The sequence below is a fragment of the Acetobacterium sp. genome, assembly GCF_030652775.1.
GTDB lineage: Bacteria > Bacillota > Clostridia > Eubacteriales > Eubacteriaceae > Acetobacterium.
This window is the reverse complement of record NZ_JAUSPS010000011.1, coordinates 1-90,200: the sequence shown is the minus strand read 5'-3', so window position 1 is coordinate 90,200 and position 90,200 is coordinate 1. Positions and strand designations below refer to the sequence as shown.

The window sequence follows — 90,200 nt, the reverse complement described above, 5'->3', positions numbered from 1 at the left end:
GAAAAAATGCGACCGACATGGCTATGGTGATTGATGCCATGGACATGCTGTACTCGCATAATATCGATGTGTTTTGCATTGTCACCAGTGACAGTGATTTTACCAAATTGGCCATGCGATTAAGAGAATCACAAGCGTATGTGATTGGTATGGGGGAATCAAAGACCCCTCTGGCGCTCACCAAAGCCTGCAACAAATTTGTGCATCTTGATTTGATCGCATCGGACGAGCCCAAGATCGAAGCGATTATCGAGAATCGTCAGCATGAAAATAATGCCAAAATGCTGGAGATAACAGAATCTAATGTTACCCCAATCAGTCAAATTCAGGAATCAATATTAGACATGATTGCGGAAGCAGATTATGTCACCCTGGGACTGGTAGGTTCATCACTGGGCAAATTATATACTGATTTTGATGTCAGAAATTATGGTTATACCAAACTCAATGTTTTTATTCGGGAAGAATTTCCCAAAATATACTTAGAAGAAAAGGATGGAACTGTCTTCGTCAAGATGAAAAATGATGTAGATTTCATGACGGTTAGAAATGAAATAGTCGAGATGATCACCAAATGCGGTGGGGTTGTTGAAAACCTATCTAAAATACATGAGGCGTTAAAAACAAATCATAGGCATTTCAATATCCATGATTATGGCTTCAGCCGCTTTTCCAGCTTTTTGAGAAGTATTGAAGAAATTTCTGTTGATGGTAACAAGGTCAAATTAAAAAGGAAGAATAAAAAGCAGATTTAGTATGGCTAAAAATCAGGCCATGATATAGAATGATCGGAATACTCGGATTACCCGTATTTGAGCATATATTAAGTATGAGGGCCACCGAATAAAATAACACAGCAAAAACAACGAAAGGAAACTAAGTATGACGCAAAAATTTTTACAGGCAACTGACATCATTGATTTTCATCATTTGGCAATCCAGAACAAAGCACAGCAGTTATTTCCCACTGGCATGAATGATGTTGAAAAGACAAGAACCGCCTTTGAATTTGTCAGGGATGAAGTTCCCCATACGTTTGACTGCAATGCCCAAATGATTACTGCAAAAGCATCGGATGTACTGATCCACCAAACCGGTATTTGTCATGCTAAAGCAAATTTGCTAGCTGCACTCCTGCGATCTCAGGAGATCCCCACCGGCTTCTGTTTTCAGCATATTACTTTGGCAGACGATGACTCGTTGGGGTACTGTGTTCATGCCTATAATGCTGTTTTTATTGAAAAAAATTGGATCAGGCTTGATGCCAGGGGTAATAAACCCGGTGTTAATGCGCAGTTTTCACTCAGTTAACCGATCCTGGCGTTTAAGAATTTCGCTCTCATGATTTTCAAGTGACAGCTTCGTGCGCCGTGTAAATACGACGGTGCCAGGAACACTTAACTTATCATCAAAAAAAACGGATAGAACGCCAGATCGGGAAGTTGATAATGTTAATTAATTTCAGGAGAATCGTTTGATTACAGTTAAAGTGGATGCATCGTGTGTTGTTCTAAATAATGGAAGTGAAGAGGTTTAAGATGAATCATGATATTCTATATCGTAGCGAAGAATTTATTTTTTCTTATCGAATCGCTGGCGTGCTTGTGCAGAATGAAACAATACTCCTGCAAAAACCCCTAAATGATGATGGTTACTCGATTCCAGGGGGCCATGTACGAAGGGGGGAAACTTCCCAGGAAGCTTTAATTCGGGAATTCAAGGAAGAAATCAATGCGGATATTCAAGTTGAAAAATTGCTTTTTGTGGGCGAGAATTTTTTCCCATGGGGCAATCGACCTTGTCAGCAAATCAGTCTGTATTATCATATTTCATTACAGGACGATACGCAAATTCCGTTGGACGGTGTGTTTAGAGTCATTGATGAACTGGAAAATATGCAAATTGATTTGGATTTTTGCTGGATTCCATTGTCCGAGTTAAAAAATGTAAAGTTTTATCCAACAAATCTAGTGGATGACTTAATTACAATGCCGGAAAATGTAAAGCATTTTGTTTTCAAACAGTCTATATGAGTCGATGGACGGTTTTCCCAGCCCCGGTGTCAGGCATGATTAACTTAAAAATTACCCCGTTATCTCATCATGGTTATTGAGATTGTGGCAGAAATTGATTAACCTCTAGCGATCATCAGACTGCCGAGAAGCTATTATTTTTAAAGGAGAAACACGATGGGAAATGAGAATTTAGCAGTTATTGTCTTTTTTTCAAAAGATGGCAATACCAGAAGTGGTGCAAAGCGCTTAAACGGACGTCTCGGTGGTAAGATAGTTGAACTACGGGAAAAGAAAAAAGGAAACTTTCTGCAGGCGATTTTTAAAAAAGGATCTCAACTCCAGGGCAACCCCTGGTATGAAATCACTGGTGCAACGTATGTTTATTTAATGCAGCCGATCTGGGCAAGCAATGCCGTGCCAGCGATGAATGCCTTTCTTCAGAACGCTGATTTTTCGGGGAAACTGGTTACAATCATCACTTTTCAGCAATTTGCTGATCTGAAGAACAGTGACAAGGTTCATCAGGATATTGCTGCGGCGGTCAAACAGAGAAAAGGACAGGTCATCGGAACCTATGCATTTATTGGCGGAAAAATGGGTCACTGTGCAGAGGAAAAATTGATTTATGATCAGATCGATTCGATGGCGCTACAGAACTGACATATCTACTACCCAGGTGAGCCCCGGTGTCAGGAGCACTTAACTTATGAAACATCAGCACTTGAAAGAAGGTATCAGATGACATTAAAGAAGTATATTATCATTTAGCTCATCGTGGTTATCGCTTTTTCCGGTTTACCAATCGGAGTGGTCGCCGCCAGTCAAGGCCTCCAAAGTTATAGTCAAATCAGGAACTTGGAAGATGATGCTAACATTGATGACGAAATCGTTATAATTTATCAAAATGACGGCTCAGTTAAAGATCAGGGGCTGACGACGAATCAGATCGAAGCCGGTAAAAAATTAAATGATCAGGTTGATATTATCAAAGTCAAGGATGGCGATCAGGTCGATGCACTGGTTTTAGAGCTGCTAAAGAATCGCCATGTGTTGGCTGCTCAAAAAAATACTTATATGAAATTTCCAGCCTTGCCAAACGATCCTAAATTAGCTCAAGCCTAGCAATTTGAAGCGCTCGGCGCCGATCAGACCTGGGATCAGGTTAAGAATGAAGACACCGTTGTTGCAGTGATTGCCAATAATGAGATGGGGATCTCCGGAGTGGCCGGCAATGCGGATATTAAAATCGCCCCGAGGTGCGGGCAATCAATATGAGCTTTGCGGGATATGATGATTTTTCAGCCCTCGAGACCGCCGTGGCATATGCGGCGAATGGAGCATTAAGCGGCACGACGGGGGAATCGCTGCGCCTGGAAGCCATTAAAATTGAGTTAACTGGGGCGGATGCCGATCTTTTTGATGTTTATTATCAAGGTTCATATCCAGAACATGGGTTGGCTGGATTGGGCAAAGAATGGAGATCCGACTGGTACCGAAGGTTTTGGTTACCGCATGGAGGGGATCAAGATCCAGGTAGTTTTAAAAGGAAGTGAAGCACCGGGGAGGGTAGAGCGACCTTTTGTTAAGAAATAAAGAGATCAAATGAAAAACCAAAAAACGTTTCAAAAACTCGCCCTAATCATGGCTGTCTTAGTGATTGTAGCTCGGGTGCCACAAAATCATAACCGCCGGTAACATGAAGCGTCGTTCCGATTAACGAACAAGTTTTAAAAGATAGAAAATAATGTTTGATTATGCAAAAGAAAAAAATGCAACGGATATGGCAATGGTTATTGATGCTATGGCCATAACATCGACGTATTTTGCACGTTACCAATAGAGATATTTCGGTTCTTCAGCAAAACGTTATGAACAAAGCCGAAAATTAGTAAAAGAATGTGAAAGGATAATTATTTATGAAAAAAATATCATTATTTATTGCCCTAATGGGTGTGTTAATGCTGACCGGCTGCGAAAGCGAAGCCGAAAAAGTTTCTTACAACTTGTCGCAACAAGCTGATAACTTCAATGTTGTCAGGCAGTTAACGGTTATCAATTGTATTGAGGGCGACGTTTTGTTTCAAATGACAGGGAAAAGGTCAATCACCGCCGACACCGCCGACAATCAGTTAGAAGTCATTGTCGAAGATGAAGACGGTAGCTATAAAAAGCATTTTATCGGGTTAAGTGACAACGTTACCTACGTGCTGGAAGATTTAGGCGAGACCAACGTTTCAAAGTACAAATATACCCTTAATTATAACCCTAAAATGTGGATTCCAGTCGATGTTCAGACAATCGATTAGGCAGCTAGCGCCAGGCACACATACATTAGTTGAAAGGTCTTACCAACGGTAAGAATGATGAGGTAAACTACAATGAAAGTAGAAGTTTGGTCAGATTATGTATGTCCCTTTTGTTATATTGGGGAAAGAAAGCTTGCCTTAGCCCTTGAGAAAACAGGGATGACCGAAGCAGTCGAGATCGTCTTTAATTCGTTTGAATTAGATCCGAACGCTAAAAAGAGCTATGAAGAGAACATCAATCAACTGATTGCAAAGAAATATGGGATGAGCATGGAACAAGCAATAACGGCTAACAATAATATCATCAATGTTGCCAAAGAAGTTGACCTGGAGTTCAATTTTGACAAACTGCAGCCGACCAATACCTTTGATGCTCACCGTTTGTCCCATTATGCCAAGGATATGGGCAAGCAGAAGGCCTATACTGAAGCGGTGATGAAAAGCTATTTTACTGATGCATTAAACATTTCAGATTTTGACGTGTTAACGGCGATAGCAGCAGAAGTGGGATTAGACCGAGTCGAAGCATTACGCATTTTAGAATCATCGGCTTTTGCTGAAGAGGTCAGGCAAGATGAAGCCAATGCCTATACACGACAAATACATGGTGTACCACATTTCTTGTTTAATGGAAAAGAGGCCATAAATGGCGCACAAACAGTTGATACTTTTGTGGCAGTGATTGAAGGGTTAAAATAAACAAGGGCAATTTCCCAAAAACACCTCTGACAGATAATCTGCCGGGGGTGTTTTTTTAGGTGATCACCGCAAGGGCATCTGATGTGTTGATCCACCAAACCGATCTTTTCTCGGCCAGCACCTGAGATGCCAGTCAGATAAAAATAATTATAGGTGATGTAGGCTGTATCCAGACGGGCACTTTGGTTTACGATATCTTCCCGGGAATAATCCTTATTCATAAATTCAAGAATCTCCCCATCACCGGTTTCCACGCCGATGGTAATGCACTGGGGCAGATGTGTGTGAAAAAGAAACTGGATAAAATTATAGCCGGTTAGGTGGAACCCAACCCGTATTATCACCGCTATAGGTAATTGATCCACTTGGGCATAAATTACCGCATCCATGACAATGATCAACGCAGCCATCTGGATAAATGACATGAGCGGCAGGGACTTTCTCGGTATCATAGACACCGTGGGTACATTTTTCGGTGCAACTACCACAACTAACACAAGAAACATAATCAATAACTGGGTACCATTGTTTTGCCATTTAAATTCTCCTAAATATTCAATATTTACTATAATATTAAACTACAAAAGATCCTAAAAATCAATCAAAAATCTCTTTTAGAACGTCTCTTTCACCATTCTTTTATCATCGGGTAAAGAAGGCGATAAAATGTATGTCGCATCGGATGACCGGGTATCAATCTGGCAGACCAGGGTAACCCAATAAAAATTACGGGAGCGAATGAGGAAAATCATTGAAAAGAATGAATTTCTCGTGAGGCAGGTGGCCAGGCTGACATGGATAGTCACCTGGCGGGAAGCATGATCCCGTGTGCGCAGGGCATTGACCAAACCTTGGCTCGGTTCGGCAATGGCAACAGAAGTTTTTAAATTAGGCTATTGATTTTGATTTAGGTAATTTTTGCAGGGTAAATAACTCTATATCCAAGTGTTTAATGATTAAAAAGGAAGGGTGATCAAGATGGATCCGATGCAATTCAAAAAAACACCTATTTATTTAGGGGAATTCAGGGAAGAAGCCCTCGAAAAAGAGTTTTATCAGGCGGAGATTTCCAGAAATTTTAATGTGCTCCGATTGACGATCCTGGTTGTTGCCATATTAACCTTCTTAATGATTGTACCAGAATATTACATTATCGAAGACCCATCTGATTTTTTCGCCGCCTTCATCATCAGTAGTTTCATGACAGCAGCCTTGATTATTTTGTTTATCAAGGTATCAAAGGACAAAAACTGGGATTCCCTGATCTACTGGTTTACCGTATACGAAATAATGATTGGGCTGTCACTAATTTATATTGTTTCCAGCTTGATGACAATGGACTTTATGATCCAGGTTATCAGCGTGATTGTGATGATTCTGCTTGTTTATCTGATCAATAACCGCTGGCTGTATTCGATTTTTACATCGTTGTTTCTGAGTATCAGTTATTTTGTTTTCGTTGCCGTATTTTTAAATAATGTATCAACTTCAGACTACCTGGCAGCTGTTTTGTTTATTATCCTGATTATTTTTATCTGCAGTATCGCATCCTATGGTACCAACTATTACAAGCGGTTTCATTATCTGAATCTGATCGAATTGTTAAGAGTGGCAGAACTCGATGCATTAACCGGGATCTATAATAAATCAAAGTTTAATAAGGATTACCAGGGACTGACAATCACTGTCAAACAGCAGTGTGGGCATTTATCAATTGTGATGTTTGATATTGATAATTTTAAGGAGCTCAATGATCAATATGGTCACTTGGTGGGTGATGCGGTTTTATTGGAGCTTGCCAATTTCATTCAACAAAACATCAGGAGTTCTGATATTTTTGTCAGATGGGGAGGAGACAAATTTATTCTGACTTTTCCTGATACGCATTTACAGCTGGCGGTTGAAATTGCTGAAAAGTTGAGAGTGATGATTGGGGAGCATTCATTTGAGAAAATTGGCCATTTGTCATGCAGTTTTGGTGTTGCCGCATTTAAAGAAGGTGATGAGTTGGACAGCTTGGTACGTCGTGCCGACGAACGGTTATACATAGCAAAACGACAAGGCAAAAACAAAGTCGTCTAAGCCGGTGGCCGGCAGGAAGTGCGGCTGTGCGAGATGATCACCTGGCTTTGATCGTTAGCGAAAACCAGTAATTAAAAATGAACCCTTTATGTTAGCAGTTTTCTATCTAACATGAAGGGTTCATTTTATTATGGTTGCTAAAATTTACAGCATTATTTTTTGTATTTTACCAGATCATTTAGTTCCACCAAAAAAGTTCGTCATCTCCGCTTTTGCCATGATTGTGATGGTGACGCAAAAGATCGCACTGCTGCTGGCACTGTCGCTGGTGATGAGTCTGTCAGCTCCGGTATACGCAACCGAAACAGCGGAAAGTGAGGCTGCCGAAGCGGACAGTGTGTCCTCAAATCTTATCAATCCTGCGGTTGACTGGGCGCTGGATAAGCTCGCGGGCGAGGCACTAACTAAGATCGGTAGTAAAAGTATCGATGAGGCCTTCAGTTTAATTTATGAGGATAAAACCACCTCCGTTTTGGCATCATTGCAGGCGATGGATGAGAAGCGATTCGACGCAATCGACAAACAACTCGGCGATATGCAAACGCAACTGAAAGAGATAAGTAAGAAGATAGAAACCAACGATCTGGGTCAAAAACTTGACGGTTTTACTACTTATATGACTGATTATAAAACCCTCTACAACAAAATGTCGACAAGGAATTCCCAAATTGGCAATGATCCCAAACTGACTAAAGAATATTTAACCTTAATATATAATGGCAATCTGAATTACAGCGTGGGTAGCCATAGCATTCCAGATGCTACGCTAAATCTGGGGAGAGAATTAACAAGAGTGTATTACAGCAATAGTTGCAATATCTTTGATACTTTTGATACCTTGGATAAGTATACCAATCACTGTACCTTGAAGTTAACAGCAAATATTGATTATCCCCTGCCAATCACCCTGAATGGCTGTGGTGTTAACATCGATTTGAACGGCTACACACTAAATGTTCAGCCGGACAGCGCTGCCCCCAAGAACATCGAACCGGATGGCAGCACCGTCACCGCGACCAGCGTCACGGCGGCTGGTGACGATGTCTATGGCGTCGAATGCGCCAAAATCAGCACCGGCATCAGCGTGGCACCTACGATTTCACTAAATACGATTTAAACACGGATATTAAATAAACATTCTTTCATATTTTGATCATCCTGGTGGATAAACAACTGACAGGGTGATTGTTTTTTGTCAAAACTCAAACCATCCTATATTTTTACATAGCCTGTGGTGGCGAAAAAATGTATAATAAATATGAATGAATTACAAGTCGAATAAAAATAATGATCGGAAAGAAAATTGCGCAAACAGATAAATTGATTGATTGGAGATAAAGAATGTCTAGAATTAGCGAATTAATCCATCCGGATTTTGCCAAACTGTCGCAGGAACAACGGCGGTTTGTCCTGATGCCCTTTATGCATTCGGAGTCGGCAGGCATTCATATAGCGGCCTTGTCACTTTTTGCAGAGCTCGGTGATCCGGCGACATTAGAATACGAAATCATGCACAAGAAGATCATTGATCAATTTGGACATTATCCCCACCGCAATGCGATGTTGAAACGTGTGTCCACCCCGGATGAAATCGAATTTCTGAAACAACCAGGCAGCAGCTTTTAAAGTGAAACACAAAATACTTAACTACACAAAATCGGAAAAAGGGAGGAATCGCAATGGAAAAAAACAAGAAAAGTGTTCTGGTGGCCTTATGTGTCACTACTTTTGTCAGTGTTTTTGCTTTGGCAGGATGTGGTGTTAACAGCGGGGAAAAAGAAGTCGGCAATTCAAGTGGCGAAAAACAGATGGAAAATACAGTCACCCAGGAAAGTCAGTCACTCGGCTTGACCGGGGTTGCTAACGCCCGGCAGTTGGGGGGCTATATAACAACTGACGGGAAAAAAATAAAAGATGGTGTGTTACTGCGAACAGGGCAATTATCAGCTGCTACCAGCGACGATATTACCGCCTTAACTGATAAATTTCAGCTGACCGAAGTTATTGATTTACGGACAACAGCTGAAATTGAAGCTGCTCTGGATCCTGCCATTGAGGGTGTCACCGAGGAGCGCATTCCGATTATTGATGAAAGCGGTTCCGCTTATGCCGTAATGACGGCCGGGTATACGGGTGATCCCATCGATCATGCGATCGCTCAGGTTGAAAATGGCACAATCAGCGATACGATGTATTCAGATCTTGTTATGGATACGTATGGTCAAAATGCATATCACGAATTCTTTCAAAAATTACTCGCCCATAAAGACGGTGCGTTTCTGTTTCATTGTGCCGGAGGCAAGGATCGTACCGGAGTAGCCGCTGTTTTACTGCTTTCAGCGCTGGGGGTCGATCGAAATACGATTATGGAAGATTTTATCTTGACCAATGATTTTAATGCGAAAAATATCGCTTATGTGGTCAGTGCCGCTGAGAAAAAAACTTCGGATGTTAAAATCCTTGAAGGCGTCAAAGCGGCGGTAGGTGCGGATCCAAACTATATGGAAAAAATGTTCGAAGCCATCGATGAAAAATATGGTTCAATGGATGTCTTCTTAAAAGAGGAGATTGGACTGACGGATAAAGATATAGCAAAGTTGAAAGACCGGTATCTTGAATAATCAGGACTAGATTATTTTCATAATCCCCATTACTCCATGGTAAACAAGATAACAGGCCATCAGCGTGAAATAAACATTGCTGATTTTTGTGCCGTTTTTGGACATAAACCCATTTACTGGACCCAGTATTTTTTGCGATTCTTTTGGCATTGCGTAGCTGATTATAACCGGGAAGGCAATCATTGACATCGTGATCAAAATTGTTGCCAATAGAATGAAAACACCATCCCAGGGCGCTAGTTTATTCATAGAGATGATTTTAACAGCTGCGATAAAAGGGATCAGAGTTGATATGTTGATGAACATATAAAGAAATCCCATAATTGGATAAGGTTTTTTTTTCTTTTTGGCTGCATCGGTTTTCGGTTTTTTCTTAAAAAAGACGGACTTGACCACAATGCCCAGAATCAGAACACCCAGCAAAATATCGATGATACTGGATGTAACATTCGGGTGATTAGTTGAATTTACCACCGGCTTGGCTGTGAAAAAAATAAACATGCCCAGAATAACCAGAAATAGGGTTCCGCCCAGAACAAAGCCCAGGGCACTCTTTTTTGAATTGTCTTTGCCGCTTAAAATCATCATCACAAATAAAAGACCAGTTGGACTGATTGCTGCTCCAATGGCTAGGGGTAAGATCTCCAGAAATGTTCGCTCCATGATCGTCTCCTTGTTTCAAAATTTGATCGGTGTTTTGTTTATACCCTGTAGTGAGTGCATCTAAACCACTAGCAGGGTGGTTGCGTATTATTTTTATAGAGATGTTAACAAAAGAACGTACAAATGCCCCCTAGTCGTCGTGGCAAGCTTTGGAGTTAGACACAGCTTAGGCAGACTTCATACTGAAATCGATACGACGGATTATATGAAGCCCTGGAAATTTCGGAATGAAGAGGGAAAATTTCAATTTGTGATGACACCGATTTACGATGTAGAATATGATTTTTTAGAGACGTTTCGTTTGTCATATTCCAAGCCGGAACAGTTAGAATTGACATTCAAAACGGCTCATTATTATTGCTTGTTTTTTACCAAATCATTTAGTTCCTCAGCTTTTTTTTTAGCATCGATTTTTGCATACACATAGAAAGCAAGGATGTGTAATACTAATGAAAGAACCAGCATACCAGGAATCCACGGGGCTATAAAATAAAACATTTCTGAGGAAAACAGCCAAACGGAGGTTAAGCCGCCGACAATATTCAAAATGGAAGTAATCAGAATATTGGTGATTGGTTTTAAAGTCAGGTAGTTCCACAAACCGCTGTAGATGACACCAAATAAAAGTGCGAAAATCGCAGAAATTCCAATTAAGTTCCAAAGATAATTCAAAGCGATGGTTTGACCGTTGAAAAAAATGGTCAGTAGCAGTGTGATCCAGACCGAGGTAACGGCGAATACCTGAAAGAACGATTGTTTCAAATTTTTTATCATGATAGAGCCCTCCTAAAATTTTTAATGTAATGCCTGCTGATAAAGTATGTTGAACCGTCACTTAAGCTTAGTTCAATTCTGGCATTTGTTGTGGGTGCAAATTGTTTAACTTCTTTGATATTGATGATCGTTTGATTGTTGATCCGGATGAAGCCATTGTTTATGAAATCGGCCTCCGCATATTTTAGCCTTTTGGGGTATAAATACAGCTCTCCGGTCGTTAGTCGTAAATTACACATGCGTTCCTCAGATTCGACAATCAGGATCGCCCGAATCGGAACTTGGATATTCCGGTTATTCATTGTATTAACTGCGGTGATGGTTTTTTCTTTCATTTGGATAGCCATCTCAATCTGTTGTTTTATCGCCTGTTCCTTTGGATGCGTAAAAATAAGCGCCGTTTCGGCGGCAATGTTGGTATCGGTTTTAAATATCAGTTTCATTCGTTTCCCTCCTACACGTTATATACTAAAGCATTTATTTATCAAAAACTAGTTTTTTTCGTTTTGATGCAATATCGGTTCAGTATCTTACAAAAGGCGCTAATTTTGTCCCGTACTTAACTTAATCGGATTGCTTTGGCAAAATAAAACAGGTGATATGAGAATGCTCATATCACCTGTCACTTGAAAACTTACAGCTTAAATAAATCCGTACTGAGATATTTCTCGCCACGATCAGGGAAGATCACCACAATCAGACCAGAATCAATTTTCTTGGCCACCTCAGTAGCGGCGTACATGGCAGCGCCACTGCTCATGCCCACAAAAATCCCTTCTTTTTTGACAATTTGACGGGCAAAATCAAAGGCGATTTCCGATTCGACCATGATATGTTCATCAATAGCTTCGGGTTGATACAGGGCCGGAACAATGGCTTCGTCCATGTTTTTAAGCCCCTGGATGTAATGACCAAGTACCGGCTGGGCTTCCACAATTTTCACTTCTGGATTGTGATGGCGAAGTCCCATGCCAACACCCATGATGGTGCCGGAGGTGCCTAAAGAAGAAACAACGTGAGTGATTTTTCCTTGGGTTTGCTCCCAGATTTCCTCGGCAGTAGTGGAATAGTGGGCGAGCTTATTATATTTATTGCTGAATTGATCAGGATTAAAATATCGCTCCGGATATTCGGCAATTAATTCCCGTACCTTGCGAATCGCACCATCGGTTCCTTCAGTTGGAGAGGTCAGCGTAACGGTCGCCCCAAAGGCTTGAATCATTTTACGGCGTTCGATGGAGACGGCTTCGCTCATGACGATTTCCAGTTGATAGCCCTTTACGGCAGCGATCATGGCCAAACCAATCCCGGTATTGCCGCTGGTCGGTTCGATAATGATCTTGTCTTTGGTTAAAACACCTTCAGCCTCAGCCTGTTCCACCATTTTAAGGGCAATCCGATCCTTAATGCTTCCGGTTGGATTAACGCCTTCGAACTTCGCCAGGATTTCCACATTGGGGTTAGGATTTAAATGATTGATCCGAACCATCGGGGTATGGCCGATGGTTTCTAAAATATTATTATGGATGAATGTCTTCAATTGAGTAATCCTTTCTGTAAACAATATTAATGAATACCTTTATTATAGTACAAAAATAAAGTGAAAAACAATCATTTATAAAAAATGGTTAAAAAACAGATGGTGGTTGGCGCAATTTAAGGTACTAAACTCGATGCTGATACAGAAGGGGATAGAATGAAAATTGAAGAATTTAGGACATTAATTGAAGGAGGCGGTAGTTAGACCATTTTGGGTGAGTACCACGTCAGCATGCCGTAATATAGCAATATCGCTACAATTCAACTAAATAAGAGGAGAAAATAACGATGTTTATGGAATCGAGAATAAAACTGAAAAAATATATGATTTGCGCAATTATCATGCTGACATTTAGCATGATTTTTGCCGGCTGTGCGCCGCAGAGTCAAACCAGTACTAATGAACCGACAGATGAAATGAAAAATGTGTCAGCAGAGGATTCGCTGAAGTTGCTTGAAGAAGGAAACGCAAGATTTGTAAGTGCTGAAACCACCACGAAGGACATCAGTGAAGCAAAACGTGAGGACTTGTCCGTAGCGGGACAGTTTCCGTTTGCAGTTATTGTAAGTTGTTCTGATTCGCGGGTACCTCCGATGCTGATATTTGATCAGGGATTAGGAGATTTGTTTGAAATCCGTGTTGCCGGAAATGTTATCGATCCAGTATCACTAGGAAGTATCGAATATGCTGTGGAACACCTTGGAAGCCCGCTGGTTGTCGTAATGGGTCATGAAAAATGTGGCGCTGTAAAAGCAACGCAAGAAGGTGGAGAAGCACCAGGCAGTATTGGCTCGATTGTTGAAAAAATCAAACCTGCTGTTGAAAAAGTGAAGGCTTCAGGCGTTGCTGAAGATCAGGTCTATGAAAAAGCGATTGATGAAAATATAAAAAACGCCATCGCAGAAATAGAAAAAAGTCCAATTGTTGAAGAGCTTGTAGCAAGTGGCAAATTAAAGGTTGTCGGAGCCAAATACGATCTTGATACCGGAAAAGTTGAATTTTTATCAGAGTAAAATATTTATGTAACTAACGGTGGCTGATTATCTGACAAAAATGTTAGTCTGTGATTTTCCAGGGCAGGCGACCATCGTTGCAACGGTCTCTTATCAGACTGGCAGGACACGATCTATGCTGGTTTAGCTTGATGGGTTCGGGGGAGCAAATTAGTCAAAAAAAAACCCTAGTTATTAAAATTTAAGGGCTATTACGAAAAGTGTAATAGCCCTTAATGGTAAGAAAATTCGAAAAATGATTATAATGGCAGGATTGTCTTACCGTATTCCTGATTAAGAATCTGGCCTACAGCACTGTAAAATGCTGAAAGTCCACAGAAGATTCCAACATATCCAGCAGCAGTATGGATAGATTCTATGCCTGTAAAGTTTGCTGCGGCAAGCAATAGAAATAAAACAGTTAGCGAACCAAAGACAACTTGAGTGGCACGATTATGTTTTAGTGTTCCAATGAACATAAATCCGCTGAATAAACACCATAGTCCTAAATAAAAGCCCATGCTGATTGGGTCGGCTGCCTCGATTCCCGGAAATGGTTTAATCCAGATGATGATCAGTGACCACCAGAAGAATCCGTAAGCAGTAAAAGCAGTTGCCCCAAACGTATTATTTTTCTTGAATTCCATGATCCCGGCAATGATTTGAGCGGCACCACCAAGAGCAAATCCCATTGAAATAATAACGATTGAAAGCGGAATGAAACCAGCATTGTGCAAATTCAGTAGGATGGTTGTCATCCCAAAACCTAATAGACCCAGGGGTGCCGGATTGGCAATATTTGAATGATTTGACATGATAATTACCTCCTTTCTTTTGATTTGAATATAAGACATTCGCTAAAGAATAACATAATTCGGGAGTAAACTCAATAATTATTTAAGAAATTACTTTTCCAGTACGATGACAGGGGGAAGTAGTAATGCATAACTGGGAAATTAGTTCAATTGAAATCTTTTTTAAAATTTCTGTTTTTTTTCATTTTAAATCATGGTAAATTGCTTATAGACCGGTCTGAATAGTTGATTGAAAGGAAGCAAAAAAATGAAAATGAAAATTGAAATGATCCTGGAATCTGAGATTGCATATATCCGGAGAATGGGATCCTATGGTGTGGGGAATATTCAGACCATGGAAAAATTAAAAACTTGGGCTACAACCAGAGGTTTATTAAATGACGAATCAATTATTTTGGGATTGACCTGGGATAATCCCGCCACGACAAAACCGGAAGACTGTCGCTATGATGTTGGTCTGATTGTCAGGGCGGATCAGCAGATCAGTGACAGTGTTGTCCAAATTGGTCAGGTCAGCCCTGGGGAATACGCAGTTTTTGAAATCGAGCATACGGCGGAAGCTATGCAGCAGGCCTGGTCTGAGCTGTTTTTAGAACTCAGTAAACACGGTTATCAGGTGGATGATTCCCGGCCGATTACGGAAAGATATGCAGCCGTAATGGTTAAAAACCACCAGTGTGAAATCTGCGTGCCAATCGGCTGAATGCGGGCAGTTTCAGAGGTAATAGTTAAGAGCGCCTAAAGGGGCGGTGGGGTTGTGTCTTTGACACAATCAGCCGCCCCTTTTTAGCTCCCAGGATTAGTATGTCGAATTGGTGGTTAATCCATTAACGATGCTGTGGCCTTAGTTTTGTCCCTCAGTAAAGGGATTTTCAGAAAAAACCTCAGCATAGGTGGGATTGAGAGGATTGGAACCGGATGGTTTAAAGGCAATCCATGTTTCTAGGGTATCCATGCGGATCACCATCGATTGAATGCTGGGGATATGATCGGAACGGAAGACTGCCCCGGAGGGAACCGGCTTGCCATCGGTGCCGCTGTATCCGACGATCGCCTTCATTTTAGCGACATCAATTTTTCCGGTGGTTAGAGCATTGGTGATATTGTTGCGATAACTTTCCCAGCGCAGATCATCAATGGGATCATCTTCAGGTGTTGCATAATTTCCAGCCAGACGAAAATCGTTGACGGTGGCGAGGGTGTCCTTAATGCCCCAGGTGATGCCGGGCTGCAGGGCAGAATCCCAGCTACGTAGTCCCCGTCCGGGACTACCGATATTGTTTTCAAGAACCTGAGCCTTATTTTCATCAGCCATTAAGACCAGATGATTCATGGTGTAGCTCTCGGTTGAAAGACTGGCAGCGGCTTCTTCCAGCGTTTTAGAATTTTCCAGGGCATAGCGATAATCAAAGAAATAGGATTTTTTATCGCTGGTGTCCGGGTAGGGAGCCATGGTTTCAGCATCCAGAGAAGCCACGAAAACTTTATCGTCGCTATAGCCGGAAATAGGAACCAATGAACCGAGGATATTGAACATCACCAGGGACTGATCGCCATCCTTAATGTAAAGGACGGTGTGCATGGCGGAGGCATCATCATGCTGGAGTAGATCCCAATCCAGATTTCGGCCAACAATGGTATATCCGGTGGTTGAGGCATCGCCAAAGGCAGCGGCTCCAGAGCATTGGGTGGGTCGCATAACATCACCGAATAGCTGGTAAACCAGCAGTTCATTTTGCGAAATCCTGCCATCTCCCAAAACATCCTGGTCATAACTAAAGACGGTCTGCATACCGGCGATTTCGTCCTGGTACTCGGCTTGTAAATTGCTCTGAATGTCGGTGGCTCGGGCAGTACATAACTCAAAGTTTAAATCATAGCCAATCTTTTCTTTGGCGGCGGCCAGCAAATCAAACTGGTCTTTTAACATCGAATCCACATGCTGCTCATAATCGGGGAATACCGCAACAATGGCGTTAGCGTATTCCACACCCATTTGGGTGTGGGTCATTTGGGTTAAATCGATTTCGCCATAAAAGTAGCCACCATCTTTTCTTTCTAGCGTAACAAAAGCCGACTTGGAATCCGGGGTTGTTTTTTGCGGTTGACATCCCAGGGTAAAAAAAACCACAGTGATGCACAATAAACATAACGTGACTAATTGCGCTTTCTTTCTCATCCATTCATTCTCCCTGCGTTTATTTTTAACTATTGTAATATATTTATCCATTTTAGCGATAAATAATCAGTGTAAGATTTATAAAATAATGCGATAAAAGCAGTCGAAAAAAACTGAGAATTTTAGTATGGAAGTCAATTATTTTTTCTGTCACTGGCATAGTCAGTATTTTATGGGTATAATGATTTAATAAGCAAGAATGCAAGACAAATTTAATTCAGGAGGAAAAGTATGAAGAGAATGAAAAGACTATTGTCCCTTTTTCTGGTTGTTAGTTTGTTACTGTTGTCGACCCCGGTCGTCTGGGCCGAGAACCCGGTTCATGAGCCCATCACCGCAGAATTGATCTTATTAGTTGAGCATAACCCTGAGCTGGAAACCCTGTTGGTCAAATCCATTGAGCAGGCCAAAACGGTTAATCCTGACAAAAACTCCAATCCGGTGCAGTCGCTGGATGAGTTTTATGATTTTATTGACTGGGCGGACAAAGCTATGCCCTGGACCATCCTGCCCAATGTGGGAAGCGAGTATCCGGGTCTCTACGATCAGATCGATCAGAGCCTGGATTATTTTTACTATATCACCGATCAGCCATTAGAAGAGCTGAAAGATATGGGATATTACAATAATTCACTGCAATACCATGAGCCGTACCGCTCCTGGATGATCAAATTCACCAAGGAATGGGGGGAATACCTGAGTACTCCTGCATCCTGGAATGACAGCTATTATCAGACGGCCTATAATAATCCCGATTTTGGGTTGCAGAACGGTTGGTACGAAGACCCCTCCAACTGGCATAGTTTTAATGATTTCTTCAGCCGTTATCTGGTTTCACCATCAGCACGACCGATTGCCTCGCCCGAGGATGAGGCGGTGGTGGTGGCTCCCGCTGATTCAGTGCCTCAGGGAGTGTGGCAGATCGACGGCGATTCCCGGGTAGTCGGGGATGGGGTGAAAATAAAATCCCTGACCTTTGATTCGATTCCATCGCTGCTGGGCGCCGGTAGTGCTTATAGTGACGCCTTTGCCGGCGGCGTTTTAACCCACACCTTTCTGAACGTTCAGGATTACCATCGCTTTCACTTTCCGGTGAGCGGCACGATTCTGGAGGTTCGCAGTATTTACCAGGACGATGCCGTGGGCGGGATTACCTATTGGGATGCGGAAGCCAACCGCTACATGCTCAATGCCGAAGACTATGGCTGGCAGGCGGTTGAAACCCGGGGCTGTGTGATTATGGAAACGGCAGACTATGGTCTGGTTGCTCTGCTGCCGGTTGGGATGTCCCAGGTTTCATCGGTTCTTTTTGAAGATAACATCAAACCCGGAGCGGTCGTAAAAAAGGGCGATATGCTCGGCTATTTCCTCTTTGGCGGTTCGGATTATGTCATGATCTTCCAGAACGGCGCTGGTTTTGAAATGACCGCTACAAAAAACACCGACAGTGAAGGCTATGCTCATCTGCTGATGGGCGAATCCTATGGCGTCATGACCGGTACCCCAACAGCATACGCCGATTCACAGTCAGATGCAATCAAGGAGAGTGCCATTGCAGTGATCTTGATGGTAGTGCTGGTTGGCGGCGTTGCAGTAGCAACTAGAAGACAAAAAACTATTTAAAAATCGTTGCCTGCCGATTAACAACTTTCTCTGACTTGATACAAGAGCATTAGAATCGATGTTTCAGCCAATAACTTGTGCTAGTAGAAAAACCTCAGGTACGCTACGGATGACAAAGAAGACCGGTCAAACGTAGCGTGCCCTATTTTTTTGGTAATGACCCCAATCACCGGATAGTGTAGGTGATTGGGGAGAACCGAAAAATAATTGCGAAGCTGGTTTGATTAATAAAGCTAATTTCATTAAAAATTTAAATGCTCTAAAATTGATCACTTATCTGAGGGTAATGCAAAAATTTCCAGCAGTTATTTTCGTAAATATTTTCACGCATGATATAATGGTAAAGTTTCACGGGGTGAACGCATTAAAAAACAATCTTTAAGTCGTTTTATTTTCGCTATTGTGAGAAAATTGAACATTTTATCGATGATATATAAAATAACATCTCAAAATAATCCCCGTCGTCCCTATTTTAGGACTGCAGAAACATCGAATTTATCAAAAGAAGGAGAAAATTAATTTTAATGAATTCTTTTTTGTATCAAACTCCAGAGGAACTCATATTGGCCATTGAAAAAAATGATCGCCAATCTTATGTTGTTTTTACCAGTGTTGCGATGGTCAAGGAATTAGCCGGTAAATTTGATGAGCGTGTCATCCTCTGTTCAACCTCAGGTGAATTTACCCCCAAAGGCTTCCGTGATCCTGCGATCACCGGTTTTTCTTACGATCCTGGAAACGTCGAAGTGGTTGAACTCTTATATCCGCCAGCAAAAGGTCTGAAGACATTGAAAAAAGCCTATGAAAAAGTAAAACACAACAAAAATGCTTTTACTTTTTTATTGTGCGATGGGTTGTCAGCCATGGAAGAAAGCATTATTACGACGTTTTTTTTCACCGATCCGCAATTCAAGATAATCGGCGGCAGTGCTGGAGACAATTTGAATTTTAAAGAAACCAGCATTTACATCGGCTCAAAAAAAGTACATAGTGTGGCCTTATTTTTTAATGCCAAAACCCGGACACAACTGATCAAGGAAAACTTATACGGTCCCTGCGGAAAAAAAATGCTAGTCACCGAAGCTGATCCCATCAAGCGCATTGTTAAAACCTTTAACCATCAACCAGCATCGGTTGAATACGCCAGAATGCTTGGCGTCAATGTGTCTGAATTAGAAAAATATTTTATGTCAAACCCATTAGGTAAAAGTGCTGATGATGATATCTACATTGCCTCTCCGATGAAGATCAATTCAGACCGATCAATCACATTTTACGCCCAGATTATTCCGAATACCTTTGTCGATGTCCTCGAATTAAAAAACCATCCTGAAGTCATCAACGACACGATAAGTCAAGTGGAATTCAGGCCCAGCTTTGTCCTGTCCATCAATTGCATTCTTCGTAGTTTGTATTTTATTGAAAATAAATCCTGGCGCAATGTTGATGCCGAGTTATTATCCATCTGCAAAAATCAAACCGGATTTGTCAGTTATGGAGAGCAATATTTCAAGAACCATTTTAATCAGACCATGGTTCTTTTACTGGTAGAATAGGAGGCCTGCTATGACAAATAAAACAAATGATTTAGACGAAATTTTAACCGATCCGGGCTCTGGAAAAAATAACAGGAACCGCTCCACCGAGTTTTTTAACGAAATCTTTGAGTTGTCCAGTGATATGAATAAACAGATGCATAACCTACTCAAAGAAGAAGGTATTATTACCTTTAATTTGAACGAGCTATTTAATGGAAGCGGCTATACGACGCAACAAATTGAACAAATCGAAAACCATCTGGAATCGCTTTCTGGCAATACCCAACATACTCAGGAACAGGTACAGGGCGTTTATAAAAGTCTGGAAAACGCCTCTCAGGAAATCCAGGCGGCCAAAATAGGCATCGGCAGTCTGGCTGCGGAAATGAATCGGGTCAATACTGTTTTCGAAGAGTTTTCCGAGATGATTATTGAAACCCAAAAACAGTACTTCAGTATCCGAAATTATTCGACCATTATTTCAAAGCTTGCTGTTCAGACAAATCTTCTTTCCCTCAATGCATCCATCGAAGCGGCACATGCCGGGGAAGCTGGCAATGGCTTTTCGGTCATCGCCGATGAAGTAAAAAAGTTGGCGGACTATTCAAAGAAAAACGCAACCGAGATTCTGGACGCATTAAACAATATGAATGTGATTGTGGAAAAGTTAAATGCCAAAGCCGCTGATGGGAAAAAAGTCGTCAGCGAAGTTTCCCAGAAAACTGAGGAATCGATCCAGTTGCTTGAAAACATCGTTGCCGCGGAGGGGCAGGTTGAGGAACATATTAATCTGGTTCAAGGCTCCCAAACTACAAATGTTCATAATATGGAAATGATCGCCACAAACTTAACTAATGTAGTATTGCGGTCAAAAACCGAAAACCAGGAGTTCGAACAGCTGATCGCAGCCGTTCAAGTCAAATCCGATTATTATATGAGAATTTTAAATCATTTAAATCAAATCAAGCTGTTTAGTGAATTGCCGGAGTCGCAGATCTTTTAGCTGTTAATACCCTTGTTTTAACGATTTGATTAAGGTACAATAAACTCAGATCTATTCATATTAATATAGAAGGAGTTCTTACCTTGATTGATAAAACCATTAGTAAAGATACAAAAAAAACAATTCTCTATACCGTGGGGTTATTTCTGATCCTCAGCCTGGTGTTTTTTGTGATTACCCTGGTGATCCAGGTTAATGTCGATGCGGCGCAGAAAAACGAAATCATGACCCAGGAAGAACAGCTGGTAAGAGTCGAAAAAACCATCATCTCCAATAAGGTCAATCGGCTGGCAACGGATCTCTTGTATGTCACCGATGCGTTGAAATTAGGAGATAGTGGCCGGGGCGACTATTCTGCGGCTGAGGAGCACTGGCTGGCTTTTTCAAACCGGAAAATGATCTATGATCAGATCCGTTTTATTGATGTCGACGGCAATGAAGTGATCCGGGTCAATTATGCCGATACCGGCGCCACCCTCACCGACACTGACGAGCTTCAGAACAAGGCGGATCGCTATTATTTTACTGAGGCGATTGAACTTAAAGATAACCAGGTCTATATTTCCAAGTTGGATTTAAATGTTGAAAATGATCAGATTGAGCAGCCGATCAAACCGATGATCCGCTTGGCCACGCCCTATTATGGCGCTAGAGGTCAGTTAGCGGGAATCGTGGTGCTAAATTATGCGGCGAATGATATGCTGAGTCAGGTGGGAAATATTGCCTCCACCAGTCAGGGCAATATTTTTATGCTCAATGCCGATGGCTATTGGCTTTATAACAGCGGCGACACGGGTAAAGCCTGGTCATTTATGTATGCTAACCGGCTGGATGACAGCTTTAAAACAGATTATCCTGATATCTGGCAGACCATTCAAATTGAGAAAAGCGGCTCCCAGATTTCCGATATGGGGGTTTTCAATTATACGAATATCCTGACCGCCGATGAACTGGAACTGGACAGTGACTATTCTCTGGCTCTGGGGCTAGGGGACTGGACCATTGTTTCCTATATTCCAGCGGATACCGAAGATGGCCAGTTGCTGACGGGCAACCTGTTTGATACCGCCCTGCTGGTTCTTAAAAATAATCTATTCGCTTATTTTCTGATTTTTTCACTGGCCTTATTTTTAGGTGCCTTGCTGACCATCAATAAGGTAAAAAATGATGAACTAAGATATTTTTCTGAATATGATGCCATGACCGGGATCTTTAACCGCCGAACCGGTTTTGAAAAACTGAAACAATTATACAAAAATATTGAGAAAAACGAAAACAAAGTCTCAGTCTGTTTTATTGACATCAATGGTCTCAAGGACGTTAATGATTATCTGGGGCATGATGTCGGGGATGAACTGATTTTAACGATCACCAACGGAATCAAGAATAGGATCCGGGAAAATGATTTTGTCGCCAGATTAGGCGGCGACGAGTTTCTGATCATCTTTGAAGGTCTGGATGAAAGCGATGCCGAAGCGGCTTGGCAACGCATCGTGGCAGAATTTGAGCAGATTAATGACACGGAAAACCGACGCTATTTGGTTAGTGTCAGCCATGGGATTGAAACCTTCAGCGGTGACACTAACGAATATATCGATATGATTATCAACCAGGCTGATGAAAAAATGTATCGGGAGAAAAAAATCATTAAAAAGAATTTAAAAATTATTCGCGATTTTAAACCCGGCGACGAAACCGGGTCGTTACAACAGGATTAAATCTCTATTCACCGCAACATTTGTATGGACAAAGTGAGGTTTTTGTGGCACGAAAGCAATAGCATAGGCAAATAAGCCCAAAGGATAATCAGGCTTTGATCGCCCAGCGTAATTTGGCTGACCGAGCCCGGCCATTGGCATGGCATTCTGCGGCTGAGGGCCTAAGCGGGCCGGGAGCCACCTCACGGTAAACCCCTTCCCGAAAAAAGCGCTGAAAAGATTTTTTAACCAGCCGGTCTTCCCCGGAATGAAAGGACAGGATCGCAACCCGGCCACCAGGAGCAAGTACAGCAGGCAGTTTTTCCAGAAAATCATATAAGACTTCGTATTCGTCATTGACATCGATTCGTAAGGCCTGAAAGCATCGCTGACAGGTTTTTTTCATGGACTCCTTACTGTTGCTGCCGGGAATATATTTCAGGGCTTCTTTAATAATCTCCTGGAGCTGAGTAGTGGTTGCCAGTTCGATGCCCTTGTTTCGCTGGCTGATAATGGCCTTGGCGATAGCAGCGGCATTGGGCTCGTCGGCATTTTCAATGAACATTCCCGTCAACTCATCAGGAGAAATGGTTTTTAACCGCTCAGCAGCAGAAATGCCATTTTCCGGATTCAGTCGTAGATCCAATGGTCCTTCAAACTTAAAGGAAAAACCCCGTTCGGGATTGTCAATTTGCATCGAAGACACTCCCAAGTCAGCCAGAACAAAATCCAAGGGGCCGGAGTCCAAAGCAACTTCATCAATTTGGGAAAAGTTCAAGTGGCGGATGGTCAGAATTTCCGAGCCATAACCGTTGTCTGCCAGCCGCTTTTGGGTTCGTGGCAGTTCGATGGCATCGACATCGGTGGCGTACAGGTGACCCTGGCCATCCAGACACTGCAGCATCGCTTGCGTATGGCCACCAAACCCCAGGGTGGCATCCAAACCGGTTTGTCCGGGTTTAATCGCCAAAAAATCGAGGATCTCATTGACACAAATAGAGCGGTGCATTCCTGCTGGGGTACTGCCTTTTTGCATTACTTTTTCGACTGTGTCGGCATATTTTTCGGGCTGTAACTCCTTATATTTATCCTTGTAGGTTTTGGGGTGGGTGCCTTTATAGCGGGGGCGTCGCTGGTGTTTTTGTTCCTGATTATCCATTGAGTCCCCCCCGCAATTTAGACCTTGTGGAAGTGATATAAATAATTGATGGTGAAACTGATTGGATATTTGATTCTATATATAATAATGCTGTGCTCATCTTTTCATCCGCCTTTTTATCGATTTGTACTATTCTATCAATCTTATGATACCAAATACTATTTGTAAAAGCAAATCAGAAACAACAGATTTGCGATGGATTATTATCTGCAACAAATACTTTGAGATTCTGACTGGATATGGTAAAGTAGATTATCTCGAATTTATGATTTTATGGATCGATCCTGTCGGTTTGGAGCTTTAAAATATGACAGCGGGATGATTGCAGAGTGCGATTGTAAAAGGATTTACCAACACAACGACAAAAATAAAGGAGTAACTGCGATTGAATAATGAAAATACAAAAAAGACGGCGCCATCTATTGATGGTTGGTTGAGAGAAGCCAAAAATGATCCCGAGGCCTTACAGGAAGGCATGTATCTGGTTCATAACGGCACTGTCCGCCAAACTCCCAAAGCCAAGGTACGACAGGGGCTGGATGATGGTTCGCTGGTCACCGGCATGGAATTTTTTTATGATGCCGAAAAGGTGGCAGCGGCGATTGAAGCTACAAAAAAAATGGACGGGATCTTCCATGCTCGGGTCTGGCTTAACGAAGGTCAGCTGGAGCTGGGCGGTGATATTATGTTTGTCCTCATTGGCGGTGATATTCGCCCCCATGTGATTGATGCCCTGCAGTTTCTGGTGGAAACCATCAAAACCACCTGCGTCACCGAGATTGAGCAGAAGACAGGTGTCTGAAACTGCGAACTAGGTTTTAGTACCTTTGATCGAATAACGCTATGCATGTTTTGTCGCAAAATTAATATTTTGTGACAAAACATGTCACAAAACAAAAGCCAGCTTTTCAGCTGGCTTTGTTTTTTTAACGCATTTAATTAACTTCATTTAAATAACATAATTAAATTGAAGCGGCCTTAGCCTGTTCAAATTCATCCTGGATTTCTTGAGAGGGTTCTTTGGTCATCAGAGAAACCGCCACGATAAAGGCACAGGAGACTAAGAAGGCGGGCAGCAGTTCGTAAATCCCGAAAACGCCGCCTAATGGTTTGATGAAAAGCCGCCAGATAAAGACCATCCCGCCACCGGCAAGCATTCCGGCAATGGCACCTTCGCGGTTAGTTCGTTTCCAGAACAGCGAGAAGAGCATCAGCGGTCCAAAGGTGGCACCAAAACCGGCCCAGGCAAAGGAGACGATATTAAAGATCACACTGGTTTCATCCAGAGCCAGGAGAATACCGATGACTGAAACGGCAATCAGGGTGATATGAGAAACCCGCATGATTTCTTTATCGGTGGCATCTTTTTTGAGAATGCCCTCATAAATATTTTTAGAAAAAGCCGATGCCGCAATCAACAGGTAGGAGTCCGATGAACTCATGGTTGCTGCCAATATTCCGGCCATAACAAATCCGGCGATCAATGGTGGCAGCAGATTGGTGGACATGACGATAAAAATGCTTTCCGCTCCGCTTGGTGTCAGCAGTTCGGTGGGGAATAAAACCCGACCGATCAGACCGATAATAACGGCGGCAAACAGTGAAACTACACACCAGGTGGTGGCAATCCGTCGCGCTTTTGGTATCTCAGAGGCATCTCGGATGGCAATAAACCGCAGTAATACCTGGGGAACACCGAAATAGCCAAGACCCCAGGACATCGTGGAGATGATGGTTAGGAAGGTGTAAGGGAGGGCTGGGCCAAAGACCGGATTACCGGCCAATACCTGTTGCGTTCCGTCGACCACGGTGGGGTTGGCAATGCCGAAGAAATCAAAGAAACCAGGAATATTCTGGATATTGACCATGATCGCATTAAATCCGCCGGCTGCGTTAACACCCATAACAAGCACTAACGCCAGCGCAATGATCATGATGATTCCCTGCATAAAGTCGGAAACACTTTCAGCCAGGAAGCCGCCTAATAAGGTATATAAAATAACAAAACATGCACCTGCGATCATAACAACCTGGTATTGAATGCCAAAGAGTGAATTAAACAGTTTACCCACAGTAACAAAACAGCTGGCGGCGTAGACCGTAAAGAAAACCAGAATAAAAACCGAAGCAATCAGCATGATGACTTTCTTGTTTTCTTTGAAGCGATTACTGAAATATTCTGGAATCGTGATGGCATCACCGGCAATGGAAGAATAATTACGCAAACGTTTGGCGGTAATCTTCCAGTTCAGGTAGGTTCCCAAGGCCAAACCCAAAGCGGTCCAGAAGGCGTCGCTCCAGCCGCACCAGTAGGCCACACCAGGTAATCCCATCAAAAGCCAACCGCTCATGTCGGATGCTTCTGCACTCATTGCCGCTACCCAGGGTCCCAGGGAACGGCCGCCGATAAAATAATTGTCACTGTTTGCGTTGGCGATCTTTAAAAAATAGACGCCGATACCGAGTATCGCCGCGATGTAAATGATCATGGCGATCAGTATTTGAATGTTATCAGTACTCATTCTTTTCCTCCTAAATTAAATTCAATGTATTATAGCACAGAATGAATTTATATACAAAGAAATGGATGAAAAAATACACTGCATAGTGAATCCGAAGCACTCCGGGCGATTTTATCGAAAGATTAGGATTTTTGAGAAAATATGGATAATGCGGTAATATAATAAAAAAGTACGGATGTATGAAGCTGGTGAGCTTTCAATCGAATAATCCAGAAAACTGCGACGCCATCTAAACTACTTCAAAAGTGCGACTCTGGATGACAGCGAGGAATAATAAATCAGGCAGGAAATTAACAAGCCTGCCGGTTATCAAAAAAATAAGATTGACTGTTTAGTCATTGTGATTTATAATAATGATAACGAATCAAAGGCATTAAGATATAAAGAGATGAGGATCAGGAGGCAATGATTGGATAAGCGAGACAGAATATTACAAGCAGCCTTAAAACTTTTTAATCAATACGGATTTGATAATACCCCGACCGCTCGGATTACCAAAGAAGCCGGAGTAGCCACCGGGACATTGTTCAACTATTTTAGAAACAAAGAAGAACTGATCAATGTGCTTTATTTGAACTGCAAAGAATCCCTGACTCGGCGCTTATCCTATGGGCTGGAGCAGGAGACCACCTTTAGAAGCAAGCTGAAGCGAATTTATATTAATTATATCGGCTGGAGTCTAGATCATACTGATGAGTTTCTTTTTTTTCAGCAGTTCTGCAATGCATCCTGCATCGGCGAAACCACCCGGAAAGAAGGATTAAGCAAGTTCAATAACATTATGGAGATAATTGCTGAAGGGATTGAGCAGGAGATTATTAAAAAGGTCAATCTGGATTATATGAGCAATCTGCTGATGGGTATCCTCAATGCGAATACCTATTATTTTATTGACAATCCCAGTCTGGCGGCAGATGAGATTTTTTTGGAAACATCATTTAATTTTCTATGGGACAGCATAAAAAATTAATTTTTTTTACAAATGAATGACTAATCAGTCATTTTGACAGGGTTGTGCCAGCCAAGCAAGGGCGATTAAATAAAACAGACCGATACGAATGAGCGAACTGCTCAGCGGCGATCATAAATAAAATTGATGAAGGAGATACAAAATGAATTATCGGATTAATCCTAAAAATGGTGACAAACTTTCGGCTCTGGGATTTGGCTGTATGCGCTTTGCCAAAGATGAAAACGAGGTTGAAAAACAGATTATCTATGCCATTGAGAATGGCGTTAATTATTTTGATACCGCTTATATTTATCCTAAGAGCGAAGCGATCTTAGGCCGGGTGCTGGCAAAAGGTTATCGTGACCGGGTAAAAATCGCCACCAAGATGCCCCCGTATCTGGTGAAGAAATATGAAGACCTTGACAAGATTTTTAATGCTGAACTGGAGCGGCTGCAAACCGACCATATTGACTACTATTTTCTGCATATGCTGACAGATGTTAATATCTGGACACGGCTGGTCAATTTAGGGATTCTGAAATGGATCGAGGAAAAGAAACAGGCCGGTCAGATTATCAATATCGGCTTCTCTTACCACGGCGGCCGGGACGAATTTAAAAAGCTGGTGGATGTCTATGATTGGGAATTCTGCATGATCCAATACAATTTCCTGGATGAAAACAAACAGGCCGGCAAAGAGGGGCTGGAATATGCCGCCGCCAAAGGGCTGCCGGTAATGGTCATGGAACCTTTAAGAGGTGGAAAGCTGGTCACCAATCTGCCCAAGGAAGTTTATCAGGTCTGGGATCAGGCTGCTGTCAAGCGTTCACCAGCGGAGTGGGCTTTCCGATGGATCTGGAATCATCCGGAAGTCACCGTCGTTTTGTCGGGTATGAATTCTCAGGCGATGGTTGAAGAGAACATTAGAGTGGCTGCCCAAGCGGAAGCCAATGCCTTTACTGACGCTGACTTTAAGTTGTTTAATCAGGTTACGCAAATATTAAGCGAAAAGATCAAAATCCCCTGTACCGGATGCAATTACTGCCTGCCATGTCCCAAGGGGGTTGATATTCCCACCTGCTTCTCAATTTATAATGATCGCGAAATTGAAGGCAAAACGGCGGCCTTCAGCAAGTATATCATGCAAACCAGTGTCAAGAGCCAAACCAGTAATGCCTCACTTTGTTCAAAATGCGGTAAATGCGAAAATCATTGCCCTCAGAATATCAAGATCAGAGACGAACTAGTGACAGTTGCCAAAACCATGGAAGGCTTTTATTATAAGCCCACCCGGTTTTTGATTAAGCGCTTTATGAGATTATAGAACGATTATCTGTAAGCAGGTAATTGAAGTACTTTCGATTCACTAAATAATTACGTTAATAAAAAATGCGATGGAAGTTAAATCACTTAACTTTCATCGCATTTAAATTTATATTGGTATTTTTTATATTTAGTTCAAATCGTGATTTAGTTGATACAACGATGATTTATCAGAAAATTGAAGCGGTTAAAATCGCTTCAATTAGACATTCTAGTCGATAAATCCGGCATTAAGATGGCACTGGTAAATCAACTCGTGGCCGGCGGTGGTGGGATGAGGATCCAGATTGCCGATGTACCAGTTGAAATTAACCAACGGTTCACTGCCCTGGTAGGTGGCAAAGGCGGTGTAGACATCAGCTACCTTATAACCGGCACCGGGGGTCTTAATGACGGTATTAATGGTCTGGATAGCCGGATCAAATACCGCAAATAGAGGATCCTGGGAGCTGATGGGATCGTACAGGGTCGTCACGACAATATCCGCCTGGGGTGACAGGGTTTTGATGGTGGCGACAATCTGCGGCCAATCGGTACCAAACTGGGTGACACTGGCAGTGACATTGGTCTGAATTGTTGGCAGAGCGGCCGTAATGATATCTTGGGCACCGGGTTGAGTTAATGCGGCGGCCAGATCAGCTGCGAAAGTCGGTGATGCTGGATCGAGCTGAAAGGCAACCGCCAGACTTGCAATGACTGGTGCGAGGATATTGTTGCCGCCGACACTGACGGTAATCACCTTGGCTTTGCTGAGGGCAGCAATGGTTGCGGGATCGTTCTGAAGTTGATTTAACAGCTGACTGGAGGCGTAACCCGGGACACCCAGATTAACCAGGGTCAGGTCTTCATTTCCGCTAATCCCTTTTAAGTCGTTATAGAAAAGATTGACATAACCGGAGCCGGGGGTGGCACTCATCCCATAGGCGATGGAGTCACCAAGCGCAGTATAGGTTTCAGTTTTGACGATTTTTATCTCGATCGATTCCAGACGCAGGCTTTCACCGGTTGTTCCTAACTCGGCGCCGTTCTTAACCCAACCCCAGGTGTTATCGACATCCGGAATATTGCCTTTGTTTTGGACGTGGCCACGGTAATAGACCTCGTAGCCGTCAAGACCGGTCAGATTGATTTTGATGGCCTCAATCCGCAGACCAGCTCCGGTAGTTCCGGCAAAATCACCGTTTTGCACTGTACCCATCCAGCCTTTATTCTGGACATGAACCTCATAGCTGATCCCGGCACCGCTGGGGACAGCGCCGGTGAGTTCAATCCGGAGACCTTCCAGGCGGAGCCCCTCGCTGCGGGAGCCCAGTTCATTAGGCCCGGTAACGAAGTTGCCTACTGGCAACGGAACATCGCCTTTATTCTGGACATGGCCCCGATACTGAACGCCAATGTCGCCGGTGGCTTGTGTATCAATGGTGGGATCGTTGCTTGCTTCATTACTGTTTGAATCAACTGCAGCAAAAACGCTGGTTGAAAAAATCATTGATAGCAGTAGCAGGAGAATCAGAAGACGGCCGGTGATGGATCTGAAAATACTTGTTTTCATTTTGTTTCCTTTCTCTGGATCGATTTGGGGGTTATAGAAAATACGCATCTGCCATCCGCCCCAAAGAGCGAAAGGCAAGGCTCATCCTCAAAAAATATTTGAGTCAGGCACTTATACTGATAGTTTATACCTGTAAAAGACATTTGTAAACAGCGTGATCGAGGATTATTTTAACAACAGTGATGTCTTTGCGACGATAGGACGACTGAAAAGCAATCGTTTTGAGTGTTGATGATTGGTTAATGGCAGACGGCAAACAGTTTCTATATTTTGCAAAATAATCTGGCACACAGGTTGCCACATCTTGCCATCTGTGGTTATAAAAGTTACAATGTATTCGTACATAAAAAACAAAGATACAGTTTATTCAATTGGTTAAAAAAGCGCAGAGAAAACGTCTGCAAGTCTCATATTGGGGCGCATGGATTAAATTCAGTAGCTTTTAGAGAAAATATGAAGGAATAATAGGATGGGTCGGCAGGGGCGATGAAAAAAGAAAAGGTTGCAAAAATTGAAGAAAAAATCAGAAGTGTATTTGACCAGCAATACCAGATTATAAAAATGTTGGGCAATGGGGGAATGGGCTGTGTTTTTCATGTCCAAAGCAATGGCGTGGAAACGGCTGATTTTGCCTTGAAAGTACTGGATAAGGAAGCCTATAACGACAATAAATTAGATTTCATGCGCGAGGCCGATGTGATGAAGGGTCTGGATTACCCCGGGATTCCCAAAATCATAGCAGTCACAGAGGATGAAGACTATGTTTATATGGTTCAGGAATATATCCGGGGGGAGCCTCTCAGTCTGGTGATCCGAAAGTGCGGTAAAATCAGAGAAGAATATCTGCGAATCTGGATGGAGAGCATGGCGGCAACCCTTGACTATTTACATAAGCAGGGGTTAATTCATCGGGATGTCAAGCCGGATAATATGATGCTGACCCACGACTGTGAAATAAAAATTATCGATTTTGGTCTAGCTCGCAAAAAAGAACAAGTTGACCAGGCCGATAAAAAGGTTTTTGGAACCTTGTCCTTCACCGCACCGGAGCGTTTTACAAAAAAGGTGGGGACAGCACAAACCGATATTTATGGATTTGGTGCCACCATGTATTATGTTGCGACGGGCAAAAAACCGGAAAACATGAAAACCACTCCGCTGGAAAGTTTTGCAACGATGGAGAAAAAACTGAGCGAAACAGTCCCGGAGGAAATCACGCAGGTGCTGACGAAAGCCATTGCCGTCAAACCCCATCAGCGATACAGCAATTTTGATGAGATTCTCTGGGATCTGTCCCATGAAAATCAGCTTAAGGATGCGGAATTAGCAGTGCGTCAGGATCAATTCATCAAGGTGTTTTTAATACTGACAACCCTTTTTTTAGTCGGGTTAATATCAGTTTATTAATAGAGAAGAGAAGGTTATGGAGGAAGCTATGAATGAAAAAAAAAGAGACAAGATAAAAAGTGATTTGGTGCTGATGTATGATGACAAGATTTATGAATTGAACGTCAGCCCCTATATTCTGGGGCGGGATCCTAATTCCAGCGATTTTTATATCAACAATAAAACCGTCAGCCGAAATCATGGGCAGTTAAGTCAAACCGATGGCAGTTGGTATCTGGAGGATCTAAATTCCAGTTCCGGCACTGTTCTCAATGGCGTGAAAATTGAGCCATCAAGAAAGTATCAGATCGTCGCCGGTGATTGTCTGGAATTGTCCGATGTGATTTTGGATGTTTTGTCTGTCAATACTCAGCTCCAGGAGAAACCCGGGAATGAAGCGTTTCCGGACAGTCAGGAAAAAGTAGAAATTAAAACGGAAAAGCAGATGAAGCGAATTCAGGGAAATCGCAGTTTTAAAAATCACAGCGAGTCGGCGGGAAGCGGTTCTGGCCGGGTTCTGAAAAAAGATGATGGACTCCGGGAGATGAATCATTTCAAGTCGACCCTGCGGCAGTTTTTAAGTGAGAATAATCTTGATCAGAAGGCTCTCGGCCGGTTGAAAAAAATCATCGAGCTGGCTCAGCGATTACCTGCCGAAGAAGCGATTTTTAATAACATGGTTCAGGAAATCATGACTGAGGGTGTGAAAAAACCGCAAACGTCAGGATCAACCCCGGAATCAGTTGCCGAAGCAAAAGTGCTGCGGGTTAAAGATAAGACTCAAAAAAGTCAGGAATCATCAGCGCCTGGCGGGGTTCAGAATGGCAACGGAAAATTACCGGTGTTTCATCCGGTTAAGGTCGAAGGTGACTGGCGTGAAATACCGGTGTCGAAAATCCCCTTTACCATCGGCAGAGGCCCGGATAATGTTGATTTTGTTTTGCGGGCAACCGGTATCAGTCGCTCCCATTGTCTGGTTAGCTGTCATAATGGTTCCTACCATATTTCTGACCTTGGTTCCACCAATGGCATCTTATTAAATAAAAAACAGTTGAAACCGAATGATAATTATGTCATAAAAAATGGCGATAGCGTCAGTTTTGGCGTCAATCAATTTTATGTAGAAATTCCATAAAGGTCGAAAAGGTTCAAATCAACATGGGCGAATGCTGATGTTGAATGCATTTATTTGCGCATCTAAATAAAAGAAAAGCTTTTGAAAGGGGTACTTATGAATTCAAAATCACGAAGAAAAAAAAGAGAAATCAATGGAAAAACTGAGGTACCAATTGCGGGAAATAACGACGCTGTGGTGCCCGATGAAAACAAAATAGCGGCAGAAACTGTGAACGAGCAACTGGAGGACGAAAAAACCGAAGCTCTGGTCGAGGCCGCAGACAATGATCTCAATGAGGATCTGAAGATTGCGACAGCAGCAGAGCAAACGGAGGCACAAGTAGCTAATGAAACCGAAGCTGTGGCTGCTCCCGTCAATGAAGAACTGGATGAACAGACGGCGGCGCTGGTTGCGGCAGAGGAGATAACGGCAGCAGCAGAGGTCATTGACGACGAAGAAAAAACCGAAGCTTTAATGATGGAAGAAACCGAGGCATTGATCAACGAAGAGACCGAAGCCCTGATGCTGGAAGAAACCGAAGCCTTAATGGACGAAAAAACTGAAGCACTGGTGGAAGTGATGACCGAACCATATGTCATCGAAAATACCGAGTCCCTGATTTTCAAACAACATAAACCATTCAAACATAAAAAACCGGTGATTATTGCCAGCTCCATTATTCTGGGATTTCTACTGATTGGCGGCGGGGTGGCTGGTTATTTAAACTACCAGCGTAGCACCGAAATCAGTACCGACTTGAAAAATGGGGAGACCCTGCTGACCGAAGCCAAATTCGATGAAGCGATGAAAGCTTTTGAAGCAGTGGGCACCCTTGATTCGGATAATGCTGATGCGATTTTTGGTCGGGCTAAGGCTTATGCCGGTCTGGGAGACTTTGGTAATGCCCGAACCTATTTTGAAGATACCTTAAAACGGATCACTAATCTGGAAAAAATGAAGCAGGTATACAACGCCTATATTGATTCGGAGGTAAATGCCAAGATTGGAGAAGAAGCGCTCTTTGCCTTGATGGATCGGGCCGCCAAGGATACTGGAGACGAGGGCTATATTAAGCGAAAAGGTGAGTTTATGGTTAAAGCGCCTTCCTTCAATTTAAATCCCGGTTCTTACCAGGGAACCCAGGCGGTGGATATTATCAAGGGCGATCCGGCTGATAAGATTTACTTTACCACCGATGGTTCTCAGCCAACGACCGCCTCACCAGAATACGCTGCCGTCATTGAATTGGCGCCAGGAGAAAAGACGATTAAAGCCATTGAAGTGGGAGCAAATGGATATCCCAGTAAAACCATTGAGGGGAAATACATTATTTCGGCCAGCAGTGAATCGTTGCTGGAAAATAATATTTCCGGGTCATGGACATCGCGCTCTGGATCGTATTTCTATCAATACTACTTTAGCAATGGTTATGTTACCTATTCCTATAACTATGGTAATGGCAGTTCGTACTCATCCACCGGAAACTATCAGATCTCTGGAGTTAATCCGAATGGAACTATTGGCACCCTTTCTGTTTTCAATGTCAGCGGCTATTCTTTGCCCAGCACCCTCAATATTAATTGCGAGCCCTTGGGAGACAATATGATATCCATCAATACCCGGGGTTATAATTATAGTCCATGATCATCATGAGAAGAGGAGAACCGCATGCATATTCAAAATAAAAAAAGGTTTTATCTAATGATGGGACTGCTGGGAGTGGTTATCATTTTGTTGGGTTTTTCCATCGCTATGATCTGGAGTGCTATTTCATCAAACAATGCGCCCGTGCAAACCACTAGCAATACAGCCAATCCTGCGGCCGCTGATTCGACCCAGGGAAATCGCACCGATACGACCGCCAGTCAGGCCATCGCCGATCCTACAGATACCCTGGTCTTAGTCAATAAAACCACCAGTCTTGATGAAGATTATCTGCCCCCCGATCTGGTCTGGGTCGATTTGCCGGGGGTTCGGGAAACGCAATTGCGAAAAGAGGCGGCAGCGGCGCTGGAAGATATTTTTGCTGCTGCGACCGCAAAAAAACTGTCGCTGTATTGTTGTTCCGGCTATCGATCCTATCAAACTCAGGAGGAGCTTTATGCTGAGAACGTCAAAAACTATGGTCAGAAGGAGGCCGATCTGGTCAGTGCAAAACCCGGCCAGAGCGAGCATCAGACCGGACTGGCCATGGATGTCACCGCCGAATCCGTAAATTTTGATCTGCTGGAAAGCTTCGGCCAAACTTTAGAAGGCGAATTTATTAAGAATAATGCCCATCAGTATGGCTTTATTATTCGTTATCCCGAGGACAAAACGACCATCACCGGATACGCCTATGAACCCTGGCACCTGCGCTATGTTGGTAAGGATGTGGCCGCAGAAATCTATGAAAAGAAGCTAACCTTCGAAGAGTATTTAAAAACCAGCTAAATAATTTACAAGAACACCTTTTCGTGCTGATCCCCGGCAACGAAAAAGCGTCTAAAAACAGACCGCCCGTCGGTGAAGTTACTTCATAGACGGGTGGTTTTGTTTTAAAATAAATGATACAATATTACTATCTTTTTTGAAAAACCGGAGGTACACCTTGCAACCTAGAATAATTCTTGCCAGCCAGTCTCCCCGCCGACAGGAGCTGTTTAAGCTGGTAGTTAGAAGCCATGGCATCAAAGATTTTATCATCCAGGCCGCAGAAATCGACGAAAAACGGATTGAAGCGGAGATTCTGGCAAACCGGGACGGGGATTTTCAGGACGCCGTAAAAATACTGGTTGAAGAGCTGGCCGCACGAAAAGCCCGAGTTGTGCAGAAGATCAACCCCCGGGCTCTGGTGGTGGGGGCAGACACGATTGTGGTGCTTGATGACCAGATCCTCGGCAAACCAGGGGATGAAATGGCGGCCTTCAACATGATTAAACAGCTGGCCGGAAACACCCATCAGGTGTTAACCGGGGTCAGCATCCGCTATCGGGATCAGGAAGAGCGGTTTGTCACCACATCCACCATCAAGTTTTATCAGTGGGATCATCAGATGCAGCGGGAGGTGGCAGATTATGTGGCTTCCGGCAAGGCAATGGACAAAGCTGGAGCCTACGGTATCCAGGAAGAAGCCGGCCTTTGGGTCAAGTGGATTAAGGGTGACTACAATAACATTGTCGGGCTGCCGATTGCCAAGCTTAACAAGCGGCTCGGTAAAATGCTTACGCAGATCGCCAACCAGTGACAGGCCGGCCTTCGAAACAGGTTGCCATTGAGGTGAGGAAGATGGATAAGAAACGATTAATGCTCATATTAACCTGGACATGCACCCTGATCTGGATGGGAATTATCTTTTATCTTTCCAGTCAGCCGGCCACCGAGTCGGCACATCTCAGCACCGGGTTTAGAAAAGAATTATTGTCAATTCTGGCATATTTTATACCGGGCATCGAAAACATGGAGTTCCAGAGTCTGGATTTTTTTATCCGTAAAAATGCTCATTTCACGGCCTATTTTATTTTAGGGGCGCTGACCCTATTGGCACTGATCCACAGTGCGGCCAGAAAACCGGCTAATCTGGCACTGCTGATCTGCATCCTTTATGCCATATCTGACGAATTTCATCAATTATTTATACCGGGACGCTCCGGTCAGTTTCGTGATGTGCTTATCGACGGAACTGGGGCTGTTCTTGGCATTTTACTCGCTTCCATTGTCATAAATCGGATTTCAAAGCGGTTTTAGGATTAACTACGATTAATCCCCACCGAAGGGGGTATATAATAAACAGCTAACACAAGGAGGTAGTAACTTATGAAATTTAGAGAATTTACGGTGAATAGTCACTCAACCAGAGAATTTGTCGATAGCGGTGTGGACGAGCGGGATCTCAATCAAATAAAAACATGTCTGGATGATGTCAACAGTACCGTTGGCAAGGAAAAGGGGTTCTCCCTGCTCCTAATGGAAAACGGCGATACTGTTTATCAGGATCTGGAAGGTTTTGGCGGTTATGGCGGGGTGATGATCAAGGGACCTCACTATATCGGGTTGCGACTGGATAAAGCTGACCATGAAATCGAAGTCTATGGCGCTTTTTATCTGCAGTCGGTGGTAAAAAAAATCTATGATCTGGGTTTGGGCAGTTGCTGGATCAGTCTAGAAGAAATTATCCCCAGTCAGGAAGAAAAACTATTGGCGGGCAAACCCGGTATCATCCAGCATCTGCTGGCCTTTGGAAAGTCTGCTAAAAAAGAAGGCAAAAATGATAAACACACCACCATTATTAATTGTGATACGAAATATGAACAAAATCCTTATGGGATCACCATGATTACCACCAGCGACGAGGCTCGTCTGTCGGTAGTTGATACAATTTTCCTGCAAAACTGGGGAAATGTCGCACCATTCTCGGAAATGAAAAAAAGAGGGGTTCTGGATTTGCTTTATTACGTCAGAAATTCGCCCTCATTCCAGAATGTTCAGCCCTGCCGGTTGATTCTCAAAGATGGTTATGCTGAACTGGTGGTGGTTAATCCGGATCGGGAAGAAAACTACACCGACGCCGGAATTATGTTATTCACTCTGGAGGGTCTGGCCAAAGAGCTGAGTTTCCCGTCCAACTGGCATTTTATTAAGGACGATTCGGGCAGCACTGAGTATCGCCGAGTCGCTCATTTCGACTTGTAAAACTGAATAAAAAATAAGCTGATAAATTATAAAGGGGCTTTTGCCATCGGAACCGATGAGCAAAAGCCCCTTTTTATAGATACTGGAGATGCGTATTGGAACGATTGATGTACATCAATGCCAATTCCAGTTTCATTTCAATGCTATTTTTAAGGTAATCCCATTCATCAGCCCGTTGCTTTTTGGCTAGTGCGATTTCTTTTTTTGAGAGGTCACTTGAATGGAGTGGCGATTTATTTGTCGTGTTGCTTGTTTCTAGAATAATTGAAATATCATTAGTCTCGGGATGGTTTTCATAATAAGTAGCAAATCTTGACTGTACCATTGTTATTTCCTTTCGTAAAACAAATTTTGTTCCAGATCAGCGGTTAATCTCACAAAAGCTTAACCGCTGATCTGATCTCAGTATAAACTATATATGTTAAGGACTATTGAACAAAATGTTAAGGTTTTGTGAAGATTGCAAGAATATCATGGAAATTAAACCAGGCTTGGAACGATCGTGATTTTCGCAAGCGGCCTTTCCTTGTCAGGGGCGGTTTTTTATCTTATAATAAAGGATATGACAAAAGTCAGGGTTCCCTGGGGAACCGTCTAATCGGAGACAAGGATTCACAGGAGGTTCACCGTGACGCTTAAAAAAAACCTGAGCCAGTATTTTGGCTATGATACATTTAAAGAAGGACAAGAAAAAATCATTACGGCTGCGGTCAATGGTCAGGATGTGCTGGGGATCATGCCCACCGGCGGGGGGAAATCCCTTTGCTATCAGTTGCCAGCCCTGCAACTTACTGGCATGACCCTGGTGATCTCACCGCTGATTTCACTGATGAAGGATCAGGTCGATGCGTTGGGCGAAATGGGAATCGCCTCGACCTTTTTAAACAGCAGTCTCGATGATGCCAGCTATCAAAAACGGCTGGAAAAGATTCGGGCGAATCACTATAAGCTGCTCTATATCGCCCCGGAACGGCTCTGCGCCCCGGCCTTTGTGGAGCTGGTGCGGACGCTGGACATTTCCATGGTAGCGGTGGATGAAGCCCACTGTATCAGCCAGTGGGGCCATGATTTCCGCCCCCATTACCGGGAGATCCCCGCTTTTATCAGCAATATCTCGCCTCGGCCGGTGGTGGCGGCCTATACTGCCACCGCCACGGTTAAGGTTATTCAGGAAATCAGGGAATTGCTGGCACTGCAAGATCCGGTTGAATCGATCATCGGCTTTGACCGCCCGAATCTGCTTTATCAGGTGGTTAAAACCGGCGATAAGCTCGGTTATGTCAAAAATACCATCACCCAGACCTTCCCGGATCAGTCCGGGATTATTTACTGCGCCACCCGAAAAACCGTGGAGAGCGTTACCGCCAAGCTCAAAGGGCTGGGTTTTTTGGCTGGCGCCTATCATGGCGGGATGAGTTCCGAATCCCGGGAGCAGAATCAGCAGGATTTCATTAATGACCGTCTTCACATTATGGTTGCCACCAATGCCTTTGGGATGGGGATCAATAAGCCAGATGTGCGTTTTATCATCCATTACAATATGCCTCAGAACATGGAGGCCTATTATCAGGAAGCCGGCCGTGGTGGCCGGGATGGCGAACCCAGCCATTGTACTATTCTTTATTCGCCCGCTGATATTGTCAAACAGAAACAGCTGATCCAGCTCAATCAGACCTCGCCAGAGCGGGAGACTCTGTTGTTTGAGAACCTTCAGTATCTGGTCGATTATTGCCACACCAATGACTGTCTCAGAAAAAGTATCCTCCACTATTTTGGCGAAGCTGCTGATTATGAACGCTGCGGCAATTGCGGCAATTGTCTCGATCAGTCGGAAATGGTCGATATCACCCTGGATGCCCAGAAGATCCTTTCCTGCATTTATCGGATGAAAAACCGCTTTGGTCTGAATATGGTGATTGCGGTGCTGCGGGGCTCAAAAAATAAAAAGGTGCTGGAACTGGGCTTTGATCAGTTGTCAACCTATGGAATTCTCCAGGAGCAGAGTGCCGAAAGCCTCCGGGAAATCATCATGACCCTGGTGGCCAAGGGCTATATCATCGTTACTGCCGACGAGTACCCGGTTCTCAAGCTGACCCCGGCGGCCAGCGGGATCTTAAAAGGTAATGAAACGGTCTTTCATAAAAAACACTTACTAAATATCAAGGCCGCCAAAACAAAATCTTCAGGTAAAGCCAAACCACCGCTGGATTGCGATGAGGCCTTATTTGAAGAACTGCGCACCCTGAGACGCAGTATTGCCCAGGACAAGGGTCTGCCGCCCTATGTTATTTTTCCCGATGCCACCTTAAAAGAAATGGCGGCCTATTTCCCCCGGACAGAAGCCGAATTTCTAAACATTAATGGCGTCGGTCAGGCGCGCTATGATCATTATGGGGCGGTCTTTATTGCAGCGATTAATGGCTTTGCCGAAAATAATCCGATCACCATCAGACCACGGCCGGTCGCTGCGGTGGATGCCCCGGAACCCAGCGCTCCCCGGCAACAAGTGGGCGAAAAAGAAGCGAAAGTGCCCTCCTGGGAGCTCAGCTATGAGCTGTTTGCTGGGGGCATGACCATTGCTGACATCGCCAAACAGCGGGAGCTGACGGAAAACACTGTCCTGAGTCATTTAATCCGCTGCGATCAGGAAGGGAAAGCAATCGACTGGCGTGATTTTGTCGATTCTGAAAAAGAAGTGGCGATCATCAACGCCATCGGAACCGTTGGTCTGGAAGCGCTACGGCCCATCAAGGAAGCCCTGCCGGACAGCTGTTCTTATGCTGATATCAAAATTGTTATTCATAAAAATAGTTTGCAGTAGATTGGAGAAAGTCAGATGACCTCGACAAGCTTAAAAGTAATTGCTCTGATTTTGATGTTGCTGGATCATGTCGGGCAGTTTATCCCGGGTGCCCCGCTGTGGCTGCACTGGGTGGGGCGGATTTCGGCCCCGGTATTTATGTTCTGTATGGCCTGGGGCTTTTATTACACCCATGACCGCAAAAAATATCTACTGCGGATGTATTTCTTTGGTCTGGGGATGGGTTTGATTGATCTGATCAGCAATAATATCATTACTGACCCCTACGCCATGATGTCCAACAATATTTTTGTGACCCTGCTACTGGTGGGGGTGATTGTCTGGCTGATCGAAATCCGAAAAGCGGACAAGCCCAAGGGCAACAAATATATCGCCCTGTTCGCAGTCTATCAGATTCTGACCACGATGCTCTGTATCCTGGCCGGACAAATCGTCTCCCTTATTGGCATAATGAGCTTTGTCGGGGCGATCACCGGCAATCTGATTTTTAACGAGGGCAGTTTCATTTTTGTTTTTCTGGGGATACTGATTTACTTTAATCGCACCGATAAAAAGCGGTTGATCCTCGCCTATGGGCTTTTCTGCCTGGGCTTTTTCGCTCTGGAATGGGCCGTAGATCCCCAGCCTACCGCCCTGCTTTTTAATAATTACCAGTGGATGATGATCGCTTCATTGCCGCTGATGCTGTCCTATAACGGTGCCAAGGGACGGGGGCTCAAATACCTGTTTTATATTTTTTATCCGGTCCACATTGTGATCTTGTTTTTTATCGGCAATCTGTTTTTTTAATACCGGCTGAGAACGGGTGGGAACAAGGAAAGCCGTAAAAATCAAGGAATGTAGTCTGTAGAAAGGGAGTTCGAGCAGATGCTAAAAGCTGTCAAAGCGCATGAAGATGCAACAATCAAACGCCGCCATGAGATTCTACTCTGTGGTCAGGAACAGGGGGTCAGTACGGCCTGTAAAAAATACCGGATTTCCCGAACCCTTTACTACCGCTGGCATAAACGCTTTGAGAAACAGGGTTTGGCCGGTCTGAAGGATCAGGTTCGGCATTTTGTCCCGCCCAATAAATCCGCTCTGGCGGTGGAGCAGGCGGTGCTGGATGCCATTGTTTCCTTTCCGGACTACGGCCCCCAGAGCATTTCCTGGCTGTTGGAGGAACAGGATCTGAGTATCAGCAGCAGCGGGGTCTATAATATTATGCGCCGTCACGATCTCAATCACAAACTGGCCCGCAAAAATTACAGCCGGAAAATAAGCGCTGCGCAGCATCAAGAAACAGGTGCGGAGCTGGAAATTTGTTGGGATCGGGCTCCGCAGCCGGAGCAGCTGACGGTCGGTGAATGTTGGTTGGCCTGGACGGTGGAACGTGGTTATCAGCCGGGGATTGGCAATCTATATCAGTATGCGGTGGTTGATTTAATCAGCGGTGTGGCCTGTGCCCGGCTATATACAAAAAAAAATTCCGACTGTGCCCTGGATCTGCTGTTGGGGGTGGCCATGCCGATGGGCAATGAGTTGCTGATGCAGCCAAGCTGGATTATGACGCCCCATCAAGCGGAGTATACCACCGGCAGAATCCACAGCCGCCATCTTTATACCAGCAATCTCCGGGAAATGAATATCAAGCAGGTGATTTGGGATGAGAAAAATAACCTTTACTCCAAAACGGTTCAGGTATTCAATCAGAAAAGCGGCGAGTATCTGGCGTCACTGCTGGAATCAGCGGGTTCTTTCGAAGCAATCAAGGATCACTTTCAGCAGTTTATTCGCAATTATAATCTGGCCATGCCGCTTGGTTATGGCGAAAACAGTCACAAAACCCCGATGGAAATCGTTGTCGCTATCAAGGGTGCCGGGGTGACCCTGCCATTATGGTCGTATGTCAATCGAAAATATTAGCGGGGTGAAAAAATAGGCGGATCGCTGGCGGCGTTTAGTACCGCTGGTCAGCCCAGAGGGGATGAGCAATGAAAAAGCAAATAGCAGTGGTGGGTGGTGGTTACAGCGGGTTGACGCTGGCCTATTTTCTTGAAAAGGCCGGTCATCAGGTCACCGTGTTTGAAGCGGATGAACGAGCCGGGGGGCATTGCTGCAGCGTCTTTCATAAAAAAGAATTCTGTGAGCTGGGTTCGGTGCTGGGAACCTCAGAAGCCCTGATGAAATTTCTCCGGCAGCTGGGCGTCAAAGCGGAGTACAAGTATTTTCACCGCAATTTTCTGAGCCCGGACGGCCAAAAACAGGCACAAATCGGCCGCCATGAGATTGCCGGTTTTCAGGAGCAGTTACAGCGGCTGCCAGAATATCTGGCTCCGTATCAGGCGGCCTTAAGTGCCCAGGGCTGGGCGAATATTCCTGATCAGCTGACCCAATCCTTTGAATCCTGGTGCAGCGAAAACAATCTGCATACCCTGATGCGAGTTTATGCGCCTCATCTGGTCGCCTTTGGCTTTGGGAAGTCCAGCGAGATTCCGGCCATCTATGCCCTGAAGTATCTGGATATCATGACCCTGTCTTCGATGATTGAGTCCCGGAAGCTGATTGCTTTTTCCAACGGCGCTAACGAGATTATTACAAAATTGTCGGAACGGTTGGATGATCTTCGGTTGAGTACCCCGGTCACCGGCATTATCCCCAACGATAATCACCGCCTGACCATTGAAACCCCGGTCGGCAATGAGGATTTTGATGCGGTGGTAATCACTGTGCCGCTTAACCGTCCGGTGATTCACGCCCCTGATCACGCCCGACTGATGAGCTGCTATCAAAGCAAGGCCTACAATGTGCTGGCTTATGTGGCTCAGGAAAACTACCGGACGACCAGCTATTTCAGCCATAATTTTGACAAAGATGGGCATCTCTTGCTGTTATATAGCAGTAAACCGAATAAGCCCGGATTGCTGCTGACCGCCTATGCCGCCGGAGATCTGCCGATTAAGGAATTAAAAGCCCAGATCGATGCCGATCTGAAACAGGCCGGCTTTAAGGCCGAGCGGCTGTTTGCCTACAAACAATGGCAGACCTTTCCCCATGTTACCGGGGCAGAAATAAAAAATGGTTTTTACGATCAGGTTAACGCTCTCCAGGGTCAGCAGGGGATTTATTTTTCGGGCAGCCTGACCTGTTTTCCGACCCTGGACAAACTGACCCTATACCTCAGTGATTTTGCCAAACGCTATTTTCCGTCTGACCAATAATTATTTATTTTAGCTTGCTGTTTACAGATTTGTGGTGACAGCAGGCTTTTTTTACAAACACATCCCGTTTAGTTGTTAACACCAAGTTAAAACAGCTGACGGGATGTGTTTTTATGCGCTGTTAAATTGTTGTCAAAGTTAATCACAGGGCTTATAATCAATTCAAAGAAGCTACTGAAAACAATTACAAACGACAGAAAGCGAGAAATAAGATGGAAGTTTACAAGGTTCTGGAAATTAAAAAAAGCGTCTATGAAAATAATGACCGCGAGGCTGAGCTGCTCCGTCAGGAATTAAAAAAGGAGCAGACCTTTTTGCTTAATCTGATGTCGTCGCCAGGCTCGGGAAAAACAACAACCCTGCTGCGAACCATTGAAGCCCTGAAAGATGAGATGCGTATTGCCATTCTGGAAGCTGATATTGATTCAGATGTCGATGCCCATACCGTCGCTAAAACGGGAACCAAGGTGATTCAGCTCCATACCGGCGGGATGTGCCATCTGGATGCCGGCATGACTCGTCAGGGTCTGGACGGGATTGGTAGCGAAGATGCCGATCTGGTGGTGCTGGAAAATGTCGGCAATCTGGTTTGCCCGGCCGAGTTTGACACTGGTGCTTCCAAAAATGCGATGATTCTGAGTGTCCCGGAAGGCGATGACAAACCGCTAAAATATCCGTTGATGTTTTCGATCGTCGATGTGCTGCTGATCAATAAGATCGATGTGCTGGAGCATTTCGATTTTGATCTGGATGTTCTCCGGGCGCAGGTTAACAAGATCAACCCCAACCTAATCGTCATTCCGATTTCCGCCAAAACCGGCGAGGGCATCGGGGAATGGGCGGACTGGCTGCGGGGCGCCGTGAAAAACTGGAATCAACCGGAACCGGTGGTCGAGTCACCGGCCTGATAGTAGTGCCGTGAGTTTTGTTCGTTGTTTATAAATTTGCTATCGCTTTACTATAAATAAAGAGGAGATCGAAATGAACAAAAAATCAGAACCGACAAATTTTAACAAGTCAAGGCGCTTTAATTTTGCTTTAACCTGGGCGGATGTCAATGACCGGCCCTATCGTCAGGAAATTGTTGATCTGGCCAATAAAATCGGTCGCACCAAGGCGGGAACCAGTCGGGAAGTGATTCCCTTTGGTCCCGAGTATTACGCCCTGGCACCGATTCTTGATCCCTTTCAGGCTAAAATTGCGATGTACCTGGAATTCCGGAAAAAGCTGAGTGTCAAAGCAGTAGCCGCAGCAGCAGGGGAACCGCATGATCAGGTCACGGCAGCGCTGGAATACATTGCCTGGGCCGGGGTTGCCTTTGTCAATACGGTGGATGGCGTCGATCTGTATTGGCAGGATATTTTTGTCCCCGGTCATTTGGAACTGATCAATAATAACAAAGAACTGGTCGCTAAACATCCGGAAGTGGCTGAAGCATTTTATTATTTTGGCGGTAAAAAAGGCCCCATGGCCGCAGGCATCATGCCGATTGGCAGCGGGCCGATGCGGGTTTTACCGATTGAACGGGCCATCGATGGCAATTCCAAAAAAGTGAGCTATGAAGAAGTTTCCCACCATCTGGATCAGGCCAGTGTCTTTTCGGTCTCGGATTGCTCCTGCCGGACCTCCCGGGAAGCCATGGGCGAAGGCTGCGGCCACTTAAAAGAAGAGATGTGTATTCAACTGGGCCATGCGGCCGAGTATTATATAAAAACCGGTCGCGGTCGCGAAATCACCCGGGCCGAGGCCTTCGAAATTATCAAAAAAGCTGAGGATAATGGCCTGATGCATTCGGTCCCCAATCTCGATACCCCGGGTCACACCCACGCCATCTGCAACTGCTGTGGCTGCGGCTGTTATGCGATGCGGTTGGCCAATGAATACTTGAACAATGACATCGTCCGGTCCAACTATAAATCGGTGGTGGATGAAAGCAAGTGCGTGGCCTGCGGTGAATGTGTCGATGTCTGTCCCACCAATGCCATCAGACTGGGGCAGAAATTGTGTTCCAAAACACCCCTCGATGAGACGGTCACCAAGGTGACCCCACGCAATACCGAGTGGCTGGAAGATAAGTGGAACAGCGATTACCGTACCAACCGTAAAAACGCCCTGGATTCAGGAACCGCCCCCTGTATCACCAAATGTCCGGCGCATATCCCGGTTCAGGGATATATCAAGCTGGCCTCCCAGGGACGATACACCGAAGCCCTGGAGCTGATCAAGAAACACAATCCATTGCCGGCCGTGTGCGGTCGGATCTGTCCGCGATTATGTGAAGAAGACTGTACCCGGGGGGATATTGACGATGCGGTAGCGGTTGATGATATCAAAAAATTTATCGCTGAAAAGGATCGGGAAATGGCCTCCCGATTTGTACCGGTCAAACGACATGATTACAGTGATAAGAAAATTGCGATCATCGGTTCCGGCCCGTCGGGACTGACCTGTGCCTATGATCTGGCCATCGACGGCTACGATGTCACGGTTTTTGAAAAAGAACGCCGCCTCGGCGGGATGCTGACCCTGGGAATTCCTTCTTATCGATTGGAAAAAGATGTCTTAGCCGCAGAAATCGATGTGATCCGGGAGCTGGGGGTCAAGTTTGAAACCGGCGTCGAAATTGGCCGGGATCTTTCTCTTCAGGAGCTGCGAAACCAGGGTTTTAAGGCCTTTTATGTGGCCATTGGGGCGCAGGCCGGTCGAACCCTCGGGATTGACGGCGAAACGGCCGATGGCGTCTTTAGTGGGGTGGAATTTCTGCGCAAAACGAATTTAGCGGAAGAAACCAAGGTCAAAGGAAAAGTAGTGGTGATCGGCGGCGGCAATGTGGCCATTGATGTTGCCCGCAGTTCAGTCCGCTTAGAAGGCGTCGTCCAGACCGATTTGTTCTGTCTGGAAGCCCGGGATCACATGCCCGCCCATCCCGAGGAAGTGGTTGAGGCGCTAAGTGAGGAAATAGCCATTCATAATGGCTGGGGACCAACCCGGATTATCACCGAAAGCGGCAAGGTTACCGGGGTGGAATTTAAACGATGTTTGGCAACTGTTGATGCTGCCGGACGCTTCAATCCTCACTTTGAAGAAGCGGATCGGATGATCGTGAGTTGCGACGAGGTGATCCTGTCAGTCGGACAAACCTATGTTTATGACGATTTGTTTGCCGGCGAAGCGGTTTTATTAACCAGTCGCAACACCGTCGCCGTTGATCCAATTACCTTGCAGTCTTCAAGAGCTGACATCTTTTCTGGCGGCGATGTTGCCAGTGGTCCTAAACTGGCTATTGACGCCATCGCAGCTGGTAAAGAAGCCGCAGTTTCGATCCATCGCTTTGTCCAGACCGGCCAGTCGCTACTTTTTGGCAGGGATAATCATACCTATACGATGCTTGACAAAGACAACCTTGATGAGCGCATCGATTACGATGGTACCGAGCGCCAACGGATTGCCCATGTCGATGGCAAGGTGTCGAAAACGACGTTTAAAGATTTGCGCGGGGTTTTAACCGAAGCCCAGATCCAGAAGGAAACGGCTCGCTGCTTGAGCTGCGGCGCCAGTAAGGTGGATGAGTATCTCTGTGTCGGCTGTGGTGCCTGTACCCTGAAATGTAAATTTGAGGCCATTACGCTGGAACGGGTTTACGATGAGATCGGTTATGACATTGACGACTTACAAAAAGCGGTTCTTAAAAAAGCCCTCGGCCGAAAAGCCAAAATCGTACTGAACAAGGTCAATCCTTTTTCAGAAACCCGATAACTAAAACTAGCGGTTAGTGCTTCGCTATCGTACCGACCAATTGTTAATCTGTTGTTCGCCACAAGCTCGGACAGGCGTTGCCGTGTCCGCCTTGATGCGTACAACATGATCTAACAATTGTCGGTACTCGGTTTGTTGATTAAGTAAAGAAACGAGAAAAAGAGGTGTGAGACATGCATGAACTAGGGATTGTTTATGAAGTGATTAAAATCGTTGACGAATTTGCGCTGGCAAATAATCTGACCAAGGTTGATAAGATTATTCTGGAGATTGGGCAATTGTCCCAGACTATTCCTCACTTTGTCGAAGCCTGTTATCCGGCGGCGGTCAGTGACACCCCCTATCAAGAGACCAAACTGGAAATCATCGTGTTGCCGGCCAGGGGGGAGTGCCAGGCTTGCCATGAAATTTTTAATGTGGTTGACCACCGCAAGATCTGCCCAAACTGTCAGGCCGAAGATTTCAGCCTGATATCCGGCCGGGAATTTAATATTAAAGAAGTTGTCGCCTATTGAGATGGGGCGACAATTGCGGTCAACGGCTAAATAAATGATCCTTAACGAAGGTATTTGGGGCTTTGATTTTCCGGGAGTTCTGGTATACTAGGGTTAGTTTAAACGAAACTAATAAAAGGAGAACTTATGCCGGACAAATTATTTAACCTGGAGGACTATTTTAAGCGAATTCATTATCGCGGGGGCAATCAGGTTTCCGCCGAAACCCTGAAGCAGCTGCATCTTGGTCATGTGATGAACATTCCCTTTGAAAACCTCGACGTTTATGCCAAAAAAAATATTTCTCTGGAGCTTGACGATCTTTTTGACAAGCTGGTGCGGCGCCATCGGGGCGGCTATTGTTTTGAAATGAATGGATTTTTTGCGGCGGTGCTGGAGGAAATGGGTTTTCCGGTCAGTAGCCATCTGGCTCGGGTCTATCATGATGGTTTTGAAAATTCGGGAAAAACCCATCGGGTGCTGCTGGTGGCAGCGGATGACCAGCTATGGGTCTGTGATGTCGGCTTTGGTGGCAACAGTCTGGCCGCACCGCTGTTATTTGAGGTCGGCCGGGAGCAGGAACATCTTGGCCGAATTCATCGGGTGATGGCCGACCCCGATTATGGTTATCGGGTGGAGTTTAAAACCGCAGCTGGTTTTGAACCGATCTACGCTTTTACCCGGGAAGCTTGCTGCCCGGCCGATTATCTGATCGCCAACCATTTTACCGCCACCTACCCGGAGTCTTTTTTTAGACAGGCACAGATGTGCGCCCTGGTCACCGCAACCGGCAAGATTACCTATTTTGATGGACACTTAAAGATTACAGACAAAACGGCACTGATCGAAACCACCATCACCGGCGATGCCGCAATCAAAGACGCCTTGAAAAGCTATTTTGGGCTGGAGCTGTCTTAAAAGCTAGGCAGTAAATAAAAAAGCAACAAGCCTCAAATCGGTTTGTTGCTTTTTTGGTTGTGAAGAGCTGATTGTGCCAGCTCTTCAAAGGGGATCTGAGCTTTATAATTGACAAAGGCTCCGCTTTTGTTTAGAATTAGTTCAGCAAAGCGTGGTATTATAGAAATCGTGAGGGTTCACACCTTTTAAAAGGGGCTCATTAATGTAGGTTAGGCCTCATTCTAATGATAAAGATTGAGAAATAAAACAGGAGAAGAATGGATGAAGATAAAAATTTCCAAGCCGATACTGATCGGTGGCGTTGCGCTGATCGGCATTGCTGTGCTAATCGGCATTGTCCTGATAATATTCGGGGGCGCTAAAAAAGAGGTCAGCACTGATCCCTTAAACTTGTACAACAAGGTGGTGGTCGGAATGACCAAGGAGGAATCCGAAAAAATTCTCGAGGTTGAAGGTTCGGCCAAGGGAAAAGGCTTTAACTATCTGGATGAAAACACTGGCTATGGGGTAACGTTGAGCTACGATACTGTCGCCACAGCTGCTGCCGAAGGAACTGCTGATACGGGTGCGGAAGAACCCGCCGAGGTAGTGGTGTTTAAACAACTCTATGTGCCCGACGACACCTATCTGGATGGTCTGGTCAATGCCAATGTGACGGCGGATCAGATTAATTCCCTGAAAGAAGGGATGCCCTATGAGGAGATCAAAACCATTTTAGGTGGGATCGATGGGATCGAAATCAACTCGGCCTATAATAAAAAGGATCCTGCCAACACCTACTCGGTGATGGCCTGGATCAATCCTGACCGATCCGTAGCCTATCTGACCTTTCTTGGCTACAAGGGAACCCTGAAAGTCTTCGAATTCCGTCCCGCAAAATAAAAAAAGCGCAACCCCATTGGATTGCTCAATTCCTTATAATGATGCAAACCCAGTACCGACAATTGTTACATCATGTTGTTTGCATCGGGGCGAACACGGCGAAGCCTGTCCGATCCCGCAGCAAACAACAGATTAACAATTGGTCGGTACGGTAGTTAGATGAAAAAAGCGCAACCGTTGCTGGTTGCGCTTTTTTTATTTGCTTTTTAGTACCGCAATGATTTCGTCAATAATGGGGTTGGCTTCGTCATAGGGAATCTGGCAGGTGCCGACCATGTGATGACCGCCGCCGCCGTATTTTAACATCAGTTTGCCGATATCAGCCGTGCAGGTGCGGTTTAAGATGCTGTAACCGCAGGCAATCGAGACATTTTGTTTTTGCTTGCCATCGACAATCCAGAGGGACACGTTCTGGTCGGGATAGAGGCTGTAAATCATAAAACGGTTGCCGGTGTAGATCGTTTCAACGTCACGTAAATCAGTGACAATTACATTCGCATCGATTTGGGTATGGGCAGTAACCATTTCAGTAAAGAGCCGAGCCTGATCGTGATAGAGTAAAACCCGTTCCTTGACATCTGGCAGTTCGATGATTTCCTCAATGGACAGGTTCCGGAAAAGATTGATCAGTTCTTCCATTAACTGGTAATTGCTGATCCGAAAATCCCGGAAGCGACCCAATCCAGTACGGGGATCAGAAATAAAGCCCAACAGGATCCAGCCGGTGGGGTTTAAGATCTCATCGCGGGAAAGATTTCCCGAGTCCACCTTATCAACGGAAAGGATCATCTCTTGATAGTTGGGGAATTTGTCGGTGCCGCCGTAATACTCATAAATGATCCGCGCCGCCGAAGGTGCCAGACGGCTTTCACCAGCCACCCCGGGATGCCATCCCATTCGATCTTGCTCTGAAGAATGGTGATCAAACCACATACCGCAACCGGGTACATAGGGAACATTGGCCAGCACATCATTTTCAGTGGGGGAAAAGAGCCCGTCCTGCAGGTCTTTGGGATGAACAAAAATCCAGTCGTCAATGATGCCGGCTTCTTTTAATAGCATGCCGCAGATTAAACCGTCAAAATCCGAACGAGTAACTAAACGCATATGAAACCTCCTAAGAAAAAATAATAGCTAAATGCCACCGTAAATTTAAAAGCCCTCGGGGTTACCGTTATCGACAAACTACCGTACCGACCAATTGTTAATCTGTTGTTTGCTGCGGGATCGGACAGGCTTCGCCGTGTTCGCCCCGATGCAAACAACATGATATAACAATTGTCGGTACTGCTTAATCCGAATGTCTACAGTCCAAGCCCTCTGGGATGTTAATGTCAGTAAGAATTTAGAAACAGTTTGTATATTGTACCATTTAAGAAGCAGATTTTCCATCCTTTCAATGAAAAAAATCAAGGCATTTGCGAAACTGATTAACATCGAACAATTGCGACTTTAATTAAGAGTCTTAAGATAATTTGAAAATAATTATTAAAAAGTTTGCTTTATTGATTGTATCGTGCTATTATAAGTAAGAACTTAAATTGATAGTAAATGAATTTAACAGTATTATTTTTTAATTGGTACTATGCTTTACAGTATTATCCTAATTTAGAAATGTAGTTGTTATCCGTATTACAAGGATTTAGGGAATAAAAATTAGGAGGTACTCATCAATGAATGGTACAGTAAAATGGTTTAACTCTGAAAAAGGTTTTGGTTTTATAACAGGGGAAGATGGTAAAGATGTGTTTGCACATTTTTCACAAATCGTTTCTAGTGGTTATAAATCTTTAGAAGAAGGCCAAGAAGTTTCTTTCGAAATTACTCAAGGACCTAAAGGCCCACAAGCCGAAAATATTCAAGTTATCTAATAACACAAATATTTTAAACTTATGCCTGAAAATGGCATAAGTTTTTTTTTATACTGTCAAAAACAAGACAAAACTAATCCCTTATCATGACAGCACGATTATTTGTGAGTGGTTGTCGTGGTTTTCCGGGGAAAAGGAGGGGATTTTATGTCAACAAACAATATTGAAGGAATGAAAAAAATTATCGCAGAAAAGAAAAAATTAAGTGCACAGCAGGGAATAAAAGCTGACAAACCGAATCAAAACAAGGTCAGTGATCGAAAAGCGTTTAAAACAACAAAAAGAGGCGGATTTTTCGATAAATAAACCAATTTTCTAAGGAACGCTTTCGGCGTTCTTTATTTATGATAGGGGTTGATCCGCAAAATTTATCAACCCGTGCAGCACTTTTAAAATAAAGGAGAAACCTATTGCAATTTGAAGATTTAAATATTATACAGCCAATTCAGAAGGCTTTAACCGCTGAAGGATATACTGAGGCCACACCGATTCAGGAAAAGGCGATTCCGTCTTTGCTGGAAGGCCGCGATTTATTGGGATGTGCCCAAACCGGAACCGGAAAAACGGCCGCTTTTGCGATCCCGATTTTACAGGGACTGTCTTATGAACAACGAAATCTTAAAGGAAACCGACCGATCAAGGCGTTGATACTGGCACCCACCCGGGAGCTGGCTCTGCAGATCAGTGATTCATTTAAAGCCTATGGTAAGTTCTTAGGCCTGCGAACGCTGGTTATTTATGGCGGCGTATCGCAGAATCCGCAGACTAAGGCCTTGGGCGCCGGCGTTGATATTCTGGTGGCAACCCCGGGACGACTGCTGGATTTAATTAATCAGAAGTACATCAAACTAGGTCAGATCAAGTCTTTTGTCCTGGATGAAGCGGATATGATGCTGGACATGGGGATGCTTCAGGATGTCCGGAAAATTATCAAGCATATGCCAGTTGAGCGTCAGAATATGCTTTTCTCGGCGACGATGCCAATGGAAATTGCCAAACTGTCCGGTTCCATTCTCAAAAATCCGGTCAAGGTCACCATCACTCCGGTTTCATCAACGGTTGAAGTGATTGCGCAGAATGTTTATTATGTCAATAAAGCGAATAAGATCAATCTGTTGGTGCATTTATTGAAAAATAAAGAAATTGTCTCGGCGCTGGTCTTTTCCCGAACTAAGCATGGCGCAGATAAGATCGTCAAGCATCTGGAGCGGGCGGGGTTTAAGGCTCAGGCGATTCATGGCAACAAATCCCAGAATGCTAGGCAGCTGGCGCTGAATAACTTTAAGGAACGAAAAACCCGGATCCTCGTGGCCACAGACATTGCCGCCCGGGGAATCGATATTGACGAGCTGTCCCATGTCTTTAATTATGATTTGCCGGAAGTCCCGGAAACCTACGTGCATCGGATCGGCCGAACCGGACGAGCTGGTCTCGGCGGGATTGCGATTGCCTTTTGCGACCAGGAAGAAATGCCCTTACTCGACGGCATTGAAAAACTGGTGTCAAAATCAATCCCCGTCGTTGAGGTTCATCCCTTCCCCCTGGTGGAGGTACCGACTGAACTAAAAGTAGCGGCATCACGGCGATCTGGAGCCTATAAGGCGACGGCACCCAAGAACCGTCGAGGAAGTGGAAGTGGAAGCGGCTCCGCAAAAAACACCGGCGGAAAAAAAGACCGGGATCGTTTTTATTCAAAAAACAAGAAAAAAGATAGTTAGTAAAATCTGCATAGTTATCGTCAATCGGGGTATTAAAAGTTTAGCTTCAATTTAAATATAACTTGACGGATGCTTATAATAACCAGTAGAATTAGTATATAAGAATTTTTCGATTCGATTAAAAAGGCGGTGGATTTATGGAAAATATTAGAGTGATGATAGTCGACGATTCAACTTTTTCAATAGCAGTTCTCAAACGGATGCTTCAAAAAGATGGCCTGGAGATTGTTGCGACGGCAGTGAACATGAGCGAAGCAATCCAAAAAGCCCAGGAGATCAAACCCGATTTGATTACAATGGATATGACCTTGCCGGATGGCGATGGCATTGAATGTTCTCAAGCGATTTTAAAACACTTGAAGGACACGAAAATCATTGCCATCAGTGCAATGATGGATGAAGAAATTATTCAGCGGGCCAAAAAAGTTGGCATTAAAGCTTATTTGCAGAAACCAGTTGATCAGACCGATCTGGATTCGGCCATTGAGCGGCTTTTTGAAGGTGAAGAACTTTACGGCGTTTTAAAGAACAATTTTGAAGAAGCGTTTAAAGAATCAATATTCAGTTTTTTAAAACGGGAAATCGGCGGGGAAGTGGTGATTGAAAAGGTTGCTGACCATGCGATGACCACGATTTCTTCGGGCGTTTCGGTAGCGATTGGGATTATTGGCCGTCATGACGGCCGCTTAATTATGGATATGTCAGAAGCGACCGCACTGGGGATGACCCGAAAAATCCTCCAGGATGAGGGGCAGCAGATTGAAGATGCCATTAATTTCTTAAGCGAATTTACCAATATCATCGGCGGAAATGCCTGCTCGCTGTTAAATGGACTTAATCGTTCTTTTGGTCTCCGGGTTTCACCACCCACCGTCTTTCGGGGCAAAGATATTACCATTTCCATCGGCGATATTATGAGTGAGTCGTTTGTCATTAAAACCGATCTTGGTGATGTCTTTATGAATGTGGGCTTTCAAAAGGGAGAAGTGGCATGGATGTAGCAATTATCAATTCCTTTATTGCATCCGTTACGGATGTGATGCCACAACTGGGATTTAGCAGCATTAATATCAAAAACCAGTTGGAAAAATCGAAGAAAATTGTCGCCAGTGGCATTGTTTTAACCCTGGGGATCGTCGGTGATAAAAAGGGCAATGTCGCTTATGCCATCGACACCGAGGGCGCCAAACAGATTGCCTCGATCATGATGATGGGGATGCCGGTGGAAGAACTGGATGATATGGCGAAAAGTGCGATTTCAGAGCTGTCCAATATGCTCACCGCCAACGCCAGTATTAACCTCTCCAATGAATCGATCAATGTTGATATTTCGCCGCCAACGATGCTGACCGGGGAAAATATCGAACTCAGTATGAGTAAGGATCAGGTCATGTGTGTTGAATTTGATATCGACGGCATTATGCTAGAAATCAATGTGGCTCTCGACTAATTAGGGTACTGCTAATTGGCGGTACGACAGATACTAAAAAAACATCGTTTTGTAACGGTGTTTTTTTGTGCAAAAAATAAAAGACCCCCGTGGTGCCGTTTGAGAATTCGGCATCACGGGGGTCTTGTTTATGATGTTTACTTGGTCAAGGAAAATTTACTGACCATGTTTTTGAGCAGTTCGGCCTGGCTGTACAGTTCTTCACTGGCAGCGGCGCTTTCTTCGGCGGTGGCCGAGTTGGTTTGAACGACCTGGGCAACCTGATCGATGCCGCTGTTGATCTGATTGATCGACGCCGTTTGCTCATTGGAAGCGGAATCAATTTTACTGACCAGGGCGGCAACCTGGGCAACGCCGTCGACAATTTCAGTGAGGGAGTCAGCGGTATTATTGGCAATGATAGTGCCTTCAGAGACTTTGAAAATGGAGCCTTCAATCAGTTCAGCGGTTTCTTTGGCAGCTTCGGCACTGCGTCCGGCCAGGGTGCGAACCTCTTCAGCAACGACGGCAAAGCCCTTGCCTTGCTGTCCCGCCCGGGCGGCTTCCACCGCCGCATTTAAGGCCAGGATATTGGTCTGGAAGGCGATATCATCGATGACCTTGATGATATTCGAAATCTTCGCTGAGGAGGCATTGATTTCGGCCATCGATCTGAGCATCTGCTGCATCTGCGTGTTGCCGTTTTCGGCATTGCGCTGGGCGATCCGGGTCAGCTGGTTGGCCTGGTCGGCATTTACAGCGTTTTCCCGGGTTTGCACGGCCACCTCTTCAATGGAGGCATTAAGCTCCTGCATCGAGCTGGCCTGTTCGGTGGCGCCCTGAGCCAGCGCCTGGCTACCGTCGGAAACCTGACGGGAACCGGAAGCGACCTCGTCGGCGGAATGATTGATGTTGCCGAGGATCTCATTGAGCGAGTTCATCGTATCATTTAAGGAATTCTTGATAATCGCATAGCTGCCCAGATAATCTCCCGTCATCGGTTGGGTCAGGTTGCCGGCGGCCATTTGTTCAAGCACAATGGCGGCTTCGCTGATGGGCTGTTCGATGGCATCCAGGGTCTGGTTAAAGCCTTCGACAATATCCCGATAACCGCCGGCGAATCGTGATGCATCGCTGCGCACTTCGAGGTTGCCGTTAATCCCGGCCTGGGCCAGATTACGGGCTTCTTCAATCAGATTGTCAATGGTGGTCAGGGTGGCAATGATCGAGGGGATCAGCTTGTCGTTGTCGGAACGCTTGCCAATGGCGATAAACTCACCCCGTTGGCTGGTGTTACCTTGCGAAATATCGATAAAAGCTTCCTGAACAGTGAGGAGTCGGGAATGAACCAGGTTGATTTCTTCAGCAAATTCGGCCATATTGCCTTTGTAGCTGCCATCCATCGACAGGGTATAATCATTGGCAGCCATTTTGGTCATCACCTGGCGGGCCTCGTTGATCGGTGCCAGCAGCGAGTTTAGGGTATTATTAAAGCCTTCGATGATTTTTCGGAAATCGCCACTGTGTCGGGTGGCATCGGCCTGGATTTCTAACTGTCCTGCGGTGGCAGCATGGGCCAGCATATCGACATCGGACACCAGCGCATTGATATTATCGATACAGGAATTAAGGTTTTCTTTAATGGCGTTAAAATCGCCATGATAGGTAGCGGTGATTTTAGCAGGAATTTCCCCGCGGCTGATTTTATTCATATAATTAGCGGCGACCGTCAGCGGTTCGACCACGGCGTCTAAGGTATTGTTGACGCCAACGACAATGTCCCGGAACTTGCCCTGGAATTTGGTGGCATCGCTGCGGATCGATAAATGGCCATCGGTGGCTGATTGGGTCAGCATTTCCACCTCGGCTTCGAGGTTTTTGAGGTTTTCCACCACTTCGATCAGGCTCTTGGACTGAACATCGTGGTCGGATTTGACATCGACGGTAACATTGAGATTACCCAGGGAAATCTGTTCCAGGGTGGCGATATTTTCCTGAATATTCTCGGATAGTTTCTGGAAAGATAGTCCCAGTTTACCCAGCTCATCCTCCCGGTTGATGATCGCAGCGGGAATGTCGCTGTCAAAATCACCTAATTCCGCTTTATGGAACAGCTCGGTGATCAGGACAATTGGGTTGACCACGCCTTTGATCTGTTTGACGATGATAAAGCTCAGCACGATCAGGGTTAATAAAAAGAGACCGATCAGCTGAAAAATAAGCGCCATAATCGGGGCATTAAGCTCGCTTTGGGGCTCCATAATGGCCAGCGTCCAACCGGTTGCGGGGATCGGGGCGTAATAGATATTATTTTTTCCGGAAGAATCGGTAAATACGCCAGATCCGGGTTCGCCGCTGAGCATGCTTTCACCCAGGGCGGCCAGGCTGGCATTGGGATCTTCCCGCAGATTGACACTCATCGCTTTGGCGGTGTCGGCATCGGCAATGTAGAGACCGCTTTGGTCAACCAGAAAAGCGCGACCGGTTTCGCCAACTTTGATTTCGCTGACCATAGTCTGGAGGCTGGAAAGATCGATATCACCGGTGACTACGCCGCGAAAGTTTTTGCCGCTGTCATAAAAGGCCTGGGTTGCGGTTACCAGAGAAATCCCCAGGGTTTCATCTTCATAAGGGGCCGACCAGGCGATTTCACCGGCTGGTGTTTTACCGGCCAGATACCACTCCTGGTTAGGAAAGTCATACTCGTCGGTGCTGTAGAGGGCTTCGGCAAAAGCGATGTTGGCACCGTCACGGCTGGCATAGGGACCAAAATATTTGAGCTCCGGTTTGTAGCCGTTGTATTCATACCAGACCCCCATGCCGAAGGTATCAGCATTGAGCCCCACATACTGGGTAAGCAGATCGCTGTATGCTGGGGTGGTCATCTGGGTACCAGTGACGCCGATGGTCTTGCTCAAACTGCTGACCAGTTGACCATGGTTGTCCAGCGCTTGTTCGACGCTGGCAATGGTGTTGTCAAGCTGCAGATTCATCCGCTCTTCAATTTGCCTGTTTTCGTTGTTGATACTTAAAACTGTCACGGTGATGCCAATCACCAGCAGGGCTAAGGCCACAAAAATGATTACCCTGGAGGTAATTTTATTGCCGATGGAATGTTTGTTAAAAATACTCATCCTGATATCCGCCTTTAAATTATTTGTAAACGTTGTTATTGATACCACATTCTACCGCATTTTAACCGGGAATGCCATGGAATATTTGGTTTAAAATGCGAATTTAATGCGATTGGGTCTGAAGCTGCAAAAAATTCTGTCCCAGTTTGTTGCCGATGTTGGGTAGACCAAGGCTGGTAAAAAGATCCATGAGCGCTGCCCAATAGGGTGGGTAGCAACCCCAACCCCGAGAAATGAGCGGTTCCTGATTTTCGCAGATGATTTTCAGATCCCAGCCAAAATCATCTGGAGTGTCTGATTGATACTCAGATTTCCAATCCGTTACGTGGAGCTTAAAAAAACCTTCAAGTAGCTGCTGCCACTGCAGTTGCGAGATGTAAATCTCTGGGAGATCCGGGTAATAGCAAAGAAACGGCCCCTCGATGGTGGCCCCGGCAGCAGTTTTGCTAAAAGTCAGATTTTGACTGGCAGCCCCCTGCTGATAGGTGTTCAGGACGATCAGGCGGGTCTCCGCCACCAGTTCCTGGTGATCGCCGCCGAATTCGATCTGGCAGTCCCGGCAATAAAGCAACGGCAAAGTCGACGGGCTGGTATTGGTGCTGCCGCATTGTGGGCAAATGATTGGGGTCATAGGAGCCTCCTTTTATCGATAAAGATGCGGGTGTTGGTGGCGACTTCTTCAATGCACTCGTTAAGCCATTCGATGTAGGATATTTCCCGTTTGATGGCCGACTTCAGGACGATGTAGTCGCCGTATTCCGGGCTCTGAATGGTTGAAATATCTTTGGTCGCTAAAAGAATTTCCATATTGGTCTGGAGCTTTGACAGTTTTTCCTGACGCTGCTTAAGCTGGTAGTGAAAGTGAGCCAGGATTTTTTCATTGGACATGGACTCGATAAAATACGCTTTGAGTCGGAAAATGTCTTTGGGAGTCGGCTCCAGCAAATCCTGCTGCAGCAGCCAGTTGTGAAAATCCTGTTTTCCCTTATCAGTAATCGAATAGATTTTTTTGCGGAGCTTGTCGCCCTCGGGCAAGGTTTCAAAGGTGATCATCCCTTCGTCGGTGAGTTTTTTTAGCTCTGGGTAGATTTGGCTGTGCTTGGCATACCAGAAATTGACCAGCTCCATATTAAACACTTTCATCAAATCATAACCGGTCATGGTTTCCCGGTTGATTAATCCGAGGATGGCATATTTTAATGTTCTCATTTTTTTTTAGCCTTTCGTTTTTTGTCAAATCATTTTACCCTTCTATTTTATCTGATTTTTACCAAGATTGCATTGCTTTTCTTGACCAGTTTGAGATATTACCATTAGAAAGCATGTTATTTGCCTTGACTTGATTAAAAAGAATCATTTACAATGATAGTAATACAAAAGAAAAGGAGAATTTATGAAAAATAATAATAAAATGGATAGTGTCGTGACGCCGGAGGGCAAAGAACGATACTAGGCCTTTAGCCCTCCAAACGGTTAAAAAATAAAAAATTTGGAGGAAAAAAATGAAAAATATAGACTTGGAAAATTACGGATTAAATCAGCGGATTAAGCAGGAAGCCAGCTTGTACAGCGGCTTGTTTGTGGCCCGGGTGACGGAGCAGCATCGGGAGCTTTATAAGGTGATTGGTGAAGCAGGCGAATTGCTGGCCGAGGTGTCGGGGAAATTTGTTTTTAATGCTGCGGATAACACCAGTTTTCCGGTGGTCGGCGACTGGGTGATGATTGACCGGATTGTGGAAGATACCGGCAATGCGGTGATTCATCAGGTATTAAGCCGCACCAGCCTGTTTGAGCGAAAGGCGGCCGGAACGAGCAACGGGGTGCAGATTGTCGCTGCCAATTTTGATCTGGTTTTTATTTGCATGTCATTAAACAATGATTTTAATCTGCGCCGGCTGGAGCGCTATCTGTCAATTGCCTGGAGTAGTCAGGCCAGACCAGTGATCGTCCTGACCAAGGCCGACCTCTGTGACGATTTACCGGCTCGCCTCAGTGCCATTTCGGCCGTCCGGGTGGGAACCGATGTCGTGGTCTGCTCCAGTTTCGATAACCGTGGCTATGACGAGATCGCCGCCTACCTGGCGCCGGGTAAAACGATTGTCTTTCTGGGCTCATCCGGGGTCGGGAAATCGACCATTATCAATCATCTGATTGGAGCCGACGTGCTGGCGACCAGAGGCCTGAGAAGTGATGACAAGGGTCGGCACACCACCACCCATCGGCAACTGCTGCTATTGCCTGGCGGCGGCGTGGTCATTGATACCCCGGGGATGCGGGAACTCCATCTGGACAGTGCCGATCTGTCCCGCTCTTTTGCCGATATTGAAGATTTGGCTGAACAATGCCGCTTTGGCGACTGCAGTCATAATGGTGAACCGGGCTGTGCGGTGCAAGCCGCCATTGAATCGGGAAGCCTCGCAGCCAAACGGTTTGAAAACTATCGCAAGCTGCAAAAAGAAATGGACTACGAAGGGCTTAATTCCCGCCAACTGGAAGCCGAAAAGATCAAAAATATGTTTGGCAGCAAAGGCGAAATGAAACAGCTGATCCGCCAGGCGAAAAATAAAAACAAACGCTAAATGACGATTATCGGTCACAATTTTTATATCAAAGGAGAAACTCGATGAAGCAACAAAATCTGCCGCAAGCTTACAGCAAACAGGATGCCATCTTAATGGCTGGTTTTTGTTATCAGACCTATCCGTTTTTTGATCAGCAGCAGCTGGCTCTGCCGGCCGGCTTTGAGCTTAAGGTTTCATTTAACGGGATGACCGGGGTAACCGAAAAGACGGAAGAGAATTTTGGCTTTATCGCTGAGTCAGCGGAACGGTTGGTGCTGGCTTTTCGGGGCTCTGATTCCACCCCCAATCTGGATTCGGATCTGGATCTTTTTCAGATTCCCTTTCCTTATGTAAAAAACGCCGGTTTCAGCCATCGGGGCATCACCCGGGTCTATCAGTCGCTGCGGGAGGAACTGATCGAGTGCGTCCGCCAACTGCCTGAAGATAAAAAGCTCACCATCACCGGGCACAGTCTGGGCGGCGATCTGGCGATCATGGCGGCGCTGGATTTTGCCGTCAATACCGCCCGGAAAGAGCCGATTGTTTATACCTATGCCGCCGGCCGACCCGGTGATCGGGAATTTGTCGGGGCTTACAATGCCCAGATCAAAAACAGTTTCCGGATTTTTAATGTCCATGATTTTATCCCAACCCTGCCAGCGGCCGAATATCCGCCGCCGTTTACCGAAACCGGGCTTATCTTTGAACATGTGGAGGCACCGGTAGCGATAGCTTTTCAGATGAACAACCTGTTTTTGAATCACCGGATCAACTGTTATTTCCAGAAATTGGGGGAGCAGGATATCAATTATCTGAATGCCCTGCGGAGCAGCAGCCCGAGATTTTGTCCGGAGCCGATAAATTTGCTGAAATTGGCCGATTCAATGAAGAATAATTAGCGATTTGAGCGTCGATCCTGATTGACATCATAGGAGATTTAAATGATAAAAAAAATAGACAATAGCGATTTAGAAGCAGCGGTGGAGCTGGCCAATGCGGTTTTTCACGAGTTCATTGCCGATGGTTATAGCGCAGAAGGGCGCCAGACCTTTACCGATTATCTGGACTATAAGCTGGAAGAAATGGCCGAGGATCTGGCCACCGGCCATAAGAAGCTGTGGGGTTTTTATGAAGACAAGCGGATTGTCGGGGTTATCGGCACCCGCGATGATTTACATATCTCGGTGATGTTTGTTGATAAGAATTATCACCACCGGGGCATTGCCCGGGCCTTATTTGACACGGTGCTGGCGGATTTAAAAAGCCAGCAGCCGGGAAAACCCTTTGTCATGACGGTCAATTCGTCGCCCTATGCGGTGGCAGTTTACCGCCGTTTCGGCTTTGTGGACACCGCAGCGGAACAGGTTAACAAGGGGATCCGCTTTGTGCCGATGAAGCTGACGGTGAACTAGAGCCGATTTTCGGAGCTGATAATACGCAAAAAAAGATGCACAACTAAAAAAACATTGACAAAAGGGGCAATATCGATTAAGCTTTATCTAGTTTAATACTTCAATCAAACCGTTGACGTGGAGATAACGGTGTATCGTGCAGTTACAGAGAGCGGGGAAGGCTGAGAGCCTCGCACAACGCAGAACATCAAATGGACCACTGAGGGCGCAGTCAAAGGAAAGTTTCTTTCTCAGTATTCTGCGACGTAACGCATACGTCAGTTGCGAGGGATATGTTTGTATCCTGCCAAGTGTACAGGGATTTTCTCTGTAAATTAAGGTGGTACCGCGGGCTTGAATTTTTGCGCTCGTCCTTGATTAATTTATATTAATCAAGGACGGGCGTTTTTTTATTACTTAAAAAGCGTATAAATTAATAACGACAAAACCAACCAACGAAAGGATACGATTATGATTAAACCATCGATGGAAGACGCCAGAGGGTATTGCGGGGATTATCAGAGCATCCCGATTAGTCTGGAGCTGTTTTCAGATATAAAGACCCCGATTGAGGTGCTTAAAATTTTAAAAGCCACGGGCAAAAAGTGTTATTTGCTGGAAAGTGTCGAGGGCGGCGAAAAATGGGGGCGTTATTCGTTTCTGGGTTTTGACCCGACCCTGACGGTAACCTGTCAAGACGGCGAAGTGGTGGTTAAAAACGGCAAGACCAAGGATATTCTTACCGATGATCCACGGACGGTGCTGCGGGAAATTCTGGCCCAGTGGAAAAGTCCCAAGCTCGATTTCCTGCCGGTATTTACGGGCGGGTTTGTCGGCTATATTTCCTACGATTTTGTTAAATACACCGAAACCAATCTGGTACTGGAAAACGATAATGCCGAGAATTTTGATGACATGAATCTGATGCTTTTTGATAAGGTCATCGCCTATGATCATCTGCGCCAGAAAATTGTGGTGATTGTCAATATTAAAACCGACAACTTTGAGGCGAACTATATCGACGGGGTGATTGTGCTGAAGGAAATTGAAGCGCTGATAAAAAATTGTAACAGCACCGTGGCCTTTCGGGGTCAGGTGACATCAAAGTATCGTTCGCTGTTTAGTAAAGAATACTATTGCGAGATGGTCGAAAAAACTCGGGAGCATATTTATCAGGGCGATATTTTCCAGGCGGTGATTTCCAACCGGCTGGAAGCTGACTTTGAGGGCGATCTGCTATCGGCCTATCGGGTGCTGCGAACGGTTAATCCCTCACCGTACATGTTTTATATTGACTTTGACGAGATGCAGGTGGCCGGGGCGTCGCCGGAGACCCTGGTATCGCTGAAAAATTCGCGGCTGTCGACCTTTCCGATTGCCGGCACCTGTCCCCGGGGCGAGACGCCAGAAGAGGACGAAGCCTTTATTGCCGAGTTGCTAAAGGACGAAAAGGAACTCAGTGAGCACAATATGCTGGTCGATCTGGGTCGCAACGATCTCGGTAAGGTTAGTGAGTTTGGCTCGGTTGCCGTTACAACCTATCAGGAGGTCGTCCGCTATTCCCATGTCTCGCACATTTCTTCGACCGTCACCGGCATTCTCAAAGACGGGCTGGATCAGCTCGATGCCCTCGGAGCGGTGTTGCCAGCGGGAACCCTGTCCGGGGCACCGAAAAAACGGGCGATTGAAATTATCAATGCTCTGGAAGGTCAGAAGCGCGGCGTTTACGGCGGGGCGGTCGGGTATATCGACTTTTCCGGCAACATGGATATGTGCATTGCCATTCGGATGGCGGTTCGCAAAAACGATACGGTTTATGTCTCCGCCGGCGCCGGGATTGTCGCTGACAGCATCCCGGAAAATGAATTTAATGAATCACAAAACAAGGCCCGGGCGATGTTTGAAGCCCTGGATCGAGCCCAGGAGGTGGAATAATGATTTTACTGATCGACAATTACGACAGCTTTTCCTATAACCTGTATCAATATGTGGGGATAATCAATCCCGATATCCGGGTGATAAAAAATGATGAACTCAGTATGGCCGAAATTATTGCTTTAAAACCGGATCACATCATTGTCTCGCCGGGGCCGGGACGACCGGCGGAGGCGGGGATCTGTGAAGAAGCTATTGCCTATTTCAAAGACAAAACGCCGATTCTCGGGGTGTGCCTGGGTCATCAGGCGATCTGCGAGGTATTTGGCGGTACCATCACCTATGCCAGTACCCTGATGCACGGCAAAAGCAGCAACGTCCATATTGCCAATGGCAGCCCGATTTTTCGGGGTCTGCCGCCGATTATTGCGGCCGGCCGCTATCATTCCCTCAGTGCCGAGCGCAGTACGCTGCCGGATGAGCTGCTGATTATCGCCGAGGATGACGATGGCGAAGTGATGGCCGTGAAGCATCGCCATTATGATGTTTACGGGGTGCAGTTCCATCCCGAATCAATCCTCACCAACGACGGCCACACGATGATTGAGAACTTTTTAAAGATAGGAAACGAAAATGATTAAAGCAGCGATATATGATATTGTCAACGGTAAGGATCTGTCTCTGGAGCGCACCCGCGAGGTCATGGATCAGATTATGGACGGCCAGGCCACCAACGCCCAGATCGCTTCGTTTCTCACCGCCATGCGGATGAAGGGCGAAACCATCGATGAGATCACCGCCTGTGCGATGGTGATGCGCGACAAATGCACCAAGATCCTCCCTAAAACTGATGTTCTGGATATTGTCGGCACCGGCGGCGACGAGGTGTCCACCTTTAATATTTCGACGGTGTCGGCGCTGGTGATTGCCGCTGGCGGGGTGCCGGTGGCCAAGCACGGCAACCGCAGCGTCTCCAGCAAATGCGGATCGGCCGATCTGCTAGAAGCTTTGGGCGTGAATATTGAACTGTCGGCGGAAAAAAGTGCCGTGATTCTTAATGAGCTGGGGATCTGCTTTATGTTTGCCCCGACCTATCACGCCTCGATGAAATACGCCGGGCCGGTGCGCAAAGAACTGGGGATTCGGACGATTTTTAATATTCTCGGCCCGCTGGCCAACCCGGCCGGCGCCAATATGCAGCTGCTGGGGGTCTATGATGAAAACCTGGTCGAGCCGCTGGCCAATGTCCTGAACAAATTAAAGGTCAAGCGGGGGATGGTCGTCCACGGCCATGACGGCCTGGACGAAATTACTCTGACTGACACCACCACCATTTGTGAAATTGCCGATGGCAAGATCAACAGCTTTTTTATCACCCCGGAACAGCTGGGACTAAAACGCTGTGAATTGTCCGACCTGATCGGTGGCGAAAAAGAAGAAAATGCTGTCATCGCCCTGAATATTCTTAACGGTGAAAAAGGCCCCAAGCGCGATGTGGTGGTGATGAACTCGGCCTTCTGCCTGTATATGTCCCACAACGATATCACCCTCCGGGATTGCGTCAGGATGGCCGAAGAGATTATCGATTCCGGCAAGGCCAAGGCCAAGCTCGATAGCTTTGTCAAACGCAGCAATGAGATTGCCATTGAGGTGCTGGCATGATCGAGGTACTGAGATGATATTAGATCAGATTGTCGCCGCCACTGCCAAACGGGTGGTGGCGCTTAAAGAAACAACCACTCTGGAGCTGCTAAAAAGTCAAGCCAAACCCTCTAAAACGCCCTTTGCTTTTGAAAAAGCCCTGGCGCAGAAGTCTGCCGCCGGGGAGATTGCGTTTATCTGCGAGGTCAAAAAAGCCTCACCGTCCAAAGGCGTGATTGCGGCGGATTTCCCTTATCTCGAGATCGCCCGGGACTATCAGGCCGCCGGAGCCGATGCCATTTCAGTGCTGACCGAGCCGGAATTTTTTCAGGGGGCTAATGCTTATCTGACGGAAATCAAGGCGCAGGTAAGCATCCCGGTGCTGCGCAAAGATTTTATTATCGATGCCATCCAGATTTACGAAGCCAGCCGGATCGGCGCCGATGCGATTTTACTGATCTGTTCGATTTTAGACACCGAAATGCTCCGGGAGTACCTTGAGATCGCCGATGCGCTGGGGCTGTCGGCGCTGGTGGAAGCCCATGATGAAGCAGAAGTTAAACAAGCCCTGGCCGCCGGTGCCCGGATCATTGGGGTCAATAACCGCAATCTTAAAACCTTTGAAGTGGATCTCCAAAACAGCATCCGCTTGCGCCAGCTGGTACCGCCGGAAACCCTGTTTGTTTCGGAAAGTGGGATACGAACCGCAGAAGATATCAAAAAACTGTGCGAAAATGGGACAAATGCTGTACTGATCGGCGAAACGTTGATGCGGAGTAGGGATAAGAAGGGGATGCTGGATCAGCTGCGGGGGTAGCTGCTGACTGCCGATTGTCGGTACTGGGTTTGTTTTTGACCATAGCTTTATATTAATTATCATGTTGCTATAAATGTATTTCGTGATTAGAGATGGAGATTATCATGACAAAAATAAAAATCTGCGGCTTATCCCGCTTTGAAGATATTGCGGCGGTGAACGCTGCCCGACCGGATTATATTGGCTTTGTCTTTGCCGCCAGCCGGCGCCAGGTTGATATGGAAACCGCCCGAGCCTTAAAGCAAAGCCTGTATCCGGGCATCAAAGCGGTGGGGGTTTTTGTCAACCACCCGGTGACCGAGATCATTGCGCTGGCCGAGGCGGGCATTATCGAACTCATCCAGCTGCATGGCGATGAGGACGAAGCCATGGTGCGATTGCTGCAAACCCAAACCGGTTTACCGGTAATCCGGGCGTTGCGGATCAGCAGTCCGGCCGACATCCGGGAAACCGCTGCCGATTACCGCCTCTTTGACACCTACGATCCCAGCCAATACGGCGGTTCCGGGGCGGCCTTTAACTGGGATCTGCTGGCCGGCGTCACCGGCGACTTTTTTCTGGCCGGCGGCCTCAACATAGATAACATCGCCGCCGCCATCAACCAGGTGCGCCCCTATTGCGTCGACTTAAGCAGCGGCGTCGAAACCGACGGCGTCAAAGACCGGAACAAGATTTTACATATTGTAGATATAATAAGAAGCATAACTTATTAAGAAATAAAAGAGACGAACAATCATTGCTTTGCTGTCGGTTCTTAAAACAATTTTGTAAATTTAAAAAACGAACTTAGTAATTAGCATAACAAGTACCGACAATTGTTACATCATGTTGTACGCATCGGAGCGAACAACAGATTAACAATTGGTCGGTACGCCAGCGAAGTGCCAACCTATATTTACCGCAAAATTGTCCCCAAAACCGTCAGCAAAGCTCACGGCAGTCCAATAAAGGACGATACGAAAAAGGAGAAAGAAAATGAGTAAAGGAAAATACGGGATCCACGGTGGTCAGTACACACCAGAGACACTGATGAATGCCATTATTGAAGTGGAAAAAGCCTACGAACACTATAAAAACGATCCGGCCTTTCAGGCCGAATTAACCGAGCTGTTAAATGACTATGCCGGCCGCCCCTCGCGGTTGTATTATGCGAAGAAAATGACCGCCGATCTGGGCGGTGCCAAGATCTATCTCAAACGCGAAGATTTAAACCATACCGGCTCCCATAAGATCAACAACGTTCTGGGTCAGGCGCTGCTGGCCAAGAAAATGGGGAAAACCCGGCTGATTGCCGAAACTGGCGCCGGTCAGCATGGCGTCGCCACGGCCACCGCCGCCGCCCTGATGGGCTTTGAATGTGAAATCTTTATGGGTAAAGAAGACACTGATCGCCAGGCTCTCAATGTTTTCCGGATGGAGCTGTTGGGTGCCAAGGTTCATGTGGTCACCTCCGGGACGATGACCTTAAAGGATGCCGTTAATGAAACCTTTAGAGAATGGACAACCCGGGTCGACGATACCCACTACGTCCTCGGTTCGGTGATGGGACCCCATCCCTTCCCGGAAATGGTTCGCGATTTTCAGAGCGTCATCAGCAAAGAAGCCCGGGCGCAGATTCTCGAAAAAGAAGGCCGCCTGCCCAGTGCCGTGATCGCCTGTGTCGGCGGCGGCAGCAATGCCATCGGCGCTTTCTATAACTTTATCCCCGACGCCGAAGTCCGGCTGATCGGCTGTGAAGCGGCGGGCAAAGGGGTCGATACCGCCCTCCATGCGGCCACCATTGCCAAAGGCAGTCTGGGGATCTTTCACGGCATGAAATCCTATTTCTGTCAGGATGAATACGGCCAGATCGCCCCGGTTTACTCCATTTCGGCGGGGCTCGACTACCCCGGGATCGGGCCGGAGCATGCCCATCTTCATGACACCAAACGTGCCGAATATGTGCCGATCACCGATGATGAAGCGGTCGCTGCATTTGAATATCTTTCCCGCACCGAGGGGATTATACCGGCTATTGAATCGGCTCATGCGATTGCCCATGCGATGGTGCTGGCGCCGACGATGCGAAAAGACGAAATTATCATCGTCAATGTTTCCGGCCGGGGAGATAAGGATGTCGCGGCGATTGCCCGATACAAGGGGGAAAATATCTATGAATAATATAGTAGCAGCAAATAAAATCGAAACAAATAAAATTTCACAAATATTTGCGGACAAGAAAGCCTTTATCGCCTTTTTAACCGCCGGTGATCCGAGCCTTGCTAAAACCGAGGAGTTTATCCTGGCCATGGATGCCGCCGGAGCCGATTTGATTGAAATCGGGATACCTTTTTCTGACCCCATCGCTGAAGGGCCGGTGATTGAAGCGGCTAACGAACGGGCGTTAAGCGCCTCCACGACGACCGATAAGATCTTTGCGATGGTGGCTCGAATCCGCGAAAAATCGACCATTCCGCTGGTCTTTTTAACTTATATGAATCCTATTTTTGTTTACGGAACCGAGCGGTTTTTTAGCGCTTGTGAAAAAGCCGGGATCAATGGGGTTATTATTCCCGATCTGCCCTTTGAAGAAAAGGGGGAAGTGCGGGAGGCCGCTAAAAGCCACGGACTGGACGTCATCACCCTGATTGCTCCGACCTCTCAGGATCGGATTCAGATGCTGGCCAAAGAAGCGACTGGCTTTATCTATCTGGTCTCATCGATGGGCGTTACCGGGGTGCGCAGCGAGATCAAAACCGATCTGGCCGCCATCATCGCTGACATCCGCCAGGTGACCCAGACCCCCGTGGCGGTGGGCTTTGGGATCGCTACCCCGGAACAGGCCACGACGATTTCACAGCTCGCCGATGGCGTCATCGTCGGCAGCGCCATCGTCCGGATCATCGCTGAGCACGGCGCCGCCGCCACCGCACCGCTGTCGGACTACGTCCACATGATGAAGGCGGCGCTGGTTTAGGGGATGGCATGAGCTACCGTACCGACCAATTGTTAATCTGTTGTTCGCTGCGGAATCGGACAGGCTTTGCCGTGTCCGCTCCGATGCGTACAACATGATGTAACAATTGTCGGTACTGGTGTTGTTTTTGATCGTTGCTTTTGGGGTTTATTTCAAAATAGTATTGGGCAACGTTAACCATCATTCAACCGATTATAATGCCCGAAGATTTTACATAAGATTAACACAAATTTTATTTTACCACCCTCCAACCCTATTGACGTAACGAATTTTTTCTGGTTTACTGTAATATTTTTCAGGAATCGGTCAAGTCCGGCCAAAAAAAATCAATTGATATCGGTTTTTTACCTTCAAAATGGGTAAAAACGTGTTATAGTATGATTTAGAGTACTAATAATGTTTATAGGAGGAAGTCTTATGAAAAAATTTATTAACGATGTAGAAAATGTGGAAAATGAAATGCTGGAAGGTATCGTTCTGGCCCATCCTGAATACGTATCCCGAGTAGAAGGTTTTGATGTGCTGGTTCGTGCTGACAAAAAAGTCGGCAAGGTTGCTTTAGTGAGCGGCGGCGGCAGCGGTCATGAACCCTCGCACGGCGGATTTGTCGGTAAAGGGATGCTTGACGGTGCTGTGGCCGGCTCGGTATTTACTTCTCCCACCCCAGACCAGGTATTTGAAGCGATCAAAGCGGTTGATGCCGGGGAAGGTGTATTATTAGTTATCAAGAATTACACCGGTGATATCATGAACTTCGAAATGGCCGCTGAACTGGCCGAAGCCGAAGGTATCAAAGTAGCCAACGTGGTTACCAATGATGATGTTGCGGTTGAAGATAGTCTTTATACTACCGGCCGTCGTGGCGTTGCCGGCACCGTTTTTGTCCATAAAATTGCCGGTGCTAAGGCCGAAGCTGGTGCCAGCCTGGAGGAAGTCAAAGCGGTTGCGCAAAAGGTTATTGCTAACGTCCGCACCATGGGGGTGGCTTTAAAACCATGTACCGTTCCAGCGGCTGGAAAACCGGGCTTTGAATTATCGGAAGATGAAATGGAACTGGGAATCGGGATCCACGGTGAACCAGGAACTGAACGTAAACCAATCCAGACAGCTGACGAAATCGTTGATTACTTGATGGAACGGATCTTAAAAGATATGGATCCTAAAGCTGGTGACGAAGTAGCCGTGATGATCAATGGTGCCGGCGCCACCCCACCAATGGAACTGTATATCTTAAACCGTCGGGTTTCTCAAATTTTAGCTGACATAGGCGTTAAAGTCTTCAAAACCTTCGTCGGCGATTATATGACCTCCATCGACATGGCTGGCGCATCCATCACCTTATTAAAACTGGACGCTGAACTCAAAGACTTATTACTGGCTCAAGCTGATACCATCGGCTTTAAAATGTATTAAGAAAAACAGATCAAACTGATCGGTTAGCACTTCGCTAGCGTACCGACCAATTGTTAATCTGTTGTCCGCTCCGATGCGGACAACATGATGTAACAATTGTCGGTACGGGGTTGGTGTTCGCATCAGGGCGCTTAGCGAATTAATTAGAAGAACATAGAAACGAGGAAAATAAATGGCAACAAAGGCAGAAGTACTGGATTTTATTCGGGTTTATGCGGATAAGATGGCAGAACATCGACAAGAATTGACCGATTTTGATCAGGCAATCGGTGACGGTGATCATGGCATTAACATGAGCCGGGGATTTAAAGCGGTGATTGAAAAATTACCGACGGTAGAAGATAAAAATATTGATGATATTTTAAAAGCCGTGGGGATGACTCTGGTTTCCACCGTTGGTGGAGCATCCGGGCCACTTTATGGCACGGCGTTTATGAAAGCCGGGGCAGCGGTTAAAGGGAAGGAAGAATTATCCGATCAGGATGTGATTCTGGCCTTTGATGAAGCCGTCGGTGGGATTCAATTCCGGGGCAAGGCGGTTCAGGGTGAAAAAACCATTCTCGACAGCATGATTCCGGCAATTGACGCCATTAAAGCCAGCATTGCGGCTGGTAAATCAATGACTGACGCCTTGGTCGATGCCGAAGCCGCCGCCTGGGACGGGGTCGAGTATACGAAAACAATTATTGCCACGAAAGGGCGAGCCTCTTATCTGGGCGAACGCAGTATCGGACATCAGGATCCTGGCGCAACCTCGATGGCGTATGCCTTTCAGGCCGCCAAAGAAGTCGCTCTAAAGGCAGGTAACTAAGTAATGGTCGGAATCGTCGTTGTTTCACACAGTCAGAAAATTGCCGAAGGGGCAGTAGAACTTGCCAAACAAATGGCTCCTGAGGCAAAAATAGCCGCTGCCGGCGGCATGGAAGATGGCAGTATCGGTACGGATGTTTCCAAAATACTAGCCGGTATTGAAGCGGTTCAGCAAGGGGACGGCGTGGTGATTCTGGTTGATCTCGGCAGTGCCGTGATGAGCTCGGAAATGGCCATCGAAATGCTGGAAGACAGCAGTCAGGTTAAAATAATTGATGCCCCGATCGTCGAAGGCACAATTTTTGGTTCGGTCGAAGCCTCCATCGGATCATCCTTTGAAGAAGTCATCGAAGTCCTGGCTGGTGCCAAAGCCTATAAAAAATTCTAAAACACGATTTAATTAACGTCGACACCCCGGGTAACCGGGGTGTTTTTGCATATATAAGAAGAGATTTTACGAAATAGGATGAAATTTTGGCGCAATTGTGGTATACTGCTTTTAATAATGAAGAGAACGAGTTGTGTAGCTCAAGGCACGGCTATTGTCGCCTGAGAATACCACCACAGAAAGGGGAAAGATCATGGATCCAATCAGTTTAAATGCGGTCGAGGCTCAGGGGCCATCGGTTTCGCTGTCAAAGAAAATTGATGCCACCACCATTAAACCCACCGGGGACAGCATCAACACGCAGAATGCCGCCAATGAGGCGAATTCGTATTATAAATACGACACCATGGAGCTTAGCCGGGAATATGTGGGGTATCGGATGAAGAGTGATAGTACCACCGTCAACAGCGATACCGAGCAGCAGAGTTCTACCGTTGATCAGAAACCGTCACGCATTCCCCGTGACGATGAAGAAGAAAATCGTCAAAAAAAGGAAACCACAAGCCAGACCGCTAATGCCGATGAACCGGAAGACGAGAAAGTTTCCAATAATCAGTTGGGCGGCTACACCAGTTCGGAACTGAAAGGCCTGGTTTTATCGGGCAAGATTACCGTGGCGGCCTATAATTCGGAAATAAAAAGCCGCCAGGATGACAACCAGCCGGCGGAGCCTCAGCAACAAAAAAAACCGGTACTCGGTCAGTCCGGCAGAAAAGCGGCCAATAGCCTATTCTAATGCTTTGATTGACAAGCATAATCCATGGAAAGAAGCGATAGCCCGGATCTCAATCATCCAGTGGAATGCTTCTTTTTTTAATGCCCTTTTTCGGCTGCGGCATTGACTTTTCGGTTTTCATTTTTCATTTTTCGTGTTATATTAGTGCTATTGTCATATGTGCAATGAATCAAACTGCTAATCTATAAACCCATAAGGATGTGAACCAATGAACCTGTCAAACTTAGCGATCGCCATCCTCCTGACCGTGCTGGCCGGCTTGTCAACCGGTATCGGGGGGCTGATTGTCCTGCTCTTTGAAAAAACCAATACCAAACTGTTATCGGTGGCGCTGGGATTTTCCGCCGGGGTGATGATCTATGTCTCCTTTGTCGAACTGTTATTTGAATCTCGACGGCTGCTGATTACCAATCTGGGTGCCGAAAAGGGGGTCTGGGTTAATGTCAGTGCCTTTTTTGGCGGGATGCTGCTGATTGCCATCATTGATAAGCTGGTGCCTTCCTACGAAAATCCTCACGAGACACATCTGCTCGAAGAAACGGTCTCCTGTCCGGTCGATGGCAGTCAGAAACTGCTGCGCATCGGTATTTTTACGGCCGTGATCATTGCCATCCACAATTTTCCGGAAGGGATGGCGACCTTTGTCTCGGCCATCCAACAGCCCTCATTGGGGTTGGCGATTGCCATTGCCGTGGCGATTCATAATATCCCCGAGGGGATGTCGGTGGCGATACCAGTTTTCTGTGCCACCGGGTTGCGTAAAAAGGCGCTTGGCTGGTCGCTGTTTTCGGGGATGGCCGAGCCGGTCGGGGCGATTGCGGCGTATTTTATTTTGCTGCCCTTTCTCAATGATACCGTCTTCGGGATCCTTTTTGCCGGGATCGCCGGGATCATGGTCTTTATTTCGCTGGACGAGCTGCTGCCCACCGCCCGGGAATACGGTGAACACCATCTGTCGATCTATGGCTTGATCGCCGGGATGATGCTGATGGCCGTGAGTCTGATTGTGCTGATGTAGCTGTGCTTGTCAAAGCCGGTGGTCGTGTCCGCCATCCCCGGGGGATGAATATTTCGCATGATGATGGGTACAATTCTATTAATGCGTAAAATCAGATTTCAATCTGAAGCGAACAAAGGAGACACGACGATGAACATTAAACCAACAGATGATCGCATTTTGATCATCGATCAGGAGTGCCGGGTGGTCGGTATCAGCGAGGCCTGCCGCAAGCTGCTGGAACTGGACACCAAACCGATCACGGCGATAAACTTCCTCGATTTGAATTTTGGACTGTCATTATACCAACTCCGGATTTATCTGGAAAAAATGGAAAAGGATCAGTCTTTTTCGTTTAAAACATTTCTCAGCAGTCATGATCAGGGCATCGTCAATCTCACCGTGGCGGGGATCCATGTCCCTGATATGGCGATTTTTGTGCTGCATATAAACCCCGAAGAACAAATTGACGATGCCAATCAGTTTGGTGATCCACGACGATTTTATCAAACCGGCCAGGATAAGGATAAAAATTACCGCCTCGAAGATCTGATGGATGCGCCGCTGCTGCAGGAGATCATGGATTATTTCTATGATGTCACCGGGATCCCCATTGGGATCATCGATCTGGACGGCCGGATCATCGTCCAGGAAGGCTGGCAGGACATCTGCACCAAGTTTCACCGCTGTCACCCGGAAACCCTGAGAAACTGTCTCGAAAGTGACTGTCAACTGACTAGCGGCATTCGCATCAATCAATATCGGCAGTATAAATGCAAAAACAATCTCTGGGATATTGCCACCCCTATTTATATCAATGATCAGCGGATGGGGCATATTTTTCTGGGGCAGTTTTTTTATGATGATGAGCCCATCGATTATGACTTTTTCCGCAACCAGGCGCACCGCTTTGGCTTTGATGAAGAAGCTTATCTGCAGGCGTTGGATACAGTCCCGCGGTTTTCCCGGCACCTGGTTGACATGTCGATGCGATTTTATTCAAAAATTGCCGTCTATATCTCCCAACTCAGTTTTACCAACATTAAAATCAACGAAACCCTGGACGAACTCTACAACGTCCTGAACTTTCAGACCGAGCTGATGGATACGATCCCGACCCCGATTTTTTACAAAAACACTGACCGGGTCTATCTCGGCGGCAATAAAGCCTTTGACGATTTCCTCGGGCTCAGTCCGTCCGACTATGTTGGCAAAACCACTGCCGATATTGCGGCGGACGAATATGCCACGGTTTACGATCAGTCCGATCTGGAACTGCTGGAAAAGCAGGGCCAGCAGGTTTATGAATACCAGGTCAAAACCCGGTCGGGCGCTCCAAAAGACGTGATCTTTAATAAGGCGCTGTTTCGCAATCTGTCCGGCGAAGCGGCCGGCATCATCGGGGTGATCCAGGATATCACTGCGCTCAAAACGGCTCAAAAGCAGCTCCTGCAGGTCAATTCGGAAATCATCGAAACTCAGAAAGAAGTCATTTACACGCTCGGTCAGATCATTGAAAGCCGCTCCCAGGAAGCGGCTAAACACGTTATCCGGGTGGCCGAATACGCCTACCTGATGGGTCTGGAATTTGGACTGGGTGACGATGAGGCGACGCTGCTGAAAATTGCCACGCCGATGCACGATGTCGGCAAGATCGGCATTCCCGATCATATCCTCAACAAACCCGGAGCGCTGACCCGGGATGAATTTGAGATCATCAAAACCCATACCACGATCGGCTATGATATCCTCAAAAACTCGCAGTACAAAATTCTGAAACTGGCAGCAACCATCGCCTTAAGTCATCATGAGCGCTGGGATGGCAGCGGCTATCCAGCTGGACTGGCCGGGACAGCGATCAACCCGGTATGCCGGATCGTATCGATTGCCGACGTCTTTGATGCCATTTCGCATCAACGCTGTTACAAGGAAGCCTGGCCGCTGGATCAGGTCAGAGCCTTTCTGACCGAGCAGCGGGGGGCGATGTTTGATCCCGTTTTAATTGATATTTTCTTTGCCAATTGGGAACGGATTCTTGAAATCCGGGAAGATCTGTCGGATCATGACTAGGCGGATGGAGCAGAAACGCAAGCCTTCCAGCGAGGGAAGGTTTATTTGTTGGCATTCGCCCGACGCTTGGAAAAAGACTTTGGTGGTGCGGCCTATGCGACCATCCGGGGCTTTGTCCTGAAGTTTACCGAATTGGGCTTGCTGGGAGTACCGAAATATGGCAACCGGAACAAGTATTTTGTCGGGTGAGGGAAAATTGAGCATCAGCGGCAAAAATGATGGCTGAAAACAATCACAAAAACACCCCCATAAGCAGATAGAGGAGAAAGAATATGTTTATTATCTTACTAAATTACATCAAACCGATCGAAGCAGTGGAGGCGGTGATCCCCGCCCATGTTGAGTATCTGGAGCGTTATTACCAGCTGGATAAATTTGTTTTGTCCGGCCGCAAGAGTCCCCGGACCGGTGGGGTGATTCTCTGCCAGGCTAAAGATCAGGACGAGGTCTGGGCAATCATCGCCGAAGATCCCTTCTATCTTGAAAAGGTGGCCGACTACGATGTCCTGGAATTTCTGCCGACCAAGGCGGCGGCAGGGTTGGAACGCTATCTGGTGTAGCTGAAAATCCACCAGGAGAAGTCTCGTGTCACATCAAAAATACAAAAAAACACAAAACAGTCCGCTATAGCGGCGAAAAAAATACGCCTTTTTGGTTAAATAAAAGCCCTTCCGGTTTTATCAATCGGGAGGGCTTTTGGGTAGCGGGATTTTGGGGAACCACCTAAAAAACGGCAAGATGGTTGGCGAATCGGTTCAATCTTAATTATTTCTTAAATACAAACCATGGTCGCACTCAAATGCGCCAGAGCCAAAAAAGTGGTCATGGTCAGAATTGATAATCATCACCATTCTTTTCTTGAGTTAGGGTCGCCGGAGCTGCGTGATTTTGAAAATCAACATCAAAAAATCGCTGCCCCAATTGCGATCAACGCCTGTTTGATGCGGTTGTGGAAAATAAACTGGATTTACGCTTTAAATGTTCCCGGGATAATCGACAGTTGGTTGTGCTGCTGTCAGAGACACGAGAGCCGGAAGCAGAATTAACACAAAACTAAAATAAGAAAAATTGTCGTTGCGACAATCATAAAACAGTGTCAAAAGCACTGAGAAAACGTGTAAAAACACGTCAGAATTGATTATATTTTAAGAAATGTACAATATATTGAGAAATGTTAATGTATATCAGAAGAGCATTCACCGACTTGCAGTAAGATCAGTGAATAATATTGAAAGATCGTACTCCGGCCGCTGGTCGGCCAGGGCTTACAAATAGAATCGAATGTAACCACTTCTTGTGTTAAATAGGGCCGTATTGTGCCACTGACCTACCGAATGTTGTTAATGAAGCTGTATCAGCAGCACTTAACTTCATTATTCCACTTGGCCACCATGACCCCGAGGAAAGTGGGCTTAATGCCGATGCCCCGGCGGCGTTTCTGGCGGCCTTTCAGGCCGGGCCCTACCGGCTGCGGACGTTTTGTGATCAGGGTCGTGGGGCGGGCAAAAACTATACGGTGGCGGCGGTGGCTGATCCGGCTTTTGCGGTGCTGCTGACGGAGTTGGCAGGGGTTAATCAGGCTGAGCGGCGGGGGGTCTTTTTTGTCGTCAATGGCGGTGGCCATAAAGATGGCGAGATCACCCGGGTCACGGCTCATTTTGTCGAGGCCGACGGGCTCAGTTTGGAGACCCAGTGGGACAATTGCCGATGAACCCTTTGCCGAGATCGCCCGGGCGATGGGCTACGACCTCCGCTGGGTCTATCGGCTCCACGCCCGGGGGCTGGGAACGGCCGATGAAGGGGAAAAGCGTAAACCATGATCCGTCTGTTTAGCGAAAATGGGTGTCAAATCAATGGCTATTCTTACTTGCGAGAATAGCCGAAGTAATATTTCAGTTGCAAAATAGTTGTAGTTAGTGTTACGATAATTCTTATCCGTGGGTGCGCTACTAATTCTCAGAGATTTATTAGCGGCCGATGAAAGAGGTGTGTAAATGCACAAAGCAGAATTCAGTCGCATCATTACAAAAACAATTGATATTTTAGCAGCAGAATCACGGTTACACCCTGATGTCTTTGTTAAAAGCGGTGAAGATTTTGAACCCATCGTTGTCAAAGCGTTGGAGGCATCAATAAAGCATTTTAATTTTGACGTGACCATTGATTATAAACCCCAAAGTCATCGTTTTCCCGATATCGTTCTAATCAGTCAAACTGGTAAATATGGGGTTGAGGTGAAAAGTTCCATTGCTAAAAATAAATCCTGGCGCATCAATGGTAACAGTGTTATGGGGAGCACCCGTGAGGCGGATTTGCTCGCAACCGTAATTATTTTTGGTAAGCTAGTGCCGGGAAACTGCCAATTCCGAGCTAAAAACTATGAAGAATGCGTTGCCAATGTCGTCGTTACCCATAGTCCCCGCTATCTGATTGATATGGATACACCAACGGGGCAATCTTTTTTTGATCAATCGAATATTTCGTACAAAACCATGGTGAAATCAGAAAAACCGATTGATTTAATCACCAGTTATTTTAAGCAAGCCGGTCAGCAAGCCTGGTGGCTGTCCGACAGCACCCCTGCCGCTATTCGTTTTTTTAGAGATTTGCCGAATCACGAAAAAGAAGCTTTAAAAGCTTATGCCTTTGTCCACTATCCGGAAATATTTTCAAGCGATGCCAAAAAATATTTGCGTTTTACTACCTGGTTGGCAACCGAACAAAGTATTATTGATCCCAGTTTACGAGACATTTTTTCAGCCGGGGGAAAAACAACAGTGGATACCGAGCAATATTCCTATCTCGAGGTGCACCAAATCTTTAAAACTCTCCGCAATACCCGCAAAGCGGTGATTACGGAATTAAAAAATGCCGATTCCGGGTGTTTAAGCACCGATTGGGGTGTCTCGGTTACGGATGATTACCAGCGCCGCAAAGATACCTGGATCAGGCTGGCCTATTTACAAGTCAATGAAAAGGGTCTGGCTGGCATCAATATCAAAAAAATGCTGATCCATATCATTAACGACTAAGCGATAAACCATGACCGCCGCTCACCAGCTGTCATGGTTTTTTAAAATATTTGTCCCAATTTGTCTCCAGCCGTTTGGCCAGGTGATAACCAAGCAGCGGTGGAACGGCGTTACCAATTAGTTTATAGGCATCCGAAGCGGTCACATTTTTTAAACCCTTAACGGCGGGCAGGATAAAATCATAATCATCGGGAAAGGTCTGGAGGCGGGCACATTCGCGGATCGTCAGTCGTCGTTCTGGTAAACCGGCAGCGAGTTCGTCAAGATGGGAACCACCGTGTTCCTGGTTTAAGCGTCGATACTCAATATTGCCGTGATGTTCAGAACGAATCGTTGGCGCAATTCCGTCCAATTTTATCTCTGTTTGACCCTGACAATGCTTACCCATAAATTTTGCTTGTGAATATTTTTGTTGGGCGGGATCGTTTGAAAGATGTGGCTCGGCCAGACAAACAAGTGCCTGACTGGTCGTAACAAACGGTTTATGATCCGCTGCCGCAAGACTTGCGTGGGTCGGTAGCGGATAGGGATCGTATTCAGGTGGGATAATAGGGCTTGTTAAGGCAGCTAATGCGGCTGGTTTTAAAGCCGCTTTTTTGAATCCCAAAAAGATGACCCGTTCCCGGCTTTGGGGGACGCCAAATTCAGCAGCATGTAAAACCCGGGCGGGGACGACCAGATAACCGCCATCACAGACTGCGGCGAAGTCATGCTCAATCATTTCTTTAACATCTTTGAGATTGGTCAAACCTTTGACATTTTCAGCAATAAAAACCCGGGGTTGGACAAGGGCGATAACTTTGCGCATCCAGATATAGAGTTGGCCGCGATTTTCTATTGAAGGGATATCAAGATTTTTTATTTTGCCGGTATGGGATTTATCCGAATCAAACCCTTTGCGTTTACCCGCAATCGAAAAATCCTGACACGGAAAACCGCCGGTAATGACATCTATATTGGTCGGAAAGATGGGTAAATTATTTTCTTTTTGTAATTTTACCAGATCGACAACACTTTCTAAATAATACGTTGTCGCCGGGGTACCGCGATTTTTAAAATAGTTTATCCAGGCGGTTTTCGCATCGGGTCGAATATCATTGGCGAAAACGGTATGAAAACGGGTTTTCTGCAGACGAACCCAATTCTTATCGATGGTGCGGCTATTCCAATCCGGATTAATTTTCTTATTGATGGCCGCTTTTAATACTGTAAAGCCACCTTCAAAGCCAAGATCCATACCACCACAGCCAGAAAAAAGTGATAAAACCCGCAGTGGTGGTGGTGCCGGTTTCGTTTTTAGGCCTGGTTTCAGATGGACGGGGCGAGTCGCCTGGGTGGGGATAAACCAAACACCACCATATTTAGTGGCCTCCGGAATGCGGCCTTCTTTGCAATATAATTGTACTTTTCGGGGCGATACATCCCATTTTGAAGCGGCTTCATTAACGGTTAAATAATCATGCATTGCTTAACACACCTCTCTTTAATTACACATTCTATTCGTTTTGACGAAAAATGTCAAGCGCTGTTGTCCATTGCGTGGCCTGCCCAGGGCGGCGGGCGAGCCAGGCTGTAAAAGCATTCGCTATTTGCCTGAAACCCGCTGATAATTGCTCTGGTAAATGGGTAAGAAAGAGGAATAACCAATTGTTACGATTAATCCTGATGAAAGAGGGACACGACCATGAAATTTAAAAATAACAGACTGCTCCATGGGAGTGCTGCGCTGCTGCTGGCGGGGATACTCCTGCTGACTGGCGGCTGCCGTGCCGGAGTAACTAAAAATAACGACACGGCAAGCGCTAATGATTCGGCCTCAGTCACCACCACCCTTAATCCGGCGACAGCGGCAGCGGCTCAGAAAGTGCTAAAATTTTATCAGTCTGTCACCCTGGATCAACCCCGGGCGCAGTTAGAAACGATGCTGGCGGTAGCCGGGGAAGTCCAGGCCGATGGCCAGGTGGCCTATCACGATCCCGGCAGTGGCTATGGGGTGCTGATTACCTACGGCGAGGATGATAAGGTGTTCGCCAAACGGCTGCTGCCGACCGCCACCGCCCCGGAACTGGCGGCGCTCAATCCCTTCCCGGTCAGCGACAAACAAGCCTATCGGATGGCCGTCGGGATGCCTTTTTATGAGGTTCAGGATGTCATGGGCAGCGACGGCATCGAAATCAGCCTGAGCAAGCCCGAATCCGGCTGCACCAAACAGATCACCGGTCTGGGCTGGTTCAACCCCGACGGTTCCTATGCGGTGGTCACCCTCAATCTGCCCCAGGGACTGGTGGTCGGCTCGGAGTTTGTGACCAGGTAAGATACACGGATTAACCCCTCAGAAAGGGCTGTTTATGGTAAAGCAATGTTTGCAAAAATAAACTAAAGTAAAAAAATAAGTCGCCCGAAAGGGGGCTTATTTATTTTGCCCCAAAAAATAAATCGCATGGCTTTAAAACGCCATTTAAAGCCATCCGCCGGCCATGATACACTGGTGTCAAATCTTGGAAAGGAGGACAAATGATGGCAGTCAGTACAGATTTTATCGAACAGAAGATCCAGATCCGCTCCAATCACGGGATCGTCGACGGCAAGGAAAAAACCACCACCCGGACCTACGGGGATGTCAAAGCCAGCGCCACCGACCAGGACATTTATGACGTTGCGGTGATCATTGCCGGGCTCCAGCAGCCGGTGATGGAAGACGTCTTCAAACAGGAAACCAACATGATCATCCCGGTCTAAACCATGATTTAAATTACTGACCATTACGTAATGCCGTGCTGACCAATTGTTAATCTGTTGTTCGCCCCGATGCGGACAACATGATGTAACAATTGTCGGCACTGGGGTTCGGCCTGAATAGGTCGAATTTTTGCAGTGACTACATCTCAATAGAGCAGAAGGCGATTAAGGCTTTTCAGCAGGACTGCGGCCTTGATCCTGACGGGGAAGTGGGCACCCTGACGGCCAACCGGCTCTTTACCGAGGCCCTCAGTGTGATCTCCTTTGACAGTGACGGCTCAACCCCGCACTTTGCCCGCAACGAGTTTGCCTGCGACTGTGGCGGCGCCACCTGCGATGGCTTCCCGGCGGAAATGTGCCTGGAGCTGTTGCTCAAACTGGAAGCGCTGCGCAATGCCTTAAACGTTCCGGTGATTATCACCTCCGGGCTGCGCTGTCCCGAGCGCAATGCCGCAGTCGGGGGCGTCCCCCAGTCCCAGCACCTCTTTGGTCAGGCGGCTGATCTCTATGCTCCCGGCATCGCCATTACCACCGTCGCCGCCATCGCTATTGCCAACGAAGGTCTGAGCATTTTAGAAAACCTCGCCGTCCTCGGCGTCCCGATTCCTCGACGTCTCAAACAGGTGCTGGCTGAGCTCGGCGCAGATGACCCCCCCGATTAAACCCCATCCCCATGCGATCTACCGCAGCCCCGCAAGGGTTTTTTTTTTTCGGGTAACTATTTTTTAGCGGCAGGACAATCAGCCGGGGCAATAAAAAAGGCCTTTAACTTTATTCAGGCAAAAGAACCTGAAAAAAATGGTACCAATGGTGCCGCTATCCGTGATTGAAACACCTTAAAACGGGTAAGAACAGGGTGAATGATAAATCTTGAAAAAAGGGGGCGGTGAAACGCATGAATACCGAAGCAGATAGGCATTCTAACGAAACTGCGAAGGTGAGTGAGGCAGTCACCGGCAACAACTATCCGGCCATGACCGAAGCGGAAAGCGATTGTGGCGATTTAGAGCTTGCCGACATCATTGATGTTCCGGCGGTGCAGTCGCTACTGGAAAATTTCCAGCGGATCACCGGCATGTTAGGTGCGATTGTGGACATCAAAGGGACGGTGCTGGTGGGTGTCGGTTGGCAGGATATCTGCACCAAGTTTCATCGTTGCCACCCCCAAACCGCCAAGAATTGTGTTGAGAGCGACACCATTCTGGCTCGCGCCACCGAACCGGGAACCTTTCTTTCATACCGTTGCAAGAACGGCATGTGGGATATGTCATCACCGATTATGGTATCCGGCCAGCACCTGGGCAATATCTATTTTGGCCAGTTTGTCTATGTCGATGAAGAACTGGATCTGGAATTCTTTCGCCAGCAGGCGCAGCGCTATGGTTTTGATGAGACCGCCTATATAGACGCCCTCAACCGGGTGCCCCGCTATGACCATGAAACGGTTTTAGAGGTGATGGCCTTCTATTCAAAATTAGGTGCGATGATCTCCGCCTTGAGTTTTAGTAACCTCAGTTTGTCCCGCACCCTGACGCAACGCAAGGCCATCGAAACAGAGCTTTATAATGAAAAAGAGCTGTTTAAAACCACCCTGATCTCGATTGGTGACGGCGTTATCGCAATCGATGTCCACGGGCAGGTGTTGATTATGAACAGGATTGCCGAACAGCTCACCGGCTGGACTCAGGCCGAAGCGGTTGGCATGCCGATCGAAACGGTGTTTCAGATCATCAATGAATTCACCGGGGAAAGCTGTGAAAACCCGGTGGCAAAAGTGCTGGCGACCGTCAGCATCATCGAGTTGTCCAATCACACCCTACTGATCTCCAAAGAAGGCATCGAGCGACCGATTGAAGACAGTGCGGCGCCGATCATCGATGAACATGGCAATTTAACTGGCGTGGTACTGGTCTTTCGGGATTTTACCGAAAAGAAAAAGAGCCATGATGAAATAGCATATCTAAGTTTTCATGACCATCTCACCGGCCTCTATAATCGCCGCTTTTATGAAGAAGAACTGGCCCGGCTGGATACCGCCAGAAACTGGCCGCTGACGATTGTGATGGGCGATGTCAACGGTCTGAAACTGATCAATGATTCCTTTGGCCATGCGACCGGCGATCAGTTGTTGATCAAGACCGCTACAGCGCTCACCAACGGTTGCCGCGCCGATGATATTATCGCCCGCATCGGTGGCGATGAGTTTATCATCCTGTACCCGCAAACCGATGCCTTTGAAGCCAACCAATTGATCACCCGGATTAAAAACTTGTTGAAAAAGGACAGTATCAAAGACCTCGAAATTTCAGTTTCATTTGGGTGCGCAACCAAAACCAGTGCCGCTGACGATATCGAAGAAATCTTCAAACAAGCCGAAGATATGATGTATCACAACAAACTCTACGAAGGTGCCAGTTTAAAGAGCCGGGTCATCGACAATATTATCGACGCCCTCAATCACAAAAGTGATCGCGAGGAAATTCATTCGCAACAGGTGTCAATCCTCTGCGAAAAGATGGGCGTGGCACTGGGGATGGAAGCGCATCAGATCAAGAAGCTGAAAGCCTTTGGTTTACTTCACGATATCGGCAAAATCGCCGTTTCCGACCAAATCCTTAATAAGTCCAAGCGGCTCACCGATGCGGAATGGCTGGAAATGAAAAATCACGCCGAAATTGGCTACCGCATTCTCTGTACCAATAAAGAGTTGACCGAGATTGCCGATTATGTTCTGGCGCATCACGAAAGATGGGATGGGCAAGGCTATCCCAAAGGTCTCAAAGGCTCAGAAATCCCCTTACCATCGCGGATCTGCGCCATCGCCGACGCCTATGATGCGATGACCAATGAACGCAGCTACAAATCAACACTGCCCCGCGATCTGGCCGTCGCCGAACTGCTAAAACACGCCGGCACCCAGTTTGATCCCGAACTGGTGGGGATATTTATTGATCAGGTATGGCCTGATTAACCAAAAAAACGCAGCCCCGCAAGGGGTTGTGTTTTTTATTTATCGATGTTCTCAGAAAAAGCATAAAAAGGCGATAATTTACACCTGATAAAGTTTGAAATCGGTGCCGAATGTCGTATAATTAAACAATCAGTAAAAACCGGCATGTCACTTCGTCATTTATGCCGGACGAACGTCGGGCGCCAGGAAAGGGGTGGGTTATGGATAAAAATCCCCACAAAGGTCATCGTCAACGGGTTAAAAAGCGGGTCATCAGCGAAGGCATCGATAGTTTTGAGGATCATCAGATTCTCGAGCTGCTGCTTTTTTATTGCCTGCCGATGAAGGATACCAACGAACTGGCCCATGCCCTGATCCGCCATTACGGATCGCTGTCGGGGGTCTTTGATGCCAATCCCAAAGATCTCGGCGAGCAGCTCGGCGTCACCGAAAACACGGCACTGCTGTTGTCGCTGATACCCGCCCTGGCACGCCGTTATCAGCAGGGCAAGTTTGCCGCCAAAGCGGTACTTAGCAGCACCACCGCCGCCGGCGAATACACTATGGCGCTGTTTACCGGACGCCTCAACGAGGCCTTTTATGTGATCTGCCTGAACAGCCAGAACCAGGTTAACCAGGCCACCCTGCTCCACGAAGGCACCATCAACGAAGCCCCGGTCTACCCCCGGTTAATCGTCGAAACCGCCCTGCGCCACCAGGCCGCCAGCATTATCCTGGCGCACAACCACCCCGGTGGCAGCCGTCAGCCCTCACCGGCCGACGTGGCGGTAACCAAAAAAATCAAAGCCGCCACCGAAGCCATCGCCATCACCGTCGTCGATCATATCATCGTGGCCGGGGACGGGTACTATAGTTTTGCCGAGAACCGGATGTTGTGAAAAAGAGGCTGTTACCAAATTGAAATGTCTGCTAGAGCTGGAAATCGGATTTTGAGTTATCAATTATAATAGCATTATAAAGGGAAATCACTTATAATAATGACTAAGAAGGTGAACGAATGAAAGATAGTGAGTCAAAAATACAGAATCCCCATGACAAGTTTTTCAAGGAAACATTCTCTAATCCGGGAGTGGCCAGAGATTTCATCGAGAACTACCTGCCAGAACCGATTTTGAAATTAGTTGATCTGAATGATCTGGAAATTCAGAACGGCAGTCACGTCGATGAAGAACTCAGTGAGGTGTTCTCAGACATGTTGTTCAGGACAAAAATCAATCAGCGAGACGGGTATCTTTATTTTCTCTTTGAACACAAGAGTTATCCGGATAGAATGGTTGCGTTGCAGCTACTGACCTATGGTTCGGATCTGGAACCAGAAAGTCAACCGCGAGAATGACACCCATATCCCGGTGATCATCCCGCTGGTGATCTATCATGGAAAAACGAAATGGAAAATCGGTGCGATGCTCAGTGATCTGATTATGGATTTTGAGACCTTACCGGAAGAAGTTAAACAGTTGACACCGGATTATCGCTACCTGATCTATGATTTATCGCAGTTTTCAGATGAAGATATCAAAGGAAATGCAGAACTGACGATTGCATTATCCATTTTCAGAGACATTTTTAAGAAAAACAGTCAGGAATTTCTTGAAACGATTTTTAAGGCCGCCAGAGCTCTGGATGAGTTAGAGGAAAAGGAAACAGGGCTGCAGTATTTTGAAACCTGCATGCGCTATATCCTGTCATCAGGACCCCAGCTTTCAAGGGATCAACTGAATACCGTTATTAAGCAATTAGAAGTAACCTACAAGAAAGGGAGTGAAGTGACCATGACATTAGCTGAAGTTTTAAGAACAGAAGGAAAAATAGAAGGAATTGAAGAAGGGGAAGTAAGGGCTTATTCCAAAATGGCAATTAAGGCCTTGTCCAAAAAATTTGGGATTCTCCCCACCGAATATCGTGAAAAACTTGCCCAATTGGACTTAATCACTTTGGAAACGTTGCATGAAGAAATCGACAACTTCAAAAGTATCGAAGATGTCAAAAAGTTTCTGGGACTCTGATTTACACCGGATATGTTTGGTTTATGAAGCGAAAAGCGTATAATGGATCGATTGAATACTGTTGAAGGAAGAAAAAATGTATAATAATGATTACATTATGCGGATGATTGAAGATTTATCCACTTTTTTAGCTAATGTGGTTTTTCAGAAAGACGCCGCCGCAGTCGAAATGTTTGACGAACAGGGAAACATCTCCGCAAGCAACTTATTGCATCTGCAGCTGTTGGCGATGATCGGCGAAGGACAGCTTAACGAAGCCGAAAACCTGTTGTTTGAGAAAATCGAAACGCATCCAAACCAGGCCTATTTACAGGTCGCCCTTGATTTTTACGCCAATCTCGACAACCTCAGCGATGCGGCTCTCACTAGCGCCGATTTTCTCAGAACCGAGATTGTGGAAGGTCTGGCCGATATTAAAAAGCTTTACCATAAGATATAGAAACATTTCCAGCCGGTTCATCCCTTGCGATGGACGGGCTGGATTTTTTTATTCTAAAAAAAAAACCTAAAAATGACGGTGCTGTCGCATTTTCGAGCAGACCACCACCACAAAAATCATCACTCTGGCAAGCTGGCTACCATAATGACAGCTCAATGACCGGGCAACAGACCCCTAAATCAAATGGCGGTCATTTGATAAAAGCACGTTTAATTCTGGCACACAAGTTGCCACATCTTGCCAGACAGGATAAACCGGTTATAATAAAAGATAGCGGGTTTTTCTGCTGTGATGTAGTTGCTCACACCGGCTTTTTTAGCAGATGACAAGGTTTTGAAATAAAAAGAAAATAACAGGGTCGTTTTTGATAATAAAAAAGGCGGGTTTTTACTCATAAAGTTTTGAAAAAATTAAAAATGGGCGTATAATGGAACAGCAAGACTGTAATTTACGAAGTAAATATTTTTTTTATACCGATATAAAACCACCCGGGGCGGGGAAAGCCAGGATCGCTTTGCCGGGAACCGGTTGCTGTAAACAAAGACAGAAAGAGGAAGACATGGGAACTTATCAGATTGGCGCCAATGCTTTTAATCCAAATTGCGTCACCGGCGCCGCCGACCACTTTTACCGGTACCTCAAGGAAGCCATTTCCGGGGCGGAGCAAATTGACATGAACGTGTCGTTTTTAATGGTGTCAGGAATCAAGCTGGTGCTGGATGATCTTAAAACCGCCGCCGCCAAAGGCGTCAACATCCGGATTCTGTGCGGCAATTATTTGAACATTACCCAGCCCGAAGCTCTGTATCTGCTCAAAGGTGCCCTGGGGGAGCGGCTGGATCTCCGTTTTTACAACGTCCCTAATCACTCTTTCCACGCCAAAGCCTATTTTTTTAAATACCCGGATTACGAAGAAGTCTTTGTCGGTTCCTCCAACCTGTCCAAATCAGCCCTCACCAATGGCATCGAGTGGAACTACCGCCTTAATTCCCGGGAACACCCGGTTGATTGCCAATTCTTCCGCCAGACCTTTGAAGCGTTGCTGGCCGATCATTCCCAGATTATTGATGATGACGCGCTGAAAAAATACTCCAAACAATGGGTGCGCCCTAAAATTATTCAGCAGCTTGAGGAAAGTGAAGATGCCAGCGAGGCGGATTCTGATGGTAGCAAAGCCCCTGATCGGGTCGCCCAGGGTCAGGCGGATTTTATCGTTGATCCGGTCACCACAAACCCAGCACCGCTGATCGCTTTTCCCCAACCCACCGGCGCCCAGGTAGAAGCTCTTTATGAACTCAAAAACTTCCGCCAGGAAAATCAGGACAAGGGGCTGATTGTTGCCGCCACGGGTATTGGTAAAACCTTTCTGGCCGCCTTTGACTCCAAAGGATTCAAGCGGATTCTGTTTGTAGCGCATCGCGAAGAAATCCTCACCCAGGCCGAATACACCTTTAAACGGGTGCGCTACGAGCTGTCCACCGGCCACATAAACGGTACCCGGAAAGACAGCGATGCCGATATTATTTTTGCCTCGGTACAGACCCTGGGGAATCCCGCCTATCTGGCGGCCGGGCCCTTTGCCGCAGATGCCTTTGACTATATTATTATCGATGAATTCCACCACGCCGTGTCAAATTTTTATCAGAACATTATCGATTACTTTAAGCCCAAGTTCCTGCTGGGTCTCACCGCCACCCCGGAACGGCTGGATAATCAGGATGTATTTGCCCTCTGCGACTACAACGTGGTTTACGAGGTGCGGCTGAAAGAAGCCATCAACAAAGGCTGGCTGGTGCCCTTCCGTTATTATGGCATCTATGATGATCTGGACTATGACCACGTCGATTACCGCAACGGCCAATACGACACCGAACAGCTGGCTGAACTGGCCAGTGTCAACAAACGGGGCAATCTGATATTTAAACACTATGCCAAATATGGCAGCCAGCGAGCGCTGGGATTTTGTATCAACCGTCACCACGCCCTGTATATGACCGACTACTTCCGGGCGCAGGGGATCGCCTGCTGCGCCGTGATCAGCGGTACCGTCACCGCAGAACAGCGGGAACTGATCCGGGATCGGGAGGCGGCTATCAGTGAGCTGAAAACTGGCAAACTTCAGGTGATTTTTTCGGTCGATATGTTCAACGAGGGGCTGGATATTGCCGAACTGGATATGGTCATGTTTCTGCGACCGACCCAGTCGCCGATCATCTTTTTACAGCAACTGGGACGGGGGTTGCGCAAGTCCCGGGGGAAAAGCTATGTCAACGTGCTGGATTTTATGGGGAACTATAAAAAAGTCAATCTGGTGCCCTTTTGGCTGACCAGTGAGCTGCAGCCGGAAACCTCTGGCAAAAGCGGCTTCCGGCTGCCAACCGAAGCAGACTACCCGGTGGATTGCCTGGTCGATTTTGACTTTCAGCTGATCGATCTGTTTAAAAAAATGGCTCGGGATCAGAAGAAAATTAGCGATAGGGTGGTGGATGAGTTTTACCGCATCCAGGATGAGTATGATAAAAGACCACTGCGGCTGGAAATGTATGTGCATCTGGATGCCTTAATTTATCAGAATATCAAAACCCGTCCTGAAATCAATATTTTCAAAGATTACCTGGGCTTTCTAGATAAAATCGGCCAGGCAACTACCGAGGAAAAAGAACTGCTGGGTACGGTGGGACATGCATTTTTGAAGAATATTGAGAGCACGGATATGTCCAAAACCTACAAAATGCCGCTACTACTGGCCTTTTACAACGACGGGGAGATGAAACTGGAGATAAATCATGACGATATTTATGAAAGCTTTAAATCTTTTTTCGCTGAAAAATCAAATTTAGTTGATTTGCTCAGACATAAAAGTACCGCTGATGCGGCAAACTGGGGCAAAAAAGAGTATCTCAGTCTAGCGTATCGCATGCCTATTCGAGTTTTCTCTGAAAACACCAGTGACTATTTTTATCAAAAAGAAGGCTGGTTTTGCCTGATTTCGGAGTTAGCCGCTTATTTTACCAATCCGGCGTTTGTAAAACACTTCAAAGACATTATCGATTACCGCACCAAGCGTTTTTATAAAGAACGGCTGGAAAAACTGAACCCATAAGCAAACCATTTACAGGAGAAGATCATGACGAAAAACCTCAGTAAAACCCTCCACTACTACAACCAAGACGCCCAGTCCTTTGTCCAGGGCACCATTGATGCCGACCTCAGCAAACTGCACCGCCGCTTTCTCAAGCTGCTGCCGATAGAGGCTCACATTCTCGATCTGGGCTGCGGCTCCGGCCGTGATGCCAAAGCCTTTCTGGACGCCGGCTATCAGGTCACGGCGATCGACGGCTCGGTCGGCTGTTGCCGCCTGGCCGGCGATTACATCGGCCAGGAAGTGCTCTGCCAGACCTTTGCCGAACTCTACTGCTACCAGGCCTTTGACGGCGTCTGGGCCTGCGCTTCGCTGCTCCATGTGCCCTATGATGAACTGACTGGTATCTTTAAAAAAATTACCAAGGCATTAAAACCCGGCGGGTATTTATACGCTTCCTTTAAATATGGTGATTTTGAAGGGGAGCGCAATGGCCGGTATTTTACGGATTTGACAGAAGAACGGCTGGCAGCGCTGATTGAGCCGGTGGCTGGGTTGGAGATTGTGGAGACGTTTGTGACTGGGGATGTGAGAGATGGACGGGGCGGGGAGAAGTGGTTGAATGTGATAGGGCGGAAGTGAAATCCGCTAGTGACGCGGCAACTCGAAGACTTTAAAACTGTTGCGTTTGAAACTTTGTAAACAAATATATTAAAACTGTGTGAGGACAAAAATGAGAATCTTTTTAGGCAAATTTGGTAAAAACTACCCAGAGCAAATCGAAAAAAAATACTATGCCGCTGGTCCAGAGGGCGGGGTGTGGT

General features: G+C 46.2%; 90 protein-coding genes and 2 pseudogenes. 76 read left to right on the top strand and 16 right to left on the bottom strand.

Annotated features, from left to right (window positions below):
- The 9 genes and pseudogenes from Q7J41_RS02215 to Q7J41_RS02180 form a co-directional block, all read left to right on the top strand.
- On the top strand, nt 1–755 hold a 755-nt coding region (locus tag Q7J41_RS02215; RefSeq protein ID WP_304884798.1), incomplete at its 5' end, for an NYN domain-containing protein.
- Nucleotides 756–882: 127 nt separating this feature from the next.
- Complete coding sequence (locus tag Q7J41_RS02210; protein ID WP_304884796.1) at nt 883–1,311, top strand: transglutaminase domain-containing protein; 429 nt, start codon at nt 883–885, stop codon at nt 1,309–1,311.
- A gap of 227 nt (nt 1,312–1,538) precedes the next feature.
- On the top strand, nt 1,539–2,033 hold the full coding sequence (locus Q7J41_RS02205) for an NUDIX hydrolase (RefSeq protein WP_304884794.1): 495 nt from the start codon (nt 1,539–1,541) through the stop codon (nt 2,031–2,033).
- A gap of 156 nt (nt 2,034–2,189) precedes the next feature.
- The gene (locus tag Q7J41_RS02200) at nt 2,190–2,675 is read left to right on the top strand and encodes a hypothetical protein (protein WP_304884793.1); all 486 of its coding nucleotides are present in this window, start codon (nt 2,190–2,192) and stop codon (nt 2,673–2,675) included.
- 195 nt (nt 2,676–2,870) lie between these two features.
- Nucleotides 2,871–3,137: a hypothetical protein gene (locus tag Q7J41_RS02195; RefSeq protein ID WP_304884791.1), complete on the top strand. Its 267-nt coding sequence runs from the start codon at nt 2,871–2,873 to the stop codon at nt 3,135–3,137.
- A gap of 149 nt (nt 3,138–3,286) precedes the next feature.
- A pseudogene (locus Q7J41_RS17760) lies at nt 3,287–3,379 on the top strand (hypothetical protein); the annotation flags it as partial.
- A gap of 40 nt (nt 3,380–3,419) precedes the next feature.
- A complete protein-coding gene (locus Q7J41_RS17755) occupies nt 3,420–3,608 on the top strand; it encodes a hypothetical protein (RefSeq protein ID WP_370650973.1) in 189 nt (62 codons plus the stop codon).
- 323 nt (nt 3,609–3,931) lie between these two features.
- Entirely contained in the window at nt 3,932–4,321 is a 390-nt protein-coding gene (locus tag Q7J41_RS02185; RefSeq protein WP_304884789.1) for a hypothetical protein, read from the top strand.
- Nucleotides 4,322–4,393: 72 nt separating this feature from the next.
- On the top strand, nt 4,394–5,020 hold the full coding sequence (locus tag Q7J41_RS02180; RefSeq protein ID WP_304884787.1) for a DsbA family oxidoreductase: 627 nt from the start codon (nt 4,394–4,396) through the stop codon (nt 5,018–5,020).
- Nucleotides 5,021–5,326: 306 nt separating this feature from the next.
- Here Q7J41_RS02180 and Q7J41_RS17750 read toward each other — a convergent pair whose 3' ends face one another.
- Entirely contained in the window at nt 5,327–5,557 is a 231-nt protein-coding gene (locus Q7J41_RS17750; RefSeq protein ID WP_370650972.1) for an ATP-binding protein, read from the bottom strand.
- A gap of 450 nt (nt 5,558–6,007) precedes the next feature.
- Between Q7J41_RS17750 and Q7J41_RS02175 the strand changes: the two genes are divergently transcribed.
- From Q7J41_RS02175 to Q7J41_RS02160, 4 genes are all read left to right on the top strand, one after another.
- Entirely contained in the window at nt 6,008–7,102 is a 1,095-nt protein-coding gene (locus Q7J41_RS02175; RefSeq protein WP_304884785.1) for a GGDEF domain-containing protein, read from the top strand.
- Nucleotides 7,103–7,232: 130 nt separating this feature from the next.
- On the top strand, nt 7,233–8,219 hold the full coding sequence (locus Q7J41_RS02170; RefSeq protein ID WP_304884783.1) for a hypothetical protein: 987 nt from the start codon (nt 7,233–7,235) through the stop codon (nt 8,217–8,219).
- Nucleotides 8,220–8,443: 224 nt separating this feature from the next.
- Nucleotides 8,444–8,728, top strand: coding sequence for a DUF924 family protein (locus Q7J41_RS02165; protein ID WP_304884781.1), 285 nt, complete (start codon nt 8,444–8,446; stop codon nt 8,726–8,728).
- Nucleotides 8,729–8,781: 53 nt separating this feature from the next.
- A complete protein-coding gene (locus Q7J41_RS02160; protein ID WP_304884779.1) occupies nt 8,782–9,723 on the top strand; it encodes a tyrosine-protein phosphatase in 942 nt (313 codons plus the stop codon).
- A 6-nt stretch (nt 9,724–9,729) separates the two neighbouring features.
- Here Q7J41_RS02160 and Q7J41_RS02155 read toward each other — a convergent pair whose 3' ends face one another.
- Nucleotides 9,730–10,386 carry a GAP family protein gene (locus Q7J41_RS02155; RefSeq protein ID WP_304884776.1) on the bottom strand — a complete coding sequence of 219 codons (657 nt, stop codon included), beginning with the start codon at nt 10,384–10,386 and terminating at the stop codon, nt 9,730–9,732.
- Between the two features lie 76 nt (nt 10,387–10,462).
- On the opposite strand from Q7J41_RS02155, the gene Q7J41_RS17745 reads away from it, so the two are divergent.
- A complete protein-coding gene (locus Q7J41_RS17745; protein ID WP_370650971.1) occupies nt 10,463–10,813 on the top strand; it encodes a DUF2804 family protein in 351 nt (116 codons plus the stop codon).
- Here Q7J41_RS17745 and Q7J41_RS02150 read toward each other — a convergent pair.
- The 3 genes from Q7J41_RS02150 to Q7J41_RS02140 form a co-directional block, all read right to left on the bottom strand.
- A complete protein-coding gene (locus Q7J41_RS02150) occupies nt 10,741–11,160 on the bottom strand; it encodes a hypothetical protein (protein ID WP_304884774.1) in 420 nt (139 codons plus the stop codon). The genes Q7J41_RS17745 and Q7J41_RS02150 overlap by 73 nt on opposite strands.
- A complete protein-coding gene (locus Q7J41_RS02145) occupies nt 11,157–11,603 on the bottom strand; it encodes a LytTR family DNA-binding domain-containing protein (protein ID WP_304884772.1) in 447 nt (148 codons plus the stop codon). Before Q7J41_RS02145 ends, Q7J41_RS02150 begins: the two co-directional genes overlap by 4 nt.
- 191 nt (nt 11,604–11,794) lie before the next feature.
- Nucleotides 11,795–12,688: a PLP-dependent cysteine synthase family protein gene (locus Q7J41_RS02140; RefSeq protein ID WP_304884802.1), complete on the bottom strand. Its 894-nt coding sequence runs from the start codon at nt 12,686–12,688 to the stop codon at nt 11,795–11,797.
- A 299-nt stretch (nt 12,689–12,987) separates the two neighbouring features.
- Here Q7J41_RS02140 and Q7J41_RS02135 point away from each other — a divergent pair, with 299 nt between their 5' ends.
- Nucleotides 12,988–13,713 (top strand): carbonic anhydrase, encoded by a 726-nt coding sequence (locus tag Q7J41_RS02135; RefSeq protein ID WP_304884771.1) that lies wholly within the window; start codon nt 12,988–12,990, stop codon nt 13,711–13,713.
- A 239-nt stretch (nt 13,714–13,952) separates the two neighbouring features.
- Here Q7J41_RS02135 and Q7J41_RS02130 read toward each other — a convergent pair whose 3' ends face one another.
- Nucleotides 13,953–14,507: an acetate uptake transporter gene (locus Q7J41_RS02130; RefSeq protein WP_304884770.1), complete on the bottom strand. Its 555-nt coding sequence runs from the start codon at nt 14,505–14,507 to the stop codon at nt 13,953–13,955.
- A 247-nt stretch (nt 14,508–14,754) separates the two neighbouring features.
- Here Q7J41_RS02130 and Q7J41_RS02125 point away from each other — a divergent pair, with 247 nt between their 5' ends.
- Nucleotides 14,755–15,210: a GyrI-like domain-containing protein gene (locus Q7J41_RS02125; RefSeq protein ID WP_304884768.1), complete on the top strand. Its 456-nt coding sequence runs from the start codon at nt 14,755–14,757 to the stop codon at nt 15,208–15,210.
- Nucleotides 15,211–15,351: 141 nt separating this feature from the next.
- Here Q7J41_RS02125 and Q7J41_RS02120 read toward each other — a convergent pair whose 3' ends face one another.
- Nucleotides 15,352–16,686 (bottom strand): C45 family autoproteolytic acyltransferase/hydolase, encoded by a 1,335-nt coding sequence (locus tag Q7J41_RS02120; RefSeq protein ID WP_304884766.1) that lies wholly within the window; start codon nt 16,684–16,686, stop codon nt 15,352–15,354.
- Nucleotides 16,687–16,917: 231 nt separating this feature from the next.
- Between Q7J41_RS02120 and Q7J41_RS02115 the strand changes: the two genes are divergently transcribed.
- The 4 genes from Q7J41_RS02115 to Q7J41_RS02100 all read left to right on the top strand — a co-directional run bounded on the left by Q7J41_RS02115 (nt 16,918) and on the right by Q7J41_RS02100 (nt 22,568).
- On the top strand, nt 16,918–18,309 hold the full coding sequence (locus Q7J41_RS02115; protein ID WP_304884765.1) for a phosphatidylserine decarboxylase: 1,392 nt from the start codon (nt 16,918–16,920) through the stop codon (nt 18,307–18,309).
- Nucleotides 18,310–18,833: 524 nt separating this feature from the next.
- Nucleotides 18,834–19,865: an FIST signal transduction protein gene (locus Q7J41_RS02110; protein WP_304884763.1), complete on the top strand. Its 1,032-nt coding sequence runs from the start codon at nt 18,834–18,836 to the stop codon at nt 19,863–19,865.
- 10 nt (nt 19,866–19,875) lie between these two features.
- Nucleotides 19,876–20,850 (top strand): methyl-accepting chemotaxis protein, encoded by a 975-nt coding sequence (locus Q7J41_RS02105; RefSeq protein WP_304884762.1) that lies wholly within the window; start codon nt 19,876–19,878, stop codon nt 20,848–20,850.
- 83 nt (nt 20,851–20,933) lie between these two features.
- Nucleotides 20,934–22,568 (top strand): diguanylate cyclase domain-containing protein, encoded by a 1,635-nt coding sequence (locus tag Q7J41_RS02100; RefSeq protein ID WP_304884760.1) that lies wholly within the window; start codon nt 20,934–20,936, stop codon nt 22,566–22,568.
- Nucleotides 22,569–22,656: 88 nt separating this feature from the next.
- Here Q7J41_RS02100 and rsmH read toward each other — a convergent pair whose 3' ends face one another.
- Nucleotides 22,657–23,706, bottom strand: coding sequence for a 16S rRNA (cytosine(1402)-N(4))-methyltransferase RsmH (gene rsmH / locus Q7J41_RS02095; RefSeq protein ID WP_304884758.1), 1,050 nt, complete (start codon nt 23,704–23,706; stop codon nt 22,657–22,659).
- Nucleotides 23,707–24,091: 385 nt separating this feature from the next.
- Between rsmH and Q7J41_RS02090 the strand changes: the two genes are divergently transcribed.
- Nucleotides 24,092–24,508, top strand: a complete 417-nt coding sequence (locus Q7J41_RS02090) for a molybdenum cofactor biosynthesis protein MoaE (protein ID WP_304884756.1) — start codon at nt 24,092–24,094, stop codon at nt 24,506–24,508.
- Between the two features lie 160 nt (nt 24,509–24,668).
- On the opposite strand, the gene putP is transcribed toward Q7J41_RS02090, so the two are convergent.
- Nucleotides 24,669–26,228: a sodium/proline symporter PutP gene (gene putP / locus Q7J41_RS02085; RefSeq protein WP_304884754.1), complete on the bottom strand. Its 1,560-nt coding sequence runs from the start codon at nt 26,226–26,228 to the stop codon at nt 24,669–24,671.
- A gap of 409 nt (nt 26,229–26,637) precedes the next feature.
- Here putP and Q7J41_RS02080 point away from each other — a divergent pair, with 409 nt between their 5' ends.
- Together Q7J41_RS02080 and Q7J41_RS02075 are read left to right on the top strand one after the other, a co-directional pair.
- The gene (locus tag Q7J41_RS02080; RefSeq protein ID WP_304884752.1) at nt 26,638–27,198 is read left to right on the top strand and encodes a TetR/AcrR family transcriptional regulator; all 561 of its coding nucleotides are present in this window, start codon (nt 26,638–26,640) and stop codon (nt 27,196–27,198) included.
- Between the two features lie 142 nt (nt 27,199–27,340).
- Entirely contained in the window at nt 27,341–28,504 is a 1,164-nt protein-coding gene (locus tag Q7J41_RS02075) for an aldo/keto reductase (RefSeq protein ID WP_304884751.1), read from the top strand.
- Nucleotides 28,505–28,714: 210 nt separating this feature from the next.
- Here the strand turns inward: Q7J41_RS02075 and Q7J41_RS02070 are convergent, their stop codons facing one another.
- Nucleotides 28,715–30,055 carry a GDSL-type esterase/lipase family protein gene (locus Q7J41_RS02070; protein ID WP_304884749.1) on the bottom strand — a complete coding sequence of 447 codons (1,341 nt, stop codon included), beginning with the start codon at nt 30,053–30,055 and terminating at the stop codon, nt 28,715–28,717.
- A 486-nt stretch (nt 30,056–30,541) separates the two neighbouring features.
- On the opposite strand from Q7J41_RS02070, the gene Q7J41_RS02065 reads away from it, so the two are divergent.
- The 7 genes from Q7J41_RS02065 (at nt 30,542) to Q7J41_RS02035 (ending at nt 37,229) form a co-directional block, all read left to right on the top strand.
- Nucleotides 30,542–31,462 (top strand): serine/threonine-protein kinase, encoded by a 921-nt coding sequence (locus Q7J41_RS02065; protein WP_304884747.1) that lies wholly within the window; start codon nt 30,542–30,544, stop codon nt 31,460–31,462.
- Nucleotides 31,463–31,490: 28 nt separating this feature from the next.
- Entirely contained in the window at nt 31,491–32,576 is a 1,086-nt protein-coding gene (locus Q7J41_RS02060) for an FHA domain-containing protein (protein ID WP_304884745.1), read from the top strand.
- A gap of 96 nt (nt 32,577–32,672) precedes the next feature.
- Complete coding sequence (locus tag Q7J41_RS02055; protein ID WP_304884743.1) at nt 32,673–34,202, top strand: chitobiase/beta-hexosaminidase C-terminal domain-containing protein; 1,530 nt, start codon at nt 32,673–32,675, stop codon at nt 34,200–34,202.
- Between the two features lie 24 nt (nt 34,203–34,226).
- Nucleotides 34,227–34,991: a D-alanyl-D-alanine carboxypeptidase family protein gene (locus Q7J41_RS02050; RefSeq protein WP_304884741.1), complete on the top strand. Its 765-nt coding sequence runs from the start codon at nt 34,227–34,229 to the stop codon at nt 34,989–34,991.
- A 157-nt stretch (nt 34,992–35,148) separates the two neighbouring features.
- A complete protein-coding gene (locus Q7J41_RS02045) occupies nt 35,149–35,784 on the top strand; it encodes a nucleoside triphosphate pyrophosphatase (RefSeq protein WP_304884739.1) in 636 nt (211 codons plus the stop codon).
- Nucleotides 35,785–35,825: 41 nt separating this feature from the next.
- Complete coding sequence (locus Q7J41_RS02040) at nt 35,826–36,284, top strand: VanZ family protein (protein WP_304884737.1); 459 nt, start codon at nt 35,826–35,828, stop codon at nt 36,282–36,284.
- 69 nt (nt 36,285–36,353) lie between these two features.
- On the top strand, nt 36,354–37,229 hold the full coding sequence (locus Q7J41_RS02035) for a nitroreductase family protein (RefSeq protein WP_304884735.1): 876 nt from the start codon (nt 36,354–36,356) through the stop codon (nt 37,227–37,229).
- A 73-nt stretch (nt 37,230–37,302) separates the two neighbouring features.
- Here the strand turns inward: Q7J41_RS02035 and Q7J41_RS02030 are convergent, their stop codons facing one another.
- Nucleotides 37,303–37,554 carry a hypothetical protein gene (locus Q7J41_RS02030; protein ID WP_304884733.1) on the bottom strand — a complete coding sequence of 84 codons (252 nt, stop codon included), beginning with the start codon at nt 37,552–37,554 and terminating at the stop codon, nt 37,303–37,305.
- 303 nt (nt 37,555–37,857) lie between these two features.
- On the opposite strand from Q7J41_RS02030, the gene recQ reads away from it, so the two are divergent.
- The 9 genes from recQ to Q7J41_RS01985 all read left to right on the top strand — a co-directional run bounded on the left by recQ (nt 37,858) and on the right by Q7J41_RS01985 (nt 49,300).
- Nucleotides 37,858–40,050 carry a DNA helicase RecQ gene (gene recQ / locus Q7J41_RS02025; protein WP_304884732.1) on the top strand — a complete coding sequence of 731 codons (2,193 nt, stop codon included), beginning with the start codon at nt 37,858–37,860 and terminating at the stop codon, nt 40,048–40,050.
- 15 nt (nt 40,051–40,065) lie between these two features.
- Nucleotides 40,066–40,839, top strand: a complete 774-nt coding sequence (locus Q7J41_RS02020; protein WP_304884731.1) for a TraX family protein — start codon at nt 40,066–40,068, stop codon at nt 40,837–40,839.
- Nucleotides 40,840–40,917: 78 nt separating this feature from the next.
- Nucleotides 40,918–41,955: a helix-turn-helix domain-containing protein gene (locus tag Q7J41_RS02015; protein ID WP_304884729.1), complete on the top strand. Its 1,038-nt coding sequence runs from the start codon at nt 40,918–40,920 to the stop codon at nt 41,953–41,955.
- A 68-nt stretch (nt 41,956–42,023) separates the two neighbouring features.
- Entirely contained in the window at nt 42,024–43,250 is a 1,227-nt protein-coding gene (locus tag Q7J41_RS02010) for an FAD-dependent oxidoreductase (RefSeq protein ID WP_304884728.1), read from the top strand.
- A 212-nt stretch (nt 43,251–43,462) separates the two neighbouring features.
- Entirely contained in the window at nt 43,463–44,158 is a 696-nt protein-coding gene (hypB, locus tag Q7J41_RS02005; RefSeq protein ID WP_304884726.1) for a hydrogenase nickel incorporation protein HypB, read from the top strand.
- 73 nt (nt 44,159–44,231) lie between these two features.
- On the top strand, nt 44,232–47,006 hold the full coding sequence (locus Q7J41_RS02000) for an FAD-dependent oxidoreductase (RefSeq protein ID WP_304884724.1): 2,775 nt from the start codon (nt 44,232–44,234) through the stop codon (nt 47,004–47,006).
- 173 nt (nt 47,007–47,179) lie between these two features.
- On the top strand, nt 47,180–47,521 hold the full coding sequence (locus Q7J41_RS01995; RefSeq protein ID WP_304884722.1) for a hydrogenase maturation nickel metallochaperone HypA: 342 nt from the start codon (nt 47,180–47,182) through the stop codon (nt 47,519–47,521).
- Between the two features lie 126 nt (nt 47,522–47,647).
- Nucleotides 47,648–48,418 carry an arylamine N-acetyltransferase gene (locus Q7J41_RS01990; RefSeq protein WP_304884720.1) on the top strand — a complete coding sequence of 257 codons (771 nt, stop codon included), beginning with the start codon at nt 47,648–47,650 and terminating at the stop codon, nt 48,416–48,418.
- A gap of 261 nt (nt 48,419–48,679) precedes the next feature.
- On the top strand, nt 48,680–49,300 hold the full coding sequence (locus Q7J41_RS01985; RefSeq protein WP_304884719.1) for a hypothetical protein: 621 nt from the start codon (nt 48,680–48,682) through the stop codon (nt 49,298–49,300).
- A 195-nt stretch (nt 49,301–49,495) separates the two neighbouring features.
- On the opposite strand, the gene Q7J41_RS01980 is transcribed toward Q7J41_RS01985, so the two are convergent.
- A complete protein-coding gene (locus Q7J41_RS01980) occupies nt 49,496–50,407 on the bottom strand; it encodes an exopolyphosphatase (RefSeq protein WP_304884717.1) in 912 nt (303 codons plus the stop codon).
- A 566-nt stretch (nt 50,408–50,973) separates the two neighbouring features.
- Here Q7J41_RS01980 and Q7J41_RS01975 point away from each other — a divergent pair.
- The 5 genes from Q7J41_RS01975 to Q7J41_RS01955 all read left to right on the top strand — a co-directional run bounded on the left by Q7J41_RS01975 (nt 50,974) and on the right by Q7J41_RS01955 (nt 54,339).
- The gene (locus Q7J41_RS01975) at nt 50,974–51,171 is read left to right on the top strand and encodes a cold-shock protein (RefSeq protein WP_026393295.1); all 198 of its coding nucleotides are present in this window, start codon (nt 50,974–50,976) and stop codon (nt 51,169–51,171) included.
- A 147-nt stretch (nt 51,172–51,318) separates the two neighbouring features.
- Entirely contained in the window at nt 51,319–51,477 is a 159-nt protein-coding gene (locus Q7J41_RS01970; RefSeq protein WP_304884713.1) for a hypothetical protein, read from the top strand.
- Nucleotides 51,478–51,581: 104 nt separating this feature from the next.
- Nucleotides 51,582–52,889 (top strand): DEAD/DEAH box helicase, encoded by a 1,308-nt coding sequence (locus Q7J41_RS01965; protein ID WP_304884711.1) that lies wholly within the window; start codon nt 51,582–51,584, stop codon nt 52,887–52,889.
- Nucleotides 52,890–53,026: 137 nt separating this feature from the next.
- Nucleotides 53,027–53,890, top strand: coding sequence for a response regulator (locus Q7J41_RS01960; RefSeq protein WP_304884710.1), 864 nt, complete (start codon nt 53,027–53,029; stop codon nt 53,888–53,890).
- The gene (locus Q7J41_RS01955; RefSeq protein WP_304884708.1) at nt 53,881–54,339 is read left to right on the top strand and encodes a chemotaxis protein CheX; all 459 of its coding nucleotides are present in this window, start codon (nt 53,881–53,883) and stop codon (nt 54,337–54,339) included. Before Q7J41_RS01960 ends, Q7J41_RS01955 begins: the two co-directional genes overlap by 10 nt.
- Before the next feature lie 137 nt (nt 54,340–54,476).
- On the opposite strand, the gene Q7J41_RS01950 is transcribed toward Q7J41_RS01955, so the two are convergent.
- The 3 genes from Q7J41_RS01950 to Q7J41_RS01940 form a co-directional block, all read right to left on the bottom strand.
- Nucleotides 54,477–57,452: a methyl-accepting chemotaxis protein gene (locus Q7J41_RS01950; protein WP_304884706.1), complete on the bottom strand. Its 2,976-nt coding sequence runs from the start codon at nt 57,450–57,452 to the stop codon at nt 54,477–54,479.
- 103 nt (nt 57,453–57,555) lie between these two features.
- The gene (locus Q7J41_RS01945) at nt 57,556–58,083 is read right to left on the bottom strand and encodes a hypothetical protein (RefSeq protein WP_304884704.1); all 528 of its coding nucleotides are present in this window, start codon (nt 58,081–58,083) and stop codon (nt 57,556–57,558) included.
- Nucleotides 58,080–58,661: a PadR family transcriptional regulator gene (locus Q7J41_RS01940; protein WP_304884702.1), complete on the bottom strand. Its 582-nt coding sequence runs from the start codon at nt 58,659–58,661 to the stop codon at nt 58,080–58,082. The genes Q7J41_RS01945 and Q7J41_RS01940 overlap by 4 nt, the downstream gene beginning before the upstream one ends.
- A gap of 293 nt (nt 58,662–58,954) precedes the next feature.
- Between Q7J41_RS01940 and rsgA the strand changes: the two genes are divergently transcribed.
- The 21 genes from rsgA to Q7J41_RS01835 all read left to right on the top strand — a co-directional run bounded on the left by rsgA (nt 58,955) and on the right by Q7J41_RS01835 (nt 78,139).
- The gene (gene rsgA / locus Q7J41_RS01935; RefSeq protein WP_304884699.1) at nt 58,955–60,031 is read left to right on the top strand and encodes a ribosome small subunit-dependent GTPase A; all 1,077 of its coding nucleotides are present in this window, start codon (nt 58,955–58,957) and stop codon (nt 60,029–60,031) included.
- Between the two features lie 44 nt (nt 60,032–60,075).
- The gene (locus tag Q7J41_RS01930; protein WP_304884698.1) at nt 60,076–60,912 is read left to right on the top strand and encodes a lipase family protein; all 837 of its coding nucleotides are present in this window, start codon (nt 60,076–60,078) and stop codon (nt 60,910–60,912) included.
- Nucleotides 60,913–60,954: 42 nt separating this feature from the next.
- Nucleotides 60,955–61,425 carry a GNAT family N-acetyltransferase gene (locus Q7J41_RS01925; RefSeq protein ID WP_304884696.1) on the top strand — a complete coding sequence of 157 codons (471 nt, stop codon included), beginning with the start codon at nt 60,955–60,957 and terminating at the stop codon, nt 61,423–61,425.
- Between the two features lie 450 nt (nt 61,426–61,875).
- Entirely contained in the window at nt 61,876–63,339 is a 1,464-nt protein-coding gene (gene trpE / locus Q7J41_RS01920; protein ID WP_304884694.1) for an anthranilate synthase component I, read from the top strand.
- Nucleotides 63,339–63,920, top strand: a complete 582-nt coding sequence (locus Q7J41_RS01915; RefSeq protein WP_304884692.1) for an aminodeoxychorismate/anthranilate synthase component II — start codon at nt 63,339–63,341, stop codon at nt 63,918–63,920. The genes trpE and Q7J41_RS01915 overlap by 1 nt, the downstream gene beginning before the upstream one ends.
- Nucleotides 63,913–64,941 carry an anthranilate phosphoribosyltransferase gene (gene trpD / locus Q7J41_RS01910; protein WP_304884690.1) on the top strand — a complete coding sequence of 343 codons (1,029 nt, stop codon included), beginning with the start codon at nt 63,913–63,915 and terminating at the stop codon, nt 64,939–64,941. Before Q7J41_RS01915 ends, trpD begins: the two co-directional genes overlap by 8 nt.
- A 13-nt stretch (nt 64,942–64,954) precedes the next feature.
- Nucleotides 64,955–65,737 (top strand): indole-3-glycerol phosphate synthase TrpC, encoded by a 783-nt coding sequence (gene trpC / locus Q7J41_RS01905; protein ID WP_304884688.1) that lies wholly within the window; start codon nt 64,955–64,957, stop codon nt 65,735–65,737.
- A gap of 104 nt (nt 65,738–65,841) precedes the next feature.
- Nucleotides 65,842–66,450: a phosphoribosylanthranilate isomerase gene (locus tag Q7J41_RS01900; RefSeq protein WP_304884686.1), complete on the top strand. Its 609-nt coding sequence runs from the start codon at nt 65,842–65,844 to the stop codon at nt 66,448–66,450.
- 262 nt (nt 66,451–66,712) lie between these two features.
- Entirely contained in the window at nt 66,713–67,897 is a 1,185-nt protein-coding gene (gene trpB, locus Q7J41_RS01895; protein ID WP_304884685.1) for a tryptophan synthase subunit beta, read from the top strand.
- The gene (trpA, locus tag Q7J41_RS01890; protein ID WP_304884684.1) at nt 67,890–68,693 is read left to right on the top strand and encodes a tryptophan synthase subunit alpha; all 804 of its coding nucleotides are present in this window, start codon (nt 67,890–67,892) and stop codon (nt 68,691–68,693) included. Before trpB ends, trpA begins: the two co-directional genes overlap by 8 nt.
- A 417-nt stretch (nt 68,694–69,110) precedes the next feature.
- Nucleotides 69,111–70,106, top strand: a complete 996-nt coding sequence (gene dhaK / locus Q7J41_RS01885) for a dihydroxyacetone kinase subunit DhaK (RefSeq protein WP_304884683.1) — start codon at nt 69,111–69,113, stop codon at nt 70,104–70,106.
- Nucleotides 70,107–70,278: 172 nt separating this feature from the next.
- Nucleotides 70,279–70,917 (top strand): dihydroxyacetone kinase subunit DhaL, encoded by a 639-nt coding sequence (gene dhaL, locus Q7J41_RS01880; RefSeq protein WP_304884682.1) that lies wholly within the window; start codon nt 70,279–70,281, stop codon nt 70,915–70,917.
- A 3-nt stretch (nt 70,918–70,920) separates the two neighbouring features.
- Nucleotides 70,921–71,304, top strand: a complete 384-nt coding sequence (gene dhaM / locus Q7J41_RS01875) for a dihydroxyacetone kinase phosphoryl donor subunit DhaM (RefSeq protein WP_304884680.1) — start codon at nt 70,921–70,923, stop codon at nt 71,302–71,304.
- A gap of 193 nt (nt 71,305–71,497) precedes the next feature.
- Entirely contained in the window at nt 71,498–72,040 is a 543-nt protein-coding gene (locus Q7J41_RS01870) for a hypothetical protein (protein ID WP_304884676.1), read from the top strand.
- A 208-nt stretch (nt 72,041–72,248) separates the two neighbouring features.
- On the top strand, nt 72,249–73,058 hold the full coding sequence (gene zupT, locus Q7J41_RS01865) for a zinc transporter ZupT (RefSeq protein WP_304884674.1): 810 nt from the start codon (nt 72,249–72,251) through the stop codon (nt 73,056–73,058).
- A gap of 129 nt (nt 73,059–73,187) precedes the next feature.
- Nucleotides 73,188–75,107 carry a PocR ligand-binding domain-containing protein gene (locus Q7J41_RS01860; RefSeq protein WP_304884672.1) on the top strand — a complete coding sequence of 640 codons (1,920 nt, stop codon included), beginning with the start codon at nt 73,188–73,190 and terminating at the stop codon, nt 75,105–75,107.
- 48 nt (nt 75,108–75,155) lie between these two features.
- The gene (locus Q7J41_RS01855; protein ID WP_304884670.1) at nt 75,156–75,296 is read left to right on the top strand and encodes a hypothetical protein; all 141 of its coding nucleotides are present in this window, start codon (nt 75,156–75,158) and stop codon (nt 75,294–75,296) included.
- A gap of 83 nt (nt 75,297–75,379) precedes the next feature.
- Complete coding sequence (locus Q7J41_RS01850) at nt 75,380–75,667, top strand: YciI family protein (RefSeq protein ID WP_304884668.1); 288 nt, start codon at nt 75,380–75,382, stop codon at nt 75,665–75,667.
- A gap of 965 nt (nt 75,668–76,632) precedes the next feature.
- Nucleotides 76,633–76,818 (top strand): hypothetical protein, encoded by a 186-nt coding sequence (locus tag Q7J41_RS01845; RefSeq protein ID WP_304884666.1) that lies wholly within the window; start codon nt 76,633–76,635, stop codon nt 76,816–76,818.
- On the top strand, nt 76,736–76,927 hold the full coding sequence (locus tag Q7J41_RS01840) for a hypothetical protein (RefSeq protein ID WP_304884664.1): 192 nt from the start codon (nt 76,736–76,738) through the stop codon (nt 76,925–76,927). Before Q7J41_RS01845 ends, Q7J41_RS01840 begins: the two co-directional genes overlap by 83 nt.
- Nucleotides 76,928–77,101: 174 nt before the next feature.
- Nucleotides 77,102–78,139, top strand: a complete 1,038-nt coding sequence (locus Q7J41_RS01835; RefSeq protein WP_304884661.1) for a hypothetical protein — start codon at nt 77,102–77,104, stop codon at nt 78,137–78,139.
- A 31-nt stretch (nt 78,140–78,170) separates the two neighbouring features.
- Here Q7J41_RS01835 and Q7J41_RS01830 read toward each other — a convergent pair whose 3' ends face one another.
- Nucleotides 78,171–79,604, bottom strand: a complete 1,434-nt coding sequence (locus tag Q7J41_RS01830) for a helix-turn-helix domain-containing protein (RefSeq protein ID WP_304884660.1) — start codon at nt 79,602–79,604, stop codon at nt 78,171–78,173.
- A gap of 219 nt (nt 79,605–79,823) precedes the next feature.
- Here Q7J41_RS01830 and Q7J41_RS01825 point away from each other — a divergent pair, with 219 nt between their 5' ends.
- From Q7J41_RS01825 to Q7J41_RS01775, 11 genes and pseudogenes are all read left to right on the top strand, one after another.
- Nucleotides 79,824–80,453 carry a hypothetical protein gene (locus Q7J41_RS01825; RefSeq protein ID WP_304884658.1) on the top strand — a complete coding sequence of 210 codons (630 nt, stop codon included), beginning with the start codon at nt 79,824–79,826 and terminating at the stop codon, nt 80,451–80,453.
- Nucleotides 80,454–80,653: 200 nt separating this feature from the next.
- Nucleotides 80,654–80,878 (top strand): DUF1659 domain-containing protein, encoded by a 225-nt coding sequence (locus Q7J41_RS01820; RefSeq protein WP_304884656.1) that lies wholly within the window; start codon nt 80,654–80,656, stop codon nt 80,876–80,878.
- A 92-nt stretch (nt 80,879–80,970) separates the two neighbouring features.
- The gene (locus Q7J41_RS01815; RefSeq protein WP_304884654.1) at nt 80,971–81,540 is read left to right on the top strand and encodes a D-Ala-D-Ala carboxypeptidase family metallohydrolase; all 570 of its coding nucleotides are present in this window, start codon (nt 80,971–80,973) and stop codon (nt 81,538–81,540) included.
- 233 nt (nt 81,541–81,773) lie between these two features.
- The gene (locus Q7J41_RS01810; protein WP_304884652.1) at nt 81,774–83,849 is read left to right on the top strand and encodes a PocR ligand-binding domain-containing protein; all 2,076 of its coding nucleotides are present in this window, start codon (nt 81,774–81,776) and stop codon (nt 83,847–83,849) included.
- 200 nt (nt 83,850–84,049) lie between these two features.
- Entirely contained in the window at nt 84,050–84,727 is a 678-nt protein-coding gene (gene radC, locus Q7J41_RS01805; RefSeq protein WP_304884800.1) for a DNA repair protein RadC, read from the top strand.
- 119 nt (nt 84,728–84,846) lie between these two features.
- A pseudogene (locus Q7J41_RS17740) lies at nt 84,847–85,426 on the top strand (Rpn family recombination-promoting nuclease/putative transposase); the annotation flags it as partial.
- 93 nt (nt 85,427–85,519) lie between these two features.
- On the top strand, nt 85,520–85,855 hold the full coding sequence (locus tag Q7J41_RS17735; protein ID WP_370650974.1) for a DUF4351 domain-containing protein: 336 nt from the start codon (nt 85,520–85,522) through the stop codon (nt 85,853–85,855).
- A 76-nt stretch (nt 85,856–85,931) separates the two neighbouring features.
- Nucleotides 85,932–86,294 carry a DUF6483 family protein gene (locus Q7J41_RS01790; protein WP_304884647.1) on the top strand — a complete coding sequence of 121 codons (363 nt, stop codon included), beginning with the start codon at nt 85,932–85,934 and terminating at the stop codon, nt 86,292–86,294.
- 29 nt (nt 86,295–86,323) lie between these two features.
- Nucleotides 86,324–86,620, top strand: a complete 297-nt coding sequence (locus Q7J41_RS01785) for a hypothetical protein (protein WP_304884645.1) — start codon at nt 86,324–86,326, stop codon at nt 86,618–86,620.
- Nucleotides 86,621–86,853: 233 nt separating this feature from the next.
- Nucleotides 86,854–89,397: a DEAD/DEAH box helicase family protein gene (locus Q7J41_RS01780; protein ID WP_304884643.1), complete on the top strand. Its 2,544-nt coding sequence runs from the start codon at nt 86,854–86,856 to the stop codon at nt 89,395–89,397.
- A 24-nt stretch (nt 89,398–89,421) separates the two neighbouring features.
- Nucleotides 89,422–90,018 (top strand): bifunctional 2-polyprenyl-6-hydroxyphenol methylase/3-demethylubiquinol 3-O-methyltransferase UbiG, encoded by a 597-nt coding sequence (locus Q7J41_RS01775; protein WP_304884642.1) that lies wholly within the window; start codon nt 89,422–89,424, stop codon nt 90,016–90,018.
- The last annotated feature ends 182 nt before the right edge of the window (nt 90,019–90,200 follow it).

Coding starts and splice junctions, on each gene's coding strand:
- Q7J41_RS02055 (WP_304884743.1), top strand. CDS start 32,673: ATGAATTCAAAATCACGAAGAAAAAAAAGAGAAATCAATGGAAAAACT.
- Q7J41_RS02020 (WP_304884731.1), top strand. CDS start 40,066: ATGACCTCGACAAGCTTAAAAGTAATTGCTCTGATTTTGATGTTGCTG.
- Q7J41_RS01775 (WP_304884642.1), top strand. CDS start 89,422: ATGACGAAAAACCTCAGTAAAACCCTCCACTACTACAACCAAGACGCC.
- Q7J41_RS01850 (WP_304884668.1), top strand. CDS start 75,380: ATGTTTATTATCTTACTAAATTACATCAAACCGATCGAAGCAGTGGAG.
- Q7J41_RS01950 (WP_304884706.1), bottom strand. CDS start 57,452: ATGAGTATTTTTAACAAACATTCCATCGGCAATAAAATTACCTCCAGG.
- Q7J41_RS02105 (WP_304884762.1), top strand. CDS start 19,876: ATGACAAATAAAACAAATGATTTAGACGAAATTTTAACCGATCCGGGC.
- Q7J41_RS02130 (WP_304884770.1), bottom strand. CDS start 14,507: ATGTCAAATCATTCAAATATTGCCAATCCGGCACCCCTGGGTCTATTA.
- Q7J41_RS01860 (WP_304884672.1), top strand. CDS start 73,188: ATGAACATTAAACCAACAGATGATCGCATTTTGATCATCGATCAGGAG.
- Q7J41_RS17750 (WP_370650972.1), bottom strand. CDS start 5,557: ATGGCAAAACAATGGTACCCAGTTATTGATTATGTTTCTTGTGTTAGT.
- Q7J41_RS01970 (WP_304884713.1), top strand. CDS start 51,319: ATGTCAACAAACAATATTGAAGGAATGAAAAAAATTATCGCAGAAAAG.
- Q7J41_RS02010 (WP_304884728.1), top strand. CDS start 42,024: ATGAAAAAGCAAATAGCAGTGGTGGGTGGTGGTTACAGCGGGTTGACG.
- Q7J41_RS02035 (WP_304884735.1), top strand. CDS start 36,354: ATGAAATTTAGAGAATTTACGGTGAATAGTCACTCAACCAGAGAATTT.
- Q7J41_RS02150 (WP_304884774.1), bottom strand. CDS start 11,160: ATGATAAAAAATTTGAAACAATCGTTCTTTCAGGTATTCGCCGTTACC.
- Q7J41_RS01955 (WP_304884708.1), top strand. CDS start 53,881: ATGGATGTAGCAATTATCAATTCCTTTATTGCATCCGTTACGGATGTG.
- Q7J41_RS01870 (WP_304884676.1), top strand. CDS start 71,498: ATGGATCCAATCAGTTTAAATGCGGTCGAGGCTCAGGGGCCATCGGTT.
- Q7J41_RS01975 (WP_026393295.1), top strand. CDS start 50,974: ATGAATGGTACAGTAAAATGGTTTAACTCTGAAAAAGGTTTTGGTTTT.
- Q7J41_RS02015 (WP_304884729.1), top strand. CDS start 40,918: ATGCTAAAAGCTGTCAAAGCGCATGAAGATGCAACAATCAAACGCCGC.
- Q7J41_RS02110 (WP_304884763.1), top strand. CDS start 18,834: ATGAATTCTTTTTTGTATCAAACTCCAGAGGAACTCATATTGGCCATT.
- dhaK (WP_304884683.1), top strand. CDS start 69,111: ATGAAAAAATTTATTAACGATGTAGAAAATGTGGAAAATGAAATGCTG.
- Q7J41_RS02205 (WP_304884794.1), top strand. CDS start 1,539: ATGAATCATGATATTCTATATCGTAGCGAAGAATTTATTTTTTCTTAT.
- Q7J41_RS02145 (WP_304884772.1), bottom strand. CDS start 11,603: ATGAAACTGATATTTAAAACCGATACCAACATTGCCGCCGAAACGGCG.
- hypB (WP_304884726.1), top strand. CDS start 43,463: ATGGAAGTTTACAAGGTTCTGGAAATTAAAAAAAGCGTCTATGAAAAT.
- Q7J41_RS01980 (WP_304884717.1), bottom strand. CDS start 50,407: ATGCGTTTAGTTACTCGTTCGGATTTTGACGGTTTAATCTGCGGCATG.
- dhaL (WP_304884682.1), top strand. CDS start 70,279: ATGGCAACAAAGGCAGAAGTACTGGATTTTATTCGGGTTTATGCGGAT.
- Q7J41_RS02125 (WP_304884768.1), top strand. CDS start 14,755: ATGAAAATGAAAATTGAAATGATCCTGGAATCTGAGATTGCATATATC.
- Q7J41_RS01990 (WP_304884720.1), top strand. CDS start 47,648: ATGCCGGACAAATTATTTAACCTGGAGGACTATTTTAAGCGAATTCAT.
- trpA (WP_304884684.1), top strand. CDS start 67,890: ATGAATAATATAGTAGCAGCAAATAAAATCGAAACAAATAAAATTTCA.
- Q7J41_RS02135 (WP_304884771.1), top strand. CDS start 12,988: ATGTTTATGGAATCGAGAATAAAACTGAAAAAATATATGATTTGCGCA.
- Q7J41_RS01810 (WP_304884652.1), top strand. CDS start 81,774: ATGAATACCGAAGCAGATAGGCATTCTAACGAAACTGCGAAGGTGAGT.
- Q7J41_RS02210 (WP_304884796.1), top strand. CDS start 883: ATGACGCAAAAATTTTTACAGGCAACTGACATCATTGATTTTCATCAT.
- Q7J41_RS02000 (WP_304884724.1), top strand. CDS start 44,232: ATGAACAAAAAATCAGAACCGACAAATTTTAACAAGTCAAGGCGCTTT.
- trpB (WP_304884685.1), top strand. CDS start 66,713: ATGAGTAAAGGAAAATACGGGATCCACGGTGGTCAGTACACACCAGAG.
- trpC (WP_304884688.1), top strand. CDS start 64,955: ATGATATTAGATCAGATTGTCGCCGCCACTGCCAAACGGGTGGTGGCG.
- Q7J41_RS01840 (WP_304884664.1), top strand. CDS start 76,736: ATGGCGAGATCACCCGGGTCACGGCTCATTTTGTCGAGGCCGACGGGC.
- Q7J41_RS01945 (WP_304884704.1), bottom strand. CDS start 58,083: ATGACCCCAATCATTTGCCCACAATGCGGCAGCACCAATACCAGCCCG.
- Q7J41_RS02065 (WP_304884747.1), top strand. CDS start 30,542: ATGAAAAAAGAAAAGGTTGCAAAAATTGAAGAAAAAATCAGAAGTGTA.
- Q7J41_RS02160 (WP_304884779.1), top strand. CDS start 8,782: ATGGAAAAAAACAAGAAAAGTGTTCTGGTGGCCTTATGTGTCACTACT.
- trpE (WP_304884694.1), top strand. CDS start 61,876: ATGATTAAACCATCGATGGAAGACGCCAGAGGGTATTGCGGGGATTAT.
- Q7J41_RS01915 (WP_304884692.1), top strand. CDS start 63,339: ATGATTTTACTGATCGACAATTACGACAGCTTTTCCTATAACCTGTAT.
- trpD (WP_304884690.1), top strand. CDS start 63,913: ATGATTAAAGCAGCGATATATGATATTGTCAACGGTAAGGATCTGTCT.
- Q7J41_RS01940 (WP_304884702.1), bottom strand. CDS start 58,661: ATGAGAACATTAAAATATGCCATCCTCGGATTAATCAACCGGGAAACC.
- dhaM (WP_304884680.1), top strand. CDS start 70,921: ATGGTCGGAATCGTCGTTGTTTCACACAGTCAGAAAATTGCCGAAGGG.
- Q7J41_RS02200 (WP_304884793.1), top strand. CDS start 2,190: ATGGGAAATGAGAATTTAGCAGTTATTGTCTTTTTTTCAAAAGATGGC.
- Q7J41_RS17755 (WP_370650973.1), top strand. CDS start 3,420: ATGCCGATCTTTTTGATGTTTATTATCAAGGTTCATATCCAGAACATG.
- Q7J41_RS02180 (WP_304884787.1), top strand. CDS start 4,394: ATGAAAGTAGAAGTTTGGTCAGATTATGTATGTCCCTTTTGTTATATT.
- Q7J41_RS17735 (WP_370650974.1), top strand. CDS start 85,520: ATGCGCTATATCCTGTCATCAGGACCCCAGCTTTCAAGGGATCAACTG.
- Q7J41_RS01785 (WP_304884645.1), top strand. CDS start 86,324: ATGGACGGGCTGGATTTTTTTATTCTAAAAAAAAAACCTAAAAATGAC.
- Q7J41_RS01925 (WP_304884696.1), top strand. CDS start 60,955: ATGATAAAAAAAATAGACAATAGCGATTTAGAAGCAGCGGTGGAGCTG.
- Q7J41_RS01930 (WP_304884698.1), top strand. CDS start 60,076: ATGAAGCAACAAAATCTGCCGCAAGCTTACAGCAAACAGGATGCCATC.
- Q7J41_RS02060 (WP_304884745.1), top strand. CDS start 31,491: ATGAATGAAAAAAAAAGAGACAAGATAAAAAGTGATTTGGTGCTGATG.
- Q7J41_RS02115 (WP_304884765.1), top strand. CDS start 16,918: ATGAAGAGAATGAAAAGACTATTGTCCCTTTTTCTGGTTGTTAGTTTG.
- Q7J41_RS01825 (WP_304884658.1), top strand. CDS start 79,824: ATGAAATTTAAAAATAACAGACTGCTCCATGGGAGTGCTGCGCTGCTG.
- radC (WP_304884800.1), top strand. CDS start 84,050: ATGGATAAAAATCCCCACAAAGGTCATCGTCAACGGGTTAAAAAGCGG.
- Q7J41_RS02155 (WP_304884776.1), bottom strand. CDS start 10,386: ATGGAGCGAACATTTCTGGAGATCTTACCCCTAGCCATTGGAGCAGCA.
- Q7J41_RS01780 (WP_304884643.1), top strand. CDS start 86,854: ATGGGAACTTATCAGATTGGCGCCAATGCTTTTAATCCAAATTGCGTC.
- Q7J41_RS02165 (WP_304884781.1), top strand. CDS start 8,444: ATGTCTAGAATTAGCGAATTAATCCATCCGGATTTTGCCAAACTGTCG.
- Q7J41_RS02075 (WP_304884751.1), top strand. CDS start 27,341: ATGAATTATCGGATTAATCCTAAAAATGGTGACAAACTTTCGGCTCTG.
- Q7J41_RS02040 (WP_304884737.1), top strand. CDS start 35,826: ATGGATAAGAAACGATTAATGCTCATATTAACCTGGACATGCACCCTG.
- rsgA (WP_304884699.1), top strand. CDS start 58,955: ATGAAAAATATAGACTTGGAAAATTACGGATTAAATCAGCGGATTAAG.
- Q7J41_RS02170 (WP_304884783.1), top strand. CDS start 7,233: ATGGTTGCTAAAATTTACAGCATTATTTTTTGTATTTTACCAGATCAT.
- Q7J41_RS02175 (WP_304884785.1), top strand. CDS start 6,008: ATGCAATTCAAAAAAACACCTATTTATTTAGGGGAATTCAGGGAAGAA.
- Q7J41_RS01995 (WP_304884722.1), top strand. CDS start 47,180: ATGCATGAACTAGGGATTGTTTATGAAGTGATTAAAATCGTTGACGAA.
- Q7J41_RS01960 (WP_304884710.1), top strand. CDS start 53,027: ATGGAAAATATTAGAGTGATGATAGTCGACGATTCAACTTTTTCAATA.
- Q7J41_RS01830 (WP_304884660.1), bottom strand. CDS start 79,604: ATGCATGATTATTTAACCGTTAATGAAGCCGCTTCAAAATGGGATGTA.
- Q7J41_RS01985 (WP_304884719.1), top strand. CDS start 48,680: ATGAAGATAAAAATTTCCAAGCCGATACTGATCGGTGGCGTTGCGCTG.
- putP (WP_304884754.1), bottom strand. CDS start 26,228: ATGAGTACTGATAACATTCAAATACTGATCGCCATGATCATTTACATC.
- Q7J41_RS02070 (WP_304884749.1), bottom strand. CDS start 30,055: ATGAAAACAAGTATTTTCAGATCCATCACCGGCCGTCTTCTGATTCTC.
- Q7J41_RS02030 (WP_304884733.1), bottom strand. CDS start 37,554: ATGGTACAGTCAAGATTTGCTACTTATTATGAAAACCATCCCGAGACT.
- rsmH (WP_304884758.1), bottom strand. CDS start 23,706: ATGGATAATCAGGAACAAAAACACCAGCGACGCCCCCGCTATAAAGGC.
- Q7J41_RS02185 (WP_304884789.1), top strand. CDS start 3,932: ATGAAAAAAATATCATTATTTATTGCCCTAATGGGTGTGTTAATGCTG.
- Q7J41_RS02120 (WP_304884766.1), bottom strand. CDS start 16,686: ATGAGAAAGAAAGCGCAATTAGTCACGTTATGTTTATTGTGCATCACT.
- Q7J41_RS01900 (WP_304884686.1), top strand. CDS start 65,842: ATGACAAAAATAAAAATCTGCGGCTTATCCCGCTTTGAAGATATTGCG.
- Q7J41_RS01790 (WP_304884647.1), top strand. CDS start 85,932: ATGTATAATAATGATTACATTATGCGGATGATTGAAGATTTATCCACT.
- Q7J41_RS01820 (WP_304884656.1), top strand. CDS start 80,654: ATGATGGCAGTCAGTACAGATTTTATCGAACAGAAGATCCAGATCCGC.
- Q7J41_RS01835 (WP_304884661.1), top strand. CDS start 77,102: ATGCACAAAGCAGAATTCAGTCGCATCATTACAAAAACAATTGATATT.
- Q7J41_RS02050 (WP_304884741.1), top strand. CDS start 34,227: ATGCATATTCAAAATAAAAAAAGGTTTTATCTAATGATGGGACTGCTG.
- zupT (WP_304884674.1), top strand. CDS start 72,249: ATGAACCTGTCAAACTTAGCGATCGCCATCCTCCTGACCGTGCTGGCC.